Origin of the sequence: Nigerium massiliense, assembly GCF_000826085.1 — a bacterium.
In the GTDB taxonomy this organism is placed as follows: domain Bacteria; phylum Actinomycetota; class Actinomycetes; order Propionibacteriales; family Propionibacteriaceae; genus Propioniciclava; species Propioniciclava massiliense.
Genome location: NZ_CCYM01000001.1, coordinates 55,464 through 167,945 on the forward strand (window position 1 = coordinate 55,464; position 112,482 = coordinate 167,945).

Here is a 112,482-nt window from a genome sequence, read left to right on the forward strand (position 1 = left end):
CGCCGACTCGCGCACCAGGTCGGACGTGGGCCGGGTCCCCCGGCCCGACGGCATCGTCAGTTTCTGTCCGCGACGGCGCCCGGCGATGATCCTGCTCACCCTGGCGAGGCTACCGCCCCCTCCTGTAGAACACGTGTATGAGCGAATCGACGTCGGATCCTGTTGTCCTTCCCGAAGAACAGTGCTGGCAGGTGCTCGCTGGGCAGAAGGTGGGCCGCCTCGTGACCGTGGTCGACCGGGAGCCCCAGATCTTCCCGATCAACTACGTGGTCGAGGATCACTCGCTGCTGTTCCGTACGGCCGAAGGCAACAAGCTCCTCACCTTGACGATCAACGACCGGGTCGCCTTCGAGGTCGACGGCTGGGACGCCACGGGCGGCTGGAGCGTCATCGCCCGCGGGCACGCCCGCGAGCTGCAGAACACCGAGCGCGAGGACGCGGAGAAGCTCCCGCTGCGCCCCTGGGTGCCGACCCGCAAGACGCACTGGGTGTGCATCGAGGTCGACGAGATCACCGGCCGTCAGTTCCGCTTCGGCCCGGAGCCCCAGGACGACGGCTGGCAGTTCGGCGGCTGATCAGCCCTGCACCCAGCCGTCGTCGAGCCGGTTGATCTCGGTCACCGCGTCGGCGAAGCCGGGGGTGGCGCACTCGGGGTCGCGGACGACCGCCTGCTCGGCGATGTCGTGCGCGACGGTGATGACATCGGCGTGCTCGAGGACGCTGAGCAGCCGCAGCGTGCTGCGACGGCCTGACTGATCGGCGCCCAGCACGTCGCCCTCCCGGCGCTGGACGAGATCGAGATCGGCCAAGGCGAAGCCATCGCGGGTGGCGGCCACGGCGGCCAGTCGCTCCCACGACACCGCCTCCGGTTCGGCCGCGCTGACCAGCAGGCACACGCCGGGGTGCGAGCCGCGGCCGATGCGCCCCCGTAGCTGGTGCAGTTGCGAGATGCCGAAATGGTCGGCGTCCCAGATCACCATGACGGACGCGTTGGGCACGTCGACGCCGACCTCGATGACCGTCGTCGCGACGAGCACGTCGATCTCACCCGACGCGACGGCCGCCATCACGGCGTCCTTCTCCTCGGCCGGCAGCTGCCCGTGCAGGACGCCGACGCGCACACCGGCCAGCGGCCCGGACGCCAGCCGCTCGGCCAGGTCGACGACGCCGAGCCGCCGCTCGTCGCCCTCCCCGGACGAGGCGATGCGCGGCACGACGACGAACGCCTGGCGACCCACGGCGACCTCCTCGGCGATGCGCTCCCAGGCGCGCTCGACCCACGCGGGCCGGTGGCGGGCGTCCACGACCGTGGTGACCACCTCGGCGCGCCCGCCCGGCAGTTCCGCCAGCGTGGAGACCTCGAGGTCGCCGAACACCGTCATCGCTACCGAGCGCGGGATCGGCGTGGCCGTGAGCACGAGCACGTGCGGCCGGGCCTGGGCGCGCTCGCTGAGGACGGCGCGCTGCTCGACGCCGAAGCGGTGCTGCTCGTCGATGACGACCAGGCCGAGGTCGGCGAACTGCACCTGGTCGGCCAGCAACGCGTGGGTGCCGACGACGATGCCCGCCTCCCCCGAGGCGATCTTCAGCAGCGCGGCCTTCTTGCGGGCGGCCGACAGCGAGCCGGTGACCAGGACGACGTCGGTGGCGTTCTCGGGCGCGCCGAGCACCTGACCGCCGGACAGGTCGCCGAGCAGGTCGGTGATCGTGCGGTAGTGCTGCGCGGCGAGCACCTCGGTGGGCGCCAGCAGGACGGCCTGGCCGCCGGCGTCCACCACCGTCAGCATCGCGCGCAGCGCCACCAGGGTCTTGCCGGAGCCGACCTCGCCCTGGAGCAGGCGCTGCATCGGCTGGTCGCCGGCCAGATCGGCGAGGATCTGTTCCGAGGCGTCCCGCTGGCCTGCGGTCAACTCGAACGGCAGCCGCGCGTCGAAGGCGTCCAGCAGGCCGCCGGGGCGACGCGGCCGGGGCCCCGCGGTGTGCCGGCGGTTGTCGGCCCGCCGGTAGGCCATCGTCAGCTGGGTGGTGAACGCCTCGTCGAACAGCAGCCGGTCGGTGCCGCGGGCGACCTCGCCGCGGGTGGCCGGCCGGTGCACCAGCCGGAACGCCTCGGCCAACTCGGGGACGTCCGCCTCGGTGCGGACCCACGCGGGCCACGGGTCGTCGATGGGGCCGAGTAGGTCCAGCGCCAGCCGGACGCACTCGGCGATCGTCCACGTCGGGAGCTTGGCGCTGGCCGGATACATGCCGACGAGCCCGGAGGTCGCCAGGTCGGCGATGCGCTCCTTCTCCTCGGAGTGGCCGACGACGCCGCCGAACTCGTCCAGCATCACGAACTGCGGGTGCGACATCTGCAGCTCGTCGCGGAACGAGCCGACCTTGCCGACGAAGATGCCGCGCACGCCCTGGCGCAATTGCCGTTCCCACCACTCGACGATGGGCTGGCGGCCGAAGAACGTGACGTTGAGGCGTCCGTGGCCATCGGTGAGCCGCACCTCCAGCCGGGACGTCGGCCGCCCGCCGCGGCCCGCGCTCTGCCTGATCTTCGTCTCGGCGACGCGGGCCATGACGGCGACGTGCTCGCCCTGCTCGATCGTGGTCAGGTCGGTGAGTTCGGTGCCGGCGAGGTAGCGCCGTGGCACGTGCCGCAGCAGGTCGCCGACCGTGTGGACGCGGAGCCCGGCGAACGCCTTGGCCGTCTTGTCGCCCAGCACCTCGGCGAGCGGTCGCGCGAGCTGCCGGAAGGCGTCCGTATGCCAGACGCTGATCTCGTCGGTGGGCATGCCGGTCACCCTAGTCCGCCGCGCCGACGAAACCGGGACCGCGTCCGGGCGCGCAAAAAACCCGCCCCGGACGGGACGGGTCTGCGTGCCGGAGGCAGGGTCAGCGGGTGACCTTGCCGGCCTTGATGCACGACGTGCACACGTTGAGACGCTTGGGGGTGCCCCCCACGACGGCCTTCACGCGCTGGATGTTCGGGTTCCACCGACGGTTGGTCTTCTTCTTCGACCACGGCACGTTGTGCCCGAAGCCCGGGCGCTTGGCGCAGATATCACACACGGCAGCCACTGGAGCTCTCCTTGCTGGTTGATCGTGCCCCTCGGCCTGGAACGGCCCGACGGAGCTCTCCCCGAAATGGGAACCTCGCAATCCTAACCGAGATTCGTCCGGACGCGAAATCGAGCCCTCGCCTCCGGACGCCCCACGGGCCTCAGGCCGCCACCACCACGGGGATGATCATCGGCCGGCGGCGGTAGGTCTTGTTGACCCAGCGGCCGATGGCGCGGCGCATCAGCTGCTGCAGCTGGTAGGTGTCCTCGGCACCGTCGGCCAGCGCGTCGCGCAGCACCCTGGTGACGTCGGCGGTGATGTCGTCGAAGACCTTGTCCCCCTCGACGAAGCCGCGCGCGGTGATCTGCGGGCCGCTCACCACTTCGCCGGAGTGCAGGTTGACCACGGCGATCGCGGAGATGAACCCCTCCTCGCCCAGGATGCGCCGGTCGTCCAGCTCGGCGTCGCCCAGGTCGCCCACCGTGGAGCCGTCCACGAAGATGTAGCCGCAGTCGAGCTTGCCGACGACCTTCGCCTTCCCGTTCGCCAGGTCGACGACGCCGCCGTCCTCGACGACGATCGCGTGGTCGCGGGGCACGCCGGTGGCCACCGCGAGCTCGGCGTTGGCGACCAGGTGGCGCACCTCGCCGTGCACGGGCATGACGTTCTTGGGCTGGACGATGTTGTAGCAGTACAGCAGTTCGCCGGAGCTCGCGTGCCCGGAGACGTGCACCAGCGCGTTGCCCTTGTGCACGACCTTGACGCCGTTGCGGGTCAACCCGTTGATGACCCGGTAGACGGAGTTCTCGTTGCCGGGGATCAGCGAGCTGGCGAGCAGCACGACGTCACCCTCCCCCGCCTCGATGACCGGGTGCTCGTGGCTGGCGATGCGGGACAGCGCCGACAGGGGCTCACCCTGGGAGCCGGTGGAGATGATGACGACCTCGTCGTCGCGGTAGTTCTCGAGGTCGCGGAGTTCGATGAGCGTGTTCGCCGGCACGCGCAGGTAACCCAGCTCCTGGGCGATGGTCATGTTCTTGACCATCGACCGGCCGACGTAGACGACCTTGCGTCCCGCCTTGACGGCCTCGTCCATCACCTGCTGGACGCGGTGCACGTGCGAGGCGAAGCAGGCCACGATCAGCTTGTGCTGGGCCTTGGCGAAGACGCGCTCCATCGCCGGGCGGATGTCCTTCTCCAGCGTCGTGAAGCCGGGCGTCTCCGCGTTGGTGGAGTCGACCATGAACAGGTCGCAGCCGGCCTCGCCGATGCGGGCGAAGGCGCGCAGGTCGGTGAGGCGGTGGTCGAGCGGGAGCTGGTCCATCTTGAAGTCGCCGGTGTGCAGCACGCGCCCGGCCTTGGTGGTGATCGCGACGGCCATCGCGTCCGGGATGGAGTGGTTGACGGCCAGGAACTCCAGGTCGAAGTCGCCGAGCTTCGAGGTGGAGCCGTCCTCCATGACGCGAAGGGACACCTCGCGGATGCGGTGTTCCTTCAGCTTCTCCTTCACCAGCGCGAGGGTGAGCTTCGACCCGAGCACCGGGATGTGCGGGTTGCGGCGCAACAGGTAGGGCACCGCGCCGATGTGGTCCTCGTGGCCATGGGTCAGGACGAGGCCGACGACATCGTCGAGGCGGCCCTCCAGCAGGTGCAGGCCGGGGAGGATCAGGTCGACGCCAGGCTGGTTCTCGTCGGGGAACAGCACGCCGCAGTCGACCAGCAGGATCTTCCCGTTGATCTCGAACGAAGTCATGTTCCGGCCGACGTCGCCCAGGCCGCCCAGCGGGATCACGCGCAGGGTGTCTTTGGCCAGCTTCGGCGGGGTTCGCAGGTTGTCACGCACGGGGTCCAGCTTATGGCCCCATCGCGACACCTCGATACCATGGCGCTTGTGACAAGCCACCCCGCCCCGTCCACGCCCGATTCCGTCCGCCTCGCACTGCCCAGCGAGGCCGAGGCCATCGCGGCCGTGCAGCGGCGCTCGTGGCGCGACGTCTTCCCGCCCGACGTGGCCGACTCGATCCTCCGCTCGGTCGATCTGGCCACCATGGCCCAGTCGTGGGAGGCCGCGATCCTGAAACCGCCGCTGGCGGAGCTGCGCGTGCTGGTGGCGACGTCGCAGGGACGCGTCGTGGGCTTCGCCGCGATCGGCCCGTCCGACGACCCGGACGCCGAACCCGGCAAGGACGCGCTGGTGGCCGAGTTCGTCATCGACCCGCAGGCCCAGCGGCAGGGGCACGGCTCCCGCCTGCTGAACGCGGTCGCCGACACGCTCAAGGCCGACGGTTTCACGCGGGCCACCTGGTGGGTGCGCTCCACGGACGACCCGCTGCGCCGGTTCATCACCGAGTCCGGCTGGGACGCCGACGGCGCCCACCAAGAGGTCGCCACGCCCGACGAGGCGGCACGGGTCAAGATGATCCGGCTGCACACCTCGTTGTCCTGACCCTCCGCACGGAAGCCGGCAGGGGGCGACGCCCCGACGGCCGGCGTCGCTGCACGGACGAAGCGACGGCGGGGGACGGAGACGAGCAGCTACCTTTCCGGCCTCGCCGTCGCACCGACGACTCAGCGGGTCGTCGTACCGCTGCGGCGCCGGCCGGAGCGCCGCGACCGTCCCTGCTCGGCCGGACGGCTCCGCTGGGCGCCCCGCGCGGCCGGCTGCTCGCCGCGGGACTGTCCCGCGACCTTCTTCCCGGACGCGCCGCGGGGCTGGCCGGAGCGGGGCTGTTTTGCCGCCGCGCCGCGAGGGTGACCGCCCGACCGCGCCTGCCGGGGGCGTCCCGAGGCCGGGGCCGGCTGCCGCTGGGCCTGCGCCTGGGCCACGACCGGCTGCGCCAGCGCCTTGGCCTGCGCGGGGTCGAGGTAGGACCGCTCGCCCGGGGCGAGCTCGCCCAGCGTCTGCGCGTCCGCGACGCCGCGGGTCGCGTGGATGTGCGCCGCTCGCATCAGCTGACGCACCTCGGGTAGCTGCTCCTTGGTGGCCATCGTGATGACCGTGCCCGCCTTGCCCGCCCGGGCCGTGCGGCCGGAACGGTGCAGGTAGGCCTTGTGTTCCGCCGGCGGGTCGGCGTGCACCACCAGGCCCACGTCGTCGACGTGGATACCGCGGGCAGCGATGTCCGTGGCGACCAGGGTGGACACGCGGCCCGAGTGGAAGGCGTCCATGTTGCGGGTGCGCGCGTTCTGAGCGAGGTTGCCATGCAGTTCGACCGCTGCGACGCCGCGGGCGACGAGCTGCTTGGTGAGCTTCTTCGCGCCGTACTTGGTGCGGGTGAACACGATGGTCTTCCCGGGCGCGGCGGCCAGGTCGGCCAGCACGGCCGTCCGGTCGGCCGCGGCGACCTCCAGCACGTGGTGATCCATCGTGGCGACGGTGGCCTGCGCGGAGTCCGCCTCGTGGACGACGGGGTCGTGCAGGAACCGCTTGACGAGGGTGTTCACCCCGCTGTCCAGCGTGGCGGAGAACAGCAGCCGCTGCCCCTCAGGCGACGTCTTGTTGAGGATCTTGGAGACCATCGGCAGGAAGCCCATGTCGGCCATCTGGTCGGCCTCGTCGATGACGGTGACCTCGACGGCGCGCAGATCGACGGCGCCCTGATCCATCAGGTCGAGCAGGCGTCCGGGGCAGGCGACGACGACGTCGACTCCGCGGCCGAGGTCGCGCACCTGCGGGTTCTGGTTGACGCCACCGAAGATCGTGCGGTGGCTCAGCCCGGCGACGTCGGCGAGCGGGACGAGGGACTCCTCGATCTGCTGGGCCAACTCGCGGGTCGGGGCCAGCACGAGCGCCCGGGGCCGCTTGGGCGCCGCGGACGTCCGGCGTGCGGCCAGCCGGGTCACCAGCGGGAGCAGGAAAGCGTAGGTCTTTCCCGAGCCGGTGCGGCCACGGCCGAGCACATCACGGCCGGCGAGGCCGTCCGGCAGAGTGGCGGCCTGGATCGGGGTGGGGCTGGTGATGCCGAGGCGGGCCAGGGCATCGGAGAAGGTCTGGGGAACGCCCAGACGTGCAAAATCAGACAAAGAAAACCGTTCGTTCGGTGTCTTGCAGTGCGCTCAACTGATTCCGGCTGGGTGCCGGTGCGACGCGGTCGATGGACGCCGACAGACGTCCCAACACCGAGGGCCCGCGGCAAGACGGGGCGGGCCGACTCGACCAAGGATAGCGGGGGTGACGCCGAACCCCTGCATCGGCGTCAACTAGGCTCACCACCATGAGCGAGCACGAAGAACACAGCCACGGCGGAGTGTACTCCAAGAAGGGCCGGGAGTACAACCGGGACAGCAACTACATCACCACGCGCATCGTCGCCGAGCCTCGCCCGGACGCCGACGAGCGCCCGGTCGAGCCGGGGCGCTACCGGCTGATCGCCGCCCGGGCCTGTCCGTGGGCCAACCGGACGCTCATCGTCCGCAGGCTGCTGGGCCTCGAGGACGTCCTCAGCGTCGGCATGCCCGGGCCCACCCATGACGCCGACTCCTGGACGTTCGACCTCGACCCCGGCGGCGTCGATCCCGTCCTCGGCATCCACAAGCTCAAGGACGCCTACGAGAAGCGTTTCCCGGGCTACCCCCGCGGCATCACGGTGCCCGCGATCGTCGAGGTGTCCTCGGGCGAGGTCGTCACCAACGACTTCGCCCAGATCACCCTGGACTTCTCGACCGAGTGGACGGCCTACCACCGCGAGGGCGCCCCCGATCTCTACCCCGAGGCGCTGCGCGAGGAGATGGACGCCGTGATGAAGCGCGTCTACACCGAGGTCAACAACGGCGTCTACCGCTGCGGCTTCGCGGGTTCGCAGGAGGCCTACGACGCCGCCTACGACCGGCTCTGGATGGCGCTCGACTGGCTGGAGGAGCGGCTGGCGGACCGGCGCTACCTCATGGGCGAGTCGATCACCGAGGCCGACGTCCGGCTGTTCACCACCCTGGCCCGCTTCGACGCCGTCTACCACGGGCACTTCAAGTGCAACCGCAACAAGCTGACCGAGATGCCGAACCTGTGGGCCTACGCCCGCGACCTGTACCAGACGCCCGGCTTCGGCGACACGATCGACTTCGTGCAGATCAAGCAGCACTACTACATCGTGCACACCGACCTGAACCCGCTCTCGATCGTGCCCAAGGGCCCGGACCTGACCGGTTGGCTGAGCGCGCACGGCCGCGAGAAGCTCGGCGGGCGTCCCTTCGGCGACGGGACCGCGCCCGGGCCCGTGCGCCCGGACGAGGTCAGCCCGCACGTGCTACGCGCCTGAGCCGCCGGGTGGGCGCCTGGACTGGCCCTACCGGTTGACGGGCAGGACGATGTCCTGTCCGGACAGTCGCAGGTGGACGCCGTCCTCGGCGACGTCGAGGCCGTCCACCCGCAGCCCCGCCAGCGCCGGCAGCGGGAGGAGCTGCGCGGGGTCGACCTGCGGCTGGGCACTCTCGCCCTGGTCCCCCGGGCCGAAGCCCGCGATGCCCGAGACGCTGACGCGCTGATCGACGACCCTCAGCGTCTGGGCGGGCGCGTCCAGCTCGAGCCCGAACGTGGCGCTCACGTTCACGCGGACGCCGAGGACCTCGCGGGCGAACGTGGTGCTCAGCCTGCCGTCCCCGGCGTAGGCGACGGGGCGTCCGGCGAAGGAGCTCAGCTGGTCCAGCGGCAGCAGCGCGGTTGCCTGCGCGTTCGCCGCGTGCCACGCGCCGTCCCGCAGCCGCACGTCGGTCAACTCGACATCGACATCGCTGACCCGGGCGCGCCGCTCGCCGGCGTCCACGCCGAGCGCGTCGCCCGTCAGGTGGACGCTCGGGAACGCGCGCTGGGCCAGGTGGGTGACGAACGGCGTACCGGCGATCTCGACGTGCGGGCGCGTCTCGAAGCCGGCGGCGGACTGCACCTGCCCCGCCGCGTTGTCTTCGACCCAGGTGCGGATCGGCTCGTCGGCGACCAGCAGGCCGACGACGAGGAGCATGAGGGCGGCGGTGACGCCGCCGACGATGCCGAGGAACCAGCGCATCAGCCGATGCCGAGGAGGCGCTCGATCCCGATGGTGAGCCCCGGCTGCGACGGGACGGCCCGCACCGCGGTCAGGACACCCGGCATGTACGACTCGCGGGTGAACCCGTTCTCGACGAGCACGAGCTGCTCGCCCTCGTTGCCGAAGCGCACCTCCTGGTTCGCGAAAAGCCCGCGCTGACGGACGGCGTGCACGTGGATGCCGTCGATCTCTGCGCCGCGGGCGTGCCCGGGGTCGATCCGGGTGGCGTCCGGCGTCGGCCCCAGCCCGGCCGCCTTGCGGGCAGCGGCGATCTTGCCCGCGGTGGTCTTGGCGGTGCCGGACGGGGCGTCCACCTTGTTGGGGTGGTGCAGCTCGATGACCTCGACCGACTCGAAGAACGGGGCCGCCTGCTCGGCGAAGTGCATCAGCAGCAGCGAGCCCACCGAGTAGTTCGACGCGATGATGACGTTGCTGTCCTTGCCCTTGAGCCAGCCGCGCACCTGCGCGTACTCGTCCTCGCCGATGCCGGTCGTGCCGACGACGACGTGGACGCCGTGCTCGATGCACCAGGCGACGTTGCCCATCACCGCGTCCGGCACGGTGAAGTCGATCGCGACGTCCGCCTGCGCGGCGGGCTCGCGATCGTCGCCGTCGTCGATCGCGGCGACCAGCTCCAAGTCCTCCGCGGCCTCCACCGCCTGGCAGATCGTGACGCCCATGCGCCCCTTCGCTCCGAACACAGCAACCTTCATGCCGCCATCCTATAAGCGGCCACCTCCGCGTCCGTGCCGGCTGGCCCCGCTCCGCGCTCCTGCCCGCCGGACGCGCCGAGGCCCGGCCCCCTGCGTGGGGACCGGGCCTCGGCGTGAGCGTGGGAACGGATCAGGCGTCGGCCTGCTCCTCCTCCTTCTCCTCCTCGACGGGGGCCAGCGAGAGCTTGCCCTTGTCGTCGACCTCGGTGATCTCGACCTGGATCTTCTGGCCGACGGACACGACGTCCTCGACGTTCTCGACCCGCTGGCCGTTGTTCAGGCCACGGAGCTTGCTGATGTGCAGCAGGCCGTCCTTGCCGGGGAGCAGGGAAACGAACGCGCCGAACGGCATGATCTTGACGACCGTGCCCAGGTAACGCTCCCCCTTCTCCGGCATGGTCGGGTTCGCGATGGCGTTGACCATGGTGCGGGCGGCCTCGGCGGCGTCCCCGTTGTCGGCACCGATGTAGATGGTGCCGTCCTCCTCCACCGACAGGTTGGCGCCGGTGTCGTCCTGGATCTGGTTGATCACCTTGCCCTTCGGGCCGATGACCTCGCCGATCTTGTCGACGGGGATCTTCACGGTGATGATCCGCGGGGCGAAGGGGCTCATCTCGTCGGGCACGTCGATGGCCTCGCCCATGACGTCCAGCAGCGTGAAGCGGGCCTCGCGGGCCTGCAGCAGCGCCGAGCCGAGCACGGAGGCCGGGATACCGTCCAGCTTGGTGTCGAGCTGGAGCGCCGTGACGAAGTCGCGGGTGCCGGCGACCTTGAAGTCCATGTCGCCCATGGCGTCCTCGGCGCCCAGGATGTCGGTGAGCGCGACGTAGCGCATCTCACCGTCGATCTCCTCGCTCATCAGGCCCATCGCGATGCCCGCGACCGGGGCGCGCAGGGGCACGCCGGCGTTCAGCAGCGACAGGGTGGACGCGCAGACCGAACCCATCGACGTCGAGCCGTTGGAGCCCAGCGCCTCGGAGACCTGACGGATCGCGTAGGGGAACTCCTCGCGGCTCGGCAGCACCGGGATCAGCGCGCGCTCGGCGAGGGCGCCGTGGCCGATCTCCCGGCGCTTCGGCGAACCGACGCGGCCGGTCTCGCCGGTGGAGTACGGCGGGAAGTTGTAGTTGTGCATGTAGCGCTTCGTCGTCTCCGGCGAGAGCGTGTCGAGCTTCTGCTCCATGTCGAGCATGTTCAGCGTGGAGACGCCCAGGATCTGGGTCTCACCGCGCTGGAACAGCGCCGAGCCGTGGACGCGCGGCAGCACGCCGACCTCGGCGGACAGGGTGCGGATGTCGCGGACGCCGCGGCCGTCGATGCGGACCTGCTCGGTCAGCGTCTTGTGGCGGACGACCTTCTTCGTGAGCGCACGGAACGCGCCGGTGATCTCCTTCTCGCGGCCCTCGAAGGCGCCGTCGAGCTCGTTGTGCACCTCGGCGAGGAGGGCCTCGGTGGAGGTCTCGCGCTCCTGCTTGCCGGCGATGCTCATCACGACGCGCAGCCGCTCGGCGGCGGTGCGCTCGACCTGGTCGTAGACGTCGGTCTCGTAGTCCTTGAACACCGGGAAGGCCTTGGTGGCCTTCGGCAGCTTGGCGGACAACTCGGCCTGGGCGTCACACAGCGCCTTGATGAAGGGCTTGGCGGCCTCGAGGCCCTCGGCGACGACCTCCTCGGTGGGGGCGGTGCGACCGGAGCGCACGAGATCCCAGGTCTCAGCGGTCGACTCGGCCTCGACCATCATGATCGCGACGTCGCCGTCGGGCAGGACGCGCCCGGCGATCGCCATCTCGAAGCTGGATTCCTTCATCTGCTCCACGGTCGGGAAGCCGACCCACTGGTCGCCGATCAGGGCGACGCGGACGCCGCCGACCGGGCCGGAGAACGGCAGGCCGGCCAGCGTGGTGGAGGCGGAGCCGGCGTTGATGGCCAGCACGTCGTAGCGGACGTTGGGGTTGAGCGCCATCACCGTGATGACGACCTGGACCTCGTTGCGCAGGCCCTTGACGAAGCAGGGACGCAGCGGGCGGTCGGTGAGGCGGGCGGCGAGGATGGCGCCCTCGGACGGGCGGCCCTCGCGGCGGAAGAACGAGCCGGGGATGCGGCCGGCGGCGTACATGCGCTCCTCGACGTCCACCGTCAGCGGGAAGAAGTCGATGGCGTCGCGCGGGTTGTTCTGCGCGGTGGTCGCCGACAGGAGCATGGTGTCGCCGTCGAGGTAGACAGCGGCGGAGCCGTTGGCCTGACGGGCCAGCAGGCCCGACTCGAAGCGGACGACGTGCTTACCGAGCTTGCCGTTGTCGATCACGGCCTCGGTGTACTGAAGGTCGGGGCCCTCCATAGCCATGGAAGTGTCCTTTCGTTGGGTGCCCCACCCGACGCGGACGAATGCGGTCTTCGATCGAGGACCACGGGGGCGCTAGACACCCGGGGGCCACTACCGAGGACCGACACCGCAGTCGGCCAGGGCGCGATGATGATGTGGAGTTGGCTTCCGTTGAGGAAGGTACTGCAGCGGACATGCGAGAAGGGAGCGGCCACGCGGGCCGCTCCCTCATCGACAGGAGCCTGAACTCAACGACGCAGCCCCAGGCGGCGGATCAGCTCGCGGTAGTGCTCGACGTCCTGCTTGGCGACGTAGTTGAGCAGACGGCGACGCTGACCGACCATGAGCATCAGCCCACGGCGGCTGTGGTGGTCGTGCTTGTGGCTCTTGAGGTGCTCGGTGAGGTGCGAGATGCGCTTGGTGAGCAGCGCGATCTGCACGTCGGGAGAGCCGGTGTCTCCGGGCGCCGTCGCGTACTCTTCGATGATCTTCTTCTTGGTCTCGGCATCCACGAAGGGTGCTCTCCTCTCGGTTTCCCGTTGCGCGGCGCTCCCCCAGCCGGATGGCCGGTGAACCGGGGTTCACCGTGGGGAGCTCTTGGGCGTCCGCGGCCGTCGTGACGGCGATCACCCAGTCTAGCGGCTCGGGTGACGGCACACGAAATCGGGGTCCGCGGACGCCCCTCGCGGCCGCTTCCCCGCGCGGCCTTCGCGCAATCGACCACGCCGCCGGGGCGTGGCGCTAGGGTGAGCGGGACAACGTAGCCCGTTCTGACGAGGCCCGCCACAGTATCCTGCGTGGCCCGCGGCAGGTCCGAGCGGATGTCCGAAATAAGGAGTCAGTTATGACTGTCGTGATCGGGATCCCTCGCAGCACCGATCCTCAGGAATCCCGGACGCCGATCGTCCCCGACGTGGTCAAGAAGCTGGCGGGCCTCGGCGCCCAGGTCGTGGCCGAACGCGGTGCCACCGACCGGGCCTTTCTCACCGAGGACGCGCTGGGCGAGGTCACCTGGGTCGACTCCACCGCCGACGTGATCGATGCGGCCGATGTCGTGTGGACGATCGGCAACCTCGACCCGGCAGACGAGGCGCGGCTCCGCCCAGGACAGGTGCTCATCGGCATGCTGTCGCCGTACGCGAGCGCCGACCATGCCCAGCGACTGGCCGACCAGGGCGTCACCGCCTTCGCGATGGAGTTGCTTCCGCGCATCTCCCGGGCCCAAAGCATGGACATCCTGTCGTCCCAGAGCGCGGCCGCCGGCTACCAGACGGTGCTCATCGCCGCGGCCCGCTCGCCGAAGTTCTTCCCGATGCTCACCTACGCCGCCGGCACGATCCGGCCCGCACGCGTGCTGGTGATCGGCGCCGGAGTCGCCGGCCTGCAGGCGATCGCCACCGCCAAGCGACTCGGCGCGGTCGTCGAGGGCTACGACGTGCGTCCCGAGACGCGCGAGCAGGTCGAGTCGTTGGGCGCGAAGTTCGTCGACACCGGCGTCAGCGCGGTGGGGTCCGGCGGCTACGCCCGCGAGCTCACGCCCGACGAGCTCGAGCAGCAGGAGCGGGCGCTCGGCCGAGCGGTCGCCAACGCGGACGTCCTGATCACGACGGCCGGCGTCCCCGGCAAGAAGGCCCCGGTCATCGTCACCCGCGCCATGGTGGACGCCATGCGCCCCGGCGTCATCATCGTGGACGCCGTCGCCGAGCAGGGCGGCAACGTCGAGGGCACGGTCGCCGGCAAGGAGATGCTGGTCGGCCCCGCGCACGTCGTCGGCCCGGTGAACCTGCCGGCCCGCATGCCCGTCCACACCTCCGAGATGGTCAGCCGCAACCTGTTCAACTTCACCGCGCCGATGATCGTCGACGGCCAGCTCGTCATCGACGCCGAGGACGAGGTCATCCGCGGCACGGCGTTGACCCACGGCGGTCAGATCGTCAGCGAGCGCGCCGCCGGCGTCCTCGGTCTCGTCGCCGGGACGATGCTCGCCGCCCCGCCGGAACCGGAGCCGCAACCCGAACGGCAGCCGGGCGCCGCGCCTGAGCCGGGGTCCGCGCCCGAGCCAGGGTCCGCGCCTGAGCCGGGCGTCGACGACCGCACGGTCGTGCTCGATCACGACGCGTCCACGGTCTACGCCGGTGACCCGCAGCTGAGCGATGAAGCTCCACCGCCGTCCGGTTTCGAGCCCACGTTCGAGGGCGACCCGCAGCCGTCCGGCCTCGAGCCCACACAGCGCGAGCCGCAGCCGTCCGGCTTTGAGGCCACTCCCGAGCGCGAGCCGCTGGCGCCCGACGCCGACCGGACGCCCACCCAGGAACCGCCCACGGGGGGTGCCACTGCCGCCGGGCAGCAGCCGGCGTCGCCGTGGGGCAGGCCCGAGCAGTACGCCCCGATCCGTCCCGACCAGAGCCAGGAGCCCCAGGCATGATCGACCTGTTGTACGTCTACATCTTCGTGCTGGCGGCGCTCGTCGGCTACGAGGTGATCTCGCACGTCCCCGTGATCCTGCACACCCCGCTGATGTCAGGGTCGAACTTCATCCACGGTGTCGTCCTCGTCGGGGCGATGTACACCCTGGGCCACGCCGAGGGACCGCTCCAGATCACGCTCGGCTTCCTGGCCGTCCTGCTCGGTGCCGCGAACGCCGCCGGCGGCTACGTGGTGACCGAGCGCATGCTCGGCATGTTCGCTTCGAAGAAGAAGCCCGCCGCCCAGATCGCCCGGGAGCGCTGACATGACCTTCGTCCTCGTCAACGCCGTCTACCTCATCGTCGCCGTCTCGTTCATCTTCGGCCTGAAGGCCATGAGCTCCCCCGTCACCGCCAAGCGCGGCATCTTCTGGGCGGGCATCGGCATGGCCGTCGCCACGGTCACCACCTTCTTCATCCCCGGCCTGCACAACCAGTGGCTGATGCTGATCGCCCTGATCATCGGCGGCGCGGTCGCCGTCTGGCTCGGCCGCACGGTCAAGATGACCGACATGCCGCAGATGGTCGCGGTCTACAACGGGATGGGCGGCGGCGCCGCCGCGCTGATCGCCGCGATGGAGTTCGCCGGCGGCCAGATCGACCGTCCCGTCACCGCGATCATGGCGGTGCTCGGCGCGCTCATCGGCTCGGTGGCCTTCTCCGGCTCGATCGTCGCGTTCCTCAAACTGCAGGGCATCATGAAGAAGGCCCTGACCCTTCCGGGACAGAACCTGGCGAACCTCGTGCTCGCCCTGGTGGTCGTCGTGCTCGGCGTCGTCGTCGTGCTCACGCAGAACCCGGTGGCGGTCATCTTCTTCTTCCTGCTCGCGTTGCTGCTCGGCGTCGTCCTCGTCTCCCCCATCGGTGGGGCCGACATGCCGGTCGTCATCTCGCTGCTCAACGCGTTCACCGGCCTCGCAGTGGGCTTCGAGGGTTACGTGCTCGGCAACCCGGCCCTCATCATCGCGGGCATCGTCGTCGGCGCCTCCGGCACGCTGCTCACCCAACTGATGGCCAAGGCGATGAACCGCCCGATCCGCAACGTCATCTTCACCCCGATCACCGGCGAGGCTCAGGCCGGCGGCCAGATCGAGGGGACGATGAAAGAGATGTCCCCGATGGACGCCGCGGCGGCCATGCGCTACGCGGAGAAGGTCATCATCATCCCGGGCTACGGCATGGCCGTGGCGGGCGCCCAGCACAAGGTGTGGGAGATGACGAAGCTGCTCAACGATGCGGGCGTCGAGGTCAAGTTCGCGATCCACCCGGTCGCCGGCCGCATGCCCGGCCACATGAACGTGCTGCTCGCCGAGGCCGGGGTGCCCTACGACATGATCTTCGACCTCGACGAGATCAACGACGAGTTCGCCCAGACCGACGTGGCGCTGGTGATCGGGGCGAACGACGTGGTCAACCCCGTCGCGCGCACCGACAAGAACTCGCCGATCTACGGCATGCCGATCCTGAACGCCGATCAGGCGCACCAGGCGATCGTCATCAAGCGCGGCCGCGGCGCCGGCTACTCGGGGATCGAGAACGCCCTGTTCTTCGCCGACAACACCTCGATGCTGTACGGCTCGGCGCAGCAGGCTGTCGCCGACGTCGTCGCGGACCTGAAGACACTGCTGTGAGACTCAGCCCAACCTGGGTCGGGCCCGCCGTGCCGGCGGGTCCGGTTCCGGTGGCCTAGGGGGTGACCTCCACCACCGAGCTGGGCTCCGGGGTCGGGATCTGAACAGGCTCGCCGTACTGTCCGAAGGTTGCGTTGACGCGTTCGCCCTGAGCGCGCTCGGAGCGGACCGGCCGGTCGGCGTCGTCGATCCACACGTCCTGGGTCAGCCCGTTCGGCCCGGTCAGCGTGTAGTGCCGGGTCGCGACCCCGCCGACGTCCTGGGCGCCGACAAACGCGGCCTTCGTCACCCGAGGCGCAAGAGCCGCGAAGTCGTAGGTCGCCTGCACCTCGCCCACGGCGTCGGGAAGCGCGGCCAGCGGCCCGCGCAGCCAGCGGCCACCGGTCAGGTCGCCCGCCTTCACCGCGGCCGTCGCCCCGTCGATGATCACCTCGATGCCGCCGCTCCCGGACGACCGGACGTGCAGCTTCGGCTCCCCGTCGGCGAAGTCCAAGCCCGCGGTGCCGGACCCCTGCTTCGCGCCGTCGGAGCCGACGATCTCGAAGGAGGCCGTCGCCGTGCGCGCTTCGCGTTGCGCTTTCCCGATCGCCCCGGTCAGCGCCGCGGCGTCGACCTCCTGGCCCGGGGACGCGGCGGGGACCGTGGGCTCGACGGAGGCGCCCGCGGACGCCGTGGGCGTCCCGGGGGTCGGTGCCGGCTCCGCGGCCTGCGTGCAGCCCGTGAGGGCGATCGCCGACGCGACGAGCAGGACGGACAGCTTGTTCATGGTGCCTCCTGGATGCGTGTCGTCCCGAGCCTACCGAGCCCGCGAAAGGCACGGGTTCCCCGCGTGGGTGGCCACTTCCGACAGACGGACCGGGTTGGTGCTGACGGCGACTATCCAGCACACTGATGCATGTCTGAATCACGCGAGGAGGGTCACCCCATGAGCCAGCAGAGCACCAAGAAGCCAGTCATCGACGTCCGGCTGGCCACCGAGGACGACCTCGCGAGCCTCGCGGAGGCCGGCCGAGCCGAGAAGGGCTTCGGCGAGGAGAACCTGAAGCTGCAGGAGGGCGGCGACTATCTGTTCGTCCTCGGTTTCCTCGACGGCACCCTCGCCGGCTGGGTGGTCCTCGATTCCCGCGAGGACACCGAACTGCGCCCCGAGATGCGCAACCTGCTCGTGTACCCCGAGCACCGCCGTCAGGGCCTCGGCATCGCGCTGTCCCGCTTCCTGGAGCGGGCCGCCGCCGAGCAGGGCTTCGACGAGATCCAGCTCGCGGTCGATCCCGACAACCCCGCGGCGATCCCGCTGTACATCAACCTCGACTACTCCCCGACCGGGCATCACCGCACGGTCGTGCGCAAGGTCGTCGCCAAGGACGGCTCCGTGTCGGAGCAGGAAGGTCGCGACGCGGTCTATCGCAAGTCGCTGCGCATCAACGCCTGAGAAGAACGGCTCAACGCCCCAGGGGGCACCGCGCGTCCGCGGTCCACAGGCCCTGGACGTCCAGCGTGGCGCTGGCGTCGGGCGCCAGCAGTGTCAGGCGCAGCGGCCGGTCGGCGTCCAGTCCGACGAGCACATCGCGCCCCCGCTCCAGCGCGGCGGCGACGGCGCCGATGTCGTCCAGGCGTCGTCCCGAGAGCACGAGCGTGGTTCCGTCAGAGAACGCGAGTTCCCACTGCCCCGCGACCTGCCCTCGCCGAAGCGACGACGGACGGACACCCTCGCGGCAGACGGCCTCCAGTGCCTGGACCGTGAGGCGGGCGGTCACAGCACGGTGTTCAAAGAGCACCGCCCGGCCCTGGGCGCGCAACTCCTGCAGGTCGGCCCCGGTCACGGGCAGCGCAGAGCGGCGTCCTCGCCGCAGGAGCGCGGACGCCCGCCGAAGGCCCGCGCGGGGGGCGGGCAGGGTTGTCGACATGCGTCCATTATGCGGCAGGGATAGCGACAGGTAAATCGAATCGAGCCCGGAGAGTGGTTAAGTCCTCAATGACTCCACGGACCGGGCCGCCGGTGGCCAGTTCAGTCGCCGGCCAGCAGGACGCGGCAGCGCGCGACGTCATGCTTCATCTGCTCGACGAGCGCCTCGATGGAGTCGAACCGCACCTGGCCGCGGATGCGCTCGATGAAATCGACCGCGACGCGCGCGCCGTACAGCTCGAGATCGGTGCGGTCGAGGACGTAGGACTCCACGCGCCGCTCGACCCCGTCGAAGGTGGGGTTGGTGCCCACCGAGATCGCCGCCGGCCACGCCTGGGCCGCGGCGTCCGTCTCCTCGCCGAGGGCGTCGCGTCCGTCGACCCGCGTCAGCCAACCAGCGTAGACGCCGTCGGACGGACAGGCCAGCTCGTCGGGCACGGGCACGTTGGCCGTCGGGTAGCCGAGCTCCCGGCCGCGTCGATCACCGGGCGTGACCACCCCGCTGAAGCGGAAGGGACGCCCGAGGTACTCGGCCGCCTGGCGGACGTCCCCAGAGGCGAGCGCGTCGCGGATCGTGGTCGAGCACGTCTCCTGGTCGCCGATGCCGACCAGCGGCAGCGCGGTCACGGCGAACCGGCCGCGTCCGAACTCGCGAAGCGTGTCGACGGTCCCCTGCGCGCGGTGACCGAAGCGGAAGTTCTCTCCCACGACCACGCGCGCCGGATCGAGCGGCTCGATGACATCGCGCAGGAACCGCTCGGGCGCCATGGACGCGAACTCCGGGGTGAAGTCGATGACGCGGACCTCGTCTGCGCCGGCCTCCTTCAGCAGCTCGACCCGCTCCTCGAGCCGGGTCAACAGCTTGGGCGCGCGGTCGGGGCGCACCACGGCCATGGGGTGTGGCCAGAAGGTGATGACGATCAGTGGGAGGCCGGGCTCGGCGCGCTTGGCCTCACGCAGCACCTCGCGATGCCCGGGATGGACGCCGTCGAAATTGCCGATCACCACGACCGATTGCGTCACCTGGACTCCCCCATCCCTCGTTCCGCCAGAACTGTACAACACCCTCCACGGGCTCCAGGCACCCGGCCGTCCACCCGTCTGGCCGGTGCGAACGGTGCCGCGCGGCCCGCCGCGCAGGCCACAGCGGGTCCGCGAGGACGGGCGACCCGGCAGCGCGAACCGCGGTGGCCGCGACGCAGACGTCGCGTCGCGGCCACCGTCCGGCGTCCACCCGGCTCGGCCGTCAGGGCTGCTGTCTGCCCCAGAAGCCGTCGTCCGCGAACAGCTCGTCGACGATCTCCTCCAGCAGGTTGAGCTCGAGCGCGGTGTCGAGCACGGTGTAGCGCTTGCGGACCATCTGGGCGCGCAGGTAGGTCTGCCGGAAGCGCGCCCAGTCGAGCTGGATGTCGCTCGGGTGCGCCGGGGCACCGACGGCCCGCAGCATGCGCTGCAGTTCCTCGGGCGCGATGATCTGCTCGCGCAGCCGGGCGCTCAGCTGTGGCCACGCAGCCTTGAGCGTCTCGATCCGCTGGGCGAGCTCGTCGGGCGTGACCCACTTGGCGAGTTGCTGGGTGACCAGCTCGTCGACGAGGTTCGGGACCGGGTGCAGCTCGCGCACGCGCGCCTCCATCGCCTCCTCCGAGGGCCACGCCGACACGGCGGCGTCGGTGTCCAGCCCCGCGACATCGCGCTCCAGCAGCCGCTCGTAGAACGCGGAGACGGCCACCGTGCCGACCGCGACCTTGAAGCCGTGGCTGAGTCGGCGCGGCTTGATGTCGACGCCGTGGCCCTCCATCTCCCACAGGTGGCTGAACTGGTGCTCGGCGCCGGACGCCGGACGCGACGACTGGTGTGCCTGCATCGCCAGCCCCGACATGATGAGCCCCTGTGCCAGGTCGCGCGTCGCCTCGACGTCGTGAGCGGCCAGCGCTTCGGGACGCGCCAGCGACGTCCGCAGCGGCCCCTGCACCAGGTCCCACACGCTCGGGTCGATGACCTCGATCTGCAGGGCGTCGGCGAGCAGCCAGTCGGCGCCGGCCGTCACCTTGCCGAGCAGATCGCCGTACCCGGACGCCGTCATCACGGTGGGGGCTGCGGCCATGACCGTCAGGTCGGAGATGCTGGCGGCGGGCGCCGGGCACGACAGCGTCTGCTTGAACCCCTCCACCGCGATCGACGCCCCGAAGGCGGTGAACCCGTCCATGGACGCCGCCGTCCCGACCTGCATGTACGGCCGCGTCAGCTCGCCGGAGGCGCGCTTCACGATGTCGTTCAGCGTGCCGCCGCCGACGGCGACCGCTGTGGCGTCCACGCCGGCCAGCGCGTCGCGCAGGGTCTCGCAGTTCTCGTACTGCGCGTACAGCTCCGGCTCGCCAGGGAACACGTACGGGTCGAGGGTGCGTACCCCCGACGCCCGCAGCCGTTCGTTCACGGCGCGCCCGGCGACCTCCATCGTGCGTTCGTCGCCGACGACGACGGCGGCCGCGTCGCCGAAGAGTTCGGTGAAGACCTCTCCGGCGCGCGCGATCGCCCCCTCTTCGACGACGGCGACCTTGGTGTCGGTCGCGTCGACCAGTGCCTTCTCGATGAGCTCCGACATAGCCCCTACTTCGCCGCCTCGTGGTCGACGAGGTCGTGGGTGAGGTCACGCATCTGGGGCCAGGCGGCCATGTACTTGTCCCGGTAGTAGGAGTACTCCTCGTGGCGCGCCTGGTCGGGCTCGATGGTTTCGAGATCGTGCACCATGTTGTCGGCGGCTTCCTCCAAGGACGAGTAGATGCCGGCACCCATGGCGGCCAGCATCGCGCTGCCGAGCGCCACGGCGTCCCCGACCTCGGTCAGGGTGACGGGCTTGTTCATCACGTCGGCGTGCATCTGCATCAGGTCGTGGCTCTTGGTCATGCCGCCGCAGGCGACGACCTCGTTGACCTGCATCCCGGCGTCCTCCATGGCCTTGAGGTTGTGGGCGTTGCCGTAACAGATGCCCTCCTGGATGGCCTTGTAGACGTGCGCGGGACCGTGGTGCAGCGACAGGCCCCAGATCATGCCGCGCGCCTTGGAGTCGGTGTACGGCGTCCGGTTGCCCTGGAAGTACTCGTTGATGATGAGGCCGTCGCAGCCGATCGGGATGTCCTTGGACCGGTCGTTCATGATGTCGTACACGTGCAGGCCGAGGCTGTCGGCGGCGCTGACGACGTCCCGGGCGAAGTTGTCCTTGAACCACTTCATCACCGAGCCGGTGGAGACCTGGCCGCCCTCGACGGTGTACTGGCCGGGCGCGACGCCGTCGGTGTACGCGCCGAAGAACCCCTTGCCGTGGATCGGCTTGTCGGTCTGGCCCGTGAACACGTGGGAGCTGCCCGTGATGAGGGCCATCTTGCCGGGCTTCACGACGCCGAGGCCGATCTGGCCGGCCCAGGCGTCCGCCGGCCCTTGCGCGACGGGGATGCCGGGCAGGAGGCCGAGCAGCTGCGCCGCGACGGTGCTCAACCCGCCGACCGGCTTGCCGAGGTCGACGACGTTCTCGGGGATCTTGTCGAACACGTCGCCGCAGCCGATGTGCTCGTAGAAGTCGACGGGCCAGCCGCCCTTGTCGCGGTTGTAGTACATGCGCAGCGCGGCGGAGTTGATGTTCGTCGTCCACTCGCCGGTGAGCTTGTAGGTCAGCCAGTCGGGGGCGTCCACGAGGTGCACGGCGTTGTTGTAGGTCTCGGGCTCGTTCTCACGCAGCCACGCCGCCTTGAAGGGGTACCACTCGGCCGTCGCGGGGGCGGTGCCGTCGCCGTTGTAGAGGCGGGCCCACGAGTCGGACGTCTCTGCCTTGGCGGCCTGCTTGGTGGCGCGCACGTCCATCCACATGATCGCCGGACGGAGTTCCTCGCCCTTGGCGTTCATGGCGACGACCGTCATCGTGGTGGCGTCGTAGCTGATGCCGGCGATCTGCGCCGGCGCGATGCCGGAACCGGTGAGGGCCTTGCGGCAGGACGCCTGCAGCGCCTCCCACCATTCCTTCGGGCTCTGCTCGGCCCATCCGGCCCGAGGGTGGGTGGTCTGGTACGGGGTCGCCGCGAAATAGATCGGCGTTCCCCGCAGATCGAAGATCGCGACTCGGCAGCTCTCGGTGCCGTAGTCGATGCCCAGCAGGTACTGATCGGTGGCCATGATGTTTCCTCTCGGGGTGCAACGGTGCACCCAACGTGCCGCAACGGTGCGGCGACCTGGCGTGACGGTATTCGGTTGTGACGCGGTCGAGCGACCGCGGGAGGTGGCGATGGGTCGCCGGCGCAGGACACTCGCTGTCGCCGGCGGCGGTGCTGACGGCCACGGCCGGCCCGCAGGGAGCCGGCCGCGCCGTCAGTCAGTCGTCGTTCTCGCTCCAGCCGAGCTCGGCCCACGCCGACGCGGGGACCAGCCGGTCGATGCGGTCCAGGACGAAGGTGGGGGTGTGGTCGGCGTCGAGCGCCCGGACGTCGTCGGCGGTCGCCTCCCCCGTGAGAACGAGCGCCGACACCATGCCGGTGTCGAGCGCCATCTGGATGTCGGTCTGCAGCCGGTCGCCGACCATCACGGCGTGCTCGGTGCGCACGTCGAGCCCACGCAGGGCCTCCGTGAGCATGACGGGGTCGGGCTTGCCCAGGTTGAGGCGGCACTTCGTGTTGGTGCAGGCCTCGATGGCCGCCGTGATGGCGGCGCAGTCGGGCTCGCCGCGTCCCCCGGGGAACGGGCAGAACCGGTCGGGGTTGGTCTGGATCAGGAAAGCCCGCTTGTGGAACCAGATCGCGTCGAAGGCGATCTGGAGCTTGCGGTAGTCGAACGTCCGGTCGTAGGAGGCGATGACGATGTCGATCTCCTCCGGATCCTCGCTCATGCGGATGCCGGCCTTCGCGAGCGCCTTCTTCAGCGGCTCCTCGCTGATCGGGAACACCACCGCGTCCGGGTGATTGGACTGCAGCCACCGGGTCGTGGTGACGACGGTGTTGGCGATGTCCTCGATGTCGGTCGGCAGGCCCAGCTTGTTGAGCTTGGCGGCGTACTGCTCCGGATCCTTCGTCGGGTTGTTCGACAGGAACCGCACGGGGATCTCCCGGCGGCGGAGCTCCGTGATCATGCGGGCGGCGCCGGGCAACAGGTGGTCGCCCAGGTAGATGGTGCCGTCCATGTCGAAGACGTAGGCGTCGTAGAACTCCTCCGGCCCGCGGAGGTGGTCGGTCCCGGTCGTCATCGCCGCCTACTCGCAGGCGTTGGCGGCCGCGATGGCCTCGTCGGCCGTCTTGCCCTCGTCGTAGGCCTTGAGCGCGGCGACCTTCGGCGCCGAGTGCGAGGTCTCGTCGAAGGTGTAGCCGAGGAACTCCCGAGCGAGCCGACGGGCGAGCTCGACGCCGATCACGCGCTGGCCCAGGCACAGCACCTGGGCGTTGTTCGAGAGCACGAGCCGCTCCACGGAGAAGCTGTCGTGCGCGGTGCAGGCGCGGATCCCCCGGACCTTGTTGGCGGAGATGGCCACCCCCATGCCGGTGCCGCAGATGAAGATGCCTCGGTCGGCGTCCCCGGCGGCGATCACCTGGGCGCCCTTCACGCCGACGTGCGGGTAGTCGATGTCCTCGCCGTTGCCCACGCCGACGTCGATCACCTCGTCGACGCGGTCGTCGCCCTCGAGGTCTTTCTTGATGGCTTCCTTGTACTCGTAGCCGGCGATGTCCGCGGCAACAACGATGCGCAGCCCCATGTCTCGGGCTCCTTCCCTCTCAGCAGCAGTGCTGTACCGGTGCGTGCCTCGAAAGTAGCACGAAGGGTGTTTGAGGCACCATAGTTTGTGTGAAAAACGGTGGCCCTCCGACGAGAGCGACCGGGCTCAGCCTAGGAGCCGCCGCCGAGAGAAACTAGGCGTCGTCGCGCACCGGAACCACTTCGAGAGGGACGCCCAGGTCGTCCAGCCGCTGCCGGACCCCGTCGTCGATGCCGTCGTCGGTGAAGACCACGTCGAAATCGGTCAGGGACGCGAACGCGTGCAGCGCTCGGCGCCGGAACTTCGTGTGATCGAGGATGAGGTAGCGCGTCCGCGACGACGCCAGCATCGCCTGCTTGATCTGCGAGGCGTCCGAATGCGGGTGGAAGCAGCGTCCCTCGCTGATCCCGGACGCGGAGATCACCGCGACGTCGGCGCGCAGGTCGTGGATCATGCCGACGGTCGCCGACCCCATCAGCGACTCCGCCCACGCCTCGTACGAGCCGCCGGCGACCAGCAACCGCACGCCCGTGGAGTGCTCGACCTCCCGCGCCACCAGCAGCGAGTTCGTGATCACCGTCAGCGGGGTCAACCCCGCCATCGCGCGCAGCGCCCACACCCCCGAGGTCGAGTCGTCGATCATCAGCGACATGCCGGGCGAGACGTGGCGGGCCACGGCCTCGCCGAGCGCCCGCTTCTGCGGGACGTTCTGGCCGAGCCGGAACGACGCGGACGCCTCGTGCAGACCGGTGGCCAGGGCCGAGACCGTGCCCCGGTTGCGCTGCACCAACCCGGCTTCCTCGAGCGCCGCGACGTCGCGGTAGATCGTCATGACCGAGACGCCCATCGCGTTGGCGAGGTCTTCGACCGTCGCGCTCCCGCGGGCGACCACCCGGTCGGCGATCAGGTTGCGGCGCTCCAACTGGTCGCTGGCGCTACCGCGGCCGCCTTGTCTCTCGCTCACGGTCCCTCCTTGCGGTCACTGTAGCCGAGCGCACCGTCCACCGGCGCTGGGCATCAGACCAGGACGGCGACGGGGACGCTGCCGGAGTGCGCCGGCTTGTAGAGGGCCAGCAGGCGTCCCTCGTGCACGACGCCGGTGGGGTCGGCCGGCACCTCCAGCGCCAGCGGACGGCCGTGGCTCACGTCTGTCGCGCCGGCGGCGTCCACCTCGACGACGGGCATGGTGGCGCGGGCGGCGTCCGCCATCGGGGTCAACAGCAACGAGAGCCGTTCGCCCGGCGCCAACTCGCCCAGCACGCCGTCCCACGTGGCGTCCGCGACGGTGAACGGGCCCAACCGGGTGCGACGCAGCGCGGTGAGATGGCCGCCGCAGCCGAGGTCGCGGCCGAGATCGCGCGCCAATGCCCGGATGTAGGTGCCGCTGCTGCACTCGACCTCGACGTCGACATCCAGCACGGCGACGTCCCCGGCGCGGGCCGGCCGGACACCGTGCACGTCGTAACGGGACACGGTCACCGGGCGCCCGGCGAGCTCGACGTCCTCGCCGGCCCGGACGCGCGCGTAGGAGCGCTTGCCGTCCACCTTGATCGCGGAGACGGCCGAGGGCACCTGGACGATGTCGCCGCGATAGGCCGCGACGGCGTCCTCGACGCGAGACCGGGTGAGCCCGTCGGCGCCGGGGGCGTCCGTCACGTCACCCTCGGCGTCGTCGGTCACGGTGGCCTGACCGAGCCTGATCGTGGCGCTGTAGGCCTTGTCCGCCAGCGTGAGGTGCCCCAGCAGCCGCGTCGCCCGGCCCACGCCCAGGATGAGCACGCCGGTCGCCATCGGGTCGAGCGTGCCGGCGTGGCCGATCTTCTTGAGGCCGAGCGCGCGACGAGCCCGCGAGACCACCTGGTGCGAGGTGATCCCCGCGGGCTTGTCGACGACGAGGAGGCCCGATTCGGTCATCGACTCAGGCGTCCGCGTCCTCGTCCTCGTCGCGCTTCTTGCGGTAGGGGTCGGACTCCCCCGCGTGGACGGCGCCGGCGGACCGGGCCGCGAGCTCGGCGTCCGACTGGCGGGCACGGGACAGCACGGCCTCGATCTCGGCGGCCGACTCCGGCACGGCGTCCGAGACGAACTCGATGGTGGGGGTGAACTTCATGCCGAGCTGCTTGCCCACGGTCGAGCGGATCAGCCCGCGCGCGGAGCGCAGCGCCGCGGCGGTGCCGGCGACCTCCTCGTCGGCACGCTCCGGCGAACTGGGGAGCACGGTGTAGAAGATCGTCGCCTCCCGGCCGTCGCCGGTCATCCGCACGTCGGTCAGCGTGACGAACCCGAGCCGGGGGTCTTTGATGCGGCGCTCGAGCATGTCGGCCACGATGACCTTGATCTGCTCGGCGACCTTGACGTAGCGGGGGTTGCCCATGATGAACCTCTCTGAACGGGGTGGACGGCGCGCCGCCGAGGGCGGCGTCCGGTCAAGCCGGGGTACGCCGCCCGAACGGACGAAGACCGGTCCGGCCCGGGACGGTGCCCGGGCCGGACCGCGACGCTCACTCGCGCGGCTTCTCGACCATTTCGTAGGTCTCGACGATGTCGCCGACGGAGATGTCGGAGTAGTTGTGCAGCGTCAGGCCGCACTCGTAACCCTCGCGGACGTCGGTGACGTCGTCCTTCTCCCGGCGCAGCGACGCGATGGTCGTGTCGGTGATGACCACACCGTCGCGCAGCAGTCGAGCCTTCGCGTTGCGGCGGACGTGGCCGTCGAGGACCATACAGCCGGCGATGATGCCGATCTTCGAGCTGCGGAAGATCTGCCGGATCTCGGCCTGGCCGAGGACGTGCTCCTCGTAGATCGGCTTGAGCATGCCCTTCAACGCCGCCTCGACGTCGTCGATCGCCGAGTAGATGACCGAGTAGTAGCGGATGTCGACGCCCTCGGCGTCGGCCAGCTGGGTCGCCTTGCCCTGGGCGCGGACGTTGAAGCCGATGATGACGGCATCGGACGCCGCGGCCAGCGTGACGTTGGTCTCGGTGATAGCACCGACACCGCGGTCGATGACCCGCAGCTCGACCTCGTCGCCCACGTCGATCTGCAGCAGCGAATCCTCCAGCGCCTCCACGGCACCGGCCGAGTCGCCCTTCAGGATCAGGTTGAGCTCCTGCGTCTCGCCCTTCTCCAACTGCTCGAACAGCTGGTCGAGGGTCTTGCGGCGCGTCGTCTTGGCCAACATCGCGGCACGCTGCCGGGCCTCGCGCTTGTCGGCGATCTGCCGCGCCCTGCGGTCGTCGTCGACAACCAGGAAGTTGTCGCCGGCTCCCGGGACGGACGTCAGGCCGAGCACCTGCACGGGCATGGACGGCGGCGCCTCGTCGACGGTCTCGCCCTGATCGTTGATCATGGCGCGGACGCGGCCGTGCGCCGACCCGGTGACGATCGAGTCGCCGGTGTGCAGCGTTCCGCGGTGCACCAGCACCGTGGCGACGGGGCCGCGGCCCTTGTCGAGGTGCGCCTCGATCGCGACGCCCTGGGCGGGCATGTCGGGATTGGCGCGCAGGTCGAGCGACGCGTCGGCGGTCAGCACGATCGCCTCGAGCAACTCGTCGAGGCCCTCGCCGGTCACCGCCGAGACGTCGACGAACATCGTGTCGCCGCCGTACTCCTCGGGAACCAGCCCGTACTCGGTGAGCTGCCCGCGCACCTTCTGCGGGTCGGCCTCGGGACGGTCGATCTTGTTCACCGCGACCACGATCGGCACGTCGGCCGCCTTGGCGTGGTTGAGCGCCTCGATCGTCTGCGGCATCACGCCGTCATCGGCCGCCACCACCAGGACGGCGATATCGGTCGACTTCGCGCCGCGGGCACGCATGGCCGTGAACGCCTCGTGACCCGGGGTGTCGATGAACGTGATGCGACGTTCCTCGCCGTCGACCTCGGTCGACACCTGGTAGGCGCCGATGGCCTGCGTGATGCCACCCGCCTCCTTGGCGACGACGTTGCTGTGGCGCAGCGCGTCCAACAGCTTCGTCTTGCCGTGGTCGACGTGACCCATGACGGTCACGGCCGGCGGACGGACCTCGAGGTCGTCGTCGTCGCCCTCGTTCTCGCCGAAGGTGACGTCGAAGCTCTCCAGCAGTTCGCGGTCCTCGTCCTCGGGCGAGACGACCTCGATGTTGTAGTTGAGCTCGAGACCGAGCGCCTCCAGCGTGTCGTCGGACACGGTCTGGGTGGCGTTGACCATCTCGCCGAGGTTGAACAGCACCTGCACCAGGCTCGCCGGCTCGACGCCGATCTTCTCGGCCAGGTCGGTCAGCGAGGCGCCGCGGCGCAGCCGCACCGTCTCGCCGTTGCCCTTGCGGATGCGCACGCCGCCAACCGACGGCGCCTCCATCTGGTCGAATTCCTGCCTGCGCTGCTTACGGCTCTTACGCCCGCGGCGCGACTGGCCGCCGCGCCCGAAGGCACCCTGCGTGCCGGAGCCGCCGCGGCCACCGCGGCCGCCGCGACCGCCGCCGATGGGCCCGCTCGGGGCGTGACCCGGCGCGCCACCGCGTCCCGGCGCCGAGCCGGGACGGCCACGGCCGCCGCCGGAGCGACGGTTCGTCGTCGCGGGCTGCAGCTGGCTGGAGCTGTGCTTCGGCATCATCGCGGGGTTCGGCCGCGGCATGCCGCCGGTGCCGCCCGGACGGGGCTGGCGCTGCTGATCGGAGGCGCCGGGACGCGGGGCGCCCTGGCCCGTGCCCGTGCGCTCGCCGCGACCGCCCTCGGGGCGGGAACGGCGCACGCCCATCCCCTGGCTCGAGGCGAAGGGATTGTTGCCCGGACGCGGGGTGCCGGGACGTCGGTTGGTATGGGCGTTCTGTCCGGGCAGGCCGCCGGTGCCGCCGGGACGCGGGCCCGGACGGGGGCCGGGCCGCGGCGCGGACGACCGATCGGTCGACGCGCTCGGGCGCGGGCCCGGGGTCGCCGAGGGGCGCCGGTTGGTGGGCGCGCTCGGGGCGGGACGCGGCGCCGCGGGCTTGCTCTGACCGCTCGGCTGCGTCTGGCCGCCCTCGGCCGGCTGCTGCGTCTCCGTGCGGACCGCCTCGGCCCGCTTCGGCGCCTGGGGCATCGCCGGACGCGTCGGCGTCGCCTGCTGTGCGGACGCCGGCTGCTGCGCGACCTTGGCCTGCTCGGCCTGATCGGACTGCTGCGCCAGCCGCGGGTTGTGCCCCAGCCTGGCGGCGGCCTGGCCCGGCTTGGGCGCCGCGGAGCGTCCCGGGGTCGGCCGCGGGCCCGGCGTGGCAGCCTTCTGCCCGGGCTTCGGCGTGGCGGTGGACGTGCTGCTGGCGTCCGCGCGCCCCTTCGGCGCGGACGCGGCCGGGCTGTCCTTGCCCTGGCCGGAATTGCTCTTCAGCCTCTCGGTGAGGCGTCGGACGACGGGTGCCTCGATCGTCGACGAGGCGGAGCGAACGAATTCGCCCATGTCGTTGAGGGTCTTGAGGACCTCTTTGCTTTCGAGTCCGAACTCTTTGGCAAGTTCGTAGACGCGGACCTTGGCCACTACTCTCCTTCAGGTCCGCGTCGCGCGCGGACCAGTTAGTTCTTGCTCATTTCTGAATACTCATCGAGTGGTCATGAGCGTGAGCCCACTTTCCTGGTTGTGTTCGCGCACAGCGCGCGAAGCGCACCTGACAGTGTACGCCGTCGGGCAACGGTTTGGCTAAGCGGACGCCGGGCCGGCCAGGGCGTCCACCTCGGCCAGCAGCGCCTCGAGTTGGACCGTCGACCCCACCGTAGCCCGCAGCGCCCGCGGAATCGCCCGGTTCCGCAGCGCTTTCGCGCCGCACCCGGGGTGCAGGTAGGCGCCCCGGCCGCCGGCGGCGCGGCGGGCGTCCACGGCGAACCGATCGCCGTCGACGACGATCCGCACCAGCGCCGACTGCTCGGCGCGCCGCCGGCAGCCGACGCAGGTGCGCTCGGGCGTCCGCGTCGTCGTCACCGGTCTCAGTCGGCCTGGGTGTCGGGACGGATGTCGATGCGCCAGCCGGTCAGCCGGGCCGCCAACCTGGCGTTCTGGCCCTCGCGTCCGATCGCCAGCGACAGCTGGTAGTCGGGCACGATGACCCGGGCGGCCTTGGCGAACTGGTCGGTGACGGTCACCGACGACACCTTGGCCGGCGACAGCGCCTCCCGGACGAACGTGGCCCCGTCCTCCGAGTAGTCGATGATGTCGATCTTCTCGCCGTTGAGTTCCGTCATGACCGAGCGGACGCGCTGCCCCATCGGCCCGATGCACGCGCCCTTCGCCGAGACCTCGCGGTCGTGCGACAGCACCGCGATCTTGGTGCGGTGACCGGCCTCGCGGGCGATCGCCTTGATCTCCACGACGCCGGACTCGATCTCGGGCACCTCCATGCGGAACAGCCGCTGCACCAGGTTCGGGTGCGTGCGCGACACGACGATCTGCGGCCCGCGCTGCTCGCGGCGGACCGCCACGACGTAGACGCGCAGCCGCATGCCGTGGGTGTAGGTCTCGTTCGGCACCTGTTCGGCCAGCGGCATGATCGCCTCGATCGAGCCCAGGTCGATGCGGACGGTGCGGCTGTCGCGGTCCTGCTGGACGACGCCGGTGATGATGTCGCCCTCCTTGGCCGAGAAGTGTCCGAACTTCTGCTCGTCCTCGGCCTCGCGAAGGCGCTGAAGGATCACCTGGCGGGCCGTGGTGGCCGCGACCCGGCCGAAGCCCTCGGGGGTGTCGTCGTACTCGCCGACGATCGTGCCCTCCTCGTCACGCTCGGGCGCGATCACGCTGACCCGGCCGGTCTTGCGGTCGAGCTCGACACGCGCGCCTCGCTTGGCGTCCTCGGTCTTCTCGTAGGCGTTGAGCAGCGCCTCCTCGAGCGCGCCGATCAGGACGTCCATCGGGATCTCCTTGTCGCGCTCGATCGCGCGCAGGGCACTCAGGTCGATATCCATGTCACTCCTCCTCGTCGCCGGCGTCCACGCCGTCGGCGTCCTCGGCCTCGTCGGGGGCGCGGTTGAGCTCCACCTGGACGACGGCCTTCGTGATGCTGGGGTAGCCGAGGGTGCGGCGCACGCCGTCGACGTCGATCTCGACCTCGTCGTCCCCGGCCGCGACGATGCGTCCGGTGACGCTCGGCTCGTCGGCGAGCGTGAGCGCCACGAGGCGTCCGACGTTGCGCCGGTAATGCTTCGGGGCGGTCAGCGGGCGGGAGACCCCGCGGCTGGACACCTCGAGGACGTAGGGACGCTCGCCCATCACGTCGCTGGAATCGAGGGCGTCCGAGATCGCCCGGGTCGCCGCCGCGATGTCGTCGAGGCTGGGCCCACGACCGTCGGGGCCGTCCCCGTCCAAGGCGATTCGCAGGACGGTGCGCTTGCCCGCGCCGGCGTTCTCGATGCGGTCGACCTCGAGGCCCTGGGCCTCGACGATCGGCGTCACCAGGGCATTGATCGCCTGATCCTTCATGACCGTGCCTCCATGGGAGCGTCCTGCTTTCCGATTGTCTGATCCTCGTTGATGAAGCGATTGTGTCGCCCCGCATCATAGTCGGCGGCTGCGGTAGGTTGCCTCCCGTGTGGAGCCGACGTCATGTCCTGATCGCCGCCGGCGTCGCCGTCGCCGCCGCGGGATGCAGCCGCGTCCCTCCGTTCCAGACGCCCACCCCGGTCGACCACCGGACGGCCTCCCCCCACCCCGACCCGAGCGCGACGCACCCCGTTCACCGCAGCACCGGACGACGCCCGGCGCCTGAACGCGCTGCATGCCGCGCTGACCGCCTCGCACGCGTCGGCCGCGTCCTGGAAGGCGACACCGGGCCAGACCGCCGCCCTGGGCTGGGCCCTGAGCGTCTGTTCCGAGCAGATCGGCGCCCTGGGCCTGGACGCCGCGGGCCCGGCCCCCGCGGCCGGCCCGGTCCCCGCCGCACGGGTCGCGGCGCAGCTCAACGCGGACTCCGGCTACTACCGCTCTCGCGCCGACGAGGGCGCCGCCCCGTCCGCGGCCCTGTGGGCCAGCATGGCGACCTGGTGCCGGCTCGCCGCGGTCGCGGTGGTGGCGGGCAACGTCCGGGTGCAACAAGAGGGGGCGGCGCAGCTACCCGCCTCCGCCGCGCCCATCGACGCCGCGAACGACGCCCTCGCCGCGTGTCACGCCGTGATCTACGGCCTGCCGGTGACGCTGGCTACCCCCGGCTGGACGCCGCCCGACCGGGCCGCCGTGCTGGGCCGGCTCGCCGCGTGGCGGGTGCTGCGCGACACGCTCGTCGACGCCGTCACCGCCATCCCCGGGACGCCGATCGCCGCGCTGGCGTCCTACGACATCCAGCCGCCCGGGACGCCCGCCGCCGCGAGGGCCGAGGTCGGACGCCTCCAGGCCGCCGCGCTGCCCCACCTGGCGGTGGCGATCCAGTCGGGGCCGGCGTCCGCGCGGCCGGCTCTCGTCAGCGTGCTCGGGACGGCCACGTACGACCTGACCCGCTGGGGCACCCCGATCCCCCGCTGGCCCGGCCTGAGCTGACGCCGGAGCGCTCACCACCACTGCTGGACGATGTCGGCGGCCAGCTTGACGGCGAGCGCTGCCACGACGACCAGGAACACCTTGCGGACGAACGCGTTGCCGTTGCGGACGGCCGTCCGGGACCCCAACCACCCGCCGGTGAGGTTGGCCACGGCCATCGGCAGCGCCACCGCCCACCAGATCTGGCCGCTCGCGGCGAACACCGCGATCGCGGCGATGTTCGTGGTCAGGTTGGCCATCTTCGCCAGCGTCGTCGCGGTGAGGAACTCGTACCCCATCACCCCCACCAGGGCGATCAGGAAGAACGACCCGGTGCCGGGCCCGATGAAGCCGTCCCACAGCCCGACGGCCAGGCCGATCGCGGCGAGGCGCCACAGCGCCGCCGTTCCGACGTGCTTGTCGATCGCCGCCAGCCCGAGTTGCGGGCGGCGCCAGGTGTAGACCCCGACCACGACGACGGCGGCCAGCACGATCGGGGTGAACTGCTCGCGGGCGAGCAGGTGCGTCAGCTGCGCGCCGATCCCCGACCCCGCCGCCGCGCCCGCGATCAGCGGCAGCACCTGGCGCAGCGAGACGGCGACCGAGCGCGCGTAGGTGACCGCGGCCATGGCCGTCCCGAAGGCGGAGGGCACCTTGTTCGTGCCCGACACCATCGGCACCGAGGTGTCGGACGGGAGGCCGATCAGCAGCGCCGGCAGCTGGATGAGCCCGCCGCCGCCCACGATCGAATCGATCCAGCCGGCGGCGAACGACGCCAGCACGAGCAGCGCCAGCACCCCCACCGGGATGCCGACGAGCGCCGCGACGTCGATCACGACGAAGCCACGGAACAGCCCGGCTCAGCCACGGACCAGCGCGAGGAGGTGCTCCACGACGTCGTCGACGGCGACGTCGGTGCGCTCTCCGCTCGCGCGGTCGCGCACCTCGATGAGGCCGTCGGCCAGGCCGCGCCCGACCACCACGCTGGTGGGCACGCCGAGCACCTCGGCGTCCGCGAACTTGACCCCGGGGCTGGCCTTGCGGTCGTCCAGCAGAACCTCGACCCCGCGGGACGAGAGCTCCTCGGCGAGTCCGCCGGCGTACTCGGCCACCGCCGCGTCCTTGCCGGTCGCGACGATGTGGAGGTCGTAGGGGGCGATCGCGCGCGGCCAGGACAGCCCCTTGTCGTCGGCCGTGGTCTCGGCGACGGCGGCCACCGCGCGGGAGACGCCGATGCCGTAGGAGCCCATGGTGACCGTGACGAGCTTGCCGTTGGCGTCCAGCACCTTCAGCCCGAGCGCGTCGGCGTACTTGCGGCCGAGCTGGAAGATGTGGCCCATCTCGATCCCGCGGGCCAAAGACAGCGGGCCGGAGCCGTCGGGGGCCGGGTCGCCCTCGCGGATCTCGGCGACGTCGAGGACGCCGTCGGGCGTGAAGTCGCGGCCGCAGACCAGGTCGATGACGTGGCGTCCGGGCTCGTTCGCGCCGGTGACCCACGCGGAGCCGTCGACGACCTCGGGGTCGACGAGGTAGCGCACCCGGCCGGCCGGGGTCCGGCCGTCGGCGTCCGGCTCGCCCAGGGCGAGCGCCTGCGGGCCGATGTAGCCCTTTTTCAGCACCGGGTAGGCGGGAAAGTCGTCGTCGGTGAACGCGGTCACCTCGGCGGGCTCGACGGCTGCCTCGAGCCGCTTCGTGTCGACCTCGCGATCGCCGGGCAGGCCGATCGCCAGCGGCTCGCGGGTCCCGTCGGGGTTCACCAGCATGAACACGACGTTCTTCAGCGTGTCGGCTCCGGTCCAGGCCCGGTCCTCGCGCGGGTAGCGCTCGTTGAGGACGCCCACCAGGCTCGAGATCGTCGGCGTGTCGGGGGTGTCGACGACCCGCGCGGGGCCGGTCGCGGCGGCGTCCTGGGCGGCGGGGCGGGGACGCTGCACGGCCTCGACGTTGGCGGCGTAGCCGCCGGGGCTGCGGACGAAGGTGTCCTCGCCGTTCGGGGCGACCGCCAGGAACTCCTCCGAGGCCGAGCCACCCATCGCGCCGGACATGGCCCGCACGATCACGTACTCCAGCCCGAGCCGGTCGAAGATGCGCACGTACGCGGCACGGTGCTTGTCGTAGGAGGCCTGCAGGCCGGCGTCGTCGACGTCGAAGGAGTAGGAGTCCTTCATGATGAATTCGCGTCCGCGCAGGAGGCCGGCGCGGGGCCGGGCCTCGTCGCGGTACTTGGTCTGGATCTGGTAGAGCGCCAGCGGAAGGTCCTTGTAGCTGGAGTACAGGTCCTTCACCGTGAGGGTGAACATCTCCTCGTGGGTGGGCCCGAGGAGCAGGTCGGAGCCCTTGCGGTCCTTCAGGCGGAACAGATTGGGGCCGTACTCGGTCCAGCGGCCGGTGGCCTCGTAGGGCTCGCGCGGCAGCAGTGCGGGGAAGCGCACCTCTTGGGCGCCGATCGCGTCCATCTCCTCGCGGACGATCGTCTCCACCTTGTGCAGCACGCGCAGCCCCAGCGGCAGCCACGAGTACATGCCAGGCGCGACGCGGCGGATGTAGCCGGCCCGGACGAGCCAGCGGTGGCTGGGTACCTCGGCGTCCGCGGGGTCCTCCCGGAGCGTGCGGACGAACAACTCGGTCATGCGCGTGATCACCGGGTCACTCTACCCAGGACGGCGCCCTGTCCGCCCGGGCGCCGAGCGCGGGCCCTCAGAACAGGATCGAGGACAGCTCGCCGACGGTGTCGTAGCCGCAGCGGCGGTAGCAGGCGATCGCCGGGGCGTTGAAGTCGTTGACGTACAGCGAGGCGGTGCGTCCCCCGGCGACGATCGCGTTGGTGACCGCGGCCATGGCGGGGGCGGAGACGCCGCGTCCACGCCACTGGGGGGCCACCCACACCCCCTGCACCTGCGCCACCTGCGCCGACATCGCCCCGAGGTCGGCCTTGAACACGACCCGGCCCCCGTCGACGATCGCGAACGCCCGGCCGTTGTCGATCAGCGTGTTGACGTAGCGGCGGTAACCGGTGGGGTTCGTGGCGAGCGGGTCCTCCTCGAGCTCCTCGCGGTACATCGCGACCGCGCCGTCGAAGTAGCTGTCGAAGTCGTGCGGCGTCGCGCGGCGGACCCGCGGGTCGGGGGCGAGCGGGCTCGGGCTCGAGCGGGCCATCAGGAGCTGCCGCTCGCGCACCACCCGAGCCCGCTGGTAGGACCCTCCCCAGCGTTCGGCCAGCAGCCGCCACAGGGTAAGGGCGACGGCGGAGCGTCCGACGATGGCCACGAACGTGCGCCAGCGGCCCAGGTCGGCGACGAACGCGTCCAACGCCTCGGCGTCCGCGTTCACGGCCACCAGGTTCGAGCCGACGTGCAACAGCGCGTACGGATCGTCCGCTGGGTAGCCCCACAGCTCACCCGGTCCGGCGGGGCGCAGCACGCCGGCGTCCACCCGGGAGGCGACGAAGCAGTTGCCGATGGGGTCGTCGGCGAGCAGCCGGGCGACGAGGGCGGCGTCGCCCTCGTCCAGCACCCGGCTCCGGGTCACCCGACCACCACCTCCGGGGAATCCCCGGTCTGCTCCATCTCGGCGGCGATACGGTTGGCCTCCTCGATGAGGGTGGCGACGATCTCGGACTCGGGCACCGTCTTGATCACCTCGCCCTTGACGAAGATCTGGCCCTTGCCGTTGCCGGACGCGACGCCCAGGTCGGCCTCGCGGGCTTCGCCGGGCCCGTTGACGACGCAGCCCATCACGGCGACGCGAAGCGGGACCGTCATGCCCTCCAGGCCGGAGGTGACGTCGTCGGCCAGCTTGTACACGTCCACCTGGGCGCGGCCACAGGACGGGCAGGAGACGATCTCGAGCTTGCGGGGACGCAGGTTGAGCGACTCCAGGATCTTGATGCCGACCTTGACCTCCTCGACGGGCGGGGCGGACAGCGACACCCGGATCGTGTCGCCGATGCCCTCCGCGAGCAGGATGCCGAACGCGGTGGCCGACTTGATCGTGCCCTGGAACGCGGGACCCGCCTCGGTCACGCCGAGGTGCAGCGGGTAGTCGCAGCGCTCGGACAGCAGCCGGTAGGCCTCGACCATCACGACGGGGTCGTGGTGCTTGACGGAGATCGCGAAGTCGTAGAAGCCGACGTCCTCGAACAGCTGGGCCTCGTTCATCGCGGATTCGACCAGCGCCTCGGGGGTCGCTGAGCCGTGCTTGCCCATCACTCGCTTGTCGAGGGAGCCGGCGTTGACGCCGATGCGCAGCGGCACGCCGGACGCCGTGGCGGCCTTGGCGATCTCGGCGACCTTGTCGTCGAACTGCTTGATGTTGCCCGGGTTGACGCGGACGGCGGCGCACCCGGCGTCGATCGCCGCGAAGACGTACTTGGGGTTGAAGTGGATGTCGGCGATGACGGGGATCTGGCTCTTCATCGCGATGATCGGCAGCGCGTCGGCGTCGTCCTGGCTCGGGACGGCGACGCGGACGATGTCGCAGCCGGACGCGGTGAGCTCCGCGATCTGCTGCAGCGTGCCGTTGATGTCGGTCGTCTTGGTGACGGTCATCGACTGAACGGACACCGGCGACCCGCCGCCCACCGGAACCTTGCCCACGTGCAGCAGGCGGGTGGGCTTCCGCTGCCCAAGCGTCGGGGCAGGCGGCGTGGGCATTCCGAGGTTGACGGTCATCGTGCTCCTTATCCGAACAGTTTCACGGGCGAGAAGATGTCGGCCACGATCAGGACGAGACCGCACAACAGCAAGAATGCACCCATGGCGTAGGCCACGGGCACCATCTTCGCGGTGTCGGCCGGTCCCGGATCGGGGCGACCTCTCCACCGCGCCACTGTACGTCGCGCCCCCTCATACAGGGCGCCGGCCATATGCCCCCCGTCCAGCGGCGGCAGTGGGACGAGGTTGAACAGCGCCAGGAACAGGTTCACCGACGCCAGCAGGCTCGCAAACATGGCGGCGCGGTCCCCGAGGGTGGCGTTGCCCGCGGTCGCGACCTCGCCCGCGGCCGCGCTGGCGCCGACGATGCTGATCGGGCTGTAGATGTCGCGCGGACGCCCGGTGGCCAGGTCGATCACCACGTTGACCACCTTGACCGGGAACTGGACGATCGCGGCGATCGACTGCACGCTCGCGCGCCCCATGTCGCGCAGCACCTCGGCCGGACCCTCCTTGACGCGCTCCAGCGTGGGCGACAGCCCGAGCCAGCCCGCGGCGACGCGGCGACTCGGGTCCACGGGGTCGGGGACCTGGGCGACCACGGTGTGCACCGGCGCGAGCGCCTCGGTGCGGCCGCCGCGCTCGACGACGATCGCGGCCTCGCGATCGAGGTTGGCGCGGATCAGCTCCTGGAGCTGCGGGTAGTCGGCGATCGGCTGCCCGTTGAACGAGACGATGCGGTCGCCGGGACGCAGGCCCGCCTGCGCGGCGGGCGTCCGCGGGTCGGTGGGGCGGCAGGCGCGGTCATCGCGGGGCCCGGCGACGATGCACTGGGGGACCTCGCCGACGACCGGCTGCGGGCGCAGGTTGCCGTGCAGCCCGGCCACGCCCCACAACAGCCCGAACGCGATGAGCAGGTTCATCGTGATGCCGCCCGCCATGATGAGGAGCTTCCTGCCGACGGGCTGGGCATAGAAGAGCCGGTCGCGTTGCTCGGGGGCGATGTCGTCCCACTCCACGGCGCGGGCCTCGTCAGCGAAGCGCTGCAGACGGGTGTCCTTGGCGTCCGGACGCCGCGGCGGGTACATGCCGAGCAACTGGACGAAGCCGCCGAGCGGCCACAGCTTGATGCCGTACTCCGTCTCGCCGCGGCGTGACGACCACAGCGTGCGGCCGAAGCCGACGAAGTAGCGCGGGACGGCCACGCCGAACAGCTTGGCCGGCACCATGTGCCCGACCTCGTGGAGCGCCACCGAGGCCATCAGTAGCGCGAAGAACAGCAGCCCGAAGACGACCGTCACGGCCAGGGTCACGGGGCGACCCCCCCGGTCAGCGCCGAGGCCCGCTCGCGCGCCCAGGCGTCCGCGGCGAGGACGGCCTCGACGCTCATCCCTTCGTCGCCCACGTGGCCCGACGCGAGGTGTTCCGCCACGACCCGCTCGACGGTGTCGACGATGCCGAGGAAGCCGAGCCGGCGGTCGCAGAAGGCGTCCACGCAGACCTCGTTCGCGGCGTTGAAGACGGCCGGGGCGGTTCCGCCGGCCTTGCCGCAACGCCGGGCGAGTTCCACGGCGCCGAACGCCTCGGTGTCCAGCGGCTCGAAGTGCCAGTCGTGCGGCTTGCTCCAGTCGTAGGACGCCGCCGCGTCCGGCAGCCGGTCGGGCCAGGTGAGGCCGAGCGCGATCGGCAGGCGCATGTCGGGCGGGCTGGCCTGCGCGATCGTGGCGCCGTCGGCGAACTCGACCATCGAATGGACGTCGGAGGTGGGGTGGACGACGACGGTGATGTCGTCGAGGTCGACGCCGTAGAGCAGCCCCGCCTCCAGCAGCTCGAGCCCCTTGTTGACCAGCGTCGAGGAGTTGATCGTGATGACCCGGCCCATCGACCACGAGGGGTGCGCCATCGCCTGCTCGGGCGTGACGTCGGTGAGCTCGGCCCGCGTCCGGCCGCGGAACGGTCCGCCCGAGGCGGTCAGGATCAGCCGGCGCACCTCGCTGCGGCGTCCCGCGCGCAGGGCCTGGGCGAAGGCGGAGTGCTCGGAGTCCACCGCGACGAGCTGGCCCGGCGCGGCGGCGTCCATGACGAGGCGTCCGCCGATCACCAGCGACTCCTTGTTGGCCAGCGCCAGGGTGCGTCCCGCGGCCAGCGCGGCCAGCGTCGGGGTGAGGCCGGCGGCGCCGGTGATCGCGTTGAGCACGACGTCACACGGGGACGCGGCGAGCCGGTCGTTGCCGTCGACCCACAGCTTGGGGGTGTCGGCGCCGAGGCGGCGGCGCAGCTCGGCGGCGGCCTCCTCGGTGGGCACGGCGATCGCGTCGGGGACGAACTCGAGCGCCTGCTCGGCGAGCAGATCGAGGTTGCCGCCGCCAGCGGACAACCCGGCCACGCGGAACTGGTCGCGACGTGGCCGGATGACGTCCAGCGCCTGGGTTCCGATCGAGCCGGTGCTTCCGAGAATCACGACATCACGCACCGGTACAGTCTGGCACCATGCGGTCGGAAATCGAGACTCTCGCCGAGCTGGACGCCGTCAGCGACGAGCGGGGCACGCTGAGCGGCCACCTCGTCCAGTCCCTCGATCTGACCGGCCGCGGCGCGCAGCTGTCCCGCCTGTTGGTGCGGAACACGGTCTTCTTGGGCTGCACGATCGAGGGGCACGTCGCCGAGCACCTGATCCGCCGCGGCGCCGTCGTGTTCCCGCGGCTGCCCGACGTCCCGTTCGACGCGTACCGGGCCGCGCTGTACACCCCCGACGAGCTCTACGCCGGGCTCGAGGGCGGCTACCCGGCGACCCTGGACGGCCGCGTCTACGACTGGACGCGACACGACCGCTCCCGGCTGCTGGACGCGACGCTGGCCCAGGCGCTGCACGACCACTTCATCTCCGACGCCCTCGACGAACTGGTCACCGAGCCGGCCCGGACCGTCGGCGTCATGGGCGGCCACGCGCTGCAGCGCGGGACGGCGGGCTACCTGCTCGCCGCCCAGCTGGGGGCGGCGCTGGCGGACCGCGGACGCATGGTGCTGACCGGCGGCGGCCCGGGCGCCATGGAGGCCGCGAACCTGGGCGCGGCGCTCGGCGGCGGCCCCGCTCTGGACGCCGCGTGCGCTGAGCTGGCGCGGGTACCCGGCTTCGCCGACTCCGTGGACGCCTGGGCGGCGGCCGGGCTGGCGGTGTGCGACGGCGTCCGGCAGCCGCGGGAGACGGTCGGCATCCCGACCTGGTTCTATGGCCACGAGCCGCCGAACGTGTTCGCCACCCACATCGCCAAGTACTTCGACAACGCGATCCGTGAGGACATCCTGCTGCGGCTGTGCGGCGGCGGGATCCTCTTCGTGCAGGGCGCCGCCGGGACCGTCCAGGAGATCTTCCAGGCCGTCACCCGCAACTACTACGCGCTGGCCGCCGAGCAGGTGCGTCCGCTGGTGCTGCTCGGCAGCGACTACTGGACGACCACCGTCCCGGTCTGGCCCCTGCTGCGCAGCCTCGCCGAGGGCCGGCTGATGGCCGACAGGCTGTTCCTCGTCGACGACGTGGAGGCCGCCGTCACCGTCCTGGCCGGCGGAGACTGAGCCGTCCTCAGCGGACGGGCACGTCGAGGGCGCGCGCGGCGCGGGTCGCGCGGGCGTCCGCGATCGCCCACGGCAGGTAGAACAGCGTGAACGCGATGACGACCATCCCGACCAGGTAGGGCAGGTAGCCGGGCCAGGCGGGCAGCAGGTCGAGAACGCTGCGGCTGCTCGGCTTGCGGTTGAGGAACAGGTAGTTGCTGCCCACCACCGTGTTGACACCGAAGACGACGACGCCGTAGCAGACCAGCGTCACCAGCGCGCGCCGCCAGGACGCCCACGTCGGCCGGTACGCCTCGACCGCGGTGAACCACACCGCGGTGGCCACGATGAGCCCGTGGGTCACGAAGAACTGGAAGAACCGGTAGTGCGGGAACCCGTAGACGCCGATGTCGGGCGTCAGCAGCGCCTGGGTGGCGCCGGCCAGCCCCCAGAAGTAGCTCAGTTCGTAGAGCCTCCTGTTGCCGGTCAGCAGCAAGAACCCGCTCGCCCACACCAGCACGGAGCACAGGTGCAGCGGCAGCATCTCCTTCGGCGTCCAGGTGCCGCTCAGGGCGCGCCAGGCGTGATAGCTCAGCTCCGTGCCCCATAGCACCACGACGATCCCCACCAGGACGCGCCGGCGTCCGCTCTCCCCCAGCCGCCGGCCCACGGTGACCAACGCCGCGATGCAGAGCGCCAGCACCGCCAGCGCGGCCCAGTGCGACGCCGAGAACGTCACGAAGCGACCGCCGGTGTAGTCGCGGGCGAAGGGTCCCATGGCGGTTCAGCCGGTGACGGTGGCGGCCAGCTGCCCGCAGGCGCCGTCGATCTCGCGACCCCGGGTGTCGCGGACGGTGACGGCGACATGGTGCCGCTCGAGCCGCCGGACGAACTCGGCCTCGTCCTCGCGCCGCGAGGCCGTCCACTTCGAACCCGGGGTGGGGTTCAGCGGGATCAGGTTGACGTGCACCCAGCCCGTGCCGCGCCCAGCGGAGGTCAGCGTCTCGGCCAGCGCGTCCGCGCGCCAGGCCTGGTCGTTGATGTCGCGGATCATGGCGTACTCGATGGAGACGCGGCGTCCGGTCTCCTCGAAGTAGTGGTGGGCGGCCTCGACGACCTCGGCCACCTTGAAGCGGGTGTTGATCGGGACGATCTCGTCGCGCAGCTCGTCGTCGGGGGCGTGCAGGCTGACGGCCAGCGTGACCGGCAGCCCTTCCTCGGTGAGTTGCCTGATGCGGGGCACGAGCCCCACGGTCGAGACGGTGATGCCGCGCGCGGAGATGCCCATGTCGTCGGTCATCGTGTGGATCGCCCGCAGGAGCGCCTTGTAGTTGGCCATCGGCTCGCCCATGCCCATGAACACGATGTTGTTCAGGTGCCCGACGATCTTGGTGGCTTCCTTCACCTGGGCCACGATCTCGGCCGCCGACAAGTTGCGCTGCAGGCCACCCTGCCCGGTGGCGCAGAACGGGCAGGCCATGCCGCAGCCCGCCTGGCTGGAGACGCACAGGGTGGAGCGACGGCGTCCGGTGCCGCTCGCCTTCACGTCGGGGACGCCGTACTGCATGAGCACCGACTCGACCAGCGCGCCGTCGAAGAGCCGCCACAGCGTCTTCACGGTGGTGCCCTCGTCGGTCTGCAGTTCGCGGACCGAGGTCAACAGCTCGGGGAAGAACGCCTCGGCGACCTCGTCGCGCAGGCCGCGGGGCAGGTCGGTCCACGACGCCGGGTCATCGGAGGGCGACTCGAAGTAGTGCTTGGAGATCTGGCTGGCGCGGAACTTCGGCAGGCCCGCCTCGAGCACGGCCTCGACCCGCTGCTCGGGGTCGAGGTCCGCCCAGTGCCTGGGCGGCTTACCGCGCCGGCTCGCGCGCAGCTGCAGCGGCAGGACGCGGCCCTGGCGCGCGTGGGCGTCCAATTCGTCGGCGAGCGCGCGTTCCTCGTCGGTCAGTGCATCGGTCACGCTGGCCGAGCCTACCCGCCCGGGATGAGGAGATACATGACGAGCCAGGCGGGCGCGGCGCCCACGAGCAGCGAGTCGATGCGGTCCATGACGCCGCCGTGGCCCGGCAGGATCGAGCCCATGTCCTTGATGCCGACGTCGCGCTTGATCGACGACTCGATCAGGTCTCCGACGGTGCCGAACAGCACCATGGTCAGGCCGATGATGACGCCGACCCACCACGGCGCCTTGAGCACGTACACGCACATCAGGATGCCGACCAGCACCGACAGGACGATCGAGCCGCCCGTGCCCTCCCAGGTCTTCTTGGGACTGATCTTCGGGGCGAGCGGCGTCTTGCCGAACAGAACGCCGAACGCGTAGCCGCCCGTGTCGTTGGCGACGACGCACAGCAGGAACGTCACCATGCGGCCCGCGCCGTTGTCACCGGCGAGGATGAGCGCGGTGAACGAACCCAGCAGCGCGATGTAGCCGATGATGAACACGCTCGCCGCGACGTCGCGGACGAACCCGTCCTGCCCCTTCGGCAGCCGGTAGATCAGCACCGCGAGCACGGTGGCGCCGAGGTACATCAGCAACACCGAGTGCCACGGCATCGTGCCGAGCGCCACCCCCACCGCCGCCGCGTACGTGCCGATGACCATCGCCACCGTGCCGATGATGATCGGGACGATGGCGGCATTGGCCCCCATGCGCTGGAGCGCCTGGTACACCTCGTACGATCCGAGCGCGAGCGCGACGGCGACCAGGACGATGAAACCCCAGTGCCACCACGTCAGCGTGACCGCCACGTAGGCGAGGGCGGACACCCCCACGGCGATGGCCGCGGGGAGGTCGCGGCCAGCGGACTTCTTCTTCCGCTTGGGTTTGAGGGCGTCGGGTTCGGTCATCAAATCTCGAGAAGCTCGGTTTCCTTGGCCTTCAGCAGCGAATCGATCTCGTCGGAGTACTTCTTGGTGATCGTCTCCAGCTGCTTCTCGGCGCGGCTGACCTCGTCCTCTCCCGCCTCCTTGTCCTTCTCCAGCTTCTTCAGCCCGTCGACGGCGTGCCGGCGGTTGGAGCGGACGGAGATGCGGCCCTCCTCAGCCTTGGTGCGCGCCACCTTGATGTACTCCTTGCGGCGCTCCTCGGTGAGCTCGGGCATCACGATGCGGATGACGTTGCCGTCGTTGGCGGGGTTGACGCCGAGATCGGAGTCACGGACCGCCTTTTCGATGCCGGCCATCGCGCCGCGGTCGAAGGGGCTGATGAGGACGACGCGGGGCTCGGGCACCTGGAAGGTGGCGAGCTGCTGAAGCGGCGTGGGAGCGCCGTAGTAGTCGACCATCAGCTTGTTGAACATCGCGGGGTGGGCGCGGCCGGTGCGGATGGCGGCGAACTCCTCGGACGTGTGGTCAACGGCGCTCTTCATCTTCTGCTCGGCGTCCTTGAGGATGTCGGCGATCACGATTGTTCTCTCCTTTGGTTGTCGGTGCGTTCAGGCGTGCACCGTCGTTCCGATCTTTTCACCCGAGACGACGCGGGCGATATTGCCCTCGGTGCCGAGATCGAAGAACTTCATCGGCAGGTTGTTGTCGCGGGCCAGGCTGATGGCGGTGGCGTCGGCCACCTTGAGGTTCTTGTTCAGGAACTCGTCGTAGGTCAGCGACTCGAAGCGCTTGGCGTCCGGGTTCGTGCGCGGGTCGGCGTCGTAGACGCCGTCGGTACCCTGCTTGGCCATCAGCAGGATGTCCGCGGCCACCTCGAGGGCGCGCTGCGCGGCGACGGTGTCGGTCGAGAAGAAGGGCATGCCGGAGCCGGCGCCGAACAAGACGACGCGGCCCTTCTCGAGGTGACGCACCGCCCGCAGCGGGATGTAGGGCTCGGCGACCTGGCCCATGGTGATGGCGGTCTGCACGCGGGTCGGGATGCCCTGCTGCTCCAAGAAGTCCTGTAGGGCGAGGCAGTTCATCACGGTGCCGAGCATGCCCATGTAGTCCGCCCGGCGGCGCTCCATGCCGCGCTGCTGCAGCTGGATGCCGCGGAAGAAGTTGCCGCCGCCGGTGACGATGGCCACCTGGACGCCTTGGGCCACCACGTCGCCGATGTCGGAGGCGATGCGCTCGACGACATCGGGATCCACGCCGACGCTCCCGCCGCCGAAGGCTTCCCCGGACAGCTTCAGCAGGACGCGATGATAAGGGCTGGACATGCGAGGGGCCTCCCGAAGGGTCGAAACGACGTGCCGGTCGCCCCCACAGGCGACCTGGTCAGCCACCTTAGTAGATCCCGAGAAGACGGACGCGCCCGCGCGGCGGTGCGGAGCCGACGACCCGGCCGAAACGCACGACGCCCCGCCGCCGTCCCGGGTGGGACGAAGGCGGGGCGTGGGTGCTGTAGCGGGGATCAGCCGCCGGTGGAGAACCGGACGAAGCGCTTGACCTCGACCCCGTTGTCCTTGAGCAGCTGGCCGACGGACTTCTTGTCATCCGAGACGGACGCCTGCTCCAGCAGGGTGTTCTCCTTGTAGAAGCCGCCCAGGCGACCCTCGACGATCCGCTCGATGATCTTCTCGGGCTTGCCCTCCTCGCGGGCGGTGAGCTCCGCGACGTGGCGCTCGTTGGCGACGACGTCGGCGGGGACCTCGTCGCGGTTGAGCCACTGGGGGGTCATCGCGGCGATCTGCATGCCGATGCCCCGGACGAACTCCAGCTTGTCGTCGCCACCGGTGTACTCGATGAGCACGCCGACCTGCGGCGGCAGGTCCTGGCTGCGGCGGTGGAGATAGGTCGCGGCGGGCGCCTCGAAGTGCGCCACGTTCGCCAGCTCCAGCTTTTCGCCGATCCTGGCGGACAGCTCGGCGACGGCCTCCTCGACCGTCTGGCCGGACGCCAGCTTCAGCGCCTTGGCGGACTCCACGTCCGTGGCGCCCTGCGCGTCCACGGCGGACACGATCTCGTCGGCCAGGCTCATGAACTCGGCGTTCTTGGCGACGAAGTCGGTCTCCGCGGCGAGCTGGATCACCGAGGTGCCCTTGCCGGCGACGAGGCCGTTGCTGGCCTCGCGGTCGGCGCGCTTGCTCACCTTGGCGGCGCCCGACACGCGGAGCAGTTCGACGGCGGCGTCGAAGTCGCCGTCAGCCTCGGTGAGGGCCTTCTTCGCGTCCATCATGCCGGCGCCGGTGGCGTCGCGCAGCTTCTTCACGTCTGCGGCGGTAATAGCCATGTTGGTCACTAACTCCTTGTCAGGGGTGGATTCAGTTGGCCTGGTTCTCGGACGCGTTCGCGTCGTCCGCCTGAGCGGTGGGCTGGGCGAAGTCGTCCGTCTCGGCCTCGGCCTGCTCGTCGGCTGCGGGAGCCTCCTCGACGGGAAGCGGCGAGGCCTGCGCGGTCTCGGGAGCACCCTCCTGGGGGTCCTCGCCCGGCTTGGCCTCGACGGAGGCGTCGGCGGCGGGATCGTTCTGCGTGGTGGCCTGCTCCTGCGCGGGTGCGGTCGCCTCCGGGGACTTCTGTTCGAGCAGCTCGCGCTCCCAGTCGGCCATCGGCTCGGCGGCCGCGCCCTCAGAACCGCCCGCGTTCCCCTGCGAGCGGGCGAGGAGGCCCTCCGCCGCGGCGTCGGCGATGATGCGGGTCAGCAGCGACACCGAACGGATAGCGTCGTCGTTGCCCGGGATCGCGTAGTCGACCTCGTCGGGATCGCAGTTGGTGTCGAGGATGCCGACGACCGGGATGTGCAGCTTGCGCGCCTCGTCGATGGCGAGGTGCTCCTTCTTCGTGTCGACGATCCAGACCGCGTTGGGCAGCTTGTGCATGTCCGCGATGCCGCCCAGGGTCTTCTCGAGCTTCTCCTTCTTGCGCTGCTCACCGAGCAGCTCCTTCTTGGTGAGCCCGGAGCCGGCGACGTCGTCGAAGTCGATCGCCTGCAGCTCCTTCATCTTGGTGATGCGCTTGGAGATCGTGCCGAAGTTGGTGAGCATGCCGCCCAGCCAACGCTGGTTCACGTAGGGCATGCCGACGCGGGTGGCCTGCTCGGCGATCGCTTCCTGCGCCTGCTTCTTGGTGCCGACGAAGAGCACCTGGCCGCCCTTGGCGACGGTCTCGCGGATGAACGCGTAGGCGGTGTCGATGTACGTGAGCGACTGCTGGAGGTCGATGATGTAGATGCCGTTGCGCTCGGTGAAGATGAAGCGCTTCATCTTCGGGTTCCACCGGCGGGTCTGGTGTCCGAAGTGGACGCCCGCCTCGAGCAGCTGACGCGTGGTGACGACGGCCATGGCCGTTCCTTTCTGCGCGGCGACGGCCCCACGGGGCGGCCAACCGCTTGGGTTGTCAGGGCCGAACCTTTCGGCCCTCCTGATGCGACCGCCCAGCCCGCTCCGCCCAGATGGACGAAGACCTCGGGACCTGGCCCCACGAAGAGTGGTGAAGATCGCATGCGAAGTCGACCCGATCGGTCGGGTCGCTGGGAGCATTCTACGTCCCCGGGGCGCTCAGCTTCAAAGCGGCCCTCTGCGCGCAGCCCCACCAGGCTCTGACAAGCGCTGACACGTCCGTCCCATAGTGAGGGCGGAAAGGAGGCGACCACCATGAGAGTACTGACCGCCGTGTTCACGGCACTCGTCCTCGCGCTCGCGGCACCCGTGCCGGCGCACGCGGCCGGACGCCCGCCCTTGCCCGGCCGCGTCGTGAAGGGGTTCGACCCGCCCGCCGAGCGGTGGGGCGCCGGCCACCGCGGGGTCGACTTCGGCTCGGCGCCCGGCATGGTCGTGCGGGCCCCGGCGGCGGGGGTGGTGAGCTTCGCAGGCACGATCGCGGGCAAAGGCGTCGTCGTGGTGACGCACGGGAACCTACGCTCCACGTTCGAGCCGGTGCGCCCAACGGTCGAGGTGGGCGCGAGCGTCCGCGCCGGCTCCGCGATCGGGGTGCTGCTGCCGGGTCACCCGTGCCCCGCGCCGGCCTGCCTGCACTGGGGCCTCAAGCGCGGTGACGAGTACCTCGACCCGCTCACGCTGCTGTCGGGGGCCCAGGTGCGGCTGCTCCCCCGGGATGCGGCTGGCACGGCCCGGACGCGCGCGGGCGTGCGGGCCGTGAAGGCGGCCGCCGAGACCGCCGAGCAGGTGATCGATCTGCTGCCCGCCGGCCGTGCCAAGCGGCTGCTGAAGCCGGTGGCGGCCAAGGTCACCTCGGTGTTCGGGCGCCGCTTCCACCCGATCTTCCACGAATGGCGGCTGCACGCGGGCGTCGACCTGTCGGCCTCGTGCGGCACCCCGATCCGGGCGGCGGACGACGGGGTGGTGCAGCACATGGGCTACGACGCCTCCGGCGGGTGGCGGCTCGTGATCGGGCACGCGCCGCGTGGAGCGTCGAGCTTCGTCACCCAGTACCTCCACGCACAGGGCTACGGGGTCCGCGAGGGCCAACGCGTCAAGCGAGGTCAGGCCGTCGGCTGGGTCGGCACCACCGGCTGGAGCACCGGCTGTCACCTGCACTTCGGCGTGAAGCTGAACGGACGGCCCACCGATCCGGCCCGGTTCTGGTGAGCGGCGGCTCAGGCGCGCGGGTGGGCCTGGCGGAACGCCTCGCGCAGGCGCTCGTTCGTCACATGGGTGTAGATCTGCGTCGTCGCCAGGGAGGAGTGGCCCAGCATCTCCTGCACGCTGCGCAGGTCGGCCCCGCCCTCGAGCAGGTGGGTGGCCATCGCGTGGCGCAGCCCGTGCGGCCCGAGGTCAGGGCCGTCCGGCACGGCCGCGAGCGCCTCGTGGGCGACCCGCCGCACCACCCGCGGGTCGATGCGGCCGCCGCGGCGCCCCACGAACAGGGCATCCCCCACGGCCGCGATGGCCGGCCGCGCGTCCAGCCAGGCGTCCACCGCCAGCCTGGCGGGCTCACCGAGCGGGACGCGGCGCTCCTTGTCTCCCTTGCCCACGACCCGCACGAGGCCACGGTCGCGGTCGAGGTCGCCGGCGCTCAGCCCGCACAGCTCGGAGACCCGCATGCCGGTGCTGTAGAGCAACTCGATGATCGCGCGGTCGCGCAGCGCCACCGCCCGAGCGATGTCGTCGTCCGCGTCGGCGACGACCTGCTCCAGGTGCGCGAACAGTTCGTCCGCGGCGCCCCGGCCCATCGTCGGCGGCAGCGACCGGGTGGCGCGGGGCGAGCGCAGCGCGAGCGCCGGGTCGGCGTCCAGGGTCCCGGTGCGCTGCGCCCACGCGAAGAACACCCTCGCCGCCGTGGCCCGCCGCGCGACGGTGGTGCGCTCGGCGCCCCGTCCGCCCAAATCGGCCAGCCAGCGGCGCAGCAGCCGAAGGTCGACCCGGCTCCACGTCGTGACGCCCTGACGTAGGCAGAACCATGCCAGGTCGGTCAGGTCGCCGGTGTAGGCCCGCGTCGTGTTGCCCGAGAGGTGTCGCTCCCCCGAGAGGTGCTCGGCGTACTCGTCCAACAGCACGGCCAGCCCCGCCGGCAGAGTCTCCGCTGCTTGCTCGGCGCCGCGGCTCGGCGGCGGCTCGGTGGCCGGTTCGAGGCCGGCGTCCGACGGCCCGGTGGCGTCCGAGCCGCGCTGGTGCTGGGCGGCGTTCACCGATCCAGCGTGCCAGAATGGGGAGTTGCGTCGGCCGAGCGACACCGGCGGCGCGGCACACGCCAGGAGATGAGGGGACATGAGCAACGACGACTTGACGACCGGGGGCACCGTGTTGCCCATCACGCGCTGGGGCGAGCCGGTGATGCACCAGCCGACCAAGCCGGTCACCGAGTTCGACGACGACCTGCGCTCGCTGGTCCGCGACATGTTCGCCACCATGAAGGAGGCCCAAGGCGTCGGCCTGGCGGCCACTCAGGTCGGGCGCGACATCTCCGTCTTCGTGTACGACTGCTTCGACGCCGACCACAAGCAGCACGTCGGCGTCATGTGCAACCCCGTCGTCACCCTGCCGACCGGCCGCGACCGCCAGCTCGACGCCAGCGACGAGGGCTGCCTGTCCTTCCCGGGGGCCTACGAGTCGCTGGCCCGACCCGACAAGGCCGTCTGCACCGGCCAGGACGCCTTCGGCAACGAGGTGACGGTGGAGGGCACTGGCGTGCTGGCCCGCTGCCTGCAGCACGAGACCGACCACCTGAACGGCACGGTCTTCGGCGACCGGCTCTCCTCGCGGTCGCGCCGCAAGCTCACCGAACAGCGCGACGCCCTCGCGCACCTCTACCCCGACGACTGGCCCGTCAGCCCCCGCAAGGGCTCGGCCGACGAATAGGGTCAGCGCAGCGCCCAGCAAGCCAGGGCGGTCGCGGCGGCGACGTTGAGCGAGTCGACGCCGTGCTGCATGGGGATCTTGACGGCGACATCGGCCTGCGCGATCCAGCGCTGGCTCAGGCCGTCCCCCTCGGTCCCCACGACGAGGGCGAGCTTGTCCGGGCGCGGCCGGGCGACGACCTCGTCCAGGCTCACGGCGTCCGGGGTGAGGGCCAGCGCGCAGACGACGAACCCCGCCTCCCGTAGCGTCGGCAGCGCCGTCGCCCAGTCGTCAACGCGCGCCCACGGCAGCGAGAACACCGTGCCCATGCTGACTTTGATCGACCGCCGGTAGAGCGGGTCCGCAGCCCGCGGGGCGAGCAGGACGCCGTCCCACCCGAGTCCGGCGGCGTTGCGGATGATCGAGCCCACGTTCGCGTGGTCGACGATGTCCTCCGCGACGATCAGCCGGTTCATCCCCAGCAGGTCGCTCATGGGCCTCGGCTCGGCCCGGTGCAGGGACGCGAGCGCGCCGCGGTGCACGTGGAAGCCCGTCACCTGTTCGGCCAGCTCCTCGCTGACGACGTAGACGGGCGCGTCCGGCCAGCGGCCGAGCATGTCCGCCAGCCCGGCCAGCCAGCGCTCGGCCAGCATGAACGAGCGCGGGCGATGCCCCGCCTCGATCGCGCGCCGGATCACCTTCTCCCCCTCGGCGATGAACAGCCCCCGCTCGCTCTCCAGGGATCGGCGCAGCGACGTCTCCCGCAGCTTCACGTAGTCGGCCAGGCGGGGGTCCTGAGGGTCGTCGATGGGGATCAGAGGCATTGGACTAGGGTGGCCGCCGTGTCCGCGCTCAGCAAAATCCGCATCGACTGGTTCTTGGTCGCCATCGTGGCGTCCGCGGTGCTGGCGAGCCTGTTCCCCGCGCGCGGCGTGGGGGTGCCGGTGCTCGACTGGGCCACGAAGATCGCCATCTTCGGTCTGTTCTTCCTCTACGGCGCCCGGCTGCACCCCGACGAGGCGCTCAAGGGGCTGCGTGACTGGCGACTGCACCTGACGATCCTGTCGTTCACCTACATCGCGTTCCCGGCGCTCGGGCTGCTGCTCGGGCCGGTCCTCGTGCCGCACCTGCTCTCCCCGGCGCTGTACGCCGGCCTGCTGTACGTGACGCTGTGCCCCTCCACCGTCCAGTCGTCGGTGAACTTCACCTCGATCGCCGGCGGCAACGTGGCGGGCGCGATCGTGAGCGCGTCGGCGTCCAATCTGCTGGGAGTCTTCCTGACCCCGGCGCTGGCGATCGCGTTGATGAACACCACGGGCAACGCCGACATCCGGCTCGAGTCGTTCCTCGACATCGTGCTGCAGATCCTGCTGCCGTTCGTCCTCGGCCAGCTGTCCCGGCGCTGGACCGCCGACTTCGTGACGCGGCACAAGAAGCTGAAGCTCGTCGACCAGTTCTCGATCGTGCTGGTCGTCTACGCGGCTTTCTCCTCGGGCATGCGCGAGAACATCTGGTCGCTGGTGACCTGGTCCGACCTCGTCGTCCTTCTCGTGGTGGTCTGCGCGATCCTGGCGTTGGCGCTGTGGAGCACGTGGACCGTGGCACGCAAGCTGGGCTTCAACCGGGCGGACGCCATCGCGATCCAGTTCTGCGGCACCAAGAAGTCGCTGGCGTCCGGCCTGCCGATGGCGACGGTGCTGTTCGCCGGGCAGCCGACGGGCCTGATCATCCTGCCGCTGGTGCTGTTCCACCAGCTGCAGTTGATGGCCTGCTCGGCGATGGCGTCGCATTACCGACGCCAGGCGGACGCAGCGGACGCCGGGTGACCCCTGCGCGCGACGCCCGCCCGGCGAGCCGGCTCAGGCCTCGTCCTGCCACAGGGACACGAGCACCTTGCCCGACGTCTCGGAGTCCTTGGCGATCGCGAACGCTTCGACGGCGTCCTCGGCGGGAAGCACGTGCGTGACGACGTCGCCCAGGTTGGGGTGCTCGGTCAGCAGCTGGACGGCCTGGTCGATCTCGTCGTTGAACCGGAAGCTGCCGAGGTAGGTGACCTCCTTCGACACGAACGGCGCCAGGTTGATCGGGCGCGGCTCGTTGGGCACCATCCCGACCTGCACGACGGTCCCGGCGCGCCGCACCGCGGCCAGCGCCGGGGACACGGCCCCGGCGACGCCAGAGCACTCGAACACGACGTCGTAGCTCATCGCCGGGATCTCCTCGGAGCTCACGTTGATGGTGTGCGTCGCGCCGACCGCACGGGCCCGCTCGAGGGGGCCGTCGAGGACGTCGGTCGACGTGATCTCGGCGGCACCCAGGGTCGCCGCAGCCGCGGTGAGCAGCAGCCCGATGGGTCCGGAGCCCGACACGAGCACCCGCTTGCCCTGCACCCCGCCGGCCAGGTTGATCGCGTGCAGGCCGACGCCGAGCGGTTCGGCGAGCGCGGCGAGCTTCAACGAGAGCCCGTCGGGCAGCGGGCGCACCATGAAGTCCTGCACGATCAGGTACTCGCTCATGCCGCCCTGGGTGTGCGGGTTCGTGGACGCGCTGCCCAGGTAGGTGCCGCCCGGCCACAGGTGACGACGGTCCTCGACGCCGGCCTCCGACGTGCCGAACGTCGCGGGGTGCACGGTCACGGGCGTCCCCGGCGCCAACTCACCCGAGGGGTCGAGGTCGACGGTGCCGGACACCTCGTGCCCGGGAACGAGCGGCTCGCGGACGACGTACTCGCCGTTCGCGCCCTGGAAGTAGTAGTGCAGGTCGGAGCCGCAGATGCCGCCGTAGGCCATCCGCAGCCGCACCTGGCCCTCGCCCGGCTCGGGGGTGGGCACCTCCTCCAGGCGCAGGTCGTCCTTGCCATGGATCAACAGTGCTTTCATCACAACTTCCTTCGATGGGGGTTCGGGTGGACGGTTTCAGCGGCCGGACGCTTCGAGGGCCAGCTGAGCCGCGGCGCGGACGCCGTCGGCGACGACGACCTCGCAGAACTCGGTGACCCGGTCGACGAACGGCTGCTGCGCGACGAGCTCGTCCGGGAAGATCCCGGCGGCCATGATCGCCGCCACGTGCGCGCGGACGTCGGTGGCGTCCTTCGTGGCCGCCAGCAGCTTCTCCTTCGCCGGCTCGACCATCGCGTCCGCGACCGGGCCGGGCTCGAAGCCGGTGGGCGGGACGACGCAGCAGATCCAGCCGGCGACGGTGAGCGCGAGCTGCTGGGGAACCTGCCCGGCGCGCAGCAGGCGCAGCGCCGGCTCGGGCACGCGCTGGACGAGCTTGGTCGAGCCGTCGGAGCCGACGCGGGACGTCTTGTCCCCGAGCGCGGTGTTGTTCCAGCGGTCGAACAGGCTGTCGATGTAGCCCTGCGCGTCGAAGCCCTCCGGCAGCGGGATGCTCGGCAGGTACTCGTCCTCGATGGCCGCCCGGACGCAGCGGGCGACGAAATCCTGCGCCCGGGACGCCGGGATCGTGCCGCGGCCGTCGAGGCCGCCGAGGTAGGCGATCAGCGAGTGCGAGCCGTTGAGCAGCCGCAGCTTCACCAACTCGTACTTCTCGACCTCGTGGGTGAAGATCGCTCCCGCGGCGTCCCAGGCGGGGCGTCCGGCGGCGAAGTCGTCCTCGATGACCCACATGGTGAACTTCTCCGCGGGCACCGGGCACTCGTCGACGACGCCGAGGATGCGCTCGACCGCCTCCCGGGTGGCGTCGGTGGGCGCCGGGACGATGCGGTCGACCATCGCGTTGGGGAACGTGACGCTCTCCCCCAGCCACGCGAGCATCTCGGGCGCCGCGCCGCTGACGGTCAAGAACTGCTGGACGGCCGCGCGCGTGGTGTTGCCGGCCGAGACGAGGTTGTCGCACGACAAGACCGTGATCGGCGCGCCGCCGGACTCGAACCGCCGCACCAGCCCGCGGGCGATCAACCCGAGCGGCGAGCGCGGGTTCTCCGGCTCGGCGAGATCGGCGGCGATGTCGGGCGAGGACGTCTGGAGCTCGTTCGTCCGCCCGTCGAGGTGGTAGCCCGCCTCGGAGATCGTGAGGGTGAGGATCTTGTGCGCCGGGTCGGCGATCGCGTCCAGCACCTGCGGGCCGTCCTCGGCGGCGACGAACGTGCGCCGGTGCACGTCGACGACGCCGACCTCTTCGCCACCGGGCTGCAGGGTCAGGATCGAGTACAGGTGGTCCTGGGCGTCCATGGCGTCCACGACGCGGTGGCTGCGGTTGGCGATGCCGACGATCCCCCAGTCGCCGGGCTCCGCGGCGAGCGCCTTGGCGGTGTAGACGGCGAGGTGCGCGCGGTGGAAGTTGCCGAGCCCGAAGTGCACGATGCCGGTCTGCTGCGGTGCGGACGCCCCGATGAGGCGCCCGTCGGGGAGGGTGTCGCGGTTCAGTCGGCTCGTCACAATCGTCCTCGTCTCACGGTGCGGATGGACCGGACGTCCGAGTCAGCGGCGCGGTCGGTGCCGCGGGAGAGAACGCCCTTGTCGTTCCCACGATCCTCCCGCGGCCGCCGGGGCGCTGGCAACCCCGCGCACGGCACCCCGGGTTGGACGTCCGTTCAGGAGATCGGCGCCCACTCCGGCCCGGTCTCGCCGAGCTTCTCGTCGAGCTTGCGGAAGATCGGCGTCGGCTTGGCCAGCGGCGTCCCCGGCACGATCGGCGTCGATTCCCAGCGGGCCTGCTGGGACGCGTAGTCGCCGGTCAGCACGGGGTAGCTGGGCGCGCCCTCTTCGTCGACGATCTTCATCTCGGGCTGGGCGGCCCACACGCCGGTGCCGCCGAGGGCCTCGAAGATCTTCTGCGCCGAGTGCGGCAGGAAGGGCGTCAGCAGGGTGTTGCAGTCCGAGACGACCTGCAGCGCGACGTGCAGCACGGTGTCGCGGCGCGCCGGGTCGTCCTTCAGCTTCCACGGCTCGTTGTCGGAGATGTACTTGTTCGCCTGCCCGACGACGCGCATCGCCTCGGAGATGGCCTGCTTGAACCGGGCGCGGCCCAGCAGCGTCCCGACCGTGTCGAACGCCGCCTTCGAGGCGTCCAGCAGCGCGCGATCACCCTCGGTGAGTTCGCCGGCCTCGGGGATCGCGCCGACGTTCTTGTGCGCCATCGAGATCGACCGGTTGACCAGGTTGCCCCACTCGTTGGCCAACTCGAAGTTCACGCGGCGGACGAACTCCGCCCAGGTGAAGTCGGTGTCCTGGTTCTCCGGGCCGGCGACCGCGATGAAGTAACGCAGGGCGTCCGGGCCGAACTCCCGCAGGAAGTCGCGCACGTAAATTACCTTGTTGCGCGACGAACTGAACTTCGCCCCCGACATCGTGAGGAACTCACTCGAGACGATCTCGGTGGGCAGGTCGAGGCGGCCGAACGCGCTCGGCTCGCCTCCGCGCGACCCCTCCCCGTTGGCGCCGAGCAGGATCCCGGGCCAGATGACGGTGTGGAAGGTGATGTTGTCCTTGCCCATGAAGTAGTAGGACTCGGCCTGCTCGTGCGTCCAGAACCGCCGCCACGCCTCGGGGTCGCCGGTGCGCCGGGCCCACTCGACGGACGCCGACAGGTACCCGATGACCGCGTCGAACCACACGTAGATGCGCTTCATCGGCGCGTCCTCCCACGTCTCCAGCGGGATCGGGACGCCCCAGTCCAGGTCGCGCGTGATCGCGCGTGGCTTGAGGTCCTTGGCGAACTCGGTGGAGAACCGGATGACGTTGGGACGCCAGTCGGTGCGCTCGCCCAGCCACTCCTGCAGCTGCTCGGCCAGCGCCGGCAGGTCGAGGAAGAAGTGCTCGGTCTCGACGAAGTCGGGCACCTCGCCGTTGACGCGGCTGTGCGGGTTGATCAGGTCAATCGGGTCGAGCTGGTTGCCGCAGTTGTCGCACTGGTCGCCGCGGGCGCCGTCGTAGCCGCAGATCGGGCAGGTGCCCTCGATGTAGCGGTCGGCCAGCGTGCGGCCGGTGGACGGGCTGATCGCGCCCAGCTGCTTGTGGGCGACGACGTAGCCGTTGCGGTGCAGCGCCGAGAAGAGCTCCTGGACGACGGCGCGGTGGTTCAGCGTCGTCGTGCGGGTGTACAGGTCGTAGGAGAGGCCGAGCCCCTGCAGGTCCTCGGTGATGATCTGGTGGTACTTGTCGGCGGTCTCGCGGGCGGTCAGCCCCTCGCCCTCGGCCTTCACCTGGATGGCCGTGCCGTGCTCGTCGGTCCCCGACACCATCAGCACGTCGTTGCCCGCCATGCGCTGGTAGCGCGCGAAGACGTCGCAGGGAACGGCGAAGCCACTGACGTGGCCGATGTGGCGCGGGCCGTTGGCGTAGGGCCAGGCCGCGCAGGCGAGGATCGAAGTCATGGGCTCGATCTTAGGACAACCCGCCTACGCTCCCTGCCGCGCGAAGCCGGGCTTGATGACGTCCTCGATGAGCGACCGCCGTCGGTCGTAGGGGTAGAACGCGCTCTTGGCGGCGTTGAGGGTGAACCAGCGCACGTCCTCCAACCCGTAGCCGAACGCCTCGCTGAGCAGTTGCAGCTCCCGGCTCAGCGTCGTGCGGCTCATCAGCCGGTTGTCGCAGTTCACCGTCACCCGGAACCGCAGCTCGGCCAGCAGGCCGAACGGGTGGTCGGACACCGCATCGCAGATGCCGGTCTGCACGTTCGAGCTGGGGCACAGCTCCAGCGGGATGCGCCGGTCGCGGATGAACGCGGCCAGGTCGCCCAGCTGATGGCCGTCCGGGGTGCGGGCGATGTCCTCGACGAGGCGGACGCCGTGGCCGATGCGGCTGGCCCCGCACAGCTGGACGGCCTCCCAGATGGACGCCACGCCGAACGCCTCGCCGGCGTGGATCGTGAACGGGACGTTGTTGCGGCGCAGGTAGGCGAACGACTCGGCGTGCAGGCTCGGCGGGAAGCCGTCCTCGGCGCCCGCGATGTCGAACCCGGCCACGGAGTCACCGCGGTAGTCGACGGCGAGCCGGGCGACGTCCGGACGCGGCGAGCCGTGCCGCATCGAGGTGACGAGCTGCTGGACGACGATCCGGTGGCCCCGGGCCGCGCAGGACGCCATCCCCTCGGCCAGCCCGTCCCGGACGGCCTCGACGGCCTGGGTGACGCTCAGCCCGCCCGCCAGGTGCTGGGTGGGCGCCCAGCGCGCTTCGGCGTAGACGACGCCGTCGGCGGCCTGGTCCTCCACGAACTCGCGAGCGACGCGGCGCAGGTGATCGGCCGACTGCATGCACGCGATCGTGTGGTCGAAGGTCTCCAGGTAGCGCACCAGAGAGCCCGAGTCGGCGGCCTCGAAGAACCAGTCGCCCAAGGCGTCCGGGTCGGTGGTCGGCAGCTCGTGGCCGGCCTCGGCGGCGAGCTCGATCACCGTCGCCGGGCGGAGCCCGCCGTCGAGGTGGTCGTGCAGGGTGACCTTGGGCAGGGCGCGCAGGGCGTCGAGGTCGAGGCTCACTGGTTCCTCTCGAGGGTGGCGAGGTCGTCGGGGCCGAACGCCTGCGGCAGGACGTCCGCCATGGTCAACAGCCCCTGGGGGGTGTCGACCAGCAGGTCGGCGCCGCCGTGTTCCCACAACAGCTGGCGGCAGCGGCCGCAAGGCATGATGCAGGACCCCCGACCGTCCACGCAAGCGAAGGCGACGAGGCGGCCGCCGCCCCCGGCGACCAGGTCGGAGATCAGGCCGCACTCCGCGCACAGCGTGACGCCGTACCCGGCGTTCTCCACGTTGCAGCCGGAGACGATCCGTCCGTCGTCGACGAGGCCGGCGGCCCCGACGCGGTAGCCGGAGTACGGCGCGTAGGCCCGCGCCGCGACCTCGCTCGCGCGCCGACGCAGCGCGTCCCAGTCGACGCCCGGCGACGCGCCGTCCTCCAGCGGTCTCACTTGACGAACGGGACGCCGTCCGCGGCGGGACCGCGGCTGCGCCCGATCAGGCCGGCCACCGCGATGACGGTGGCCAGGTACGGCAGCATCAGCAGCAACTGGCTCGGCATCGGCGTGCCGAGGCTCTGCAGCTGGCTGGCGAGCTGGGTCACGAAACCGAAGAACACCGCCATCAGCGCGGCCCGCACCGGGTTCCAGCGCCCCATGATCAGCGCGGCCAGCGCGATGAAGCCGTTGCCGACGGTGATGTCCTTGATGAACGCGCCGGTCGAGCCGATCGTGAAGAACGCGCCGCCCAGGCCGGCGAAGGCGCCGCCCAGCAGCACGGCCTGCCAGCGCATGCCGCGGACGCTGACCCCGACGGTGTCGGCGGCCTCGGGGTGCTCGCCGACGGAGCGGACGCGCAGGCCCCAGCGGGTGCGGTAGAGCAGCCACGAGACGAAGGCGACCGACAGCACGGCCAGGTAGAACAGGATCGTCTGGTTGAACAGGATGGGCCCCAGGAACGGGATCGCCGACAGCCCCGGGATCGCGATCGGCTCCAGCAGGGGCGATGAGTTGAGGTCGCCGGAGTTCGGCTGGACGAGCTGGTCGAACAGGAAGCCCGTCAGGCCGGAGGCGAACAGGTTGATCACGACGCCGAGCACGACCTGGTCGACCAGGTACTTGATCGAGAACACCGCCAGCATCGCGCCCATCAGGACGCCGGCGAGCACGGCCGCGAACAGGGCGGCCGTCGTCGAGCCGGTCACGGAGCCGACCACGGCGGCGGTGAACGCGGCGACCAGGAACTGCCCCTCGATCGCGACGTTGACGACACCGGCGTTCTCGCACAGGACGCCGCACAACGCGCCGAGCACGAGCGGCGTCGCCAGCGCAATGGTGCCGGCGAACTGGTTGCTGACCTGGAACGGAAGCTGGCTTCCGGCGACGGCCCAGGTGATGAAGCCCAGCACCACGGCGATCCCGCCGACGACGGCGGCCGCGGTGCGGGCACCGGCCGGGAGGCGTCCGGCCAGGAAGACGATGCCGGACGCGATCACCAGCACCGCGCAGGCGATGACGGTCGGCCCCGCGGGCACCGTGACCGTCGGCAGCTGCACGGCGTCGAAGTAGCCGGACAACGCGTACGCGGTTGCTCCAGCAGTGCGGGTGCTGAGGATCGCGAGGATGGCGCCCAGCGCGACCAGCAGAGCGCCGGCCGACAGCCGGGCGCGGCGGGCGTCCCGGGACTCGTGGACGTCGAGTTCGGGGGTCCGCGCTGCGGCGACGGTGCTCATGCCTGACCTCCGACCAGGGACTTGTTCTTCGGGGCCCGCAGGTACGGCGTGATGGCGCTGACGAGGCCGGGGGCGGCGACGAACAGCACGATCAGCGCCTGCAGCAGCATCGCCATCGTCACCGGCGTGCCCGCCATGCTCTGCATCGCTAGGCCGCCCGAGTGCAGGCCGCCGAACAGCAGGCCCGCGAACACGATGCCGATCGGGCTGCTGCGGCCGAGAAGCGCGACCGTGATGGCGTCGAAGCCGACCGTGCCGACCAGCCCGGCCGACAGCGGCGTCGGGACGCCTTGGCCGCCCGGGCCGAGCGCGAACTGGGTGCCCGCGAGGCCCGCGAGCAGGCCGGAGAGCACCATGGTGACGATGGTGATGCGGCCGACGCTCATCCCGGCGGTGGCCGCGGCCCGCGGGTTCGCCCCGACGGCCCGGATGGCGAAGCCGATCGTCGACCGCTCGATGAGCCACCACGTGAGGGCCGCGGCCAGCAGCGCGACGACGAACCCGAGGTGGAACTGCCCGTAGAAGGCCGGGAAGATCGCGGTCGGCTCCACCGGCGGCGAGATCGGGTCGCGACTGCCCGGTCGCAGGAAGGCGTCCGTCGTCAGCAACCAGGCAAGGATGCCGGTGGCGATGTAGTTCATCATGATCGTCACGATGACCTCGTGCGCACCGGTGCGTGCTTTGAGGAAGCCGACGATACCGCCCCACACCGCGCCGCCCACCAGGCCGGCGAGCACAGCCACGACGAGGTGCAGGACCGGCGGCATCGGCAGCGCGAACCCGACCCAGGCGGCCAGGATCGCGGCGATCACCGCCTGGCCCTGGGCGCCGATGTTGAACAGTCCCGCGCGGAAGCCGAGCCCGACGCCCAGGCCCGCGCAGATCAGCGGGGCGGCCTGGGCCGTGGTCATCGCCAGCGCGTACGGAGAGCCGACCGCGCCGAAGAACAGCGCGGAGTAGGCGGACGACACCTTCGCCCAGCTCGCGCCGAGCGGCAGCTGGGGCGCGGTGAACAGGTAGGCGTACTGGGTGACGACCTCGGGGTCGGAGACGATCATCACGATCGCGCCGACCAGCAGGGCCAGCACGATCGACATCGCGGTGACCGCCCACGACCGGCCGTGCCGCTCCCAGAACGAACCGCGGGTGGTCTGCGGCTCAGGCATGCTCGCCCCTCTCCGCGGCGCCCTGCGTGGCGACCGCCTCGGCCCGTGGCGTCGGATTCTCGGCCGACGCGACCGCTTCCTCGTACGGGACGCCCGCCATCATCAGGCCGACCACGTCGCGCGGCGTCTCGGGAGGGACGATGCCCACGACCCGTCCGCGGTACATGACCAGCACCCGGTCGGCCAGAGCCTCGACCTCGTCGAGCTCGGTGGAGACCAGCAGCACCGCCGTCCCGGTGTCGCGCTCCTCGACGATGCGCCGGTGCAGGAACTCGATGGCGCCCACGTCGACGCCGCGGGTCGGCTGGCTCGCGACCAGCAGGGCCAGGTCGCGGGACAGTTCGCGCGCCAGCACGACCTTCTGCTGGTTACCGCCGGACAGCGACGACAGCGGCGCACTGATGGACTCGGTGCGGATGTCGAACTCCTGGCGGAGCCGCTCGGCGTTGTCCTGGATCTGCGGCAGCGCCAACGCTGGGCCGCGCGAGAACGGAGGCTGGTCGAAGCGGTTGAGCACGAGGTTCTCGGCGATGGAGAACGAGCTGACGAAGCCGTCCGCCTGCCGGTCCTCCGGGACGAAGCCGACGCCGGCGGCGATGGTGTCGTGCGGGTTCGCGCGGGTGATGTCGCGGCCGTCCAGCGTGATGGTGCCCGACGCGACGGGCATGTTGCCGAGGATCGCGTCGGCCAGCTCCGACTGCCCGTTGCCCTGGACGCCCGCGACACACAGCACCTCGCCGGCGCGTACGTCGAACGTGAGGCCGTCCACGACGACGACGCCGGCGACGTTGGTGACCCGCAGGTCGCTCACCTGCAGCCGGACGTCGCCGACCTCGGCGGCGGCCTTGTCGACGCGCAGGTCGACGGCCCGGCCCACCATCATCTCGGCGAGGTCGGCCTCGGACGTCCCGGGCTCGGCGTGGCCGACGATCTTGCCCCGGCGCATGACGGTGATGCGGTCGGCGATCGCGCGCACCTCGCGCAGCTTGTGGGTGATGAAGACGATGGCCTTGCCCTCGTCGCGCAGGGCGGTCATGACGCCCATGAGCTCGTCGATCTCCTGCGGCGTGAGCACCGCGGTGGGCTCGTCGAGGACGAGGATCTCGGCGTCGTTGGCCAGCGCCTTGAGGATCTCGACGCGCTGCTGCAGGCCGACGGGCAGGTCCTCGACGACCGCGTCCGGGTCGACCGGCATCCCGTACCGCTCCCCGATCTCGCGCACCCTGGCCCGGGCGCGCTCCTTGTTGAGGACGAAGGCGCCCTCACGGCCGAGCATCACGTTCTCCGCGACCGTGAAGACGTCCACGAGCATGAAGTGCTGGTGCACCATGCCGATGCCGGCCGCCATCGCCTGCTTGGGGTTGCTGAACGTCCTCGGCTCGCCGTCGACGACGATCTGACCGCCGTCGGGCTGGTAGAGCCCGTACAGCACGTTCATCAGCGTCGACTTGCCGGCGCCGTTCTCCCCCAGCAGGCAGTGGATCTCACCGGGACGCACGTCGAGATCGACCGCGTCGTTGGCCGTGAACGAGCCGAACCTCTTGGTGATTCCCTCGAGGCGCAGGCCGCCCGTCGTCGCGTTCGTCACACTCGCATCCTTCCAGACGTTCGTCCCGCTGCCGCGAGACACGAGGGGAGGCCCGCTGGGCCTCCCCTCGTGACGGCTTCGTCGCTCAGGCCTCGACCTTGATGGCGCCCGAAGCGATGTCCGCCTGCAGCTTGTCGAGTTCGGACTTGGTCTCGGCCGACACCTTGGCGTCGTAGTCGTGGAACGGGGCCAGGTACACGCCCTTGTTCGCGATCGTGCCGGTGTAGGGCTCGTTGGTGAACTGATCGTCCTTGGCGGCCTTGATCGCGTCGAACACGGCGACGTCCATGGCCTTGCCGACGGAGGTGGCGATGGCCGCCTTGTACTTCGGCTGGCTGACGTAGCCGTCGGTGTCGACCCACACGGCCGCGACTTTGCCGCCGGACCCCTGGGCCACCTGCAGCGCGCCCTCGCCGGCGGGGCCGGCGACCGGCATGATCACGTCGACGCCCTGGTTGACGAGCTGGGTGGAGACGTTCTTGCCGCCGGCGACGTCGTCGAAGTTGCCGCTGGGGATGAACGTGCCGTCCTTGGACTTGGTGTTCCAGCCGACGACCTGGACGTTCTTGCCCTTGTCCTGGTTGTACTTCTCGACGCCCTGGGCGTAGCCCGACATGAAGGAGGTGACCGAGGGGATCTTCGCACCGCCGAACGTGCCGACCTTGCCCGACTGCGACAGCGACGCCGCGGCGTAGCCGGCCAGGTAGGACGGCTCGGCGGAGTTGAACAGCAGGCCCTTGAGGTTGGCGGGCGCGGTGTTCTTGCCGGTCTTGGGGTCGGTGTAGGCGGCGTCGACGATGGCGAACTTCGTGTCGGGGTTCTTCTTGGCCGCGGCCAGGGTGACGTCGGCGATCTTGAAGCCGACGGTGACGATGACGTCGCACTTGGCGTCGATCATGTTCTGGACGTTGGGGGCGTAGTCGGCGTTGGTGGTCGACTGCACCTCCTTGGTCTTGATCAGCAGTTGGGTCTTGGCGTCCGTCAGGCCCTTGTGGGACGTCTCGTTGAACGACTTGTCGTCGAAGCCGCCGTTGTCGGAGACCATGCAGGCGAGGAAGTCGGACGGCGTGGCGCCGGGGGCCGGAGTGTTCGAGCCGCCCGCCGAGGGGGACGCCGAGGGCGGCTGGGCGCAGCCGCCGAGCACGAGGGCGAGCGCGAGGCCCGAGCCAATCAGGGTCTTTTTCACAGCAAGTGCCTCCTCGGCAACGAAAGGGTCTCATCGGGCACCGCTGCCCGAAGCGTCCACATGGTAACCCAGCGACCGTCTGTTTCCCCGCTCTTCGGCAGCCGTTCACGTTCACTTGGCAGTCACCACTTCCCGGCGGCCCCGCGGGCGTCCGGCAGGGTCAGACGACCTGGCGGACGAGAGCCTCGGCGGCCTCGATCATCGTGGTCGTCTCCGCTTGCCAGCCCGGCTCCTGACCGCGGTAGGGGCCCGTCGCGAGCGAGACGATCACGGCCGCGGCGCGCAGGCGCAGCTCGACCGGGTCCACGCGCTCGTCGAAGACCGGCACCCAGTCGGCGATCAGGCGCCGGACGGTTCCGGCCTGGGCGGCGTTCATGTGCTGGATCGTCGCGAGGTGCGCGATCAGGCAGGCGAGGTCGTCCGCGCGGCGACCGGGGCCGATCGTGTCCACGTCGAGGATGCCGACGATGCGGCCGCCGTCGACGTGCAGCTGGCCTTCGTGGAAGTCGCCGTGGGTCGGCTCGTGCCCCTCGGGGACACCGGCCAGCCCCTCGGTGATCCGCTCGACGAGCCAGGCCAGCCGGGGCTCGAGCTCCGGCAGCGCCGCGGTCACCATCGCCGCGTAGTGGGCGACGGCGTCCGACCAGGGCGGCCGGCGCTCCAGGTCGGAGACCTGCGCGGGCATGGAGTCGAGCAACGTCACGAGCTGCTCGGCCGAACACGGGGGGACGCCGCCGAACAGGGCGCGGGCCAGCGGCTCGCCGGGCAGCTCCCGCAGCACGAGCAGGTGGTCTTCGGTGGCGGCCACGACCGGCGGGGCCGGGACGCCGGCGTCCAAGAGCAGGCGGTGGCGCCGCAGCACGTCGTCGAAGACGCCGCCACGGAGCACCTTGATGTAGTACCGCTCGGGCGGCCGCAGGACGTCGGCCCGGATCACCGCGCGGCGCCGGGGCCGGTAGCCGATCACCTCCAGCCGGACGTCGTCGCCTGTCAGCGCACGGGACCCGGCGCGGTGCCCGTTCAACAGCGCGGCGACCGAGTCGGCGTAGGCGGCCCGGGCGAGGCCCGGCAGGTCGGGGTCGGCCGGGTAGAGCCACACCGCGAGCTGCCGCTGGCCGTCGGCGAAGATCTCGGCGCGGTGGTCGCTCTCGGCGAGCCCGTTGGCGCGTGCCGACACCCCGAGCAGTTCCTCGCGCCGCCCGTACGGCCACTCCACGAGCGCGCCGTACGTGGCGGTCGTGGACCGCTCGGGGTTGTTGTCGATGTGCTCCAGATCCCAGGTGAGCAGGGTGCCGCCGGCGTGCTCGACCGCGGCCGCGAGCAGATCCCCCGCAGCCCTGGAGGCCAGAAAGGCCGAGCCGTCGTCGCTGATGACCGTCCCCCTCATCCCGGCGTCGATGCGCAGCGCCCGCCCTGGTCAGGGACGAACGGAGCACACCTTATAGCCTTCCGGTTCAGCGGTCGCCCGCCCCGGCTTCGGTGGCGTCCGGGGGCTGTCCCGAGGGGTTGCGGCGCGCCACCACGAGCCGAGACGCGCGGCGGCCGTCCAGTTCTGTGACCCGGACGTCGAACGCTTGCGGGACGCCCTCCTCGGCCGCGGGCGTGAGCACGACGCTGACGGTGTCCCCCGCCGCCGGCAGCCGGCCGAGCTGGGCCATGACGAACCCGGCCACCGTGTCGTAGGGCCCCTCGGGGATGAGGTAGCCGGACTGCTCGGCGAACTCCTCGAGCGTGGTGAGCCCGTCGATCTCGCCCTTGGTCAGGATGCCGAGGGGGCGCAGCGGCTTGTCGTACTCGTCGGTGATGTCGCCGATGAGTTCCTCGATGAGGTCCTCGATGGTGACGATGCCCGCCGTGCCGCCGTATTCGTCGCGGACGATGATGAGGTGCAGGTTGTTGGCCTGCATGTGCGACAACGCCCGCAGGATCTTGACCGTCTCGGGCAGCTCGCCGATCGGGCGGACGAGGCGACTGATGTGGATGTTCCGCTCGGACGGGTCGAGGTCGAACAGGTCGCGGATGTGCAGGAAGCCCAGCACGTCGTCGACGTCGCGGCCCACGACCGGGTAGCGGGAGTGCGCCTTCTCCTCGATCTCCGCCAGGGCCCGGTAGGCGGGCATGTCCCCGTCCAGGAAGTCCACCTCGGTGCGCGGGATCATCGCCTCGCGGAGGCACACCTGGCCCGCGGCGAACACCTCGTCCACGATCTGGCGCTCCTCGTCGCCGAGGGTGACGGACGACGACACCATCGCGCGGAGCTCCTCGTCGCTGACTTCCTCCCGCGCCGCCGCGGGGTCCCCGCCGAAGAGCCGCACCGCCACGTTGGTGGACACCCCGAGGAACCAGATCAGCGGCCGGGCCAGCTTCGCGATCACGCGCACCATCGGGGCCAGGGCCAGCGCGAACGACTCGGCGGACTGCATCGCCAGCCTCTTGGCGGTCAGCTCGCCGAGCACGATCGAGAAGTACGAGATGACGATGGTGATGCCCACCAGCGCGATCGGCGCCGCGGCCTGCTGCGGGACGCCCCAGCCCACCAGCACCGGGGTCAGCTCGTCGGCGAGCGTCGCGCCGCCGAACGCCGCGGACAGGAAGCCCGACAGCGTCACGCCGATCTGGACGGCGCTGAGGAACAGGTTGGGATCGGACGCCAGCCACGACACCGCCTCGCCCCGCTTGCCCCGCGTGCGCAGGTGCTTGACCTGCGACTCCCGCAGCGACACCAGCGCCATCTCCGCGGCCGCGAACACACCCCCGATGAGGATGAACAAGAAGATCAGCAGGATGTTCAACACCGTCTCGTTCACCGGCACAGGCTATCGTCGCGCCATGCCGACCCCGAACCACCGGCCGGCCGCGGGATGATCCGCGCGCTCGTGCTCTCCGACACCCACGCCCCGCGGCGCTGGAAGGCGCTGCCGGGCGCGCTCGTCCCCGCCCTCTCGACCGCGGACGTGATCCTGCACGCCGGCGACGTCTGCACCCCCGAGGTGCTGGACGAGCTGGCCGCGTTCGCGCCCGTGCACGTGGTGCTGGGCAACAACGACGGACCGGCCGTCGCCGCGTGGGGCGCACCGGAGCGCCTCGAGCTCGACCTTGACGGGCTGGCCGTGGGGATGGTCCACGATTCCGGCGCGAAACAGGGCCGCGGACGCCGCATGCGCCGCGCGTTCCCCGGCGCCGACCTCGTCGTCTACGGCCACTCGCACATCCCCGTGGACGCCGTCGAGAACGGCGTCCACCTGTTCAACCCCGGCTCCCCCACCGATCCGCGGCGCGAGCCGGTCGGCACCTACGGCGTCCTGGAGATCGAGGACGGACGCCTGATCGCCCACCGCATCGCCGCGCTCCCCCGACGCTGATCCCTCCGGGCACCACCGCTCCATCCGGGCACCCCCCGCGCGACCACCCCGTCCCCGCGGCACCCCTCGTCCACGCGCCATCCGGCGCGCCTCACCTCCTGCCCCAGTCCCAGGCGGCACCCCCGATCAGGCCCTGCCCGGCGATCCGCGTCTCGCCGAGGTCCTTGACCAACTCGTGAGCCACGACATCGGCACCGTCCAGCGCCGCGACGAGCACCCTGCTGTGCGTGACGACCACCACCTGCGTCCGCCCGGTCGCCTGCCGGATCAGCCGGGCGAGCTGCGCGAGGGCGTCGGGGTGCAGCGACGACTCCGGCTCGTTCAGCACCAACAGGCCCGGCGGCTGCGGGCTGAGCAACGCGGCAGCCAGCAGGACGAAGCGCAGCGTGCCGTCCGACCACTCGGACGCCTCAAGCGCGCGCAGCATGCCCGCCTGACGCATCTCGAGCTGGAACCGGCCGAGCGACTCGGTGACGGACACGCGCGCCCCCTCGAACGCGCCGCCCACCGCCTCGGCGAACGGCTCCGCCCAGGCGGACTCGAGGATCGTCTGCACCGCCGATGCGAGGTCGGCGCCGTCCGAGCTCAGTACCTCGGTGCGCGTGCCGACCTGAGGCTGCCGGGCGGGCGCGCCGGCGTCCACCCGGAAGGAGTCGTAGAAGCGCCACCGCAACACCTGCGCCCGCACCGACGCGACCTCCGGGAAGTGCACGGGGTCGGCCAGTTCGTCCAGCAGGCAGGCGTGGGGCGCCAACCGCCAGCCGACGTCCTCCCAGCCGCGCCCCTGCCGGACCCGGACGCCACGGGCGGTGCGCTGCACGAGCGTCGAGGCGGGCCGCAGCACGGGCGCGGCGAAGACGACCTCGCGCTTGACCTGCGGGTCGCGCAGGAACATCGTCGAGACGTCCGGGGCCGGCAGTCCGACGTCGATGAGGTAGCCGAGGTCGTCGCCGACGAACCCCATCGCCAGGCTCACCGGCGCGCGCCGGCTCGCCGTGCCCTGCACCTCGACCTCGCCGCGGCGCATCGCCCCGGACACCGTCTCGGGACCCGCCCACAGCACCGAGGACAGCCCGCCGGCCCGGGCCAGCGAGCCGATCAGCCGCCCGGACGCCCCCGCCGCCAGCAGCGCGAACGCCCGGTACAGGCTCGACTTGCCCGTGCCGTTGGCGCCGGTGACCACCGTGAGGGGGCCGAGCGGCACCACGAGATCGCGCAGGGAGCGGTAGCCCTTGACCGCCAGCGTCGTCAGCATGCGGCCACGCTAGGCGCCGCCTCCGACACTTTCCTCCCGCCCGATCACCGGCCGCCCCCGGAGCCGTCGCGTCGCCCGTCCTTCGCGACCCGAGCGATCCCGGCCGGACGCGTCAGCGCCGGGCCGCCTGCAGGTTGTCGTCCAGCGCGCCGAGGAACTCGTCGGTGGTCAACCAGCCCTGCTCGGGCCCGATGAGCGCGGCGAGGTCCTTGGTCATCTTCCCCGACTCGACCGTCTGGACGCAGACGCGCTCCAGGTCCTCGGCGAAGCCGACCACCTCGGGGGTGTTGTCGAGCGTCCCCCGGTGCCTGAGGCCCCCGGTCCAGGCGAAGATCGAGGCGATCGGGTTCGTGGACGTCTTCTCCCCGCGCTGGTGCGCCCGGTAGTGCCGGGTGACGGTGCCATGCGCCGCCTCCGACTCGACCGTGCGGCCGTCCGGCGTCATCAGCCGGCTGGTCATCAGCCCCAGCGAGCCGAACCCCTGCGCCACGATGTCGCTCTGCACGTCCCCGTCGTAGTTCTTCGCGGCCCAGACGAACCCGCCCGGCCACTTCAGCGAGCTGGCGACAAGGTCGTCGATCAGCCGGTGCTCGTAGGTGAGGCCGCGCTCGGCGAACTGGTCGGCGAACTCGGCCTCGAAGACCTCCGCGAACAGGTCCTTGAACCGTCCGTCGTAGTGCTTGAGGATCGTGTTCTTCGTCGACAGGAACACCGGGTAGTTGCGCGCCAGCCCGTACCGGAAGGACGCCCGCGCGAAGTCGCGGATCGAGTCGTCCAGGTTGTACATGCCGCACGCGATGCCGCCCGACTCCGGGATCTTCGCGACCGTGTACTCCATGGGCTGGCTGCCGTCGTCCGGGGTGAAGGTGATCGTCAGGGTGCCGGCCTGGGTCATCCGGAAGTCCTGGGCGTTGTAGCGGTCGCCGAACGCGTGGCGCCCGACCACGATGGGCCGGTCCCAGTTGCGGACCAGCCGCGGGATGTTGTCGATGACGATGGGCTCGCGGAAGATGACGCCGCCGAGCAGCCCGCGGATCGTCCCGTTCGGCGAGGGCCACTCGCGCTTGAGGCCGAACTCCTGCACCCGCGGCTTGTCGGGCGTGATGGTGGCGCACTTGACCCCGCAGCCGGTCCGCTGGATGGCGCGGGCGGCGTCGTAGGTGACCTGGTCGTCCGTGGCGTCCCGGTTCGTCACCGAGAGGTCGTAGTACTCCAGCGGCACGTCCAGGTAGGGGTGGATCAGCCGATCCTTGATGAAGTGCCAGATGATGCGGGTCATCTCGTCGCCGTCCAGTTCGACGACGGTGCCTTCGACCTTGATCTTCGCCATGGAAAACGGTCCTCCCCGGTGCGACGCTGCCCTGCCAACCTAGCCCAGCGCCCGGCGGCGGTCCGGTCCTTGCGAGAACTGGCCTACAGTGATCCCTCGTGATCGACTCCACCCACTGGGTTCTGTCCCTGCAGTGCGACGACCGGCCCGGCATCGTCCACGCCGTCACGGGAGCGATCGCGACCGCCCAGGGCAACGTCACCGAACTGCAGCAGTTCTCCAGCACGGACACCGGGCAGTTCTTCATGCGGGTGCAGGTGCAGTCGGGCTTCGACCGGTCGGTCTTCGAGCAGGCGATCGCGCCCATCGTCCGGTCGCTGGACGCCCAGTGGGTCCTTGACTACGTCGGACGCCGCAGGCGCACCCTGGTGCTGGCCAGCACCGCCGGCCACTGCCTCAACGACCTGCTCTACCGGCAGCGGGCGGGCCTGGCCCCCATCGCGATCGCGAAGATCATGGCCAACCACCCCGACCTGGAGGACCTGGCCAGCTTCTACGGCATCCCGTTCGAGCACAGGGCGGTCACGCCCGACACGAAGGCCGCGTTCGAGCAGGCCGTCCTCGACACGGTGGCGGAGTACGACATAGAACTGGTCGTGCTGGCCCGCTACATGCAGATCCTGTCCCCTCGGCTGTGCGAGGCGCTGGCCGGGCGCGCGATCAACATCCACCATTCGTTCCTGCCCGGCTTCAAGGGTGCCAATCCCTACCGACAGGCGCACTCCCGCGGCGTGAAGCTGATCGGCGCCACCGCCCACTTCGTCACCGAGGACCTCGACGAGGGCCCGATCATCGAGCAGAACGTCGGACGCGTCGACCACACCCAGCCCGTCTCGCAACTGGTGGCCAAGGGCCAGGAGCTCGAATCGCGCACGCTGAGCGAGGCCGTCCGACTCTACGCGGAGCACCGCGTGTTCCTCGACGGGCACCGCACCGTCATCTTCCGCTGACGACGCCGGGTCACTTTCGTCCGACGCGGCCGTCAGAGTTTCGGCCGTCGTGCGCGAGCGATCAAGACTTCCCCGTGATTCTCGGGTCGAATGCTGGACACTTGTCACCGTTTCGTGATTCTCTGTGCCGTACTTTCACGTCATTCCGGAGTGTCCCGCGCTCGTGTGGCCTTCGATTGTTGTGAAATCTTCACGGAAGGGGCCAGACCCCTGCCACCCGTCCTTGGGCCAGACCAACGGAGGTCATCTTGACAACGCCTGACCACGAGCGGCACACCGCTCCCGAGCGGGGTTCGCACAGCGCGGACCACGTCCCCCAACACGTCGACGGTTCGTCCGACTACCACACCTACGACACGGAGCGGCACCTGCCCGCCAGCCATTCCCCGCTCCCCGCGCTCAACCACGTCGGCGGCGAGGAGCGCGGCATCCCGGCGGACGCCTTCGTCGCGGTGCAGAATTCGGAGGACTTCGCCACCCTGCGCCGCCGCTTCCGGCGCTTCGCGTTCCCGATGACCGCGGCGTTCCTCATCTGGTACTTCGCCTACGTCCTGCTGTCGGTGTTCGCCAAGGACTTCATGGCCACCCCCGTCATCGGCCACATCAACCTGGGCATCCTGCTCGGCCTGCTGCAGTTCGTGACCACGTTCCTGATCACGTGGCTCTACATCCGTCACATGAACAAGTCCATCGACCCGATCGCCAGCAAGCTGCGTTCTGACCTCCAGGAGACCGCGCGATGAACCCGCCCGTCCAGCTCGGTAACCCGATCGTCAACATCGCGATCTTCGTCATCTTCGTCGTCGCGACGCTGACCATCGTCATCCGCGTCACCTCCGGCGGCAACAAGAAGTCGTCCGGGGACTTCTACACCGGCGGCGCCCAGTTCTCCGGCCAGCAGAACGGCTTCGCCATCGCCGGCGACTACCTGTCGGCGGCGTCCTTCCTCGGCATCGTCGGCGCCATCGCGTTCTCCGGCTACGACGGCCTGCTCTACTCCATCGGCTTCCTCGTCGCCTGGCTCGTGGCGCTTCTGCTGGTGGCCGAGCCGCTGCGCAACACCGGCAAGTACACGATGGCCGACGTGCTGAGCTTCCGCATGAAGAACAAGCCCGTCCGGCTGGCCGCCGCCATCTCGACCCTGGTGATCTCGTTCTTCTACCTGATCGCGCAGATGGCCGGCGCCGGCGGCCTGGTCTCGCTGCTGCTCGGCCTGCGCGGCGACGTGGCGCAGATCATCGTTATCGCCCTGGTCGGCATCCTGCTCATCGTCTACGTGCTGATCGGCGGCATGAAGGGCACCACGTGGGTGCAGATGATCAAGGCCGTCCTGCTCATCGCCGGCGCGCTGATCATGTCGATCTGGGTCCTGGCCTTGTTCGGCTTCAACCTGTCCGAGGTCATGGGCCGTGCGGTCGAGGTCAACAACAACCCGGCCAACGGCCTGGGGTGCACGCCCGAGGCCTGCACCGCCGGCGACAAGCTGCTCCCGCCCATGGCGAAGTACGGCTCGAACCCGATCGGCTTCATCTCGCTGGCGATCGCGCTCGTGCTCGGCACCGCGGGCCTGCCCCACGTGCTGGTGCGCTTCTACACCGTTCCTACGGCACAGGAGGCCCGCAAGTCCGTGACGTGGGCGATCGGCCTGATCGGCGCCTTCTACCTGTTCACGCTGATCCTGGGCTTCGGCGCCGCGGCGATCGTGCCCGGCGGCCAGCAGGCGATCAACGCGATGCCCGGCAAGGCGAACGCGGCCGCTCCGGCGCTGGCGTTCTTCCTGCCCGGCGCGGGTGAACCGTCGCTCGGCGGGACGATCCTCATGGCGGTCATCGCGGGCGTCGCGTTCGCCACGATCCTCGCGGTCGTCGCCGGCCTGGCCATCGCCTCGTCCGCCTCGTTCGCGCACGACATCTTCAACTCGATCATGCACGACGGCAAGGCGGACCCGGAGCGGGAGGTGAAGGTGGCCCGCAACACGGTCATCGTGATCGGCACCCTGGCGATCGTCGGCGGCATCTTCGCCCGCAGCATGAACGTGGCCTTCCTGGTCGCGCTCGCGTTCGCGGTCGCCGCCTCGGCCAACCTGCCTTCGATCCTCTTCTCGCTGTACTGGAAGCGGTTCAACACGCGTGGCTCGCTCTGGTCGATCTACGGCGGCCTCATCTCGGCGCTGTTCCTGATCGTCTTCAGCCCCGCCGTGTCCACTCCGATCGGAGCGGCCAAGCCGCTGGCCTCGGCCATGTTCCCGGACGCCCAGTTCGCCTGGTTCCCGTACGACAACCCGGCGCTGGTCTCGGTGCCGGTCGGGTTCCTGCTCGGCATCATCGGGACGCTCACCAGCAAGCCGGAGTTCCCGGAGAAGCAGGCCGAGATGGAGGTCCGTTCCATGACCGGTGCCGGCGCCGAGCAGGCCATCACCCACTGAGGACCCGCGCCTTCGCGCGTCCCTTGACCGGGTGGCCTCCCACGCCGCCGAACAGACAGGGCCCGCCGGATCGCTCGATCCGGCGGGCCCTGTCGTGTCGTCGCGGCGGACGGACGCGCTCAATCGCGCTGGCGGGCCTGCTCCTCCAACGGGTCGCCGTCGGGGCCGGGGACGTCTTCGCCGCTGTCCCAGGACACGAAGCGCCAGTCGCCGGGCTCGCCGTCCAGCACCAGATGCGCGGTGTTGCCCAGGACGCCCTTGGCCGCCTGATCGGGAGACAGCCCCTCCGCGCGGGCCCCGACCCACATGCGCAGCGCGGCACCGTGCGTGACCAGCAGCGCGTGCTCGTGGCCGGCCGCCGCGATCTGCGCGACCGCGTCGTCGTAACGCTCGTAGAAGCCGATGGCGTCCTCGCCCCCCGGCACCCGCGCGGTCAGTTCCCCGGACACCCAGCGCTGCAGGACGCCGACGTAGCGGCCGAAGTCGTGCGACATCTCATCCTCGCCGGCCTGGATCTCGCGCAGCCCGCCGAGGATGCCGACGTCGAGCCCGCGCGCGGCCGCCAGCGGAGCGATCGTCTGCTGGGTGCGGACCAGGTCGGACGCGTACAGCCCCTCCAGCGGGACGCCGTCGAACCGCTCCACGAGCAGCTCGGCCTGGGCGCGTCCGCGGTCGTCGAGGTCGGCGCCGGGGTAGGCGGTATCGAGGGCGGACGTGACGTTCGAGGGGGTCCGGCCGTGGCGGACGAGGTGAAGCCGCATGGGGCCCAGCCTAGTCAGCCGCCGCGGCCGCCGCTCAGGGCGCCTCGAAGCCCTGTTGCTGCAGGATCGTCTGGGCCTGCGGCGTGGCCAGGAACTTCACGTAGTCCTCGGCCGGTCCGGGCGAGGTCGAGCCGGCGAGCAGGGCGGCCTGGAGCCGGTTGGCGTGCTTGCGGGCGTTCGGGATCTCGACCGCCTCGACGGCCTGCCCCGCCGCGCGGGCGTCCGACGCGTAGGCGACGCCGGCCCGTGCCTTCCCCTCCGCGACGCGGCCGACCACCTCGTCGGACGACGCGGCCCGGGCCGCCTGGGCGAGCGAAGCGCCGTCCTCCCGGGCGAGCGCCTCGGCCGCCGCACCGCAGGGCGCCGCGCTCGCGCAGGCGGCCAGGCCGGCGCTCGCGGCGTCGGCGAGCGAGCTGACGTGGGCCGGGTTGCCCCGCGGGACCACCAGCACCAGGCGGTCGACGGCGATCGTCCACACGCCCTCGGTCGACAACAGGCCGCGCCGGCGCGCGTCCGCCATGGACGCCTCGTCGGCCGTGATCAACACGTCCGCCTGCTGCCCCGACCCCAGCGCGGACACGAGATGATCGGACGTGTCGTAGTGCGCGTTCACCTGCGTGACCGTGCGCGTCTGCCGGAAGACCTCCGTGGCGCGCGGCAGCACGGTCCGCAGTGACGGCTCGGCGAACACGGTCACGGTCTTGGCCTGTGACGACGGCCCGCCACAGCCTCCGACGAGCAAGAGAAGGGCCACGAGCCCGGCACAGACGGTCATGATCCGGCTCCGTGTGCGCACGTCGGTGTTCCCCTCCCTGGACGTTCGCGTTGATGCTAGCGTCGACCTCAAGACAAGTTCTCACCCAAAGCATCGACGGAGGTACCCACCCATGAGCAACGCCCCTGTGAAGGTCGCCGTCACCGGCGCCGCCGGGCAGATCGGCTACAGCCTGTTGTTCCGCATCGCCAGCGGTGCCCTGCTCGGAGACCGTCCGCTCGAGCTGCGCCTGCTGGAGATCACGCCGGCGCTGAAGGCCCTTGAGGGCGTCGTCATGGAGCTCGACGACTCGGCGTTCCCGAACCTGACCCACGTCGAGATCGGCGACGACCCGAAGAAGGTCTTCGACGGCGCGAACATCGCCTTGCTCGTGGGCGCGCGTCCCCGCACCAAGGGCATGGAGCGCGGCGACCTGCTGAGCGCCAACGGCGCGATCTTCACCGAACAGGGCAAGGCCCTCAACGAGGTCGCCGCCGACGACGTGAAGGTGCTCGTGACCGGCAACCCGGCCAACACCAACGCGCTCATCGCGCTGAACAACGCCCCCGACATCCCGCGCGAGCAGTTCTCGGCGCTCACCCGCCTCGACCACAACCGCGCGCTGGCCCAGCTGAGCAAGAAGACCGACTCCCCCGTCGCGTCCATCCGCCAGATGGCGATCTGGGGCAACCACTCGGCGACCCAGTACCCCGACCTCTTCCACTGCACCGTGGACGGCAAGCCCGCCACCGAGCTGGTCGACGAGGCCTGGATCGAGAACGACTTCATCCCGACCGTCGCCAAGCGCGGCACGGCGATCATCGAGGCCCGCGGTTCGTCCTCGGCCGCCTCGGCCGCCAGCGCCACGGCCGCCGCGATGCACGACTGGGTGCTCGGCTCGAACGACTGGGTCTCGATGGCCGTCCCGTCCGACGGCTCCTACGGCGTCCCGGAGGGCCTGGTCTCCTCGTTCCCCTGCACCTGCAAGGACGGCACCTGGGAGATCGTCCAGGGCCTGGAGATCAGCGACTTCTCCCAGAAGTTCATCGACAAGACCGTCGCGGAGCTCGAGGAGGAGCGCAACACCGTGAAGGATCTCGGCCTCATCTGATCGGCCGCGCAGAACCCGCTACGCCCGGACGAGGATCGCCTCGTCCGGGCGTCGGCGTGTCCGGTCCCGACGGCGCTCTCTCGGTGGTCCCGTCCTGGGCGGGGGCGATACGCCATCGTCGGAGTGATGGGCTACCTCCCCAGGGGGTCCCGCCCCGCGCGAAGGCGACTGGCCCACAACCGCACCGTCCGGCCGAAATGAAGTGGGTCCCGCCCCGCACGGAGGCAACACGGACGCACGGGCGCAATAACCTACGGTCCCGTAACTTAGGGGTGTAGCGTTGGTCCATGACCTACGCAGGACGCCCCTCCACCGCCGCGACCGACGCCGTCCGCGCGGCCCGCGACTTTCTCCTCGCGCACCAGTACGACCCGGCCACGGTGCAGGCCGAGTTCCGCTGGCCGGAGCTGACCACGTTCAACTTCGCGCTCGAGTGGTTCGACGTGGTCGCCGGGGAGCACCCGGATCGTCCGGCGCTCAAGATCGTCGACGACGATCTCAGCGTCCAGCAGTGGACCTACGGCGAACTGGCCGAGCGCTCCGACCGCGTGGCCAACTGGCTGACCTCGCTGGGCATGAAGCGCGGCGACAAGATGATCGTGATGCTGAACAACACCGTCGAACTCTGGGACATCCTGATGGCCCTGATGAAGGTCGGCGCCGTCGCGATCCCCACCTCCACGCTGCTCAGCGACGTCGACCTGGCGTGGCGCGTCGACACCGCCGGTGCGACGTTCTCGATCGCCCCCACGGCGCTCGCCGATCGCTTCCACGCGGTGAACCCCGACATCACGTTCGTCGGCGTGGGGGATCCGGTGGACGGCTGGATCGACTTCGCGGACGCCGCCTCGGCCCCCGAGTCCTTCGAGCCGGACGGCCCCACGCCCGCCGGGGACACCTCGCTGCTCTACTTCACCTCGGGGACGACGGCCCGGCCCAAGCTCGTGCGGCACACGCAGGTCTCCTACCCCGTCGGCCACCTGTCGACGATGTACTGGCTCGGCGTGCGCCCCGGCGACGTCCACCTGAACATCTCCTCGCCCGGCTGGGGCAAGCACGCCTGGAGCAACTTCTTCAGCCCCTTCCTGGCCGGGGCGACCGTCTTCATCTTCAACTACCAGCGCTTCCACGCGGACACGCTCATGACGATCATGGAGAACCACGACGTCTCGACGTTCTGCGCGCCGCCGACGGTGTGGCGCATGCTGATCCAGGCCGACCTCACCCGGCTGTCGAAGCCGCCGCGGGAACTGCTCGGAGCGGGCGAGGCCCTCAACGCGGGCGTCATCAACAAGGTCCGCGAGGCGTGGCACAACACCATCCGCGACGGCTACGGCCAGACCGAGATGACCTGCGCCATCGCCAACACCCCCGGGCAGCCGATCAAGCTCGGCGCGATGGGCAGGCCGCTGCCCGGCTACACCGTCGCGCTGATCGACCCGGCGACCGACGAGGTGATCGAGGGCGTCGGCGAGGGCGAGATCTGCCTCGACCTGTCGGTGCCGAACATCGCCCTGATGGGCGGCTACTACGGCGACCAGGAGATGACCGACGAGGCCTGTCGCAACGGCTTCTACCACACCGGGGACATCGCGGAGCGGGACGAGCAGGGCTACCTGACGTACGTGGGCCGCGCCGACGACGTCTTCAAGGCGTCCGACTACAAGATCTCCCCCTTCGAGCTCGAGTCGGCGCTCATCCTGCACCCGCAGGTCGCCGAGTGCGCGGTGGTGCCGAGCCCGGACGCCGTGCGCGGCGCCGTGCCGAAGGCGTACGTCCACCTCCCCGCGGGCGTGCAGCCCGGCAGGGAGGTGGCGGCCGCGATCTTCGCGCACGCCAGGGCGACGCTGAACGGCTACCAGCTCGTGCGCATCATCGAGTTCGTCGAGGAGCTGCCCAAGACGGTGTCCAGCAAGATCCGCCGCGTCGAACTGCGGCACGCCGAGGCCGCGCGCGTCGAGTCCGGGGCGACGGACGGTCAGTACTTCTACCGCGACTTCCGCTGAATCCGCCGGCGCCCGGCCGGGGCGTCCTCCCCTTCGCCGGGGCCGACCACAGCGACCCGCCGGCGTCCCCCGGGGCGTCCGGCGCGGTGGCTCAGCGGCGAAGCGGGCTGATCACCCACGCCAGCACGAGGATCCCGGCGCCGAGCAGCGCGTAGCAGGCCACGTCCCACAGTCGCGAGCGCACCTTGAGGAGGCCGACGGTCCGGTCCGGCAGGAGACGCAGCAGCGCCGCCATCACCAGCGCCAGGCCGACCACGGTCGAACCCCGTCGCCAATAGCTCGCGGCCACGATGGCCAGCCCGGACGCGACGCCGACCAGGGTGAGGAACATCGGCCACTGGCCGGCGATCTGCAGGTACCACGGCCGCGGCGGACGCGGGCCCGGCGGGCGGTCGCCCCCGTGCGCCGGCACCGGGGTGTCGACGGCATCGCGCGGGTCCGGCGGGCGGAAGTGATGCCGCCCCTCCGGGGGACGCCGCCCCGGCTCCCGGGGATCGGGCTGGGCTCGGACGCTCACGATCAGCCGTTCAGCAGCGCTTCGGCCCGGTCGACGACATTGGACAGCAGCATGGCCCGCGTCATGGGCCCGACGCCGCCCGGGTTCGGCGTGACCCAGCCGGCCTTGTCCCAGACGTCCGGGGCGAGGTCGCCGACGGTCTTGCCCTCGACGCGGCTGACCCCCACGTCGAGCAGCACGGCGCCGGGCTTGATCATGTCGGCGGTGATCATGTGCGGGACGCCGGCGGCCGCCACGACGATGTCGGCCTCGCGCGTGTGCCGGGCCAGGTCGCGGGTGCCGGTGTGGCACAGGGTGACGGTCGCGTTCTCGCTCCGCCGGGTCAGGATCAGCCCTAGCGGGCGCCCCACCGTGATGCCGCGGCCCACGACGCAGACGTCCGCCCCGGCCCAGTCGAGACCGTGCCGGCGCACCAGCTCGACGATGCCGCGCGGGGTGCACGGCAGCGTCGCGGGCTCGTTGAGCACGAGGCGTCCGAGGTTGATCGGGTGCAGGCCGTCGGCGTCCTTCTCGGGGTCGACGAGGTCGAGGGCCCAGTTCTCGTCGAGGTGGCCGGGCAGCGGGAGCTGGACGATGTAGCCGGTGCAGGCGTCGTCCGCGTTCAGCCCCTCGATCGCCTCGCGCAGCTGCTCGGGCGTGGTGTCCTCCGCCAGATCGACCCGGATCGACTCGATGCCGATCTCGGCGCAGTCGCGGTGCTTCATGCGCACGTAGTTCTGGCTCGCCGGGTCGGCGCCGACGAGCACGGTGCCCAGCCCCGGACGCATGCCGCGCTCGGCCAGCGCGGCCGTCCGCTGCGCGAGCTCGGCCTTGATGGCGGCCAGGGTGGCCTTGCCGTCCAATGTCTGCGCGGTCATCGCGATCCTTTCCCGGCCCGGCCGTCCCGGGCTCGGCTTCAGTGGAAGAAGTGCCGGGTGCCGGTGAGGTACAGCGCCACCCCGGCCGCCTTGCACGCCTCGATCGTCTCATCGTCGCGGATCGAGCCGCCCGGCTCCACGATGGCGCGCACGCCGCCGTCCAACAGGATCTGCGGTCCGTCGGCGAACGGGAAGAACGCGTCGGACGCGGCGACCGACCCGGCCGCCCGTTCGCCGGCCCGCTCCACGGCCAGTCGGCAGGAGTCGACGCGGTTGACCTGCCCCATGCCCACGCCCACGGACGCTCCGCCGGACGCCAGCAGGATCGCGTTGGACTTCACGGCGCGGCACGCCCTCCAGGCGAACGCGAGGTCGGCGAGCGTCGCCTCGTCGACGGCGTCCCCGGCCGCGAGCTCCCAGTTCGCCGGGTCGTCGCCCGGGGCGTCCAGCCGGTCGGGCGCCTGGAACAGCGCGCCGCCGGAGATGGGGTGCAGGACGCGGTCGCGCTGCGTGTAGGGCGGTGCGATCAGGATGCGGATGTTCTTCTTCCGCTCGAGGATCTCGACGGCGCCGTCGTCGTAGGACGGCGCGATGATCACCTCGGTGAAGATCGGGGCGACCTGCTCGGCCATCGCCACGGACACCGGGCGGTTCGTGGCGATGACGCCGCCGTACGCACTGACCGGGTCGCAGGCATGCGCCAGGCGATGCGCCTCGGCGATGTCCGCACCCACGGCGATGCCGCAGGGGTTGGCGTGCTTGATGATCGCCACGCAGGGCTCATCGAAGTCGTAGGCGGCCCGGTAGGCGGCATCGCCGTCGGTGTAGTTGTTGTAGCTCATCTCCTTGCCGTGCAGCTGCTCGGCCTGGGTGATGCCGGCCGGGCCGGGCGCGTAGTTGTACAGCGCCGCCGGCTGGTGGGAGTTCTCGCCGTAGCGCAGGGTGCCGATCCGGTCCCAGGTGGCTCCCAGCCAGCTCGGGAACAGCGCCTCGGCGGCGTCGGCGGGCTGCTCGACCAGGGTCTCCCCCATCCAGGAGGCGACGGCGACGTCGTAGGACGCGGTGTGCCGGAAGGCGTCCGCAGCCAGCCGCTTGCGCTGCTCGAGGGTGTAGCCCCCCTCGGTCAGCGCGCGGATCAGGTCGGGGTACTGGGCCGGGCTGGTGACGATGGCGACGCTGGCGTGGTTCTTCGCCGCGGCGCGCACCATGGACGGGCCGCCGATGTCGATCTGCTCGACGCAGTCGTCCACGCCGGCGCCGGAGGCGACCGTCGCGGTGAACGGGTACAGGTTGCTGACGACCAGGTCGAAGGGCTCGACGCCCAGCTGATCGAGCTCGGCGCGGTGGGAGTCGCGGCGCCGGTCGGCGAGGATGCCGGCGTGGATGGCCGGGTGCAGCGTCTTGACGCGACCGTCCAGGCACTCGGGGAAGCCGGTGACCCGCTCGACGGGCGTCACGGCGACGCCGGCCTCGGCCAGCTTCGCGGCGGTGGATCCGGTCGACACGACCTCGACGCCGGCGGAAACCAGGGCGGCGCCGAGCTCGGCGAGTCCGTCCTTGTCGTAGACGGAAACCAGTGCACGACGGATCGGTTGACGCTCACTCATGTTGGCCCTTCCGTGGCCCCGCGGGCCAGGTTGTTGATGGTGTCGACGAGCAGGATGCGTTCGACGACCTTGATGCGCTCGTGCAGGGTCTCGACGGTGTCGCCCGGCTCGACGCGGACGGCCTCTTGGGCGAGGATCCGCCCGGTGTCGACGCCGGCGTCGATCGTGAAGACGGTCGCGCCCGTGACCTTGACCCCGTGCGCGAGGGCGTCCCGCGGGCCGTGCATGCCCGGGAAGGACGGCAGCAGCGCCGGGTGCGTGTTGATCAACCGCCCGCCGAAGCGCTCGAGGCAGTGCCGGCCCACGAGCTTCATGTACCCGGCCGAGACGATCAGGTCGGGGCTGTAGGTGGCGATCAGGCTCGCCAGCTCCTCGTCCCAGGCGTCGCGGTCGGTGCCGCGGACGTAGGGGTGCACGAACGTGGGCACGCCGGCCCGCTCGGCCCGCGCCAGGCCCTCGATGCCGTCCCGGTCGGCTCCCACGGCCACGACCTCGCCGTCGAGGCGTCCGGACGCCTGCGCGTCCAGCAGCGCCTGCAGGAGGGTCCCCGTGCCCGAGACCAGGACCACGAGGCGCACCGACATGGCGTCCAGGTTAGCGAGCCTCCGCCGCGTCGAGCACCGCGTCCAGGTCGGGGGTGAGTGCCGGATCGACGATCACCGAGCTGATCCACGGGACGTCCAACAGCTCCAGCGCGCGCTCGGGCGAGGCGTCGGCGATGCTGGCCAGGATCGTCACGCCCCCGGACGCCACGTCGGCCAGCTGGTCGGCGATGGCTTGGGCGAGGAAGCGGTCGCCCTGGTCGAACGGGACGATCACCAGATCGAGGCCCGGCAGCCCGCCGAGCAACGCGACCTCGTGCGTGTCGCCCAGCATCACCCCCATCTCGACGACGGAGCCGACGAGCTGGTAGTCGCGCAACCGCTTCCAGGGCGCGCCGTCGCCGGCCAGGGCGTCCTCGACGGAGGCGAACACAGCGCCGGCGAGCTTGCGCTGGCCGACGTCGGCGAACGCGCGTTCGACCGAGGCCCGCACCTGGGTGATGAGGTGGCGCGGCGTGCCCTGCCGGGCCAGCAGCGGCAGCTTGACGATGGTGCCGAGGCGCTGCTGCAGCGCGGGCAGCGTCCCCTGGCGGACGACGACCGTGTCGCGGGGGTCGGCGACGACGTGGCTGACCCCGCGGTTGACGGCCTGGGCGAAGGTGTCGCGAACGACCGAGCCGTCGCGGCGCTCGCTGCGCGGGCCGGCCAGCCCGACCCGGCGGGTGCCCAGGACGATCTCGGTCAGGCGCGGGCCCTGCCGGGGGGCGCGGCGGGCCATCGGGCCGAGCGCGTCCACGTGCGCCTTCAGCTTCTCGACCAGCCGCGACCACGGCACCCCGATCGGGTCGGGCTCGTCGTCGAACAGCCGGCTGATGCGGTCGTAGTCGTTGAGGCAGTCGGTGGTGCAGCGGTAGGCGACCGGGTCGCCCGGGTTCTCGGCGGGGGCGAACAGCAGCTCGCCGAGCTCGCGACGGATCCACGGCGTCACGTGCTCGCGGTCGTAGGCGCGGAACGCCTGCTCGCCGGCCGCACGCAGCGCCTCGACCGTGAAGACCTCGGCGCCCAGGCCCTCGGGCACCTTCTCGATGTCGACGCGGCCGTAGGTGTGGCCGTCCGTGTCCAGGGCGGTGATGAGCTCCTCGACGAGCAGCGCGTCGGCGACCGGGTTGTCGCCGGTGAGCCGGACGACGCGGTCGGTGGGCTCCATGTCGGACGTGGCTTGCACGAAACGGCCCAGGACGTCGTCCAGCGAGCCGCGCATCACGGGGATGCCGACGCGGGACAGGTGAGCGGCGATGCGGTCGTCGTAGGGCTCCACGGACGTCGCGACGATCACCTCGTAGCCGGTGCGGGACGCGCGGCGGGCCACCAGCTCGATCAGCGGCATCCCCGCCACCGTCATCAGCGCCTTGCCGGGCAGCCGCGACGACGACAGGCGGGACTGGATGACGACACGCGTGCGCATGAGGGTCAAGCTAGCGCAGCGCGAGACGCTCGACGGCGTCCGCCACTCGCTCGCGCCCACGTCCGTCGACGAGGCCGCGACCGCGGCTGGCGAGGCGCTCCCGCAGGGCGGGGTCCTCGAGCAGGCGGGTGAGCTGGGCGACGGACGCCGCGCGGGAGCCGGCGTCCTCGCGGAGCGCCGTCAGCTTCCCCGCGGGCAGGCAGAGCTCGTCGTGGGTTGCCTCGCGGTAGCCGAGCAACTGGTTGTCGGTGACGCACACCAGGGCCATCGGGACGCCGAGGCACAGGAACTCCCACACGCTGGTCCCGGACGCGCTGACCGCGGCGTCGCAGCCCACCGCGATGCCGGGCAGGTCGTCGGCCGTCGGCAGCACCGTCACGCGCTGGCCCGGGCCGCACTTGAGCGCCGCCAGCTCGTCGGCGACCTCGCGCCGGGCCGCGATCGCGACCACCTCCACCGGGGCGTCCGTGGCGAGCAGCAGCGGCACCAGCACGCGGCACCCGCCGTAGGCGTCCGTCCCCCCGAAGACCACCAGCACCCGCGGGGCGTCGCCGGCCGGCAGGGCCTCGCGCCGGACGCCGCGGCGGTCGCGGACGACGTCACGCAGCAGCACGTAGTCCAGCCCGACCAGGAACTCCGCGTCCGGGTGGCGCTCCTGGGCGGCGTGCGCGCCGAGGTTCTGGTCGACGTAGACATCGGCGTCCTGGTCGAGGCCGAACTCGCCGTCGCAGAGCGTCAGCACGCCGACGCCCGCCGCCCGCGCCGTGGTGCCGAGCACCGGGTCGAAGGCGTAGCCGTCGATGATCAGCACGTCGACGCGCTCGGCCAGCAGGCGTGCGGTCAGGTCGTGCGGCCCAGCCGGCGGCTCGACGAACGCGAGCCCGCGCTCGGCCGCCTGGCGCTGCGCCCACGGCACCTCGCACGTTCCCCACAGGGTCACCCGGTGCCCGCGGGCGATCAGTTCCTCGGCGAGGGCGAGCTGGCGGACCAGGTGCCCGACGCCTCCGTGCTGGGTGGCGTCGCACCGGACGGCGACGTGCAACGGCCGCTGTGTCGAGGGGGTGATCATGGCGTCTGATGATACTGTCCTGACGCGGCGCGAAGCGCGGCCCGGGTCGGCCGCCACCCACCGACCATCCTCCACGAGTGCAAAGGAAACCCCACGTGAGCATCCTCGAAGGGTCATCCATCCTGATCACCGGCGGCACCGGTTCCTTCGGCAAGGCGTTCATCACCCGCCTGCTCAACGACATCAATCCGCGTCGCGTGGTCATCTTCAGCCGCGACGAGCTCAAGCAGTACGAGTGCCGCCAGTTGTTCCGCGACGACCCCCGCCTGCGCTGGTTCCTGGGCGACATCCGCGACCTCGACCGGCTGCGCCGGGCGATGCACCGCGTCGACTACGTCGTGCACGCGGCCGCCTACAAGCAGGTCGACACCGCGGAGTACAACCCCTTCGAGTTCGTGAAGACGAACGTGCTGGGCAGCCAGAACGTCATCGAGGCGTCCATGGATTGCGGCGTGAAGCGCGTCGTCGCCCTGTCGACCGACAAGGCGTCCAGCCCCATCAACCTGTACGGCGCGACGAAGCTCACCGCCGACAAGCTCTTCATCTCCGGCAACCACTACGCCGCCAGCTACGGCACCCGGTTCTCCGTCGTGCGCTACGGCAACGTCATGGGCAGCCGCGGCTCGGTGATCCCGTTCTTCCGCAAGCTCGCACTGGAGGGCAAGTCGCTACCGATCACCGACTTCCGCATGACGCGGTTCTTCATCACGCTGCCGCAGGCCGTCCAGTTCGTCCTGGACAGCTTCGACCACATGCAGGGCGGCGAGCTCTACGTGCCGCGCATCCCGTCGATGAAGATCACCGACCTCGCCCAGGCCGTCGCGCCCGGCGCGGAGATGCACGAGATCGGCCTGCGCCCCGGCGAGAAGCTGCACGAGGAGATGATCTCCGCCGAGGAGGGGCGTCGCGCCCTCAAGCTCAACGACTCCCGCTTCGTCCTGCAGCCCGACCTGGCGACCTGGGGCTACACCGCGCCCGACCACGGCGTGGCCGTGCCCGCCGGCTTCCACTACACGTCGGACAAGAACGACCAGTGGTACAGCGGCGAGCAGATGATGCAGATCCTCGCCACGGAGGTCTGACGTGCTGCCCTACGGACACCAATCCATCAACGACGACGACATCGCCGCCGTCAGCGAGGTCCTGCGCGGGGACTGGCTGACCACCGGGCCCGCGGTCACCGCGTTCGAGGAGGCGCTGGCGAGCTACGTCGGCGCGACCCGCGCGGTCAGCGTCACGTCCGGCACCGCCGCCCTGCACACCGCCTACGCCGCGGCCGGGGTCGGTCCGGGTGACGAGGTCATCACCACCCCGATGACGTTCGTCGCGACAGCGTCCTGCGCGGTCACGCTGGGCGCCACCGTGAAGTTCGCCGACATCGACCCGGCGACCGGCAACATCGACCCGGATTCCGTGGCCGCCCTGGTCACCGACCGCACGAAGGTGATCGCCCCGGTCGACTTCGCCGGCCAACCGGTTCCAATCGACCGGCTCAACGAGATCGCACACGCCGCGGGCGCGCTGACCGTCGAGGACGCCGCGCACTCCATCGGGTCGCGCACCCAGGGACGTCCCGTCGGGTCGGTCGCCGACCTCACCACGTTCTCGTTCTTCCCGACGAAGAACATGACCACGGCCGAGGGCGGGGCCGTCGCGACGCTGGACGCCGACCTGGGCCAGCGCGCCCACGAGTTCCACTTCATCGGGCTGGTCCGCGACCGCGATCGCATGCGCCACCCCGACGAGGGCCCGTGGCACCAGGAGGTGCACGAGTGGGGCCTCAACTACCGGCTCTCCGACGTGCATGCCGCGCTGGGGCTGAGCCAGCTCAAGCGCCTGGAGCAGTTCAAGGCGCGCCGCGCCGAGGTGTTCGCCCGCTACCAGGAGGCGTTCGCCGGCGTCGAGGGGCTGGGCATCCACGGCGTCGCCGAGGGCGTCGACCCGACGTGGCACCTCTACCCCATCCGCATCAAGGACGGCCGTCGCCGCGAGGTGTTCGACGCGATGCGCGAGCAGGGCATCGGCGTCCAGGTCAACTACATGCCGGTCTACTGGCACCCCCTCTTCGAGGATCTCGGCGATCGGCGCGGGCTCTGCCCCAACGCGGAGGCCTTCTACGCCGAGGAACTGTCGCTGCCCATGTTCGCCGACCTGACGGACGCCGACGTCGAGCGCGTCATCGAGACCCTGATCGGCATCGTCGCCCACTGACCCTTTATCCCCGGGAGCTGACCGCATGCACCACGCGAACCACTTCTACGGACACGCGCACATCATGGCTCGCTACGCCGGGCTGGACACGGTCCCACGCATCTTCGGCTACCTCCAGCACGGCTGGAACACCTGGGACGGCTTCGCCGTCGGCACCCCCTTCGCCCCGAACTATCCCAAGTTCGTCTGGTCGGAGGCGGTCGCCCGGCGCGGCTGGGCGACCGGCCTGCGCCGCTACGCCGTCGTCGGCTCGCCGTGGAGCTACCTGCTCCTGATGGAGGAGCAGGAGGCCTGGGAGGCGTCCAACCCGCACCGCGAGGGAACGATCGTCTACCCGTTCCACGGCTGGGAGGGCCAGAAGTTGCGTGGCTCGCACTCCGACTACCTCGCCGAGGTGCGCGAGGTCGAGGGCGACGTCCCGCTGACGGTCTGCCTGTACTTCGACGAGTACCGCGACAAGAAGATCCGGGAGGCCTACGAGAACGAGGGCGTCCGGGTCATCTGCCACGGCCAGCGCGGGCACAGCTACCGCAACACCGAGCCGCTGTTCCTGTACCGCCAGCTCACCGAACTGCGGCGCCACAAGAGGGTCGTCAGCAATCGCATGGGCTCGGCGTTGTTCTACGGCGCCTCCACCGGCGCGGACGTCGGCATCTACGGCGACCCGATGGTGCTCGAGGGCGACCACGCGATCCTGGGCGGCATGGCCAAGCAGCAGCGGCTGTGGCCCGAGATGCACCAGACGTTCGTCCCGAGCGACATCGCCCGCGCCTACGCCACCACCGAGCTCGGCATCGACGTGCGCCTCTCGCCGCCCGAGATCCGTCGGCTGTTCAAGTGGAAGCTGCCGCACGAGGCCGACAGCGCCAACGGCTGAGACCGCTGACGACACGGGCCGGGCCCCTCGCTTGGAGGGGCCCGGCCCGTTCGTCATCGCGCCCGCGGCGCCGGCGGCTCACTCACCGGCCATGCGGCGGCTGACCTTGTCGAGGCGCCGCCAGTACTTCGACGGCACGGCTCGCTTGAGCACGGCCTTGCCGCCCCCGATCACGGCGCGGCCCGGGGCCGTCATCTTGCGGGCCAGCCGATAGGTGCTGGACTTGCGGATGTCGGACAGCTCACGCTTGAGCGTGCTCATGCGGGCGTCCTGCCAAGAGACCTGGCGCTCGAGCCATTCGACCTGCTGAGACCGGGCCCCCAGCTCGCGCGCCATGCGGCCCATGGTGTCGGCCGACTCGCGGCGCCCCATCGCCCAGCCGCTCGTGACCAGCGCGGACGCCCTACCGGCCTCAAGGTTGCGGTCGATGGACTGGGCGTCGACGTCGTCGGCGCGGCCCTTGAGGATCGCCGACATGTTCTCCTCGATGTCGGCGGTCTGCCGCAGCAGGGACTTGGTCCACTCCACGCCGCTCATCGCGCCGAGCGTCGACGCCAGGCCGTCGGTGCTCACGTCGGCGTTCCACGGGTGGGGCGTCCCGGCCTTGATCAGGCGCCAGGCGTAGGTGCGCAGCCCGTGGCAGATCGCGACGTCGACCGGGACCTTGCCCAGCCAGTTCCACGAATCGTCGACGACGACGTAGTGACCCTCGTCGTCCACCAGGACGTTGTCGGGGGTCGCGAAGAAGCGCTGCCGCTCGTCGGGGCCCTCGGGCGAGCGCATCCAGTCGGCCCAGCGCTGCACGGTGCGGCGGACGGGCTCGACGTGGGTGGTGCCGCAGGCGCGGCGCCACGCCATCTCGACGAGCTCGCCCTCCAGGTGATCGCGGCGGCTGACGCTGCGGGCCAGCGTGCGCTCGACATAGGAGTCGGTGACGTCGCTGCCGGGAACGGCCGTCCACTGCAGGTTCTGCTCACCGGACGCCACCACGCCGAGACGGCGGAAACCGGGGCGCGCGCTGCGCGTCGTGAGGGGGTCGATCTCGACGACCAACTGGGGCAGGTCGACGCCGCCGCCCGTGCGGACCAGCCAGGACGGCGCCAGCGAGAGGCCCTGGCGGGAGCCGACGGCCCCCTCGACCACGGCCCATGGATCCTGGACGCCGCCGACGCGCGCCTGCTCGTCCGACGTCACGCGGCCCACCAGCGCCGTCATCAGCGAGGTCTGCTTCCCATCGGTCAGGACGCCCTCGCGCGCGATCATGGTGGTGCGGTCGGTGCCGGGCAGCAGCGCGAAGGCCTCGTTGTCCGTGTCGGCCACGAGCGCGCAGGCCTGCTCGAACGTCAGCTGGTCGAGCCCCGGCCAGGCGCCGCCCGTCCAGTTCTCGTCGGCCTGGAGGTTCGGGGTGGAGTAGATCAGGCGGTCGATGCCCAGGCGGTTGTCGAGCCGCACGTAGGACGTGCCGCCCTCGGCGACGAGCCCGTTCAGGCGCTTGAAGACCTCGACCGGGGAGAGGTTGCCGTCGTCGGGCGTGTTCAGCCGCGATGTCGGATCCAGCGAGATGACGAGGTCCCAGCGCGTCTCGGGTTCGAACCGCATGAGCGCCCCGCACCACAACAGCGCCCGGGGATGGACCCCCTTGAGCGTCCGCGCGTCGGTGCGGGCGCGCACCAGGACGTCGACGGTCACCTCGGGATCGATCAGCGGCAGCAGGCGGGCTGCCGCCGGGCCGGCCAACAGGATGCGCTCGGCGTGGTGCGCCTCAAGCAGCTGGCGGTAGAAGTACTCCTCTGTCGGCGTCGGCTTGGGGATGTCCTCGACCATCACGTCGCCCGGACGACGACCGCCCGCGAAGTCCGACCACTCAATCATGTCCCCGCCGAAGAGCCTGGCTCCGCTGCGCTCGTCGATCTGGTGCGTCATCGATCCCGTTCTCCTTATGTCGTGGAAGCGCGCGGCGAGTCTATCGTCCGGCGATCGCCAGGCCGGCAGGCGCGGCCGGGCCGCGTTGGGCGGCCCGGGTGGCCGCCCAGCGCGCTCAGATGATGTCCCAGGTCAGCGGGGTGCCCTTGACGGCGTCCTGGGTGAAGGGGCGTCCCTCGATCACCGAGAACGCGTCGGGCGCGAGCCCGCCCGCCGGCCGGATCGAGCGGACGTTCTCGGGGCCCGCGATGTCGCCGGCGCGGACGTCGCGCGTCACGTACAGGGAGCGGCGGAACCGCAGGCCCTCGCGCTCGGATTCTTTCGCGCCGATGCGGTTCTCCCCCAGCGCCTGCCAGGCGACCTTCGTCTCGCGGACGAGCGCGGAGACCTCCTCGGGCTCGAGCGAGAACGCCGAGTCGACGCCGCCGTCCGCGCGCCGCTTAGTGACGTGCTTCTCGATCAGGCACGCCCCGAACGCGACGGACGCGACCGGCACGCCGATGCCCATCGTGTGGTCCGACAGCCCGACGAGGGTGTCGAACGCGGCGGCCAGCGTGGGCAGCGAGCGCAGGTTCGCCGATGCCGGGTCGGCCGGGTACTCCGCGGTGCAGGACAGGACGATGATGTTGTCGTTGCCGGCCTGGCGGGCCGCGCCGACGGCCGCGTCGATCTCGCTGATCGAGGCCATGCCGGTGGAGATGATGATCGGCTTGCCGGTCTCGGCCATCGCGCGCACCAGCGGCAGGTCGACGATCTCGGAGCTGGCCACCTTGTACGCCGGCACGCCGAGACCCTCGAGGAACTGCACGGCGGTCGGGTCGAACGGGCTGGAGAACGCCTGCATGCCGCGTTCGTTGGCGCGGGCGAAGATCTGCTCGTGCCACTCCCAGGGCGTGTGCGCCTCCTCGTAGAGGTCGTAGAGCCGCCGCGAACCCCACAGCGAGTGCCCGTCGCTGATGCGGAAGTTCGGGGTGTCCGCGTCGATCGTCATCGTGTCGGCCGTGTAGGTCTGCAGCTTAAGCGCGTGCGCCCCGGCCTCGGCGACGGCGTCCACAATCTCGAGCGCGCGGCCCAGATCGCCGTTGTGGTTGCCGCTCAGCTCGGCGAGGAAGAAGGGGGGCTGGTCGTTGCCGACGGAAACGTGGCCGATCTGGACGCTGGGCTTCATCGTGCGTTCTCCTCGAAGATGATGCGCGTGTGGATGATCTCGGTGGGGGTGCCGTCGATGTCGCGGGTCTCCCGCTCCATCTCCTCGAAGCCCAGCCGGGCGTTCAGGTCGACGACGGTGGCGTTGGCGGCGAGCGTCTCGCCGTCCAGGCTGGCGAGTTTCAGCTCGGTGCGGGCGTACTTAACGGCGGCGCGCTGGATCGACATCCAGGCCGGGAACAAGGCGCCTCGCTCCTCCAGCCCTGCGTTGTCGAGGTAGTAGCCCCACCAGCCGGTGCCGGCGTCGGCGTCCAGGTCGAAGAAGGTGACGACCCCGGACGGCTCACCCTGGCGCTCGTAGATGAGGACGCGGCGCGTCGGGTCGGCCATCGTCTTGTCCCACCAAGCGGCGTGTTCCTCCGGCGAGATCTCGTGTTGGGTGAGCGATACCGCGCGCACCTGCGGGTGGTTGCGCCACGTCCGCACCAGGTCTTTGTCACTGTCGACAGCCGCGCGAAGCATCTGTCCCTCTCTCGAAGGTCGGGCCCCGCGCGTGCGCGAGGCACCCTGGGGGATCGTCGCTTAGACTATAACGGTCACTCCCCCGACCCGAGACAGGACGAACATGAGCCAACTCAGCCGTGAGCAGGTCCGCGAGATGATGGCCGACGTGATGGCCAAGCAGGGCAAGACGCTGCCCGACGACGACGCCACCGCGCTGGACACCTTCGGCTTTCGCTCCCTGGATTTCTCGGAGCTCGCGCTCAAGGTCGAGGACGAGATCGACGAGGAGCTGAACTTCGACGCCCCCGGCCTGCGCTCCATCGAGACCATCGGGGACGTCCTGGACTTCATCGGCCAGCTCGTCGAGCAGGCATGACCGAGCCCGCCGGCGCGGGGAACCGCCTGGTCGCGGGCACCTTCGAGGGCACCTGGCGTGACCTGGCGACCCTGGACGCCCCGGCGGCGTCCGCGTTCTTCGTGCAGGGCCACGCCGAGGCGCTGGCCGCCGTCTGGACGCACGCCACCGATCCGTCGCGCGAGACCCTCGTCGCCTCCCACACCCGCAAGGAGGCCGGGCTGGTCGAAAGCCTGCGCGCCGCGGGCCTGGCGACCGTCGACGTGGCCGGCCTCGACGTCGCGGTCGATCCGCTGCCCGAGCCCCGCGAGGCGGTTGCGGGACGCGTGTGGCTGCTGACGTCCGGTTCGACGGGACGGCCCAAGCACGTCGCCCACACGCTCGACTCGCTCACCACCGTGCGCGGTGAGCAGCCCGCGCGCACCTGGCTGTGCCCGTATACGCCGGGCGCCTACGCCTGGTGGCAGGTGGTCACGCTGGGGCTGTCGCTGCCGGGCCAAGACGTCGTGTTCGTCGAGAACGACCGCCTCGAGAACTGGGCCGACATCGCGCTGGCGCACGGCGTGGACGCCGCCTCCGGCACCCCGACCTTCTGGCGGCAGGCGCTGATGCGCTCGGGCGAGACGCTGGCCAAGATCGCGTTCAAGCAGATCACCCTCGGTGGCGAACCCGTCGACCAGGGCGTCCTCGACCTGCTGCACGGGGCCTTCCCCGACGCCCGCGTCTCCTGGATCTACGCCTCCTCCGAGGCCGGCGCGTCCATCGCGGTGCACGACGGCCGGGCGGGCTTCCCCGAGGCCTGGCTGACCGGGGAGCCACGCGAGGGGCGTCCTCGGCTGTCGGTGGACGGCGACGAACTCGTCATCGCCTCCCCGCACCGCGGCGAGGGCGTCGACGCGCAGCTGCACACCGGCGACCGCGTCGAGATCCGCGACGGACGCGTCCTCATCACCGGCCGGTTGGCGTCCGACGAGATCAACGTGGGCGGCTCGAAGGTCTCGGCGTCCCAGGTGCGCGACGTCTTGCAGTCGCACCCGGGCGTCCTGTGGGCCTCGGCGAAGGGACGCCGCGCGCCGCTGGTCGGCACCGTCGTCCAGGCCGACGTCGTGCTGTCCGACCAGGACACCACCGAGGCCGACCTCGCCCGCTGGTGCGCCGAGCGCCTCGCCGACTACGCGGTGCCGCGGCGCTTCCGCCTGCTGGATTCCATCCCGATCAAGGAGAGCCTGAAAAGCGATGTCTGACGTGACCCCGATCCCCTCCGCCTCCTGCGTCCTGGTCTCCGGAGGTTCCCGCGGCCTCGGGCTGGCCATCGTGAAGACGATCGTCGAGCACGGGGCGAAGGTCGCGGCGTTCGCCCGCACCGTCACGCCCGAGCTGCAGGAACTCGCGGACGCCCACCCCGACCGCGTCCATGTCGGCTCGGTGGACGCCACCGACCGCCGGGCGGTGACGTCCTTCATCAAGGAGGCGGAGGCCAAGCTCGGCCCGATCGACTCGCTGGTGAACAACGCCGCCGTGGGTCAGGACAGCCTGCATGTGCACACCTCGCCCGACCGCATCGAACAGATCATCGAGACGAACCTCACCGCTCCCCTGGTGCTCACCCGGGCGGTGCTGCGCCGCATCATGGCGGGCCCGGGCCGCGGCCGCATCGTGTTCATCACGTCGATCTGCGCCCAGCGGGGCTACGCCGGCCTGGTCGCCTACTCGGCCACGAAGGGCGGCCTCGACTCCGCGATGCGGACGATCGCCCGCGAGATGCACGGCCGCGTGCTGGCCAATTCGATCGCCCCTGGCTTCTTCGCCTCCGAGATGAGCTCCGTGCTCGGTCAGACCCAGCTGGACGCGATCACCCGCCGCACTCCGTCGGGACGCCTCGTCGAGCCGGACGACATCATCCCCTACATCGACCTGCTGCTCTTCGAGGACACCAACACCAACGGCCAGGTGCTCGTCGTGGACGGCGGCGGCTCGATCTGACCGCGCTGTCGCGGCTGGCGTCCGACTCCGCCCTCGTCCTCACCGCCGGGGACGGCGGCACCCGTCCGGCGCCTTGCGGGCCGGGCTGCCAGGGCGTCCACAGCTACACCGACGAGGCGACGCGCCTGTGCTGGCGCCCGGACGAACCCGGCACCTACGCCGTCGACGCCGAGCGCCCGGGGCGTCCCATCCCCGACGCGCTGGCCGCCCGGTGGGAGCGCGAAGGGCACGGCACGGCCGAGGACTTCTGGGTCGCCTGGACGGCCAGCGAGGTCGCGGCCAAGCTCACCGGCACGTCGATCCTCGTCTGGCAGCGCACCCACCGGCTCGGGCAGGGCGATCCCCGCGTCGAAACCCTGCACCGCGACGTGGCCGGGCTGACCGTCTGCTTCGGACGCCTCCGCGACACAGCGCCGGGCCCGTCGGCGGAGCGCGGGAACCCGGCCGCGAGTTGGTAGGGTCACCCCAGGCCGGACGGGGATCTCCCGCCCGCCGTCCGCACGGGACCGCAGCGGATCGTTCTGCGGAGCCGGGGACCCGACTCGAGGAAGACTTTGACCAGGCATGAGTGAGATCTCCGAGGTGGTGGAGGCCAACGGTCTTCACCGGGTCGGCGCGCGGTTGCCACTGGGCACCTACCTGCGCGAAACCTGGGACCGCCGCGACTTCATCTGGACGATGGCGCAGTACCGCCTTCAATCGGAGAACGAACGTAATCGCCTCGGCATGGGCTGGGTGCTGCTGCGCCCGCTGCTCAACGCGCTGATCTACGGCCTGATCTTCGGCGTGATCCTGGGCTCGAGCCGGCCGCACAACTTCATCCCGTACCTGCTCACGGGCGTGTTCCTGTTCGACTTCTTCACCAACAGCATGCTCAGCGGCGGCCGCTCCATCATCAACAACTTCCAGTTGGTGCGCTCGCTGAGCTTCCCCCGGCTCGTGCTGCCGCTGTCGGTCGTGCTGCAGCAGTTCCTGTCGTTCCTGCCGGCCATCGCGATGATGCTGGTGCTGACGGTGGTGTTCGGGTCGCTCCCGACGTGGAACTGGCTGCTGCTCATCCCGTTGATCGTGCTGTTCGCCCTGTTCAACACGGGCGTGGCGCTGGTGATGGCCCGGCTCACCGTCCACTTCCGCGACCTGAGCCAGTTCGTCCCCTACATCAACCGCATCCTGTTCTACACGGCCGGCGTGTTCTTCAACCCGGCGACGGTGCTGCAGTCGTACCCGCACCTGCGGCTGATCTTCGACTGGTACCCGCTGAACCACGTGCTCGCGCTGGGGCGCGGCATCCTCGTGCGCGGCTACCACATCGACTACGCGTACTTCTGGAGGCTGGCGCTGTGGGCCGTCGGCTTGCTCGTGGTCGGCGTCATCTACTTCTGGGCCGCGGAGGAGCGTTATGGCCGGGACGACTGACCAGCCCGCCCACGACGCAGCGGACGCCCCGGGGCGTCCCGTCGTGGCGGTGGACGATCTGCACGTCGACTACCGGGTGTTGGCCACCGGACGCCGCGCCGGCGCCGACAGCGGCACCAAGATCTTCGAGCGGCGCCGCGAGATCCACGTCGTGCACGCGCTGAAGGGCGTGACGTTCGTCGCGCACGCCAACGAGTCCATCGGCGTAGTGGGCTCCAACGGCTCCGGCAAGTCGACCCTGATGCGGGCGATCACCGGCCTGACCCCCGCCACCAAGGGCGCCGTCTATGCATCGTCCCGGCCGAACCTGCTCGGCGTCGGCGCGGCGCTGCTGCCCGAGCTGTCCGGCGAACGCAACATCTACCTCGGCGGGCTGGCGCTGGGGCTCAAGCGCGGCGAGATCGACGACATGTTCGACGACATCGTCGAGTTCACCGGCCTGAAGGAGTTCATCCACCTGCCGATGCGCACCTACTCCTCGGGCATGTCGGCCCGGCTGAAGTTCGCGATCGCGACGGCCACCCGGCACGACATCCTGATCGTGGACGAGGCGCTGTCGGTCGGCGACCGCGCCTTCCAGAAGAAGTCGGAGGCGCGCATCCGCGAGATCCGCGAGTCCGCCGGCACCGTGTTCCTGGTCTCGCACCAGATGCAGTCGATCCGCGACACGTGCAACCGCGCGATCTGGATCGAAAAGGGTGAGCTGCTGGCCGACGGTCCCACCGAGGACGTGCTGGCGGCCTACGAGAATCGAAAGGTCTGACGATGGCGACGCTGCCGACGGTCTCGGCCCTCGTGCTGTCCATGGGCAACCGGCCCACCGAACTCGCCCGTGCCCTGGAGACGCTGCACGCCCAGACGGGCGTCGAGCTGCAGACGGTCCTCATCGGCAACGGCTGGGAGCCCGAGGGCGTCCCCGACTGGGTGGAGACGCGTCACGAGCCGGAGAACCTGGGCTGCGTGGGCGGCCGCAACGCCGCGGCCACGCTCGCGACGGGCGAGTACCTGTTCTTCTACGACGACGACGCGTTCCTGCCCAGCACGGACGTCCTGGAGCGCATGGTCGCCGCCCTGCAGGAGCCGGGCGTCGGCGTCGTCCAGCCCCGCGGGGTCGACCCCGACGGACGGCCGTCCCCGCGTCGTTGGGTGCCACGGCTGTTCACCAAGAACGCCCAGGGCGGCGACGCCGCGGTGTTCTGGGAGGCGCTGTGCATGATGCGCCGGTCGGCCTTCGAATCCGTGGGGGGCTGGCCGCCCGACTTCTTCTTCGGCCACGAGGGCGCCGACATCGCCATGCGGCTGCTCGACCGCGGCTGGCGCATTGTCTATCACCCGGAGATCGAGGTGTGCCACCCGGCCACCACCGCGGCCCGTCACGACCACTTCTACCGGCTGACCGCCCGCAACCGGGCCTGGGTCGCCCGGCGCAACCTTCCTCTGCCGCTCGCCGTCGGCTACCTCGCCGTCTGGTCGGCCGCCACGGTCGTGCGCGTCCGACGGCCGCACGCGCTGCGGGTCTGGTTCGGCGGCCTCGCCGAGGGCCTCCGCGGCCCGGTTCCCGGCGGACGCAAGCCGATCCGGTGGTCGACGGCCTGGCGGATGACCCGGCTGGGCCGTCCGCCGCTGTGGTGAGTCGCGACGCCGGCCGCCACCCGTCGCCCCCGCGCGGTGACCGGCTGACGCGCCGCCCGGTCGATCCCGCGACGCCGCGGCTGGTGGTCTGGACGGGCGTCCGCAGCCAAGCCCACGTGGCCTACGGGGCGTCCTACCTGCGGGCGCTGTTGCCCAACACGACCGGGCCGATCCGGCTCGTCGTCCTCGGGCGGGGCGGCTTCCTCGGCGTCACCGCCGTGACCGACGATGACCTGGCGCGCCTGCTGCCCCACGACCCGCGGCTCGTCCTCGAGGCTGCCGGCACCCCGAAGGCCGCGCCGGGCGAGCACCTGACCTACCTGGCCGTGGGCGCGCCCGGCATCAAGCCATGGCTGCGGCTGGCGGCCACCCACCCGGGCCGCCGTTTCGAGGTCGTCGTCACGGACGAGGGCATCGGCAGCTACGGCACCTGGCGCACCCGGCGCGACTCCTGGCGGCGCGAGGGAACCCGCGAGCCGTGGGCCACCATCCGTTCCGTGGCCGTGCGGGCCGCGCGGAAGCTGCTGACGACGAGGCCCTGGCCCCTGTACGAGCGCCACGACGGGCGCTGGTGGACGAACGAGGACGTCGCCGCGGAGTTCCGCCGCACCGCGGACGCCGGCGCCGCGAACCCCGCCGACGGAACGCGCGCCCCCACGGGCGCCACGGCGCCGGACCGGGAGGGTGGAGTGTCCGGCGACCCCGCCGGGACGCGCAGCGGCAGCCCGGTCGCGGTGTACTTGTCCCAGCCGTGGATCGAGCTCGGGGTGGTCGACGCCGCCACCTACGTGAGCCACGTCACGCGAGTCGGTCAGGCCTGCGAGCGTGCCGGATTCCGGTTCGTCGTGCGCCCCCACCCCGTCGAGGACGTGGCGCGCTACGCGGACCGAGAGGTCTGGGCCGGCTCGACGCCCGCGGAGCTCACCCCGCGCATCGCGTCCGCCGGGCTCGTCCTCGGGGCGACGAGCACCGCCCTGCTGAACCTCGCGGCGGTCCATGGTCGTCCCGCGCTGCGCGTGGCCTGCCCCGGGACCGAGACGATCGAGCGGGAGCTGAGCCGCGATCAGCGCGCGTTGTTCGACCAGTTCGTCGGTCCCTGCGTCGCCGAGGCGGACCTGGACGAGGCCATCGCCGCCCGTGGCCGGCCCAGGCTCGATCCGTCCTCACGACCGCCCGATGAATCACAGCGCAGGTAGGAGTTCCTCGCGAATCCAACCGGCCAGGGTGGTAGGCGTCGTCGTGGCGAGCGTCCGCGGCTGCTCCGCGCGGAAGTCCTCGCGGACGCCGGTGCTCATGCCCAGGAGAGCGTCGGCCATCTTCGGCGCCGCCCCAGAAGCCAGACACTGGTGACGCATCTCGTCGTCGCTGATCCTCTCCACCCGCACGTCGCGCCCCAACTCCCGGGTCAGGATGCCGGCCACCTCGTTCCACGACAGATCCTGCGGCCCGTGAACCGCTTGGACGCGGCGGCCGCGCCACCTCGGATTGAGCAGCGTGAGCGCCGCCACCTCGGCGATGTCACGCGGCGCTACCCAGGCCTGCCGCATGTCCAGGGGCAACACCGTCTCCAGATGCCCTTCGCGAAGGCCCTCGAGCCCGTAGAGCAGGTTGGTGAAGAAGTAGCCGGGTCTGAGGTGGGTGACGTCCAGGTCGAGAGCGTCGAGGGCGACCTCCGTGGCGGCGAGCCCGTCGATCTCGCCCACGCCGTGCCGCTTCTCGGCGCCGATGCTGCTCTGGAAGACGACGCGCCCGATGCTGTTGGCGGTCACAGCGTCCGTCAGCGCGCGGGTTGCCCGGGCGTAGTCGCCCAGTGGGTCGTCTGACCAGACGCTGGGATCGACCCAGTAGAGGGCGTCCACCCCGCGGGTTGCCTCCACGACCTGCGAAGAGTCAGTGGAGTCAGCCTCCACGACGTCCGCATAGTCGAGCACCGCGTGGGGGATCGCCTCCGGATGCCGAGCCAACAGCATGGGGCGCACCCCTGCACGAATAAGCATGGAGGTGAGGTGCCGTCCGACATGACCCATCGGAGTCGTGACCGCGATCCGCATTCGGCTGTTCCTTTCGTCGAGTCCCGACCAGGAACGCTAGCCGCAGAGGCGGCCCGATCTCGTCCTCATCGGGGTTCGGGCCTTGTGGGCGCTCGCTCAGGGCTGTTTGGGGCCGAACTCGGTGGAGTTGCCACGGGCGAAGTCTGTCCACGAGCCGCGTGGCCCGTAGCCGCCTTGGCGCCACCGTTCGGTGCGGACGCGTTCGTCGTGAGCTTCCCAGGCAGCGTCTCGTGTCTCGTTCGAGGCCTCATCAGCGCGGGGTTTGACGAGCCCTTTGAGCTTGTCGAAGAACGTCGGTGTCACGATGGCTCCTTCGGCTAGGGGGCCTGCATGACGTCATTGTGCCCTCAGCCTGGACAGTTTGGCCCGAGTTGACCGTGGACCTTCACGCCGCGGCGTGACAGCCCGTTTGCGGTGCTTGTTCGACCAGCGCCGCGCCCGCTCGCTTCGTACCTAGGTGCCCAGGAGGCTCAGGACCGGCTGGCTGAGGGCCTTTCCCAGGGTTTCGTGTTGGTCGGCGTCCAGGTGCACCCCGTCGACCTTGCTGAGGCCGGTGACGGTGTTGGCGTCGAAGAAGGCGCAGCCCAGCTCGACGCACACCTCACGGTATGCGTCGGCCAGCCCGTGGGCCTTGTTCTGGGCGCCCTCGAACTTGGGTCCGATCGGTCCGCGGGGACGATCGAACATGGGGGAGCGATCACCAGGACGGGCGGCCCGGGCATGCCGGGCGCGACCGGGGCTTGCCGGATCGCCTGCACTACCGCCTTGATGCCGTGGGCCGAGTGCCAGGCGTTGTGTGGGTGCATCGATTGGAAGTCGTTCGTGCCCAGCATCACCACCACCAACGCTAGGGGCGAGTGCGCCTCCATGACCTGACCGATTCCGACCAGACCGTTGCGGCCCGGCTTGTAGGGATCGTCGAAAACCGTCCGGCGTCCGTTGAGACAGTCCTCGATCACGCGCACGTGGGCGTCGCAGTTATTCATCTCCGCTTCCAGCACCCCGGGCCACCGCTGCTCGAACGGCAGCCGGCGACGCGTGCCCGGGATGATGCCTCAGGTCAGCGAGTCGGCGTACACGAGCACGCTTCGCAGCAGGCTGAACGTCTCACGGTGCTGGTCGGTTATCGCGCGGCCTGGTGGCGGGGTCATGCGCTCATCCTCAGCTACCCACCCCGGACAACGGAACCCTCATGGCGGTCAGGATGGTCCGTCAGTTGTGAGCAACGCGCCCTAGCCGGACGCTCCCCCGCCTCGGCGACCCAGGCGTCCTCGCCCGCGCGACTCGTCGGCGGACCCGACGGCGTCCGTGGACCGCTCCCGCTTCGGCGACAATCGCCAAGCGGCGAGGGCCGCCACAGCGGCGGCGCCCGCCACGAGGGGCAGCGTCCCCCACCAGAGCAGGTCGGGAAACCTCGGGCCGAGGCCCTGCAGTCGTCCGGTCCCCAGGTCGCCGCGGCTCAGCGCCGACGCGAGCAGCCACACCACCGCGGTCACCAGCCCCGCGAGGGCGGCCTGCCACGACCAGGACTTCGGGTCGGGCGCGCTCCCGGCCCGGCGACGCGAGCGGACGAACCACGCGCCCACGGCGACGCCGGCCAGCAGCCCCACCGCGGTCCAGGACCAGGCGGCCGGCGTGCCGGCGGCCGGGACGGCCCCGAGCAGCGGGATCGCCGGCAGCAACCCCACGGTCGTCGCGCCGGGCGTCACGATCGCGCCCGCGCCGAGCCCGAGGCCGGCGCCGAGGACGTACGACCCGGCCCACAGCACGACCGTGGGCAGCCACGCCAGCAGGCAGACGATCATTAAGACGACGCCCACCGGGTTGGGGGCGAGGGCGCCGGTCAGGGCGTTCACGCGGGGCCAGTTCACGATCACGCCGACGGCCACCGCGGCGAGCGAGCCCGCGGTGAGCACCGCCAGCCCGAGCCCCGCCGCTCGCGGCAGGCTCCGCGCCCAGCCGGGGAGGCGTCCGGTCAGATCGACGCCGCGGGCGCGGGCCGACGCCAGGAAGGACGCCAGCGCCGACACCAGGAACGCGCCGACCACGCTGCGGGCCGCCTGGGTGGGGCTGCCGACCAGCGTCGCGAGCAGCAGGGTGCCGAGGGTGTAGACGCCAGTCACCGCGCCGCTCAGCAGCGCGGCGGAGCGGAGCCGCGCGCGCTGGCCGTCGCCGTCGGCAGGCGGCATCTGCGTGGCAGCGTAGGTGGTCGCGAACGCGATCGCGACGCCCAGCACCGCCGTCGCGCCGAGGGGCACGATGCCGATCGTCACGTCCCCGACGCGCGCCGGCACCCCGTGCAGCAGCAGCCAGAACTGGTTGATGGCATCGAGCACGGTGGTGAGCGCCAGGTGGGTGGCCGACAGCCACGCCACCACGATCGGGACGCCCACGAGCAGCCAGCCGAACAGCACCGAGCAGATCGAGCCCAGCACGGCCGCGGCCAGCCACGGCAGATACGGCAGCCGCGACAGACGGCCGTCCTCGAGGCGGTCCTCGCTCGGCGAGGAGACGGTGAGGCTGACCGGGTCCGGCCGCCGGGAAACAAGCTTGGGCATGATGCCCATCATGCTTGCGCACCCCGCATGCCCTCGGCTGCGGACACGCCCGCCGTTGCTAAAGTCGGCCGGGCACCCCGGGACTTCCCCACCGGGACGCGGCCGTCTTCGCGACCGCGCACCCCGCCGAAGCGACCAGGGCCCCGACCGGCGAGAGGATGTTCATGAACGACGACGAACTGCGTGGCCAGCGGCCGTCCGACGCCAGCCCTGGCCCGTCCGGCGGCTCCTGGTCGGCGTCCGGCCCCGCCCGTCCGCGTGGCGAGGGCGTGCCGCCCGAGCCCGCGTTGCCCGCCGCGGACGGGCAACCCCGCGGCCGTCGCTACCGCGAGGACTCCCTCCCTGAGGACTGGACGCCGCCGCTGCCCCGCCGCTCCGCCGCGAGCCCCTCCGGGACGGCCGAGGCGTCCCCGCTCACCCCCGCCGATGCGCCCGTCGGCGCCTCCGCCGCGGGCCGTACCGCCTCGGCCGGGACCCGCCGCACGCGTTGGTGGTGGCTGCTGGGCCTGGTCTTGGTGCTGGTCTTGGCGCTGGTCGGCGCCGCCGTGCTCTTCGGCTTCCGACCCGGGAACCCGCCCGCGCCCGCCTCGTCGCCGGCCCCGAGCGCCACGCCCGACCCCGTCGAGGCGGCGCTCGTCACGCCGGGCGCCCTGACCGGCCTGGGCTCCGGATGGAGCGTCGTCACCGAGGACGCCGCGGCCGGCGGCACCGACGCCGCACAGCCGCTGTGCCTGGCCGCGGACGACGCAACCCCCCAGCCCGAACGGGTCGCCGAGCGCCGGCTGACCCGGGCGACCGCGGGGGCGACCGCGCTGCACCGCATCGCCACCTACCCCGACGAGACCGCCGCGCACAGCGCCTACGCCGCCGCCCGCGCCCGGCTCGGCACCTGCCCCGGCGCCTACCTCTCCCAGGGGATCAGCGCCACGGGGGCGGCCGACGAGGTGGCGGGCGTCACGGCGTCCGTCGAGCAGGCGACGCCCCAGGGGCACACCGTCCTGGTGGCACGCACCGGCCGTTTCTTGGACGTCCTCGACGTTGCCCAGGACGGGGCCGCCCCGAAGCCGGCCGCGGCGTTGGCCGTCCTGACCGACTCGCTGCGCGCCCAGTGCAGCGATGCCTCGGGTGCGTGCCCGTCCTCACCCGCGCTGGCGATGAGCGAGCTGCCGCCCACCGGCGATCCCGCGGGCTGGCTGGTGGCCGGGGACATCCCGCGCATCCGACCGGACGCCGGCGTCTGGCGCGGCGCCGACCAGCCCTCGCTGCGGCTGACCGGGAGCCAGTGCGAGGTCGTCGACCTCAACCACGTCCCCGGCGCGACCGGGCGCCATCGCACCTACCTGCTCGAGGACGACCCCCAGGCGCCGCGGGGCTTCGGCGTGGACGAAGCGGTCTACGACTTCGCGAGCCCGGCCGCGGCGCTGGCGTTCTCCCGGCAGGTCGCGGCCAACCTCACCGACTGCGCCCAGCGCACCGGGACGGCCACCGTCCGCCAGACGTACGCCTCACCGTCCCCGGCGTCCGGGGCCACCTTCGTGGTCGACCAGCAGGTCAGCGCCTCCGCCACAGCCCGCTTCCGCGTCACCGTGGTGTCGCGCGGCGACAAGGCGGTCTTCCTGCTGGCCAACCCCGAGAAGTCCTTCGACTTCAGCGACGCGTCGTTCAACGCCGTGGCGAAGCGGGCCGGCGAACGGCTCGCGCAGCTGAGCTGAACCGGCGTCAGCGGCTCAGCCGGCGGACGATCTCGCGGACCAGCTCGGCGGTCTCGCTGAGCGTCTTGCCCACCTTCACGCCGGCGGCCTCGAGGGCCTCCTTCTTGGCGGCGGCGGTGCCGGACGAGCCGGACACGATCGCGCCCGCGTGTCCCATCGTCTTGCCTTCCGGGGCGGTGAATCCCGCCACGTAGGCGATGACCGGCTTGGTCACGTGCTCCTTGATGTAGGCAGCCGCCCGCTCCTCCGCGTCGCCGCCGATCTCGCCGATCATCACGATCGCGTCGGTCTCTTCGTCGGCCTCGAACGCCTCGAGGCAGTCGATGTGCGTCGTGCCGATGACCGGGTCGCCTCCGATCCCGACGGCGGTCGAGAAGCCGATGTCGCCCAGCTCGTACATCATCTGGTAGGTCAGGGTGCCCGACTTCGACACCAGGCCGATGTGTCCGGCGCGCGCGATGTTCGGCGGGATGATGCCGACGTTGGAGCGTCCGGGCGAGATCAGGCCGGGGCAGTTCGGCCCGATGAGCCGCACCCCCTTGTCCTGGGCGGCCGCGAAGAACTCGGCGGTGTCCTTCACCGGGATCCCCTCGGTGATGCACACGATGAGTTCCACGCCGGCGTCGATGGCGTCCATGACGGCCGCCTTGGTGTGCGGCGCGGGCACGAAGATCACCGACACGGTCGCGCCGGTCGCGTGCTTGGCCTCCCGGACGGTGTTGAAGACCGGGATCGGGTCTTCCTCGAACGTGATGCTCTGCCCGCCCTTGCCGGGCGTGACCCCCGCGACCACGCGGGTGCCGAACATGACCATGCGCTGGGTGTGCTTGCGCCCCTCGCTGCCGGTCATGCCCTGGACGATGACCTTCGACTTGTGGTTGAGCCAGATCGCCATCGGGCTTACTTCCCTTCCATGGCCGCGCTGGCCAGTTCTGCGGCCTTCCGGGCCGCGCCGTCCATGGTCTTCTCCACCGTGACCAGCGGGTGGTCGTATTCGTCCAGGATCTCCAGCCCCACCTCGACCGCGTTCCCGTCCAGACGGACGACGATCGGCTTGGACGCCTTGTTCCCGAGTTGCTGCAGCGCGCCGCGGATGCCCTTGGCCACCTCGGAGCACGCGGTGATGCCGCCGAACACGTTGACGAACACCACCTCCACCTGCGGGTCGGAGAGGATGATGTCGAGGCCGTCGGCCATCACCTGGGCTGACGCGCCCCCGCCGATGTCGAGGAAGTTGGCCGGGGTCGGCGAGCCCGGAAGGTCACTGCCCGCGTAGGCGACCACGTCCAGCGTGCTCATCACGAGCCCGGCGCCGTTGCCGATGATGCCGACCTGGCCGTCCAGCTTGACGTAGTTGAGGTGCTTGGCGCGGGCCCGCAGCTCCAGCGGGTCGTCCTGGGAGTCGTCGCGCCACTGGTCCCACTCGGGGTGCCGGAACGCGGCGTTGTCGTCGAGGGTGACCTTGCCGTCGAGGGCGACGATGCGGCCGTCGCTGGTGCGCACCAGGGGGTTCACCTCGACAAGCGTGGCGTCCGACTCGGCGTAGGTCTTGCCCAGCAGCGTGAGGACGCGGGCGGCCTCGTCGCGGTCATCGGGCGAGAAGCCCGTCTCGGTGACGATGCGGTCGGCGGCGTCCGCGTCGAGCCCGGCCCGCGGGTCGATCGGGACGCGCACCAGCGCGTCCGGCCGCTCCTCGGCGAGCGTCTCGATCTCGACGCCGCCCTCGAGGCTGCACATCGCGAGGTAACGGCGGTTGGCCCGGTCGAGCAGAAGCGAGAAGTAGTACTCCTCGTCGATGTCGGCGCCCTCGGTGACCATGACCTTCTTGACGACGTGGCCCTTGATGTCGAGGCCCAGGATCTCCTTGGCCCTCTGCTCGGCCTCCTCGGGCGAATGCGCCAGCTTCACGCCGCCGGCCTTGCCGCGGCCGCCGGTCTTGACCTGGGCCTTTACCACCACGACGTCGGTGCCGAGCTTCTCGGCGGCCTCGCGCGCCTCCTTGGGGGTGGTGGCCACCAACCCGCGCAGGACCGGGACGTCCTTGCTCTCGAACAGGTCCCGCGCCTGATACTCGTACAGATCCATGCCTTCTCCGTCCGCTGCCTCGGCGCTCGCGTCGTTGTCAGGGGCTCTCTCGTTGGCCCCTCCACGGTGACACGAGACTAACGGCTCCGCCTCACCGCGCAAACCCGGCGACGCCCGCCGACCGGGCGTGCACTCCGGGTCACCCGGGTGGGCACTTGGCAACTTCCAAACTCTTTTCTAAGAATCGTTCAGGAAATGCTAACCTGATGTTCAGTTCTTCCCGGCGAGTCGCGTGACCGACCAACACGGCGCCGTCGGGGCATCCCTGACCAGGAAGGCATCGTGGCACCCGTGGGACACGAGCACAGTAACTCCACCACCCCCGCGCGGCGTGTCCGCGTCGCGCTGCTGGGGCTGACCGCCGCCGCCGTCGTCGGCGCCTCCGGCCTCGTCACACCGTCCGTCTCACCCGCGGCACGCGCCTCGGGGCTCCAGTTCGCGGACTCGCCGGCCACCGCGGCCAGCGCGGGGCCGGGCGCCGAGCTCAACCGCGTCGCGGCGCTGAACCAGCCCGTCGCTGAACGGCCCGCGCCCGCCGCCGAACTGACCGCGTCCGACATGACCGACGCCCTCGCGGCGCGCGAGGCTGAGCTGAGCAGCCGCTCCACCCAGATCAAGGCCGAGGCCGAGCGGCAGGCGAAAGCGGGCGTCTTCCTGCGCCCCACCGCCGGCGAGCTCGGGTCGACGTACGGCCCCCGCCGGCACCCGATCCTGGGCTACGTCCGGCTGCACGCCGGCTGGGACATCGGCGGCACGTGCGGCCAGCCCATCTACGCCGCCCTTCCCGGCACCGTGACGATCGCCACGCAGGCCGGCCAGTCCGGCAACTACCTTCGCGTCGACCACGGCACCGTCAACGGCCACAAGCTGGAGACCAGCTACCAGCACATGCAGGGCTTCGCCGTGAAGGCCGGCCAGAAGGTCGCGCGAGGACAAGCCCTCGGCAGCGTCGGCAATACCGGCCTGTCCACCGCCTGCCACCTGCACTTCGGCGTCATCAAGGACGGCGCCAACGCCGACCCCGCGGGGTACCTCAAGGGCTGAGAAGCGGCTCCGCCCAGAGGCGGAGGGGACGACTCGCGGGCTGAGGCCGGCGGGCTCCACTCAGAGCTTCTCCATCGGGGCGTGCTTGACGGACATGATCTTCACGCCGTCGGACCCGAAGTCGACCTTCGCCTTCAAGGTGTCGCCCGCACCGGTCGTCTCCACGACGGTGCCCATGCCGAACTTCGTGTGCAGCACCCGGTCGCCCACCGCCACCGACGCCACCCGCGGACCACTGGTGGCCGGCTTGCCGCCGAACCCCACGGTCTGTCGCCAGGACGTCTCAGTGCGCATCCGGGCGCTGTTGCCCCAGCCGCCGGTTGCCGCGCCCAGCCGTCGCCAGTCGATCAACCGGGCCGGGATCTCGTCGATGAACCGGCTCGCCGGGTTGTACTGGGGCTGCCCCCACATCACCCGGACGGTCGCCCGCGTCAGGTAGAGCCGACGCCGCGCCCGCGTGATGCCCACGTAGGCCAGCCGGCGCTCCTCCTCCAGCTCCTTGGGGTCGGTCATCGCGCGCATGTGCGGGAAGATGCCGTCCTCGAAGCCCGTCAGGAAGACGACCGGGAACTCCAGGCCCTTCGCGGTGTGCAACGTCATCAGCGTGACGACCCCGCCGTCGGACGCGGCGTCCGGGATCTGATCGGAGTCGGCCACCAGCGCGATCCGCTCCAGGAACGCGCCGAGCGAGTCGTCGGGCTCGGGGGATCCGGCGGCCAGCGCCGACCCGTCGGCGTCCTCGGGCTGCTCGGCCGGGTTGTCGGTCACCGAGTAGGCCTGGGTGACGTCCTGGGTGTGCGCCGCCGCGACGAACTCACCGGCCACGCTGACGAACTCGATGAGGTTCTCCAGCCGGGTCTGATCCTGCGGGTCGTTGGACGCCGACAACTCGCCGATGTAGCCCGACTCGTTCAGGATGCTGGTGAGGACGCGATCGGCGCTCTCCCCCTCGGTGACCATCGCCCGGTGTTTCGCCATGAGGTCGGCGAAGCCGTGCAGTTGCTTGGCCGACCGGGACGCCAGCCCCGCCACCTCGTCGAGCCGCTCGAGCGCCGCGCTGAACGGGATGCGTTCCGACGCGGCGAACGCCTCGACGCACGCCTCGGCCCGGTCGCCGATGCCGCGCTTGGGAACGTTCACGATGCGCCGCACCGACACGTCGTCGGCCGGGTTCGCGATGGCGCGCAGGTAGGCGATCGCGTCGCGGATCTCCTTGCGCTCGTAGAAGCGCACCCCGCCGACCACCTTGTACGGCATGCCCACCCGGATGAACACCTCCTCGAACGCGCGTGACTGGGCGTTCGTCCGGTAGAACACCGCGACGTCGGACGGTTTGACGTCGCCGGCGTCGACGAGCCGGTCGATCTCGTCGGCGACGAACTGCGCCTCGTCGTGCTCGGTGTCCGCGACGTAGCCCACGATCAGCTCGCCCTCCCCCGAATCCGACCACAGTTGCTTCGCGGGCCGGTTGGGGTTGCGGGTGATCACCGCGTTCGCGGCCGACAGGATCGTCTGCGTCGAGCGGTAATTCTGTTCCAGCAGGATCGTCTCGGCGCCCGGGAAGTCGGACTCGAAATCGAGGATGTTGCGGATCGTGGCGCCGCGGAACGCGTAGATGGACTGGTCGGAGTCGCCCACGACCATCAGCTCGGGCGGGTCGGCGACAGGCGCCCCGTCGGGCCCGTCGAACACCCCGCACAGCTCGCGGATCAGCGCGTACTGGGCGTGGTTCGTGTCCTGGTACTCGTCGACGAGCACCTGACGGAACCGCCGCCGGTACCGCTCGCGGACGTCGGGGAACGCCTGGAACAGGTGCACGGTCGTCATGATCAGGTCGTCGAAGTCGAGCGCGTTCGCCGACACCAACCGTCGCTGGTACTCGGCGTAGGCCTCCGCGTAGACCTGCTCGGCGCCGCTGGTGTGCTCGTGGCCCGCCGTCTCGTGGTCGACGAGCTCGTTCTTCCAATTCGAGACGGCGTTCATCACCGCCCGCACCGGGAACCGCTTCGGGTCGAGGTTGAGGTCGCGCACCACCAACGACATCAGCCGCTTGGAGTCGGTGTCGTCGTAGATCGAGAAGTTCTTGTGCAGCCCGAAGCGGTCGATGTCGGCGCGCAGGATGCGCACGCACGCCGAGTGGAACGTCGAGACCCACATCAGCCGGGCCCGGTTGCCGACCAACTCGGTGACACGGTGCCGCATCTCGGCGGCCGCCTTGTTGGTGAAGGTGATGGCCAGCACGGAGCCGGGGTGGACGTTGCGCTCGCTCAGCAGATAGGCGATGCGCCGGGTGAGCACCCGGGTCTTCCCGGAGCCCGCGCCGGCGACGACCAGGACGGGGCTCCCCGCGTGCACGACAGCGTCGCGCTGCGGTGGGTTGAGCCCCTCGAGGATCTCCTGTCCCTTCGGACGCCGCGCGCGCCGCTCCTGCTCGGCCGGGCGATCGCCCGGCACCTCCCCGCGGGCCGTCCCGGTGGCGGTGTCGACCTGCCCGCCGGACGCCGTCCCCGCGGGCTCGCCGGGCTGCGCGGCCCCGGCGCGTTGCCGCGCCCGCAGGACACGGTCAGCCGCCCGGCCGCCGGAGGCGGGGGTCGGATCGGGGTCGAAGCCGCTGAAGAGGTCGGGGAATAGGGAGTCGTCCATCGCATCGACCAGCCTATTCCACCCCTCCGACACTTCCCGGCCAGGCCGGCCGGGTGCCGCCGCAGAGCCGGATCGTTACAGTGGGCGGCATGGCATCGCGTCCGCGACCTCAGTCGCCCGTCACCCTGCGCTCGTTGGCCACGCTCGGCGCCGTCGCCTTGCTCGGGGCCCAACTGGCCGTGATCGCCGGTCTGGGCGTCATCGACCACGGCCGCAAGAAGCACCGCAGGCATCGCCCCTTCCCGACCGCGCCGCCCACCAGCGTGACCGTGGCCGACGGCGATGTGACGGTCTACACCAAGGGCAGCGACCTGTACGACGCCATGCTCGACACCATCCGGTCGGCCGAGCACACGATCTACTTCGAGACGTACCTGTGGAAGGCCGACGACGTCGGGCAGAAGTTCAAGGACGCGCTCACGGAGGCCGCGCACCGCGGAGTGAACGTCTATCTCGCCTACGACGTCTTCGGCAACCTCGTCGTCCGACCCGACTTCTACCGCTTCGACCCGGCGATCCACGTCCTGCGCCACCAGCCGTGGACCGGCATCGCGAGTCCGCTGACGTGGCGCAGTCCCGGGCTCAACCACCGAAAGCTCCTGATCGCCGACGACAAGGTCGCCTACGTCGGCGGCTACAACATCGGCGATCTGTACGCGACGCGGTGGCGCGATACCCACGCCCGCATCACCGGGTCGCCGGCGCTGGATCTCGCGAACGTCTTCGTGGATTACTGGAACCAGTCGCGAAAGAAGCACCACCCCGTGCTCGAGTCGCCGGGCGGCCGGGAATGGTACACACCCCTTCGGGTGATGCGGAATGTGCCCAGCACCGGGGTTTATCCGATCAGATACGGCTATCTGGAAGCGTTCGATCGCGCCACCGACAACATTTGGATGACGCACGCCTATCTGATTCCCGACGACGACATCACGCTCGCGCTGATCGAGGCCGCGCAGCGCGGGGTCGACGTCCGCATCATCGTCCCCGCGGAATCGAACCACATCGTGGCCGACTGGCTGTCCCGCGGGTTCTACGACCTCCTTCTCCGCAACGGTGTGCGGCTGTTCCTCTACCAAGGCGCGATGGTGCACGCCAAGACGGCCACCATCGACGGGGTCTGGTCGACCATCGGAACCGCGAATATCGACCGGCTGAGCCTGGTCGGCAATTACGAGGTGAATGTCGAGATCATCGACCACGACCTGGCGAGCGAATTGGAGAAGATCTTCGCCATGGACAGCGGGAACTGCGTCGAACTCAGCCGGGAGGAATGGGGCGGGCGCTCGGTCGTCACCAAGATTTCCGAGGCAGTTCTCGTCCCGCTGCGACCCTTGCTCTAACGAAGTCCGCATATTTTCCGCCTCAGCCCAGGCGATCGTTATCAGCTTGAGGCGCTATCGGCGTGTCACAGTGATCCTTCCGCTCGGGGGCAAAGGTATCGTTGAGGCGCTGCAGGCGCGGAGTGAGTGGCGCCTGCATAGCGGAAACCTCCGGGTCTCCCGCTGCAGTCGCGCCTGAGAAATCCTCTGCGACTTCCCGAAAACAACTAGCGAAAAGAGACTCTCATGTGGGACATCATCTCCACGATCGTCACCGGCCTCATCGTCGGCGCCCTCGCCCGGTTCTTCCTGCGGGGTAACCAGAACATCGGCATGCTGTGGACGATCATCCTCGGCATCGTCGGCGCGTTCGTCGGCTCCTTCATCGCCGGCGCCCTCGGCGTCGCTCAGACCGGCGGCATCGACTGGATCCGCTGGATCCTCATGATCGTCGCCGCCATGGTCGCCGTGTCCATCTACATCGGTGTGACCCGCGGCAGCTCGCGCCAGGTTTCGCGGTAACCGGTTTCGCGGTAACCAGTAGCTACACCAGTTCCGGACGGGGGTCGCGCCATCACGGCGCGGCCCCCGTCCGCTCGTTAACCGCGGGAACCGTTCCGCGGCTTAACCGCCGGAACCGTCCGCGGGCAACGGGGTAACGGACGTCAGACGAGGCGACGATCGGTGGCCCAGCGCGTCAACTGGTGGCGGTTGGACAGCTGCAGCTTGCGCAGCACGCTCGACACGTGCGTCTCGACCGTCTTGATCGAGATGAACAGCTCCTTCGCGACCTCCTTGTAGGCGTAGCCGCGGGCGATCAGGCGGAGCACCTCGCGCTCGCGCTGGCTGAGCCGGTCGAGGTCCTCGTCGATGCTGGCCACGTCGATCGCGCCGGAGAAGGCGTCGAGGACGAAGCCGGCCAGCCGCGGGCTGAACACGGCGTCGCCGCCCGCGACGCGCTCGATGGCGTCCACCAGTTCGGGCGCCGAGATCGACTTCGTCACGTACCCGCGGGCGCCGGCCCGGATGACCCCGATGACGTCCTCGGCGGCGTCCGACACCGAGACCGCCAGGAACCGGACGTCGCCCCGCTGCGCGAGCACCTGCTTGATCACCTCCACACCGCCGCCGCCGGGCAGATGCACGTCGAGGAGCACGACGTCGGGGTTCGTCCGCAGGATCGCCTCGACGGCGGTCGCGACGTCCTCCCCCTCGCCCACGACGGTGACGAACGGGCCGATGTCGTGGCGGACGCCGCTGCGGAACATGGCGTGGTCGTCGACCAGCACCACTCGGCGCTGGCCGGCCTTGCCCTGCTCACCTGCGGGGGGCTCCGCGGGCTGCGGCGTCGCGGTCGGGAAGCTGTCGTTCGTCATGTCCTCATCTCCACCATCACTTCGGTACCGGTCTGGGGGCTCGAACGGATGCGCGCGTTGCCGTGATGGCGGCGCACCCGTTCGACGATGCTGCGCTTGATCCCCATGCGCCCCTCGGGGATGTCGTCGGGGTCGAAGCCCCACCCCCGGTCGCGCACGAAGACGGTGACGCCGTCGTCCTCCACCTCAGCGTAGACGTCGACGTGGGACGTCCCCGAGTGCTTCGCGGCGTTCCACATCGCCTCGCGCGCCGCGCGCACCAGCTCGGCGAACCGCGCGTCGAGCTCGATGTCGCCGACGGTCACGCAGTCGACGGTCACGGGGAAGTTGTCCTCGACGTCCTGGGCCGCGGCCGCCAAGGCGCTCTTCAGGGTGTCGTCCGGGAGTTCCTCGCCGTACAGCCACTCCCGCAGTTCGCGCTCCTGCCGCCGGGCGAGCCGGACGACCTCGTCGCGGTCGTCGGCCTGCCGCTGGATGAGGGCGAGGGTCTGCAGCACCGAGTCGTGCAGGTGGGCGGCCATGTCGGCCCGGGCGTCCGAGACCAGCTTCTCCTCGCGGGCGAACGTGAGCGAGCGGCGCACCCGCAGCAGCCACGGCGCCGCGAGGACGATCAGCGCCACCAGCGAGAGCACGATCGCCCACAGCATGCGCCCGACGTCGCCGACGCCGGGGATCATCGCGGCCACCAGCCCGACCGCGACCGACACGCTGAACAGCCCCAGGACCAGCGACAGCACCGTCGTCCAATGCCGGACGAGCGGCTCGACGAGCCCCAGCGGCCCCCGGCTGAGGTCGAACGGGACGTTCTCGGTGCGGTCGGCCTGCCACCACACGAGCGCGGCGCCCAGGGCCAGCAGCACTCCCGCGACGAACCAGACGGCGGGCAGCCCCCAGCCGAGCCACTGCACCAGCCAGGTCATCCCGGCGCCGACCATGACGACGGCACCCGTCTGGCCGGCCTCGGGGGATCGCAACCGGACGGTCTTTCCCCCACGCAGGCCGCGGCGGGTGGCGGCGTCCAGCCCCGGCGTGCTCGGCTGGCTACGCTCACGCGGCAGCGCCAGCCACAGCGCCAGGTACGCCAGCACCCCGACCAACCGCCAGGAGGCCAGCAGCGCGAAGATGAGCCGCACCAGCGTGGCGGGCATGCCGAGGTGCCCGGCCAGGCCGGCGCAGACACCGCCCAGCCAGCCCCTTTCCGGGACGCGGACGAGGCTGGCGGGGCGCCCGGCGGCCGGCTCCGCGTCCGACTGAGTCATGGCGCTCAGCATAGGGCGGGGCACCGACGGGCCCGCCGGCGGGCGATCCGGGCCCAGCCCAAACCGGGCCCCACTCAGGGTGCTTCCCGATGGCCTCGCCGGGGCCGACCGAGCAAGATGAAGGGCGTGACCAGCATGCCCGCAGCGCGCCGCCCGCACGACGACCGAGTCGTCGCGGGCGTCTGCAGCGGGCTCGCGCGGAGCTGGAGCGTCGACCCCCTGCTCGTCCGCATCGCGTGGGTGATCGCCGTATTGGCCAGTTCCGGAACCCTCCTGCTCGCCTACGCCGCGCTGTGGGTGCTGCTGCCCGAGGACGGCACCGACCGCCGCCTCCCGGACGCCATCGCCGGCTGGAGCGCCACCAAGCTCGTGCTGGTCGTGTGCGTGCCGGTCGCCCTGGCCGGCCTCGTGATCCCCGGGCTCGGCCCCGGCTTCACCGCGATCGCCGTCGCGGCCCTCCTCGTCTGGTACATCAACCGCCGCATCAACCCGACGCCGCCCGCCGGCGGCGGCGGACACTCCGGGAGCCACGTGGCCCCGCACCATCCCGGCCCGGGCGCCCCGTATGTCGACACCTCCGCCCCGAGGCAGTACCCCGACGACACGATCCCGCTGCCCCCGCAACGCCCGGTGCCGGGTCCACGGCCTCGGCCCCGCGCCCGGTCCGCCCGCGGCTGGCTGCTGATCGGCGTCGGCTGCGCCGCCGTCTGGACGGCCCTCGGGGTGGCGGCCGCCGCGGGAGTCCGGGTCACCGCCCTGGCGTGGTGGTCCGCGACCCTGCTGATGCTCGGTGTCGCCCTGCTGATCAGCGCCCGACGCCGGGGAGGCCGGCCCGCCGGGCTCCTGTCCTGCTCCGTCGTCGTCGCGGTCGTCACGGCCTGCACGCTGGCCAGCACCGCCGATCCTGCGCCGCGCGTCGCCGAGAACGATGTCCGCACCTACGCGTCCGGCCAGGAGCTCGCCGAGCGGCAGGAACTCCCGGTCGGCACCCACGTCCTCGACCTGCGTCAGCTGACGCTCCAGCACGACGCCGTCTCGTCGGTCAGCCTCGGCGCGGGCGAGCTGACGGTGCTGCTGCCGCGGAACGCCAACGTCGAGGTGCACGGCACGGTCGACATCGGCGAATTGGTCGCCCCGGCGCACGTGCACTCGGGCCTCGACAACGACGCGGTCGTCACGTCCACCCCCAACCCCGGCGGCCCCACGCTGGTGCTCAACGCCACCGTCGACACGGGACGGCTGGTGATCGTCCGATGAGACAGTCCCGCTCGGCCACGGTCATCGTCGGCACGTTCTGCCTCGCGCTCGCCGTCATCGGGCTGGGGGTCGCCTTCGTCCCTGCCACCGGCGATTGGCTCGGGTTCTCCCTGCCCCTGGCGCTCGTCGTCGCGGGCATCGTCAGCCTCCTCGCTTCCCGCACCACCTGACCGCCCCAATGAAAGGAAAACCCATCATGTCCAACACGCCCGCCACGAGGTTCGTCCGCAGCACCTCTGACCGCTACCTCACCGGCGTCTGCGGCGGCCTCGGCGCCTACTTCGGCGTCGACTCCAACATCGTCCGGCTCGTGATGGTGCTGGCCACCCTGTTCCTGCCCGGTCCCGGCTGGATCATCTACCCCGGTCTC

The 112,482-nt window shown here is 71.0% G+C and carries 106 protein-coding genes (2 of these 106 running past the window's edge); 35 read left to right on the forward strand and 71 right to left on the reverse strand.

The window, feature by feature from the left end; translation table 11 throughout:
- On the reverse strand, positions 1-99 hold the start of the coding sequence (rsmD, locus tag BN1187_RS00290) for a 16S rRNA (guanine(966)-N(2))-methyltransferase RsmD (RefSeq protein WP_040157457.1). 501 nt of this gene lie to the left of the window's left edge; the window shows 99 of its 600 coding nt (coding positions 1-99); the start codon lies at positions 97-99; the stop codon falls past the left edge of the window.
- A gap of 38 nt (positions 100-137) precedes the next feature.
- Between rsmD and BN1187_RS00295 the strand changes: the two genes are divergently transcribed.
- Positions 138-575: a pyridoxamine 5'-phosphate oxidase family protein gene (locus BN1187_RS00295; protein ID WP_040157459.1), complete on the forward strand. Its 438-nt coding sequence runs from the start codon at positions 138-140 to the stop codon at positions 573-575.
- Here the strand turns inward: BN1187_RS00295 and BN1187_RS00300 are convergent, their stop codons facing one another.
- The 3 genes from BN1187_RS00300 to BN1187_RS00310 all read right to left on the reverse strand — a co-directional run bounded on the left by BN1187_RS00300 (position 576) and on the right by BN1187_RS00310 (position 4,894).
- Complete coding sequence (locus BN1187_RS00300; RefSeq protein ID WP_040157461.1) at positions 576-2,783, reverse strand: ATP-dependent DNA helicase RecG; 2,208 nt, start codon at positions 2,781-2,783, stop codon at positions 576-578.
- Between the two features lie 100 nt (positions 2,784-2,883).
- Positions 2,884-3,069, reverse strand: a complete 186-nt coding sequence (gene rpmB / locus BN1187_RS00305; RefSeq protein WP_040157463.1) for a 50S ribosomal protein L28 — start codon at positions 3,067-3,069, stop codon at positions 2,884-2,886.
- A 142-nt stretch (positions 3,070-3,211) separates the two neighbouring features.
- Positions 3,212-4,894 (reverse strand): ribonuclease J, encoded by a 1,683-nt coding sequence (locus BN1187_RS00310; protein ID WP_040157465.1) that lies wholly within the window; start codon positions 4,892-4,894, stop codon positions 3,212-3,214.
- Between the two features lie 39 nt (positions 4,895-4,933).
- Between BN1187_RS00310 and BN1187_RS00315 the strand changes: the two genes are divergently transcribed.
- On the forward strand, positions 4,934-5,497 hold the full coding sequence (locus BN1187_RS00315) for a GNAT family N-acetyltransferase (RefSeq protein ID WP_040157467.1): 564 nt from the start codon (positions 4,934-4,936) through the stop codon (positions 5,495-5,497).
- A 122-nt stretch (positions 5,498-5,619) separates the two neighbouring features.
- On the opposite strand, the gene BN1187_RS00320 is transcribed toward BN1187_RS00315, so the two are convergent.
- Positions 5,620-7,074 (reverse strand): DEAD/DEAH box helicase, encoded by a 1,455-nt coding sequence (locus BN1187_RS00320; protein ID WP_052462110.1) that lies wholly within the window; start codon positions 7,072-7,074, stop codon positions 5,620-5,622.
- Between the two features lie 191 nt (positions 7,075-7,265).
- Here BN1187_RS00320 and BN1187_RS00325 point away from each other — a divergent pair, with 191 nt between their 5' ends.
- Positions 7,266-8,306 carry a glutathione S-transferase family protein gene (locus BN1187_RS00325; RefSeq protein WP_052462111.1) on the forward strand — a complete coding sequence of 347 codons (1,041 nt, stop codon included), beginning with the start codon at positions 7,266-7,268 and terminating at the stop codon, positions 8,304-8,306.
- A gap of 27 nt (positions 8,307-8,333) precedes the next feature.
- Here the strand turns inward: BN1187_RS00325 and BN1187_RS00330 are convergent, their stop codons facing one another.
- The 4 genes from BN1187_RS00330 to rpsO all read right to left on the reverse strand — a co-directional run bounded on the left by BN1187_RS00330 (position 8,334) and on the right by rpsO (position 12,619).
- Complete coding sequence (locus BN1187_RS00330) at positions 8,334-9,050, reverse strand: LmeA family phospholipid-binding protein (protein WP_040157471.1); 717 nt, start codon at positions 9,048-9,050, stop codon at positions 8,334-8,336.
- Positions 9,050-9,784 carry a 4-hydroxy-tetrahydrodipicolinate reductase gene (gene dapB / locus BN1187_RS00335; RefSeq protein WP_040157473.1) on the reverse strand — a complete coding sequence of 245 codons (735 nt, stop codon included), beginning with the start codon at positions 9,782-9,784 and terminating at the stop codon, positions 9,050-9,052. Before dapB ends, BN1187_RS00330 begins: the two co-directional genes overlap by 1 nt.
- Positions 9,785-9,914: 130 nt before the next feature.
- Positions 9,915-12,122, reverse strand: a complete 2,208-nt coding sequence (locus tag BN1187_RS00340; RefSeq protein WP_040157475.1) for a polyribonucleotide nucleotidyltransferase — start codon at positions 12,120-12,122, stop codon at positions 9,915-9,917.
- Positions 12,123-12,355: 233 nt separating this feature from the next.
- A complete protein-coding gene (gene rpsO, locus BN1187_RS00345; RefSeq protein ID WP_040157477.1) occupies positions 12,356-12,619 on the reverse strand; it encodes a 30S ribosomal protein S15 in 264 nt (87 codons plus the stop codon).
- 332 nt (positions 12,620-12,951) lie between these two features.
- Here rpsO and BN1187_RS00350 point away from each other — a divergent pair, with 332 nt between their 5' ends.
- Genes BN1187_RS00350 through BN1187_RS00360 form a run of 3 tightly spaced genes read left to right on the forward strand, consistent with a single transcriptional unit; the run spans position 12,952 to position 16,203 of the window.
- Entirely contained in the window at positions 12,952-14,532 is a 1,581-nt protein-coding gene (locus BN1187_RS00350) for an NAD(P) transhydrogenase subunit alpha (RefSeq protein ID WP_072041911.1), read from the forward strand.
- Positions 14,529-14,837, forward strand: coding sequence for an NAD(P) transhydrogenase subunit alpha part 2 (locus tag BN1187_RS00355; RefSeq protein WP_040157479.1), 309 nt, complete (start codon positions 14,529-14,531; stop codon positions 14,835-14,837). Before BN1187_RS00350 ends, BN1187_RS00355 begins: the two co-directional genes overlap by 4 nt.
- Before the next feature lies 1 nt (position 14,838).
- Positions 14,839-16,203, forward strand: a complete 1,365-nt coding sequence (locus tag BN1187_RS00360) for an NAD(P)(+) transhydrogenase (Re/Si-specific) subunit beta (protein WP_040157481.1) — start codon at positions 14,839-14,841, stop codon at positions 16,201-16,203.
- Between the two features lie 55 nt (positions 16,204-16,258).
- Here the strand turns inward: BN1187_RS00360 and BN1187_RS00365 are convergent, their stop codons facing one another.
- The gene (locus tag BN1187_RS00365; RefSeq protein WP_040157483.1) at positions 16,259-16,969 is read right to left on the reverse strand and encodes a hypothetical protein; all 711 of its coding nucleotides are present in this window, start codon (positions 16,967-16,969) and stop codon (positions 16,259-16,261) included.
- A gap of 159 nt (positions 16,970-17,128) precedes the next feature.
- Between BN1187_RS00365 and BN1187_RS00370 the strand changes: the two genes are divergently transcribed.
- Complete coding sequence (locus tag BN1187_RS00370) at positions 17,129-17,635, forward strand: GNAT family N-acetyltransferase (RefSeq protein WP_040157485.1); 507 nt, start codon at positions 17,129-17,131, stop codon at positions 17,633-17,635.
- 10 nt (positions 17,636-17,645) lie between these two features.
- Here BN1187_RS00370 and BN1187_RS00375 read toward each other — a convergent pair whose 3' ends face one another.
- The 13 genes from BN1187_RS00375 to rimP form a co-directional block, all read right to left on the reverse strand.
- Positions 17,646-18,110, reverse strand: coding sequence for a hypothetical protein (locus BN1187_RS00375; RefSeq protein ID WP_147675031.1), 465 nt, complete (start codon positions 18,108-18,110; stop codon positions 17,646-17,648).
- Positions 18,111-18,211: 101 nt separating this feature from the next.
- Positions 18,212-19,132 (reverse strand): bifunctional riboflavin kinase/FAD synthetase, encoded by a 921-nt coding sequence (locus BN1187_RS00380; protein WP_040157489.1) that lies wholly within the window; start codon positions 19,130-19,132, stop codon positions 18,212-18,214.
- Positions 19,133-19,355: 223 nt separating this feature from the next.
- Positions 19,356-20,711 (reverse strand): sn-glycerol-1-phosphate dehydrogenase, encoded by a 1,356-nt coding sequence (locus BN1187_RS00385; protein WP_040157491.1) that lies wholly within the window; start codon positions 20,709-20,711, stop codon positions 19,356-19,358.
- A 5-nt stretch (positions 20,712-20,716) separates the two neighbouring features.
- A complete protein-coding gene (locus BN1187_RS00390) occupies positions 20,717-22,273 on the reverse strand; it encodes an FGGY-family carbohydrate kinase (protein WP_040157494.1) in 1,557 nt (518 codons plus the stop codon).
- Positions 22,274-22,469: 196 nt separating this feature from the next.
- The gene (locus tag BN1187_RS00395; protein WP_040157497.1) at positions 22,470-23,333 is read right to left on the reverse strand and encodes an HAD-IIA family hydrolase; all 864 of its coding nucleotides are present in this window, start codon (positions 23,331-23,333) and stop codon (positions 22,470-22,472) included.
- Positions 23,334-23,339: 6 nt separating this feature from the next.
- The gene (locus tag BN1187_RS00400; RefSeq protein WP_040157500.1) at positions 23,340-23,837 is read right to left on the reverse strand and encodes a ribose-5-phosphate isomerase; all 498 of its coding nucleotides are present in this window, start codon (positions 23,835-23,837) and stop codon (positions 23,340-23,342) included.
- Positions 23,838-23,991: 154 nt separating this feature from the next.
- A complete protein-coding gene (locus BN1187_RS00405) occupies positions 23,992-24,801 on the reverse strand; it encodes a DeoR/GlpR family DNA-binding transcription regulator (protein WP_040157502.1) in 810 nt (269 codons plus the stop codon).
- A gap of 53 nt (positions 24,802-24,854) precedes the next feature.
- Positions 24,855-25,751, reverse strand: a complete 897-nt coding sequence (gene truB, locus BN1187_RS00410) for a tRNA pseudouridine(55) synthase TruB (RefSeq protein WP_040157505.1) — start codon at positions 25,749-25,751, stop codon at positions 24,855-24,857.
- 4 nt (positions 25,752-25,755) lie between these two features.
- Positions 25,756-26,211, reverse strand: coding sequence for a 30S ribosome-binding factor RbfA (rbfA, locus tag BN1187_RS00415; protein ID WP_040157508.1), 456 nt, complete (start codon positions 26,209-26,211; stop codon positions 25,756-25,758).
- Positions 26,212-26,338: 127 nt separating this feature from the next.
- A complete protein-coding gene (gene infB, locus BN1187_RS00420) occupies positions 26,339-29,329 on the reverse strand; it encodes a translation initiation factor IF-2 (RefSeq protein WP_040157509.1) in 2,991 nt (996 codons plus the stop codon).
- 159 nt (positions 29,330-29,488) lie between these two features.
- Complete coding sequence (locus BN1187_RS00425) at positions 29,489-29,767, reverse strand: YlxR family protein (RefSeq protein ID WP_052462112.1); 279 nt, start codon at positions 29,765-29,767, stop codon at positions 29,489-29,491.
- 5 nt (positions 29,768-29,772) lie between these two features.
- Complete coding sequence (nusA, locus tag BN1187_RS00430; RefSeq protein ID WP_040157511.1) at positions 29,773-30,744, reverse strand: transcription termination factor NusA; 972 nt, start codon at positions 30,742-30,744, stop codon at positions 29,773-29,775.
- A gap of 1 nt (position 30,745) precedes the next feature.
- Positions 30,746-31,258 (reverse strand): ribosome maturation factor RimP, encoded by a 513-nt coding sequence (rimP, locus tag BN1187_RS00435; protein ID WP_040157514.1) that lies wholly within the window; start codon positions 31,256-31,258, stop codon positions 30,746-30,748.
- Between the two features lie 549 nt (positions 31,259-31,807).
- Between rimP and BN1187_RS00440 the strand changes: the two genes are divergently transcribed.
- Positions 31,808-32,308: a DUF4439 domain-containing protein gene (locus tag BN1187_RS00440; protein WP_040157517.1), complete on the forward strand. Its 501-nt coding sequence runs from the start codon at positions 31,808-31,810 to the stop codon at positions 32,306-32,308.
- A gap of 11 nt (positions 32,309-32,319) precedes the next feature.
- On the opposite strand, the gene BN1187_RS00445 is transcribed toward BN1187_RS00440, so the two are convergent.
- From BN1187_RS00445 to dxr, 6 genes are read right to left on the reverse strand one after another with little or no spacing between them, the layout of a single operon-like run.
- Positions 32,320-33,123 (reverse strand): sulfite exporter TauE/SafE family protein, encoded by an 804-nt coding sequence (locus tag BN1187_RS00445; RefSeq protein WP_040157519.1) that lies wholly within the window; start codon positions 33,121-33,123, stop codon positions 32,320-32,322.
- Between the two features lie 24 nt (positions 33,124-33,147).
- Positions 33,148-34,929, reverse strand: a complete 1,782-nt coding sequence (locus BN1187_RS00450) for a proline--tRNA ligase (RefSeq protein ID WP_040157522.1) — start codon at positions 34,927-34,929, stop codon at positions 33,148-33,150.
- 55 nt (positions 34,930-34,984) lie between these two features.
- Positions 34,985-35,815 carry a GNAT family N-acetyltransferase gene (locus BN1187_RS00455; protein ID WP_040157525.1) on the reverse strand — a complete coding sequence of 277 codons (831 nt, stop codon included), beginning with the start codon at positions 35,813-35,815 and terminating at the stop codon, positions 34,985-34,987.
- Positions 35,812-36,957 carry a flavodoxin-dependent (E)-4-hydroxy-3-methylbut-2-enyl-diphosphate synthase gene (gene ispG / locus BN1187_RS00460; RefSeq protein ID WP_040157529.1) on the reverse strand — a complete coding sequence of 382 codons (1,146 nt, stop codon included), beginning with the start codon at positions 36,955-36,957 and terminating at the stop codon, positions 35,812-35,814. The genes BN1187_RS00455 and ispG overlap by 4 nt, the downstream gene beginning before the upstream one ends.
- Before the next feature lie 8 nt (positions 36,958-36,965).
- Positions 36,966-38,252, reverse strand: a complete 1,287-nt coding sequence (locus BN1187_RS00465; RefSeq protein WP_040157532.1) for a M50 family metallopeptidase — start codon at positions 38,250-38,252, stop codon at positions 36,966-36,968.
- On the reverse strand, positions 38,249-39,412 hold the full coding sequence (gene dxr / locus BN1187_RS00470; protein WP_040157535.1) for a 1-deoxy-D-xylulose-5-phosphate reductoisomerase: 1,164 nt from the start codon (positions 39,410-39,412) through the stop codon (positions 38,249-38,251). The genes BN1187_RS00465 and dxr overlap by 4 nt, the downstream gene beginning before the upstream one ends.
- A 17-nt stretch (positions 39,413-39,429) precedes the next feature.
- On the opposite strand from dxr, the gene BN1187_RS00475 reads away from it, so the two are divergent.
- Positions 39,430-40,512 (forward strand): LOG family protein, encoded by a 1,083-nt coding sequence (locus BN1187_RS00475; protein WP_040157538.1) that lies wholly within the window; start codon positions 39,430-39,432, stop codon positions 40,510-40,512.
- Positions 40,513-40,519: 7 nt separating this feature from the next.
- Here BN1187_RS00475 and BN1187_RS00480 read toward each other — a convergent pair whose 3' ends face one another.
- The 7 genes from BN1187_RS00480 to rpsB form a co-directional block, all read right to left on the reverse strand.
- Positions 40,520-41,269 carry a YwaF family protein gene (locus BN1187_RS00480; RefSeq protein WP_040157540.1) on the reverse strand — a complete coding sequence of 250 codons (750 nt, stop codon included), beginning with the start codon at positions 41,267-41,269 and terminating at the stop codon, positions 40,520-40,522.
- A 6-nt stretch (positions 41,270-41,275) separates the two neighbouring features.
- Positions 41,276-42,454: a dual-specificity RNA methyltransferase RlmN gene (gene rlmN, locus BN1187_RS00485; protein ID WP_082034420.1), complete on the reverse strand. Its 1,179-nt coding sequence runs from the start codon at positions 42,452-42,454 to the stop codon at positions 41,276-41,278.
- An 11-nt stretch (positions 42,455-42,465) separates the two neighbouring features.
- Positions 42,466-43,344, reverse strand: coding sequence for a phosphatidate cytidylyltransferase (locus BN1187_RS00490; RefSeq protein WP_040157543.1), 879 nt, complete (start codon positions 43,342-43,344; stop codon positions 42,466-42,468).
- Complete coding sequence (gene frr / locus BN1187_RS00495) at positions 43,344-43,898, reverse strand: ribosome recycling factor (RefSeq protein ID WP_040157974.1); 555 nt, start codon at positions 43,896-43,898, stop codon at positions 43,344-43,346. Before frr ends, BN1187_RS00490 begins: the two co-directional genes overlap by 1 nt.
- Positions 43,899-43,931: 33 nt before the next feature.
- The gene (gene pyrH / locus BN1187_RS00500; protein WP_040157546.1) at positions 43,932-44,645 is read right to left on the reverse strand and encodes a UMP kinase; all 714 of its coding nucleotides are present in this window, start codon (positions 44,643-44,645) and stop codon (positions 43,932-43,934) included.
- Positions 44,646-44,839: 194 nt separating this feature from the next.
- Positions 44,840-45,658, reverse strand: a complete 819-nt coding sequence (tsf, locus tag BN1187_RS00505) for a translation elongation factor Ts (protein ID WP_040157976.1) — start codon at positions 45,656-45,658, stop codon at positions 44,840-44,842.
- Positions 45,659-45,689: 31 nt separating this feature from the next.
- Positions 45,690-46,706: a 30S ribosomal protein S2 gene (rpsB, locus tag BN1187_RS00510; protein WP_040157549.1), complete on the reverse strand. Its 1,017-nt coding sequence runs from the start codon at positions 46,704-46,706 to the stop codon at positions 45,690-45,692.
- A gap of 312 nt (positions 46,707-47,018) precedes the next feature.
- On the opposite strand from rpsB, the gene BN1187_RS14130 reads away from it, so the two are divergent.
- A complete protein-coding gene (locus BN1187_RS14130; protein ID WP_157754717.1) occupies positions 47,019-47,972 on the forward strand; it encodes a peptidoglycan DD-metalloendopeptidase family protein in 954 nt (317 codons plus the stop codon).
- Positions 47,973-47,980: 8 nt separating this feature from the next.
- Here the strand turns inward: BN1187_RS14130 and BN1187_RS00520 are convergent, their stop codons facing one another.
- Positions 47,981-49,012: a tyrosine recombinase XerC gene (locus BN1187_RS00520; protein ID WP_315969058.1), complete on the reverse strand. Its 1,032-nt coding sequence runs from the start codon at positions 49,010-49,012 to the stop codon at positions 47,981-47,983.
- Between the two features lie 79 nt (positions 49,013-49,091).
- Here BN1187_RS00520 and def point away from each other — a divergent pair, with 79 nt between their 5' ends.
- Positions 49,092-49,682, forward strand: coding sequence for a peptide deformylase (gene def / locus BN1187_RS00525; protein WP_040157552.1), 591 nt, complete (start codon positions 49,092-49,094; stop codon positions 49,680-49,682).
- A gap of 2 nt (positions 49,683-49,684) precedes the next feature.
- On the opposite strand, the gene BN1187_RS00530 is transcribed toward def, so the two are convergent.
- Positions 49,685-50,485, reverse strand: a complete 801-nt coding sequence (locus BN1187_RS00530; RefSeq protein ID WP_040157556.1) for a TrmH family RNA methyltransferase — start codon at positions 50,483-50,485, stop codon at positions 49,685-49,687.
- Positions 50,486-50,494: 9 nt separating this feature from the next.
- On the opposite strand from BN1187_RS00530, the gene BN1187_RS00535 reads away from it, so the two are divergent.
- Positions 50,495-51,487, forward strand: coding sequence for a bile acid:sodium symporter family protein (locus BN1187_RS00535; RefSeq protein ID WP_040157558.1), 993 nt, complete (start codon positions 50,495-50,497; stop codon positions 51,485-51,487).
- Positions 51,488-51,520: 33 nt separating this feature from the next.
- On the opposite strand, the gene BN1187_RS00540 is transcribed toward BN1187_RS00535, so the two are convergent.
- From BN1187_RS00540 to BN1187_RS00590, 11 genes are all read right to left on the reverse strand, one after another.
- Positions 51,521-52,540: an L-idonate 5-dehydrogenase gene (locus tag BN1187_RS00540; RefSeq protein WP_040157562.1), complete on the reverse strand. Its 1,020-nt coding sequence runs from the start codon at positions 52,538-52,540 to the stop codon at positions 51,521-51,523.
- A 36-nt stretch (positions 52,541-52,576) separates the two neighbouring features.
- Positions 52,577-54,061, reverse strand: coding sequence for a mannitol dehydrogenase family protein (locus tag BN1187_RS00545; protein WP_040157565.1), 1,485 nt, complete (start codon positions 54,059-54,061; stop codon positions 52,577-52,579).
- Between the two features lie 155 nt (positions 54,062-54,216).
- Positions 54,217-55,998, reverse strand: coding sequence for a methionine--tRNA ligase (gene metG, locus BN1187_RS00550; RefSeq protein WP_040157568.1), 1,782 nt, complete (start codon positions 55,996-55,998; stop codon positions 54,217-54,219).
- Positions 55,999-56,022: 24 nt separating this feature from the next.
- Positions 56,023-57,099, reverse strand: coding sequence for an adenosine deaminase (locus BN1187_RS00555; protein WP_040157572.1), 1,077 nt, complete (start codon positions 57,097-57,099; stop codon positions 56,023-56,025).
- Positions 57,096-57,518, reverse strand: a complete 423-nt coding sequence (locus BN1187_RS00560) for a cytidine deaminase (protein ID WP_040157989.1) — start codon at positions 57,516-57,518, stop codon at positions 57,096-57,098. Before BN1187_RS00560 ends, BN1187_RS00555 begins: the two co-directional genes overlap by 4 nt.
- Positions 57,519-57,523: 5 nt before the next feature.
- On the reverse strand, positions 57,524-58,807 hold the full coding sequence (locus BN1187_RS00565) for an ABC transporter permease (RefSeq protein ID WP_040157575.1): 1,284 nt from the start codon (positions 58,805-58,807) through the stop codon (positions 57,524-57,526).
- Entirely contained in the window at positions 58,804-59,973 is a 1,170-nt protein-coding gene (locus tag BN1187_RS00570) for an ABC transporter permease (RefSeq protein WP_052462114.1), read from the reverse strand. The genes BN1187_RS00565 and BN1187_RS00570 overlap by 4 nt, the downstream gene beginning before the upstream one ends.
- Positions 59,966-61,561 (reverse strand): ABC transporter ATP-binding protein, encoded by a 1,596-nt coding sequence (locus BN1187_RS00575; RefSeq protein WP_040157578.1) that lies wholly within the window; start codon positions 61,559-61,561, stop codon positions 59,966-59,968. The genes BN1187_RS00570 and BN1187_RS00575 overlap by 8 nt, the downstream gene beginning before the upstream one ends.
- 85 nt (positions 61,562-61,646) lie before the next feature.
- On the reverse strand, positions 61,647-62,747 hold the full coding sequence (locus tag BN1187_RS00580) for a BMP family ABC transporter substrate-binding protein (RefSeq protein ID WP_040157580.1): 1,101 nt from the start codon (positions 62,745-62,747) through the stop codon (positions 61,647-61,649).
- A gap of 160 nt (positions 62,748-62,907) precedes the next feature.
- Positions 62,908-64,134 (reverse strand): phosphotransferase family protein, encoded by a 1,227-nt coding sequence (locus BN1187_RS00585; protein ID WP_040157583.1) that lies wholly within the window; start codon positions 64,132-64,134, stop codon positions 62,908-62,910.
- Between the two features lie 67 nt (positions 64,135-64,201).
- On the reverse strand, positions 64,202-65,554 hold the full coding sequence (locus BN1187_RS00590; protein ID WP_040157996.1) for a hemolysin family protein: 1,353 nt from the start codon (positions 65,552-65,554) through the stop codon (positions 64,202-64,204).
- Between the two features lie 69 nt (positions 65,555-65,623).
- Between BN1187_RS00590 and BN1187_RS00595 the strand changes: the two genes are divergently transcribed.
- Entirely contained in the window at positions 65,624-66,109 is a 486-nt protein-coding gene (locus BN1187_RS00595) for a metallophosphoesterase family protein (RefSeq protein WP_235750531.1), read from the forward strand.
- Between the two features lie 91 nt (positions 66,110-66,200).
- Here the strand turns inward: BN1187_RS00595 and BN1187_RS00600 are convergent, their stop codons facing one another.
- Together BN1187_RS00600 and BN1187_RS00605 are read right to left on the reverse strand one after the other, a co-directional pair.
- Positions 66,201-67,364 (reverse strand): AAA family ATPase, encoded by a 1,164-nt coding sequence (locus BN1187_RS00600; protein WP_040157586.1) that lies wholly within the window; start codon positions 67,362-67,364, stop codon positions 66,201-66,203.
- 112 nt (positions 67,365-67,476) lie between these two features.
- The gene (locus BN1187_RS00605; protein ID WP_040157588.1) at positions 67,477-68,694 is read right to left on the reverse strand and encodes an NADP-dependent isocitrate dehydrogenase; all 1,218 of its coding nucleotides are present in this window, start codon (positions 68,692-68,694) and stop codon (positions 67,477-67,479) included.
- 98 nt (positions 68,695-68,792) lie between these two features.
- On the opposite strand from BN1187_RS00605, the gene purU reads away from it, so the two are divergent.
- From purU to BN1187_RS00620, 3 genes are all read left to right on the forward strand, one after another.
- Positions 68,793-69,644 (forward strand): formyltetrahydrofolate deformylase, encoded by an 852-nt coding sequence (gene purU, locus BN1187_RS00610; RefSeq protein WP_040157591.1) that lies wholly within the window; start codon positions 68,793-68,795, stop codon positions 69,642-69,644.
- Positions 69,645-69,892: 248 nt separating this feature from the next.
- Positions 69,893-70,387, forward strand: coding sequence for a DUF485 domain-containing protein (locus BN1187_RS14760; RefSeq protein ID WP_235750532.1), 495 nt, complete (start codon positions 69,893-69,895; stop codon positions 70,385-70,387).
- Complete coding sequence (locus BN1187_RS00620; RefSeq protein ID WP_040157594.1) at positions 70,384-72,069, forward strand: solute symporter family protein; 1,686 nt, start codon at positions 70,384-70,386, stop codon at positions 72,067-72,069. Before BN1187_RS14760 ends, BN1187_RS00620 begins: the two co-directional genes overlap by 4 nt.
- Before the next feature lie 119 nt (positions 72,070-72,188).
- Here the strand turns inward: BN1187_RS00620 and BN1187_RS00625 are convergent, their stop codons facing one another.
- Positions 72,189-72,830, reverse strand: coding sequence for a histidine phosphatase family protein (locus BN1187_RS00625; RefSeq protein ID WP_040157596.1), 642 nt, complete (start codon positions 72,828-72,830; stop codon positions 72,189-72,191).
- Between the two features lie 34 nt (positions 72,831-72,864).
- Entirely contained in the window at positions 72,865-73,605 is a 741-nt protein-coding gene (modA, locus tag BN1187_RS00630; protein WP_052462115.1) for a molybdate ABC transporter substrate-binding protein, read from the reverse strand.
- Positions 73,606-73,717: 112 nt separating this feature from the next.
- Here modA and BN1187_RS00635 point away from each other — a divergent pair, with 112 nt between their 5' ends.
- Together BN1187_RS00635 and BN1187_RS00640 are read left to right on the forward strand one after the other, a co-directional pair.
- Positions 73,718-74,695: a malate dehydrogenase gene (locus BN1187_RS00635; RefSeq protein ID WP_040157599.1), complete on the forward strand. Its 978-nt coding sequence runs from the start codon at positions 73,718-73,720 to the stop codon at positions 74,693-74,695.
- 287 nt (positions 74,696-74,982) lie between these two features.
- The gene (locus tag BN1187_RS00640) at positions 74,983-76,701 is read left to right on the forward strand and encodes an AMP-binding protein (RefSeq protein ID WP_040157601.1); all 1,719 of its coding nucleotides are present in this window, start codon (positions 74,983-74,985) and stop codon (positions 76,699-76,701) included.
- A 91-nt stretch (positions 76,702-76,792) separates the two neighbouring features.
- Here the strand turns inward: BN1187_RS00640 and BN1187_RS00645 are convergent, their stop codons facing one another.
- Genes BN1187_RS00645 through BN1187_RS00670 form a run of 6 tightly spaced genes read right to left on the reverse strand, consistent with a single transcriptional unit; the run spans position 76,793 to position 82,758 of the window.
- A complete protein-coding gene (locus tag BN1187_RS00645; RefSeq protein WP_147675033.1) occupies positions 76,793-77,218 on the reverse strand; it encodes a DUF3017 domain-containing protein in 426 nt (141 codons plus the stop codon).
- Positions 77,219-77,220: 2 nt separating this feature from the next.
- The gene (locus BN1187_RS00650) at positions 77,221-78,075 is read right to left on the reverse strand and encodes a bifunctional methylenetetrahydrofolate dehydrogenase/methenyltetrahydrofolate cyclohydrolase (RefSeq protein ID WP_040157604.1); all 855 of its coding nucleotides are present in this window, start codon (positions 78,073-78,075) and stop codon (positions 77,221-77,223) included.
- A gap of 38 nt (positions 78,076-78,113) precedes the next feature.
- Complete coding sequence (gene purH, locus BN1187_RS00655) at positions 78,114-79,682, reverse strand: bifunctional phosphoribosylaminoimidazolecarboxamide formyltransferase/IMP cyclohydrolase (protein WP_040157607.1); 1,569 nt, start codon at positions 79,680-79,682, stop codon at positions 78,114-78,116.
- Positions 79,679-80,266: a phosphoribosylglycinamide formyltransferase gene (gene purN / locus BN1187_RS00660; RefSeq protein ID WP_040157610.1), complete on the reverse strand. Its 588-nt coding sequence runs from the start codon at positions 80,264-80,266 to the stop codon at positions 79,679-79,681. Before purN ends, purH begins: the two co-directional genes overlap by 4 nt.
- Before the next feature lie 10 nt (positions 80,267-80,276).
- Complete coding sequence (locus tag BN1187_RS00665; protein ID WP_147675034.1) at positions 80,277-81,689, reverse strand: cytidylyltransferase domain-containing protein; 1,413 nt, start codon at positions 81,687-81,689, stop codon at positions 80,277-80,279.
- A gap of 10 nt (positions 81,690-81,699) precedes the next feature.
- The gene (locus BN1187_RS00670) at positions 81,700-82,758 is read right to left on the reverse strand and encodes a PseG/SpsG family protein (RefSeq protein WP_040157612.1); all 1,059 of its coding nucleotides are present in this window, start codon (positions 82,756-82,758) and stop codon (positions 81,700-81,702) included.
- A 95-nt stretch (positions 82,759-82,853) separates the two neighbouring features.
- Between BN1187_RS00670 and pseB the strand changes: the two genes are divergently transcribed.
- From pseB to BN1187_RS00685, 3 genes are read left to right on the forward strand one after another with little or no spacing between them, the layout of a single operon-like run.
- Positions 82,854-83,840, forward strand: coding sequence for a UDP-N-acetylglucosamine 4,6-dehydratase (inverting) (pseB, locus tag BN1187_RS00675; RefSeq protein WP_040157616.1), 987 nt, complete (start codon positions 82,854-82,856; stop codon positions 83,838-83,840).
- 1 nt (position 83,841) lies between these two features.
- Positions 83,842-84,969, forward strand: a complete 1,128-nt coding sequence (gene pseC, locus BN1187_RS00680) for a UDP-4-amino-4,6-dideoxy-N-acetyl-beta-L-altrosamine transaminase (protein ID WP_040157619.1) — start codon at positions 83,842-83,844, stop codon at positions 84,967-84,969.
- Between the two features lie 25 nt (positions 84,970-84,994).
- The gene (locus BN1187_RS00685) at positions 84,995-85,846 is read left to right on the forward strand and encodes a hypothetical protein (protein ID WP_040157622.1); all 852 of its coding nucleotides are present in this window, start codon (positions 84,995-84,997) and stop codon (positions 85,844-85,846) included.
- A gap of 78 nt (positions 85,847-85,924) precedes the next feature.
- Here BN1187_RS00685 and BN1187_RS00690 read toward each other — a convergent pair whose 3' ends face one another.
- The 3 genes from BN1187_RS00690 to BN1187_RS00700 all read right to left on the reverse strand — a co-directional run bounded on the left by BN1187_RS00690 (position 85,925) and on the right by BN1187_RS00700 (position 89,437).
- A complete protein-coding gene (locus BN1187_RS00690; protein ID WP_040157626.1) occupies positions 85,925-87,769 on the reverse strand; it encodes a hypothetical protein in 1,845 nt (614 codons plus the stop codon).
- A gap of 115 nt (positions 87,770-87,884) precedes the next feature.
- A complete protein-coding gene (gene pseI / locus BN1187_RS00695; protein ID WP_040157629.1) occupies positions 87,885-88,937 on the reverse strand; it encodes a pseudaminic acid synthase in 1,053 nt (350 codons plus the stop codon).
- Entirely contained in the window at positions 88,934-89,437 is a 504-nt protein-coding gene (locus tag BN1187_RS00700; protein WP_040157632.1) for a GNAT family N-acetyltransferase, read from the reverse strand. The genes pseI and BN1187_RS00700 overlap by 4 nt, the downstream gene beginning before the upstream one ends.
- A 103-nt stretch (positions 89,438-89,540) precedes the next feature.
- On the opposite strand from BN1187_RS00700, the gene BN1187_RS00705 reads away from it, so the two are divergent.
- The 7 genes from BN1187_RS00705 (at position 89,541) to BN1187_RS00735 (ending at position 96,001) form a co-directional block, all read left to right on the forward strand.
- A complete protein-coding gene (locus tag BN1187_RS00705; protein ID WP_040157634.1) occupies positions 89,541-89,795 on the forward strand; it encodes an acyl carrier protein in 255 nt (84 codons plus the stop codon).
- On the forward strand, positions 89,792-91,018 hold the full coding sequence (locus BN1187_RS00710) for an AMP-binding protein (protein ID WP_040157637.1): 1,227 nt from the start codon (positions 89,792-89,794) through the stop codon (positions 91,016-91,018). The genes BN1187_RS00705 and BN1187_RS00710 overlap by 4 nt, the downstream gene beginning before the upstream one ends.
- Positions 91,011-91,757 (forward strand): SDR family NAD(P)-dependent oxidoreductase, encoded by a 747-nt coding sequence (locus tag BN1187_RS00715; RefSeq protein ID WP_040157640.1) that lies wholly within the window; start codon positions 91,011-91,013, stop codon positions 91,755-91,757. Before BN1187_RS00710 ends, BN1187_RS00715 begins: the two co-directional genes overlap by 8 nt.
- A gap of 564 nt (positions 91,758-92,321) precedes the next feature.
- Positions 92,322-93,173, forward strand: a complete 852-nt coding sequence (locus tag BN1187_RS00720; RefSeq protein WP_040157643.1) for an ABC transporter permease — start codon at positions 92,322-92,324, stop codon at positions 93,171-93,173.
- The gene (locus tag BN1187_RS00725; RefSeq protein WP_040157646.1) at positions 93,157-93,936 is read left to right on the forward strand and encodes an ABC transporter ATP-binding protein; all 780 of its coding nucleotides are present in this window, start codon (positions 93,157-93,159) and stop codon (positions 93,934-93,936) included. Before BN1187_RS00720 ends, BN1187_RS00725 begins: the two co-directional genes overlap by 17 nt.
- A 2-nt stretch (positions 93,937-93,938) precedes the next feature.
- Positions 93,939-94,805 (forward strand): glycosyltransferase family 2 protein, encoded by an 867-nt coding sequence (locus tag BN1187_RS00730; protein ID WP_040157649.1) that lies wholly within the window; start codon positions 93,939-93,941, stop codon positions 94,803-94,805.
- A complete protein-coding gene (locus BN1187_RS00735; RefSeq protein ID WP_147675035.1) occupies positions 94,802-96,001 on the forward strand; it encodes a hypothetical protein in 1,200 nt (399 codons plus the stop codon). The genes BN1187_RS00730 and BN1187_RS00735 overlap by 4 nt, the downstream gene beginning before the upstream one ends.
- Here BN1187_RS00735 and BN1187_RS00740 read toward each other — a convergent pair.
- The 4 genes from BN1187_RS00740 to BN1187_RS00755 all read right to left on the reverse strand — a co-directional run bounded on the left by BN1187_RS00740 (position 95,987) and on the right by BN1187_RS00755 (position 99,414).
- Positions 95,987-96,856, reverse strand: a complete 870-nt coding sequence (locus tag BN1187_RS00740; protein ID WP_040157655.1) for an NAD(P)H-binding protein — start codon at positions 96,854-96,856, stop codon at positions 95,987-95,989. The two genes, BN1187_RS00735 and BN1187_RS00740, sit on opposite strands and share 15 nt — an antisense overlap.
- 96 nt (positions 96,857-96,952) lie before the next feature.
- Complete coding sequence (locus tag BN1187_RS00745) at positions 96,953-97,159, reverse strand: hypothetical protein (RefSeq protein ID WP_040157658.1); 207 nt, start codon at positions 97,157-97,159, stop codon at positions 96,953-96,955.
- Positions 97,160-97,309: 150 nt separating this feature from the next.
- Entirely contained in the window at positions 97,310-97,543 is a 234-nt protein-coding gene (locus BN1187_RS14525) for an SGNH/GDSL hydrolase family protein (protein WP_218184533.1), read from the reverse strand.
- 545 nt (positions 97,544-98,088) lie between these two features.
- A complete protein-coding gene (locus BN1187_RS00755) occupies positions 98,089-99,414 on the reverse strand; it encodes a cell division protein PerM (RefSeq protein ID WP_147675036.1) in 1,326 nt (441 codons plus the stop codon).
- A gap of 164 nt (positions 99,415-99,578) precedes the next feature.
- On the opposite strand from BN1187_RS00755, the gene BN1187_RS00760 reads away from it, so the two are divergent.
- Positions 99,579-101,126: a hypothetical protein gene (locus BN1187_RS00760; protein ID WP_040157662.1), complete on the forward strand. Its 1,548-nt coding sequence runs from the start codon at positions 99,579-99,581 to the stop codon at positions 101,124-101,126.
- 7 nt (positions 101,127-101,133) lie between these two features.
- Here the strand turns inward: BN1187_RS00760 and sucD are convergent, their stop codons facing one another.
- Positions 101,134-102,021 (reverse strand): succinate--CoA ligase subunit alpha, encoded by an 888-nt coding sequence (sucD, locus tag BN1187_RS00765; protein WP_040157664.1) that lies wholly within the window; start codon positions 102,019-102,021, stop codon positions 101,134-101,136.
- Positions 102,022-102,026: 5 nt separating this feature from the next.
- A complete protein-coding gene (gene sucC / locus BN1187_RS00770) occupies positions 102,027-103,211 on the reverse strand; it encodes an ADP-forming succinate--CoA ligase subunit beta (protein WP_040157665.1) in 1,185 nt (394 codons plus the stop codon).
- Positions 103,212-103,502: 291 nt separating this feature from the next.
- On the opposite strand from sucC, the gene BN1187_RS00775 reads away from it, so the two are divergent.
- Entirely contained in the window at positions 103,503-104,255 is a 753-nt protein-coding gene (locus BN1187_RS00775) for a M23 family metallopeptidase (protein WP_052462119.1), read from the forward strand.
- A 60-nt stretch (positions 104,256-104,315) separates the two neighbouring features.
- On the opposite strand, the gene BN1187_RS00780 is transcribed toward BN1187_RS00775, so the two are convergent.
- On the reverse strand, positions 104,316-106,898 hold the full coding sequence (locus BN1187_RS00780) for a UvrD-helicase domain-containing protein (protein WP_082034422.1): 2,583 nt from the start codon (positions 106,896-106,898) through the stop codon (positions 104,316-104,318).
- Positions 106,899-106,987: 89 nt separating this feature from the next.
- Here BN1187_RS00780 and BN1187_RS00785 point away from each other — a divergent pair, with 89 nt between their 5' ends.
- Positions 106,988-108,241, forward strand: a complete 1,254-nt coding sequence (locus BN1187_RS00785) for a phospholipase D-like domain-containing protein (RefSeq protein WP_040157668.1) — start codon at positions 106,988-106,990, stop codon at positions 108,239-108,241.
- A gap of 225 nt (positions 108,242-108,466) precedes the next feature.
- A complete protein-coding gene (locus tag BN1187_RS00790) occupies positions 108,467-108,742 on the forward strand; it encodes a GlsB/YeaQ/YmgE family stress response membrane protein (RefSeq protein ID WP_040157671.1) in 276 nt (91 codons plus the stop codon).
- Positions 108,743-108,885: 143 nt separating this feature from the next.
- Here the strand turns inward: BN1187_RS00790 and BN1187_RS00795 are convergent, their stop codons facing one another.
- Complete coding sequence (locus BN1187_RS00795) at positions 108,886-109,596, reverse strand: LuxR C-terminal-related transcriptional regulator (RefSeq protein WP_082034423.1); 711 nt, start codon at positions 109,594-109,596, stop codon at positions 108,886-108,888.
- Complete coding sequence (locus BN1187_RS00800) at positions 109,593-110,855, reverse strand: ATP-binding protein (protein ID WP_040158026.1); 1,263 nt, start codon at positions 110,853-110,855, stop codon at positions 109,593-109,595. The genes BN1187_RS00795 and BN1187_RS00800 overlap by 4 nt, the downstream gene beginning before the upstream one ends.
- A gap of 135 nt (positions 110,856-110,990) precedes the next feature.
- On the opposite strand from BN1187_RS00800, the gene BN1187_RS00805 reads away from it, so the two are divergent.
- The 3 genes in view from BN1187_RS00805 to BN1187_RS00810 are tightly spaced (at most 26 nt apart) and all read left to right on the forward strand, a layout consistent with a single transcriptional unit that may run on beyond the window.
- Entirely contained in the window at positions 110,991-112,112 is a 1,122-nt protein-coding gene (locus tag BN1187_RS00805; RefSeq protein ID WP_218184546.1) for a PspC domain-containing protein, read from the forward strand.
- Entirely contained in the window at positions 112,109-112,282 is a 174-nt protein-coding gene (locus BN1187_RS14135) for a hypothetical protein (protein WP_157754718.1), read from the forward strand. The genes BN1187_RS00805 and BN1187_RS14135 overlap by 4 nt, the downstream gene beginning before the upstream one ends.
- Positions 112,283-112,308: 26 nt before the next feature.
- Positions 112,309-112,482, forward strand: partial view of a PspC domain-containing protein gene (locus BN1187_RS00810; RefSeq protein WP_072041912.1) — the 5' portion only. Its footprint extends 90 nt past the window's final position; the window shows 174 of its 264 coding nt (coding positions 1-174); it begins with the start codon at positions 112,309-112,311; its stop codon lies off the right edge, out of view.

Excerpts from the sequence above, each read along its gene's own strand:
- BN1187_RS00365 (WP_040157483.1), bottom strand. The coding sequence starts at position 16,969 with ATGAACAAGCTGTCCGTCCTGCTCGTCGCGTCGGCGATCGCCCTCACG.
- pseI (WP_040157629.1), bottom strand. The coding sequence starts at position 88,937 with ATGAAGCCCAGCGTCCAGATCGGCCACGTTTCCGTCGGCAACGACCAG.
- pyrH (WP_040157546.1), bottom strand. The coding sequence starts at position 44,645 with ATGTCCAGCCCTTATCATCGCGTCCTGCTGAAGCTGTCCGGGGAAGCC.
- BN1187_RS00355 (WP_040157479.1), top strand. The coding sequence starts at position 14,529 with ATGATCGACCTGTTGTACGTCTACATCTTCGTGCTGGCGGCGCTCGTC.
- purH (WP_040157607.1), bottom strand. The coding sequence starts at position 79,682 with ATGAGTGAGCGTCAACCGATCCGTCGTGCACTGGTTTCCGTCTACGAC.
- BN1187_RS00340 (WP_040157475.1), bottom strand. The coding sequence starts at position 12,122 with ATGGAGGGCCCCGACCTTCAGTACACCGAGGCCGTGATCGACAACGGC.
- tsf (WP_040157976.1), bottom strand. The coding sequence starts at position 45,658 with ATGGCTATTACCGCCGCAGACGTGAAGAAGCTGCGCGACGCCACCGGC.
- BN1187_RS00585 (WP_040157583.1), bottom strand. The coding sequence starts at position 64,134 with ATGAGGGGGACGGTCATCAGCGACGACGGCTCGGCCTTTCTGGCCTCC.
- dapB (WP_040157473.1), bottom strand. The coding sequence starts at position 9,784 with ATGAAGGTTGCTGTGTTCGGAGCGAAGGGGCGCATGGGCGTCACGATC.
- BN1187_RS00665 (WP_147675034.1), bottom strand. The coding sequence starts at position 81,689 with ATGCGCACGCGTGTCGTCATCCAGTCCCGCCTGTCGTCGTCGCGGCTG.
- BN1187_RS00670 (WP_040157612.1), bottom strand. The coding sequence starts at position 82,758 with ATGATCACCCCCTCGACACAGCGGCCGTTGCACGTCGCCGTCCGGTGC.
- BN1187_RS00640 (WP_040157601.1), top strand. The coding sequence starts at position 74,983 with ATGACCTACGCAGGACGCCCCTCCACCGCCGCGACCGACGCCGTCCGC.
- modA (WP_052462115.1), bottom strand. The coding sequence starts at position 73,605 with ATGACCGTCTGTGCCGGGCTCGTGGCCCTTCTCTTGCTCGTCGGAGGC.
- BN1187_RS00635 (WP_040157599.1), top strand. The coding sequence starts at position 73,718 with ATGAGCAACGCCCCTGTGAAGGTCGCCGTCACCGGCGCCGCCGGGCAG.
- sucC (WP_040157665.1), bottom strand. The coding sequence starts at position 103,211 with ATGGATCTGTACGAGTATCAGGCGCGGGACCTGTTCGAGAGCAAGGAC.
- BN1187_RS00755 (WP_147675036.1), bottom strand. The coding sequence starts at position 99,414 with ATGCCCAAGCTTGTTTCCCGGCGGCCGGACCCGGTCAGCCTCACCGTC.
- BN1187_RS00480 (WP_040157540.1), bottom strand. The coding sequence starts at position 41,269 with ATGGGACCCTTCGCCCGCGACTACACCGGCGGTCGCTTCGTGACGTTC.
- BN1187_RS00300 (WP_040157461.1), bottom strand. The coding sequence starts at position 2,783 with ATGCCCACCGACGAGATCAGCGTCTGGCATACGGACGCCTTCCGGCAG.
- BN1187_RS00390 (WP_040157494.1), bottom strand. The coding sequence starts at position 22,273 with ATGGCCACCGATCAGTACCTGCTGGGCATCGACTACGGCACCGAGAGC.
- BN1187_RS00360 (WP_040157481.1), top strand. The coding sequence starts at position 14,839 with ATGACCTTCGTCCTCGTCAACGCCGTCTACCTCATCGTCGCCGTCTCG.
- BN1187_RS00700 (WP_040157632.1), bottom strand. The coding sequence starts at position 89,437 with ATGCTTCGCGCGGCTGTCGACAGTGACAAAGACCTGGTGCGGACGTGG.
- BN1187_RS00325 (WP_052462111.1), top strand. The coding sequence starts at position 7,266 with ATGAGCGAGCACGAAGAACACAGCCACGGCGGAGTGTACTCCAAGAAG.
- BN1187_RS00780 (WP_082034422.1), bottom strand. The coding sequence starts at position 106,898 with ATGGACGACTCCCTATTCCCCGACCTCTTCAGCGGCTTCGACCCCGAT.
- BN1187_RS00570 (WP_052462114.1), bottom strand. The coding sequence starts at position 59,973 with ATGCCTGAGCCGCAGACCACCCGCGGTTCGTTCTGGGAGCGGCACGGC.
- BN1187_RS00730 (WP_040157649.1), top strand. The coding sequence starts at position 93,939 with ATGGCGACGCTGCCGACGGTCTCGGCCCTCGTGCTGTCCATGGGCAAC.
- BN1187_RS00760 (WP_040157662.1), top strand. The coding sequence starts at position 99,579 with ATGAACGACGACGAACTGCGTGGCCAGCGGCCGTCCGACGCCAGCCCT.
- BN1187_RS00690 (WP_040157626.1), bottom strand. The coding sequence starts at position 87,769 with ATGACGCACCAGATCGACGAGCGCAGCGGAGCCAGGCTCTTCGGCGGG.
- rpsB (WP_040157549.1), bottom strand. The coding sequence starts at position 46,706 with ATGGCCGTCGTCACCACGCGTCAGCTGCTCGAGGCGGGCGTCCACTTC.
- BN1187_RS00600 (WP_040157586.1), bottom strand. The coding sequence starts at position 67,364 with ATGCTGACGACGCTGGCGGTCAAGGGCTACCGCTCCCTGCGCGATCTC.
- BN1187_RS00395 (WP_040157497.1), bottom strand. The coding sequence starts at position 23,333 with ATGACGACCGGGACCGACCACCTCCGCGGGCCGGAGGAGTTCTACGAC.
- purN (WP_040157610.1), bottom strand. The coding sequence starts at position 80,266 with ATGTCGGTGCGCCTCGTGGTCCTGGTCTCGGGCACGGGGACCCTCCTG.
- BN1187_RS00315 (WP_040157467.1), top strand. The coding sequence starts at position 4,934 with ATGGCGCTTGTGACAAGCCACCCCGCCCCGTCCACGCCCGATTCCGTC.
- BN1187_RS00330 (WP_040157471.1), bottom strand. The coding sequence starts at position 9,050 with ATGCGCTGGTTCCTCGGCATCGTCGGCGGCGTCACCGCCGCCCTCATG.
- BN1187_RS00800 (WP_040158026.1), bottom strand. The coding sequence starts at position 110,855 with ATGACTCAGTCGGACGCGGAGCCGGCCGCCGGGCGCCCCGCCAGCCTC.
- BN1187_RS00715 (WP_040157640.1), top strand. The coding sequence starts at position 91,011 with ATGTCTGACGTGACCCCGATCCCCTCCGCCTCCTGCGTCCTGGTCTCC.
- BN1187_RS00605 (WP_040157588.1), bottom strand. The coding sequence starts at position 68,694 with ATGGCGAAGATCAAGGTCGAAGGCACCGTCGTCGAACTGGACGGCGAC.
- BN1187_RS14135 (WP_157754718.1), top strand. The coding sequence starts at position 112,109 with ATGAGACAGTCCCGCTCGGCCACGGTCATCGTCGGCACGTTCTGCCTC.
- BN1187_RS00705 (WP_040157634.1), top strand. The coding sequence starts at position 89,541 with ATGAGCCAACTCAGCCGTGAGCAGGTCCGCGAGATGATGGCCGACGTG.
- BN1187_RS00565 (WP_040157575.1), bottom strand. The coding sequence starts at position 58,807 with ATGAGCACCGTCGCCGCAGCGCGGACCCCCGAACTCGACGTCCACGAG.
- BN1187_RS00400 (WP_040157500.1), bottom strand. The coding sequence starts at position 23,837 with ATGGGGCTGCGCATCGTTGTTGCCGCGGACATCGCCGGCTACGAGTAC.
- rimP (WP_040157514.1), bottom strand. The coding sequence starts at position 31,258 with ATGAAGGATCAGGCGATCAATGCCCTGGTGACGCCGATCGTCGAGGCC.
- BN1187_RS00625 (WP_040157596.1), bottom strand. The coding sequence starts at position 72,830 with ATGCGGCTTCACCTCGTCCGCCACGGCCGGACCCCCTCGAACGTCACG.
- BN1187_RS00790 (WP_040157671.1), top strand. The coding sequence starts at position 108,467 with ATGTGGGACATCATCTCCACGATCGTCACCGGCCTCATCGTCGGCGCC.
- BN1187_RS00350 (WP_072041911.1), top strand. The coding sequence starts at position 12,952 with ATGACTGTCGTGATCGGGATCCCTCGCAGCACCGATCCTCAGGAATCC.
- BN1187_RS00785 (WP_040157668.1), top strand. The coding sequence starts at position 106,988 with ATGGCATCGCGTCCGCGACCTCAGTCGCCCGTCACCCTGCGCTCGTTG.
- BN1187_RS00620 (WP_040157594.1), top strand. The coding sequence starts at position 70,384 with ATGAACCCGCCCGTCCAGCTCGGTAACCCGATCGTCAACATCGCGATC.
- BN1187_RS14525 (WP_218184533.1), bottom strand. The coding sequence starts at position 97,543 with ATGTTCGATCGTCCCCGCGGACCGATCGGACCCAAGTTCGAGGGCGCC.
- BN1187_RS00740 (WP_040157655.1), bottom strand. The coding sequence starts at position 96,856 with ATGCGGATCGCGGTCACGACTCCGATGGGTCATGTCGGACGGCACCTC.
- BN1187_RS00370 (WP_040157485.1), top strand. The coding sequence starts at position 17,129 with ATGAGCCAGCAGAGCACCAAGAAGCCAGTCATCGACGTCCGGCTGGCC.
- BN1187_RS00490 (WP_040157543.1), bottom strand. The coding sequence starts at position 43,344 with ATGACCGAACCCGACGCCCTCAAACCCAAGCGGAAGAAGAAGTCCGCT.
- BN1187_RS00710 (WP_040157637.1), top strand. The coding sequence starts at position 89,792 with ATGACCGAGCCCGCCGGCGCGGGGAACCGCCTGGTCGCGGGCACCTTC.
- BN1187_RS00725 (WP_040157646.1), top strand. The coding sequence starts at position 93,157 with ATGGCCGGGACGACTGACCAGCCCGCCCACGACGCAGCGGACGCCCCG.
- metG (WP_040157568.1), bottom strand. The coding sequence starts at position 55,998 with ATGACTTCGATCCTCGCCTGCGCGGCCTGGCCCTACGCCAACGGCCCG.
- BN1187_RS00650 (WP_040157604.1), bottom strand. The coding sequence starts at position 78,075 with ATGACCGCGCAGACATTGGACGGCAAGGCCACCCTGGCCGCCATCAAG.
- BN1187_RS00685 (WP_040157622.1), top strand. The coding sequence starts at position 84,995 with ATGCACCACGCGAACCACTTCTACGGACACGCGCACATCATGGCTCGC.
- BN1187_RS00805 (WP_218184546.1), top strand. The coding sequence starts at position 110,991 with ATGCCCGCAGCGCGCCGCCCGCACGACGACCGAGTCGTCGCGGGCGTC.
- BN1187_RS00475 (WP_040157538.1), top strand. The coding sequence starts at position 39,430 with ATGCGGTCGGAAATCGAGACTCTCGCCGAGCTGGACGCCGTCAGCGAC.
- BN1187_RS00540 (WP_040157562.1), bottom strand. The coding sequence starts at position 52,540 with ATGAAAGCACTGTTGATCCATGGCAAGGACGACCTGCGCCTGGAGGAG.
- nusA (WP_040157511.1), bottom strand. The coding sequence starts at position 30,744 with ATGGATATCGACCTGAGTGCCCTGCGCGCGATCGAGCGCGACAAGGAG.
- BN1187_RS00795 (WP_082034423.1), bottom strand. The coding sequence starts at position 109,596 with ATGACGAACGACAGCTTCCCGACCGCGACGCCGCAGCCCGCGGAGCCC.
- BN1187_RS00295 (WP_040157459.1), top strand. The coding sequence starts at position 138 with ATGAGCGAATCGACGTCGGATCCTGTTGTCCTTCCCGAAGAACAGTGC.
- def (WP_040157552.1), top strand. The coding sequence starts at position 49,092 with ATGAGCAACGACGACTTGACGACCGGGGGCACCGTGTTGCCCATCACG.
- BN1187_RS00385 (WP_040157491.1), bottom strand. The coding sequence starts at position 20,711 with ATGTCGGAGCTCATCGAGAAGGCACTGGTCGACGCGACCGACACCAAG.
- sucD (WP_040157664.1), bottom strand. The coding sequence starts at position 102,021 with ATGGCGATCTGGCTCAACCACAAGTCGAAGGTCATCGTCCAGGGCATG.
- truB (WP_040157505.1), bottom strand. The coding sequence starts at position 25,751 with ATGACCGAATCGGGCCTCCTCGTCGTCGACAAGCCCGCGGGGATCACC.
- BN1187_RS00375 (WP_147675031.1), bottom strand. The coding sequence starts at position 18,110 with ATGTCGACAACCCTGCCCGCCCCCCGCGCGGGCCTTCGGCGGGCGTCC.
- BN1187_RS00440 (WP_040157517.1), top strand. The coding sequence starts at position 31,808 with ATGGCGACCTGGTGCCGGCTCGCCGCGGTCGCGGTGGTGGCGGGCAAC.
- BN1187_RS00720 (WP_040157643.1), top strand. The coding sequence starts at position 92,322 with ATGAGTGAGATCTCCGAGGTGGTGGAGGCCAACGGTCTTCACCGGGTC.
- BN1187_RS00530 (WP_040157556.1), bottom strand. The coding sequence starts at position 50,485 with ATGCCTCTGATCCCCATCGACGACCCTCAGGACCCCCGCCTGGCCGAC.
- rbfA (WP_040157508.1), bottom strand. The coding sequence starts at position 26,211 with ATGGGCAACCCCCGCTACGTCAAGGTCGCCGAGCAGATCAAGGTCATC.
- BN1187_RS14130 (WP_157754717.1), top strand. The coding sequence starts at position 47,019 with ATGAGAGTACTGACCGCCGTGTTCACGGCACTCGTCCTCGCGCTCGCG.
- ispG (WP_040157529.1), bottom strand. The coding sequence starts at position 36,957 with ATGACCGTCAACCTCGGAATGCCCACGCCGCCTGCCCCGACGCTTGGG.